The organism is Candidatus Bathyarchaeota archaeon (genome assembly GCA_023131225.1).
Lineage (GTDB): Archaea > Thermoproteota > Bathyarchaeia > Bathyarchaeales > SOJC01 > JAGLZW01.
Genome location: JAGLZW010000001.1, coordinates 1 through 99,464 on the forward strand (window position 1 = coordinate 1; position 99,464 = coordinate 99,464).

The 99,464-nt window shown below is 43.0% G+C and carries 107 protein-coding genes and 3 tRNA genes; 51 read left to right on the forward strand and 59 right to left on the reverse strand.

All coding sequences use genetic code 11. The features are described 5' to 3' along the window. A partial coding sequence (locus KAU88_00005; protein ID MCK4476899.1) for a class I SAM-dependent methyltransferase occupies positions 1-327 on the reverse strand: 327 nt, incomplete at its 3' end. A 471-nt stretch (positions 328-798) separates the two neighbouring features. Here KAU88_00005 and KAU88_00010 point away from each other — a divergent pair. Next, positions 799-1,599 carry a hypothetical protein gene (locus tag KAU88_00010; protein ID MCK4476900.1) on the forward strand — a complete coding sequence of 267 codons (801 nt, stop codon included), beginning with the start codon at positions 799-801 and terminating at the stop codon, positions 1,597-1,599. Between the two features lie 239 nt (positions 1,600-1,838). On the opposite strand, the gene KAU88_00015 is transcribed toward KAU88_00010, so the two are convergent. Next, a complete protein-coding gene (locus KAU88_00015; GenBank protein ID MCK4476901.1) occupies positions 1,839-2,900 on the reverse strand; it encodes a DUF362 domain-containing protein in 1,062 nt (353 codons plus the stop codon). A gap of 610 nt (positions 2,901-3,510) precedes the next feature. Between KAU88_00015 and KAU88_00020 the strand changes: the two genes are divergently transcribed. Beyond that, complete coding sequence (locus KAU88_00020; GenBank protein ID MCK4476902.1) at positions 3,511-5,793, forward strand: hypothetical protein; 2,283 nt, start codon at positions 3,511-3,513, stop codon at positions 5,791-5,793. A 243-nt stretch (positions 5,794-6,036) separates the two neighbouring features. Here the strand turns inward: KAU88_00020 and KAU88_00025 are convergent, their stop codons facing one another. Next, a complete protein-coding gene (locus tag KAU88_00025; protein MCK4476903.1) occupies positions 6,037-6,315 on the reverse strand; it encodes a hypothetical protein in 279 nt (92 codons plus the stop codon). A 993-nt stretch (positions 6,316-7,308) separates the two neighbouring features. Between KAU88_00025 and KAU88_00030 the strand changes: the two genes are divergently transcribed. Further along, on the forward strand, positions 7,309-9,066 hold the full coding sequence (locus KAU88_00030) for a hypothetical protein (protein ID MCK4476904.1): 1,758 nt from the start codon (positions 7,309-7,311) through the stop codon (positions 9,064-9,066). Between the two features lie 896 nt (positions 9,067-9,962). After that, positions 9,963-10,565, forward strand: a complete 603-nt coding sequence (locus KAU88_00035) for a CDP-alcohol phosphatidyltransferase family protein (GenBank protein MCK4476905.1) — start codon at positions 9,963-9,965, stop codon at positions 10,563-10,565. Here the strand turns inward: KAU88_00035 and KAU88_00040 are convergent. After that, entirely contained in the window at positions 10,562-10,852 is a 291-nt protein-coding gene (locus KAU88_00040; protein MCK4476906.1) for a 30S ribosomal protein S26e, read from the reverse strand. The two genes, KAU88_00035 and KAU88_00040, sit on opposite strands and share 4 nt — an antisense overlap. 147 nt (positions 10,853-10,999) lie before the next feature. On the opposite strand from KAU88_00040, the gene KAU88_00045 reads away from it, so the two are divergent. The 4 genes from KAU88_00045 (at position 11,000) to ilvE (ending at position 15,085) form a co-directional block, all read left to right on the forward strand. After that, on the forward strand, positions 11,000-11,926 hold the full coding sequence (locus KAU88_00045; protein ID MCK4476907.1) for a hypothetical protein: 927 nt from the start codon (positions 11,000-11,002) through the stop codon (positions 11,924-11,926). A gap of 13 nt (positions 11,927-11,939) precedes the next feature. Further along, on the forward strand, positions 11,940-12,152 hold the full coding sequence (locus tag KAU88_00050) for a hypothetical protein (GenBank protein MCK4476908.1): 213 nt from the start codon (positions 11,940-11,942) through the stop codon (positions 12,150-12,152). A gap of 107 nt (positions 12,153-12,259) precedes the next feature. Beyond that, complete coding sequence (locus KAU88_00055) at positions 12,260-14,125, forward strand: threonine--tRNA ligase (GenBank protein ID MCK4476909.1); 1,866 nt, start codon at positions 12,260-12,262, stop codon at positions 14,123-14,125. 69 nt (positions 14,126-14,194) lie between these two features. Next, entirely contained in the window at positions 14,195-15,085 is an 891-nt protein-coding gene (gene ilvE / locus KAU88_00060) for a branched-chain-amino-acid transaminase (GenBank protein MCK4476910.1), read from the forward strand. A gap of 21 nt (positions 15,086-15,106) precedes the next feature. Here the strand turns inward: ilvE and KAU88_00065 are convergent, their stop codons facing one another. The 4 genes from KAU88_00065 to KAU88_00080 all read right to left on the reverse strand — a co-directional run bounded on the left by KAU88_00065 (position 15,107) and on the right by KAU88_00080 (position 19,426). After that, entirely contained in the window at positions 15,107-16,312 is a 1,206-nt protein-coding gene (locus KAU88_00065; GenBank protein MCK4476911.1) for an aminotransferase class I/II-fold pyridoxal phosphate-dependent enzyme, read from the reverse strand. Positions 16,313-16,321: 9 nt separating this feature from the next. Continuing rightward, positions 16,322-17,608 (reverse strand): FAD-binding oxidoreductase, encoded by a 1,287-nt coding sequence (locus tag KAU88_00070; GenBank protein ID MCK4476912.1) that lies wholly within the window; start codon positions 17,606-17,608, stop codon positions 16,322-16,324. A gap of 106 nt (positions 17,609-17,714) precedes the next feature. Next, positions 17,715-18,830 (reverse strand): hypothetical protein, encoded by a 1,116-nt coding sequence (locus KAU88_00075; GenBank protein MCK4476913.1) that lies wholly within the window; start codon positions 18,828-18,830, stop codon positions 17,715-17,717. 119 nt (positions 18,831-18,949) lie between these two features. After that, complete coding sequence (locus KAU88_00080; protein ID MCK4476914.1) at positions 18,950-19,426, reverse strand: universal stress protein; 477 nt, start codon at positions 19,424-19,426, stop codon at positions 18,950-18,952. A gap of 73 nt (positions 19,427-19,499) precedes the next feature. Here KAU88_00080 and KAU88_00085 point away from each other — a divergent pair, with 73 nt between their 5' ends. After that, positions 19,500-20,636 (forward strand): GH3 auxin-responsive promoter family protein, encoded by a 1,137-nt coding sequence (locus tag KAU88_00085; GenBank protein MCK4476915.1) that lies wholly within the window; start codon positions 19,500-19,502, stop codon positions 20,634-20,636. Here the strand turns inward: KAU88_00085 and KAU88_00090 are convergent. From KAU88_00090 to KAU88_00100, 3 genes are all read right to left on the reverse strand, one after another. Continuing rightward, positions 20,633-20,995 carry a zinc ribbon domain-containing protein gene (locus KAU88_00090; protein MCK4476916.1) on the reverse strand — a complete coding sequence of 121 codons (363 nt, stop codon included), beginning with the start codon at positions 20,993-20,995 and terminating at the stop codon, positions 20,633-20,635. The genes KAU88_00085 and KAU88_00090 overlap by 4 nt on opposite strands. Positions 20,996-21,132: 137 nt before the next feature. Next, positions 21,133-22,323 (reverse strand): nicotinate phosphoribosyltransferase, encoded by a 1,191-nt coding sequence (locus KAU88_00095; protein MCK4476917.1) that lies wholly within the window; start codon positions 22,321-22,323, stop codon positions 21,133-21,135. 57 nt (positions 22,324-22,380) lie between these two features. Continuing rightward, positions 22,381-22,920: a hypothetical protein gene (locus KAU88_00100; GenBank protein MCK4476918.1), complete on the reverse strand. Its 540-nt coding sequence runs from the start codon at positions 22,918-22,920 to the stop codon at positions 22,381-22,383. 500 nt (positions 22,921-23,420) lie between these two features. Between KAU88_00100 and KAU88_00105 the strand changes: the two genes are divergently transcribed. The 3 genes from KAU88_00105 to KAU88_00115 all read left to right on the forward strand — a co-directional run bounded on the left by KAU88_00105 (position 23,421) and on the right by KAU88_00115 (position 27,335). Further along, positions 23,421-24,620, forward strand: coding sequence for a hypothetical protein (locus KAU88_00105; protein MCK4476919.1), 1,200 nt, complete (start codon positions 23,421-23,423; stop codon positions 24,618-24,620). A gap of 139 nt (positions 24,621-24,759) precedes the next feature. Next, complete coding sequence (locus tag KAU88_00110) at positions 24,760-26,145, forward strand: hydroxymethylglutaryl-CoA synthase (protein MCK4476920.1); 1,386 nt, start codon at positions 24,760-24,762, stop codon at positions 26,143-26,145. Positions 26,146-26,165: 20 nt separating this feature from the next. Beyond that, positions 26,166-27,335 carry a hypothetical protein gene (locus KAU88_00115; protein ID MCK4476921.1) on the forward strand — a complete coding sequence of 390 codons (1,170 nt, stop codon included), beginning with the start codon at positions 26,166-26,168 and terminating at the stop codon, positions 27,333-27,335. A 19-nt stretch (positions 27,336-27,354) separates the two neighbouring features. Here the strand turns inward: KAU88_00115 and KAU88_00120 are convergent, their stop codons facing one another. Then, positions 27,355-27,738, reverse strand: coding sequence for a transcriptional regulator (locus KAU88_00120; GenBank protein MCK4476922.1), 384 nt, complete (start codon positions 27,736-27,738; stop codon positions 27,355-27,357). Between the two features lie 85 nt (positions 27,739-27,823). Here KAU88_00120 and KAU88_00125 point away from each other — a divergent pair, with 85 nt between their 5' ends. After that, positions 27,824-28,840, forward strand: a complete 1,017-nt coding sequence (locus KAU88_00125; protein MCK4476923.1) for a hypothetical protein — start codon at positions 27,824-27,826, stop codon at positions 28,838-28,840. A gap of 82 nt (positions 28,841-28,922) precedes the next feature. On the opposite strand, the gene KAU88_00130 is transcribed toward KAU88_00125, so the two are convergent. After that, positions 28,923-29,558: a threonylcarbamoyl-AMP synthase gene (locus tag KAU88_00130; GenBank protein MCK4476924.1), complete on the reverse strand. Its 636-nt coding sequence runs from the start codon at positions 29,556-29,558 to the stop codon at positions 28,923-28,925. A gap of 218 nt (positions 29,559-29,776) precedes the next feature. On the opposite strand from KAU88_00130, the gene KAU88_00135 reads away from it, so the two are divergent. Both KAU88_00135 and KAU88_00140 read left to right on the forward strand, forming a co-directional pair. Continuing rightward, positions 29,777-30,742, forward strand: coding sequence for an isoaspartyl peptidase/L-asparaginase (locus KAU88_00135; protein ID MCK4476925.1), 966 nt, complete (start codon positions 29,777-29,779; stop codon positions 30,740-30,742). Between the two features lie 301 nt (positions 30,743-31,043). Continuing rightward, a complete protein-coding gene (locus KAU88_00140) occupies positions 31,044-32,285 on the forward strand; it encodes a redox-regulated ATPase YchF (GenBank protein ID MCK4476926.1) in 1,242 nt (413 codons plus the stop codon). 85 nt (positions 32,286-32,370) lie between these two features. Here the strand turns inward: KAU88_00140 and KAU88_00145 are convergent, their stop codons facing one another. Together KAU88_00145 and KAU88_00150 are read right to left on the reverse strand one after the other, a co-directional pair. Then, a complete protein-coding gene (locus tag KAU88_00145; protein MCK4476927.1) occupies positions 32,371-32,847 on the reverse strand; it encodes a DUF3788 domain-containing protein in 477 nt (158 codons plus the stop codon). A 220-nt stretch (positions 32,848-33,067) separates the two neighbouring features. After that, on the reverse strand, positions 33,068-34,264 hold the full coding sequence (locus tag KAU88_00150; GenBank protein ID MCK4476928.1) for a tRNA (guanine(10)-N(2))-dimethyltransferase: 1,197 nt from the start codon (positions 34,262-34,264) through the stop codon (positions 33,068-33,070). 75 nt (positions 34,265-34,339) lie between these two features. Here KAU88_00150 and KAU88_00155 point away from each other — a divergent pair, with 75 nt between their 5' ends. Both KAU88_00155 and rnhB read left to right on the forward strand, forming a co-directional pair. Then, positions 34,340-34,897 (forward strand): NTPase, encoded by a 558-nt coding sequence (locus tag KAU88_00155; GenBank protein MCK4476929.1) that lies wholly within the window; start codon positions 34,340-34,342, stop codon positions 34,895-34,897. A 4-nt stretch (positions 34,898-34,901) separates the two neighbouring features. Beyond that, on the forward strand, positions 34,902-35,582 hold the full coding sequence (gene rnhB / locus KAU88_00160; protein ID MCK4476930.1) for a ribonuclease HII: 681 nt from the start codon (positions 34,902-34,904) through the stop codon (positions 35,580-35,582). Here the strand turns inward: rnhB and KAU88_00165 are convergent. The 3 genes from KAU88_00165 to KAU88_00175 all read right to left on the reverse strand — a co-directional run bounded on the left by KAU88_00165 (position 35,572) and on the right by KAU88_00175 (position 38,518). Continuing rightward, complete coding sequence (locus KAU88_00165) at positions 35,572-36,513, reverse strand: helix-turn-helix domain-containing protein (protein ID MCK4476931.1); 942 nt, start codon at positions 36,511-36,513, stop codon at positions 35,572-35,574. The two genes, rnhB and KAU88_00165, sit on opposite strands and share 11 nt — an antisense overlap. Positions 36,514-36,609: 96 nt before the next feature. After that, on the reverse strand, positions 36,610-37,320 hold the full coding sequence (locus KAU88_00170; GenBank protein MCK4476932.1) for a fibrillarin-like rRNA/tRNA 2'-O-methyltransferase: 711 nt from the start codon (positions 37,318-37,320) through the stop codon (positions 36,610-36,612). Beyond that, on the reverse strand, positions 37,286-38,518 hold the full coding sequence (locus tag KAU88_00175) for a C/D box methylation guide ribonucleoprotein complex aNOP56 subunit (protein ID MCK4476933.1): 1,233 nt from the start codon (positions 38,516-38,518) through the stop codon (positions 37,286-37,288). Before KAU88_00175 ends, KAU88_00170 begins: the two co-directional genes overlap by 35 nt. Before the next feature lie 93 nt (positions 38,519-38,611). On the opposite strand from KAU88_00175, the gene KAU88_00180 reads away from it, so the two are divergent. The 3 genes from KAU88_00180 to KAU88_00190 all read left to right on the forward strand — a co-directional run bounded on the left by KAU88_00180 (position 38,612) and on the right by KAU88_00190 (position 43,466). Then, a complete protein-coding gene (locus tag KAU88_00180) occupies positions 38,612-39,526 on the forward strand; it encodes a dihydroorotate dehydrogenase (protein ID MCK4476934.1) in 915 nt (304 codons plus the stop codon). After that, complete coding sequence (locus KAU88_00185; protein MCK4476935.1) at positions 39,501-40,328, forward strand: dihydroorotate dehydrogenase electron transfer subunit; 828 nt, start codon at positions 39,501-39,503, stop codon at positions 40,326-40,328. Before KAU88_00180 ends, KAU88_00185 begins: the two co-directional genes overlap by 26 nt. A gap of 108 nt (positions 40,329-40,436) precedes the next feature. After that, entirely contained in the window at positions 40,437-43,466 is a 3,030-nt protein-coding gene (locus tag KAU88_00190; protein ID MCK4476936.1) for an isoleucine--tRNA ligase, read from the forward strand. A gap of 165 nt (positions 43,467-43,631) precedes the next feature. Here KAU88_00190 and KAU88_00195 read toward each other — a convergent pair whose 3' ends face one another. Further along, positions 43,632-44,747: a site-2 protease family protein gene (locus KAU88_00195; protein MCK4476937.1), complete on the reverse strand. Its 1,116-nt coding sequence runs from the start codon at positions 44,745-44,747 to the stop codon at positions 43,632-43,634. A gap of 475 nt (positions 44,748-45,222) precedes the next feature. On the opposite strand from KAU88_00195, the gene KAU88_00200 reads away from it, so the two are divergent. From KAU88_00200 to rnz, 5 genes are all read left to right on the forward strand, one after another. Then, positions 45,223-45,882, forward strand: a complete 660-nt coding sequence (locus tag KAU88_00200; protein ID MCK4476938.1) for an MBL fold metallo-hydrolase — start codon at positions 45,223-45,225, stop codon at positions 45,880-45,882. 344 nt (positions 45,883-46,226) lie between these two features. Further along, entirely contained in the window at positions 46,227-47,501 is a 1,275-nt protein-coding gene (locus KAU88_00205) for a hydroxymethylglutaryl-CoA reductase, degradative (protein ID MCK4476939.1), read from the forward strand. Then, positions 47,498-48,379: a ribose-phosphate diphosphokinase gene (gene prs, locus KAU88_00210; GenBank protein MCK4476940.1), complete on the forward strand. Its 882-nt coding sequence runs from the start codon at positions 47,498-47,500 to the stop codon at positions 48,377-48,379. The genes KAU88_00205 and prs overlap by 4 nt, the downstream gene beginning before the upstream one ends. Positions 48,380-48,385: 6 nt before the next feature. Next, complete coding sequence (locus KAU88_00215; protein MCK4476941.1) at positions 48,386-49,423, forward strand: N-6 DNA methylase; 1,038 nt, start codon at positions 48,386-48,388, stop codon at positions 49,421-49,423. After that, positions 49,424-50,350 (forward strand): ribonuclease Z, encoded by a 927-nt coding sequence (gene rnz / locus KAU88_00220; protein MCK4476942.1) that lies wholly within the window; start codon positions 49,424-49,426, stop codon positions 50,348-50,350. On the opposite strand, the gene KAU88_00225 is transcribed toward rnz, so the two are convergent. The 4 genes from KAU88_00225 to fliE form a co-directional block, all read right to left on the reverse strand. Further along, a complete protein-coding gene (locus KAU88_00225) occupies positions 50,343-51,125 on the reverse strand; it encodes a sugar phosphate isomerase/epimerase (GenBank protein MCK4476943.1) in 783 nt (260 codons plus the stop codon). The genes rnz and KAU88_00225 overlap by 8 nt on opposite strands. A gap of 19 nt (positions 51,126-51,144) precedes the next feature. After that, entirely contained in the window at positions 51,145-51,288 is a 144-nt protein-coding gene (locus KAU88_00230; protein MCK4476944.1) for a hypothetical protein, read from the reverse strand. Between the two features lie 64 nt (positions 51,289-51,352). Beyond that, positions 51,353-51,754: a hypothetical protein gene (locus KAU88_00235; protein MCK4476945.1), complete on the reverse strand. Its 402-nt coding sequence runs from the start codon at positions 51,752-51,754 to the stop codon at positions 51,353-51,355. Then, positions 51,717-52,292, reverse strand: a complete 576-nt coding sequence (gene fliE / locus KAU88_00240; GenBank protein MCK4476946.1) for a flagellar hook-basal body complex protein FliE — start codon at positions 52,290-52,292, stop codon at positions 51,717-51,719. The genes KAU88_00235 and fliE overlap by 38 nt, the downstream gene beginning before the upstream one ends. Positions 52,293-52,370: 78 nt before the next feature. Between fliE and thpR the strand changes: the two genes are divergently transcribed. From thpR to KAU88_00255, 3 genes are read left to right on the forward strand one after another with little or no spacing between them, the layout of a single operon-like run. Next, positions 52,371-52,958 (forward strand): RNA 2',3'-cyclic phosphodiesterase, encoded by a 588-nt coding sequence (gene thpR / locus KAU88_00245; protein MCK4476947.1) that lies wholly within the window; start codon positions 52,371-52,373, stop codon positions 52,956-52,958. A gap of 10 nt (positions 52,959-52,968) precedes the next feature. Further along, positions 52,969-54,387, forward strand: coding sequence for a CCA tRNA nucleotidyltransferase (cca, locus tag KAU88_00250; protein ID MCK4476948.1), 1,419 nt, complete (start codon positions 52,969-52,971; stop codon positions 54,385-54,387). Next, positions 54,375-54,872 (forward strand): GNAT family N-acetyltransferase, encoded by a 498-nt coding sequence (locus KAU88_00255; GenBank protein MCK4476949.1) that lies wholly within the window; start codon positions 54,375-54,377, stop codon positions 54,870-54,872. The genes cca and KAU88_00255 overlap by 13 nt, the downstream gene beginning before the upstream one ends. A gap of 84 nt (positions 54,873-54,956) precedes the next feature. Here the strand turns inward: KAU88_00255 and KAU88_00260 are convergent, their stop codons facing one another. From KAU88_00260 to serS, 3 genes are all read right to left on the reverse strand, one after another. Next, the gene (locus KAU88_00260) at positions 54,957-55,577 is read right to left on the reverse strand and encodes a nucleotidyltransferase domain-containing protein (protein MCK4476950.1); all 621 of its coding nucleotides are present in this window, start codon (positions 55,575-55,577) and stop codon (positions 54,957-54,959) included. A gap of 31 nt (positions 55,578-55,608) precedes the next feature. Continuing rightward, on the reverse strand, positions 55,609-56,250 hold the full coding sequence (locus KAU88_00265; GenBank protein MCK4476951.1) for a 30S ribosomal protein S3ae: 642 nt from the start codon (positions 56,248-56,250) through the stop codon (positions 55,609-55,611). 291 nt (positions 56,251-56,541) lie between these two features. Next, entirely contained in the window at positions 56,542-57,825 is a 1,284-nt protein-coding gene (serS, locus tag KAU88_00270; protein MCK4476952.1) for a serine--tRNA ligase, read from the reverse strand. A gap of 345 nt (positions 57,826-58,170) precedes the next feature. On the opposite strand from serS, the gene KAU88_00275 reads away from it, so the two are divergent. Continuing rightward, positions 58,171-58,572, forward strand: coding sequence for a hypothetical protein (locus KAU88_00275; protein MCK4476953.1), 402 nt, complete (start codon positions 58,171-58,173; stop codon positions 58,570-58,572). Between the two features lie 14 nt (positions 58,573-58,586). On the opposite strand, the gene KAU88_00280 is transcribed toward KAU88_00275, so the two are convergent. Genes KAU88_00280 through kae1 form a run of 7 tightly spaced genes read right to left on the reverse strand, consistent with a single transcriptional unit; the run spans position 58,587 to position 63,331 of the window. Then, positions 58,587-58,844, reverse strand: coding sequence for a hypothetical protein (locus tag KAU88_00280; GenBank protein MCK4476954.1), 258 nt, complete (start codon positions 58,842-58,844; stop codon positions 58,587-58,589). After that, the gene (locus tag KAU88_00285) at positions 58,828-60,276 is read right to left on the reverse strand and encodes a DHH family phosphoesterase (GenBank protein MCK4476955.1); all 1,449 of its coding nucleotides are present in this window, start codon (positions 60,274-60,276) and stop codon (positions 58,828-58,830) included. Before KAU88_00285 ends, KAU88_00280 begins: the two co-directional genes overlap by 17 nt. Before the next feature lie 18 nt (positions 60,277-60,294). Continuing rightward, positions 60,295-60,735: a 30S ribosomal protein S15 gene (locus tag KAU88_00290; GenBank protein ID MCK4476956.1), complete on the reverse strand. Its 441-nt coding sequence runs from the start codon at positions 60,733-60,735 to the stop codon at positions 60,295-60,297. Between the two features lie 60 nt (positions 60,736-60,795). Continuing rightward, complete coding sequence (locus tag KAU88_00295; protein MCK4476957.1) at positions 60,796-61,380, reverse strand: XTP/dITP diphosphatase; 585 nt, start codon at positions 61,378-61,380, stop codon at positions 60,796-60,798. Between the two features lie 5 nt (positions 61,381-61,385). Next, on the reverse strand, positions 61,386-61,781 hold the full coding sequence (locus KAU88_00300) for a VOC family protein (protein ID MCK4476958.1): 396 nt from the start codon (positions 61,779-61,781) through the stop codon (positions 61,386-61,388). Next, positions 61,774-62,424 (reverse strand): Kae1-associated serine/threonine protein kinase, encoded by a 651-nt coding sequence (locus tag KAU88_00305; protein MCK4476959.1) that lies wholly within the window; start codon positions 62,422-62,424, stop codon positions 61,774-61,776. Before KAU88_00305 ends, KAU88_00300 begins: the two co-directional genes overlap by 8 nt. 1 nt (position 62,425) lies before the next feature. Continuing rightward, a complete protein-coding gene (gene kae1 / locus KAU88_00310; GenBank protein ID MCK4476960.1) occupies positions 62,426-63,331 on the reverse strand; it encodes a N(6)-L-threonylcarbamoyladenine synthase Kae1 in 906 nt (301 codons plus the stop codon). A gap of 267 nt (positions 63,332-63,598) precedes the next feature. On the opposite strand from kae1, the gene KAU88_00315 reads away from it, so the two are divergent. The 4 genes from KAU88_00315 (at position 63,599) to KAU88_00330 (ending at position 65,906) form a co-directional block, all read left to right on the forward strand. Then, complete coding sequence (locus KAU88_00315) at positions 63,599-63,976, forward strand: transcriptional regulator (GenBank protein MCK4476961.1); 378 nt, start codon at positions 63,599-63,601, stop codon at positions 63,974-63,976. 2 nt (positions 63,977-63,978) lie between these two features. Beyond that, complete coding sequence (locus KAU88_00320) at positions 63,979-64,590, forward strand: RlmE family RNA methyltransferase (protein MCK4476962.1); 612 nt, start codon at positions 63,979-63,981, stop codon at positions 64,588-64,590. A gap of 88 nt (positions 64,591-64,678) precedes the next feature. Beyond that, entirely contained in the window at positions 64,679-65,359 is a 681-nt protein-coding gene (locus tag KAU88_00325; GenBank protein ID MCK4476963.1) for a DUF4152 family protein, read from the forward strand. Between the two features lie 4 nt (positions 65,360-65,363). Beyond that, positions 65,364-65,906, forward strand: coding sequence for a hypothetical protein (locus tag KAU88_00330; GenBank protein MCK4476964.1), 543 nt, complete (start codon positions 65,364-65,366; stop codon positions 65,904-65,906). Between the two features lie 93 nt (positions 65,907-65,999). Here the strand turns inward: KAU88_00330 and KAU88_00335 are convergent, their stop codons facing one another. The 6 genes from KAU88_00335 to KAU88_00360 all read right to left on the reverse strand — a co-directional run bounded on the left by KAU88_00335 (position 66,000) and on the right by KAU88_00360 (position 71,680). After that, positions 66,000-67,034, reverse strand: coding sequence for a type I restriction enzyme HsdR N-terminal domain-containing protein (locus KAU88_00335; protein ID MCK4476965.1), 1,035 nt, complete (start codon positions 67,032-67,034; stop codon positions 66,000-66,002). Positions 67,035-67,130: 96 nt separating this feature from the next. Beyond that, the gene (gene nadC / locus KAU88_00340; GenBank protein ID MCK4476966.1) at positions 67,131-68,009 is read right to left on the reverse strand and encodes a carboxylating nicotinate-nucleotide diphosphorylase; all 879 of its coding nucleotides are present in this window, start codon (positions 68,007-68,009) and stop codon (positions 67,131-67,133) included. A 4-nt stretch (positions 68,010-68,013) separates the two neighbouring features. After that, positions 68,014-69,237: a hypothetical protein gene (locus KAU88_00345; GenBank protein ID MCK4476967.1), complete on the reverse strand. Its 1,224-nt coding sequence runs from the start codon at positions 69,235-69,237 to the stop codon at positions 68,014-68,016. Then, positions 69,224-69,850: a TIGR00296 family protein gene (locus tag KAU88_00350; protein ID MCK4476968.1), complete on the reverse strand. Its 627-nt coding sequence runs from the start codon at positions 69,848-69,850 to the stop codon at positions 69,224-69,226. The genes KAU88_00345 and KAU88_00350 overlap by 14 nt, the downstream gene beginning before the upstream one ends. Positions 69,851-69,906: 56 nt before the next feature. Beyond that, positions 69,907-70,821, reverse strand: a complete 915-nt coding sequence (locus KAU88_00355) for a fumarylacetoacetate hydrolase family protein (GenBank protein MCK4476969.1) — start codon at positions 70,819-70,821, stop codon at positions 69,907-69,909. Between the two features lie 40 nt (positions 70,822-70,861). Beyond that, entirely contained in the window at positions 70,862-71,680 is an 819-nt protein-coding gene (locus tag KAU88_00360) for a hypothetical protein (protein MCK4476970.1), read from the reverse strand. Positions 71,681-72,054: 374 nt separating this feature from the next. Between KAU88_00360 and KAU88_00365 the strand changes: the two genes are divergently transcribed. Then, on the forward strand, positions 72,055-72,483 hold the full coding sequence (locus KAU88_00365; GenBank protein MCK4476971.1) for a hypothetical protein: 429 nt from the start codon (positions 72,055-72,057) through the stop codon (positions 72,481-72,483). A 12-nt stretch (positions 72,484-72,495) separates the two neighbouring features. Here the strand turns inward: KAU88_00365 and KAU88_00370 are convergent, their stop codons facing one another. Together KAU88_00370 and KAU88_00375 are read right to left on the reverse strand one after the other, a co-directional pair. Beyond that, positions 72,496-72,990 carry a CDP-2,3-bis-(O-geranylgeranyl)-sn-glycerol synthase gene (locus KAU88_00370; GenBank protein MCK4476972.1) on the reverse strand — a complete coding sequence of 165 codons (495 nt, stop codon included), beginning with the start codon at positions 72,988-72,990 and terminating at the stop codon, positions 72,496-72,498. A 29-nt stretch (positions 72,991-73,019) separates the two neighbouring features. After that, positions 73,020-73,715, reverse strand: a complete 696-nt coding sequence (locus tag KAU88_00375; protein MCK4476973.1) for an AAA family ATPase — start codon at positions 73,713-73,715, stop codon at positions 73,020-73,022. Positions 73,716-73,802: 87 nt separating this feature from the next. On the opposite strand from KAU88_00375, the gene KAU88_00380 reads away from it, so the two are divergent. Both KAU88_00380 and KAU88_00385 read left to right on the forward strand, forming a co-directional pair. Then, entirely contained in the window at positions 73,803-74,438 is a 636-nt protein-coding gene (locus tag KAU88_00380; protein ID MCK4476974.1) for a hypothetical protein, read from the forward strand. Next, positions 74,431-75,705: a hypothetical protein gene (locus KAU88_00385; protein ID MCK4476975.1), complete on the forward strand. Its 1,275-nt coding sequence runs from the start codon at positions 74,431-74,433 to the stop codon at positions 75,703-75,705. The genes KAU88_00380 and KAU88_00385 overlap by 8 nt, the downstream gene beginning before the upstream one ends. 12 nt (positions 75,706-75,717) lie before the next feature. On the opposite strand, the gene KAU88_00390 is transcribed toward KAU88_00385, so the two are convergent. Both KAU88_00390 and KAU88_00395 read right to left on the reverse strand, forming a co-directional pair. Continuing rightward, the gene (locus tag KAU88_00390; GenBank protein MCK4476976.1) at positions 75,718-76,362 is read right to left on the reverse strand and encodes an endonuclease III; all 645 of its coding nucleotides are present in this window, start codon (positions 76,360-76,362) and stop codon (positions 75,718-75,720) included. Positions 76,363-76,493: 131 nt separating this feature from the next. Further along, positions 76,494-78,701: a hypothetical protein gene (locus tag KAU88_00395; protein MCK4476977.1), complete on the reverse strand. Its 2,208-nt coding sequence runs from the start codon at positions 78,699-78,701 to the stop codon at positions 76,494-76,496. A gap of 259 nt (positions 78,702-78,960) precedes the next feature. On the opposite strand from KAU88_00395, the gene KAU88_00400 reads away from it, so the two are divergent. From KAU88_00400 to KAU88_00415, 4 genes are all read left to right on the forward strand, one after another. Then, a complete protein-coding gene (locus KAU88_00400) occupies positions 78,961-79,236 on the forward strand; it encodes a peptidyl-prolyl cis-trans isomerase (GenBank protein MCK4476978.1) in 276 nt (91 codons plus the stop codon). A 79-nt stretch (positions 79,237-79,315) separates the two neighbouring features. Continuing rightward, positions 79,316-79,708 (forward strand): hypothetical protein, encoded by a 393-nt coding sequence (locus KAU88_00405; GenBank protein ID MCK4476979.1) that lies wholly within the window; start codon positions 79,316-79,318, stop codon positions 79,706-79,708. 169 nt (positions 79,709-79,877) lie between these two features. After that, the gene (locus KAU88_00410) at positions 79,878-80,333 is read left to right on the forward strand and encodes a CBS domain-containing protein (GenBank protein MCK4476980.1); all 456 of its coding nucleotides are present in this window, start codon (positions 79,878-79,880) and stop codon (positions 80,331-80,333) included. 140 nt (positions 80,334-80,473) lie between these two features. Further along, a complete protein-coding gene (locus KAU88_00415) occupies positions 80,474-80,965 on the forward strand; it encodes a winged helix-turn-helix transcriptional regulator (protein MCK4476981.1) in 492 nt (163 codons plus the stop codon). 212 nt (positions 80,966-81,177) lie between these two features. Here KAU88_00415 and KAU88_00420 read toward each other — a convergent pair whose 3' ends face one another. The 7 genes from KAU88_00420 to KAU88_00450 all read right to left on the reverse strand — a co-directional run bounded on the left by KAU88_00420 (position 81,178) and on the right by KAU88_00450 (position 86,204). Then, entirely contained in the window at positions 81,178-81,711 is a 534-nt protein-coding gene (locus KAU88_00420) for a hypothetical protein (protein ID MCK4476982.1), read from the reverse strand. A gap of 275 nt (positions 81,712-81,986) precedes the next feature. Then, a complete protein-coding gene (locus KAU88_00425; protein ID MCK4476983.1) occupies positions 81,987-82,271 on the reverse strand; it encodes a DUF5615 family PIN-like protein in 285 nt (94 codons plus the stop codon). Between the two features lie 82 nt (positions 82,272-82,353). Next, positions 82,354-83,391 (reverse strand): DNA polymerase IV, encoded by a 1,038-nt coding sequence (dinB, locus tag KAU88_00430; GenBank protein ID MCK4476984.1) that lies wholly within the window; start codon positions 83,389-83,391, stop codon positions 82,354-82,356. Between the two features lie 263 nt (positions 83,392-83,654). Then, complete coding sequence (locus tag KAU88_00435) at positions 83,655-83,873, reverse strand: hypothetical protein (GenBank protein MCK4476985.1); 219 nt, start codon at positions 83,871-83,873, stop codon at positions 83,655-83,657. Positions 83,874-83,989: 116 nt separating this feature from the next. Continuing rightward, entirely contained in the window at positions 83,990-85,114 is a 1,125-nt protein-coding gene (locus tag KAU88_00440; protein ID MCK4476986.1) for an Ig-like domain repeat protein, read from the reverse strand. A 108-nt stretch (positions 85,115-85,222) separates the two neighbouring features. Beyond that, a complete protein-coding gene (locus tag KAU88_00445) occupies positions 85,223-85,408 on the reverse strand; it encodes a hypothetical protein (GenBank protein MCK4476987.1) in 186 nt (61 codons plus the stop codon). A 241-nt stretch (positions 85,409-85,649) separates the two neighbouring features. Continuing rightward, on the reverse strand, positions 85,650-86,204 hold the full coding sequence (locus tag KAU88_00450; protein ID MCK4476988.1) for a CoA pyrophosphatase: 555 nt from the start codon (positions 86,202-86,204) through the stop codon (positions 85,650-85,652). A 106-nt stretch (positions 86,205-86,310) separates the two neighbouring features. Here KAU88_00450 and KAU88_00455 point away from each other — a divergent pair, with 106 nt between their 5' ends. Then, a complete protein-coding gene (locus tag KAU88_00455; protein MCK4476989.1) occupies positions 86,311-86,541 on the forward strand; it encodes a NifU family protein in 231 nt (76 codons plus the stop codon). 128 nt (positions 86,542-86,669) lie between these two features. On the opposite strand, the gene KAU88_00460 is transcribed toward KAU88_00455, so the two are convergent. Continuing rightward, a complete protein-coding gene (locus KAU88_00460) occupies positions 86,670-87,212 on the reverse strand; it encodes a hypothetical protein (protein MCK4476990.1) in 543 nt (180 codons plus the stop codon). 141 nt (positions 87,213-87,353) lie between these two features. Here KAU88_00460 and KAU88_00465 point away from each other — a divergent pair, with 141 nt between their 5' ends. Next, positions 87,354-88,763 carry a hypothetical protein gene (locus tag KAU88_00465; GenBank protein ID MCK4476991.1) on the forward strand — a complete coding sequence of 470 codons (1,410 nt, stop codon included), beginning with the start codon at positions 87,354-87,356 and terminating at the stop codon, positions 88,761-88,763. Between the two features lie 117 nt (positions 88,764-88,880). On the opposite strand, the gene KAU88_00470 is transcribed toward KAU88_00465, so the two are convergent. Continuing rightward, positions 88,881-89,177, reverse strand: a complete 297-nt coding sequence (locus tag KAU88_00470; GenBank protein ID MCK4476992.1) for a hypothetical protein — start codon at positions 89,175-89,177, stop codon at positions 88,881-88,883. A 92-nt stretch (positions 89,178-89,269) separates the two neighbouring features. Continuing rightward, positions 89,270-89,374: transfer RNA gene (locus tag KAU88_00475), tRNA-Asn, on the reverse strand. Between the two features lie 300 nt (positions 89,375-89,674). Between KAU88_00475 and KAU88_00480 the strand changes: the two genes are divergently transcribed. The 5 genes from KAU88_00480 to KAU88_00500 all read left to right on the forward strand — a co-directional run bounded on the left by KAU88_00480 (position 89,675) and on the right by KAU88_00500 (position 92,145). Beyond that, positions 89,675-89,765: transfer RNA gene (locus KAU88_00480), tRNA-Ile, on the forward strand. 45 nt (positions 89,766-89,810) lie between these two features. Beyond that, a complete protein-coding gene (locus tag KAU88_00485) occupies positions 89,811-90,284 on the forward strand; it encodes an NUDIX hydrolase (GenBank protein MCK4476993.1) in 474 nt (157 codons plus the stop codon). 349 nt (positions 90,285-90,633) lie between these two features. Next, positions 90,634-90,927, forward strand: a complete 294-nt coding sequence (locus tag KAU88_00490) for a hypothetical protein (protein ID MCK4476994.1) — start codon at positions 90,634-90,636, stop codon at positions 90,925-90,927. 410 nt (positions 90,928-91,337) lie between these two features. Further along, positions 91,338-91,820: a peptidylprolyl isomerase gene (locus KAU88_00495; GenBank protein MCK4476995.1), complete on the forward strand. Its 483-nt coding sequence runs from the start codon at positions 91,338-91,340 to the stop codon at positions 91,818-91,820. Between the two features lie 139 nt (positions 91,821-91,959). Then, complete coding sequence (locus tag KAU88_00500) at positions 91,960-92,145, forward strand: hypothetical protein (GenBank protein ID MCK4476996.1); 186 nt, start codon at positions 91,960-91,962, stop codon at positions 92,143-92,145. A 241-nt stretch (positions 92,146-92,386) separates the two neighbouring features. Here the strand turns inward: KAU88_00500 and KAU88_00505 are convergent, their stop codons facing one another. Both KAU88_00505 and KAU88_00510 read right to left on the reverse strand, forming a co-directional pair. Beyond that, complete coding sequence (locus KAU88_00505; protein ID MCK4476997.1) at positions 92,387-92,851, reverse strand: CBS domain-containing protein; 465 nt, start codon at positions 92,849-92,851, stop codon at positions 92,387-92,389. Positions 92,852-93,120: 269 nt separating this feature from the next. Further along, a tRNA-Gln gene (locus KAU88_00510) sits at positions 93,121-93,196 on the reverse strand. 374 nt (positions 93,197-93,570) lie between these two features. Here KAU88_00510 and KAU88_00515 point away from each other — a divergent pair. Then, the gene (locus tag KAU88_00515; GenBank protein ID MCK4476998.1) at positions 93,571-94,491 is read left to right on the forward strand and encodes a transcription initiation factor IIB; all 921 of its coding nucleotides are present in this window, start codon (positions 93,571-93,573) and stop codon (positions 94,489-94,491) included. Positions 94,492-94,674: 183 nt separating this feature from the next. Here KAU88_00515 and KAU88_00520 read toward each other — a convergent pair whose 3' ends face one another. Then, positions 94,675-95,076 carry a hypothetical protein gene (locus tag KAU88_00520; protein ID MCK4476999.1) on the reverse strand — a complete coding sequence of 134 codons (402 nt, stop codon included), beginning with the start codon at positions 95,074-95,076 and terminating at the stop codon, positions 94,675-94,677. A gap of 219 nt (positions 95,077-95,295) precedes the next feature. Between KAU88_00520 and KAU88_00525 the strand changes: the two genes are divergently transcribed. The 3 genes from KAU88_00525 to KAU88_00535 all read left to right on the forward strand — a co-directional run bounded on the left by KAU88_00525 (position 95,296) and on the right by KAU88_00535 (position 97,947). Next, positions 95,296-96,936, forward strand: a complete 1,641-nt coding sequence (locus tag KAU88_00525) for a GNAT family N-acetyltransferase (GenBank protein ID MCK4477000.1) — start codon at positions 95,296-95,298, stop codon at positions 96,934-96,936. 5 nt (positions 96,937-96,941) lie between these two features. Further along, positions 96,942-97,283, forward strand: a complete 342-nt coding sequence (gene speD, locus KAU88_00530; GenBank protein MCK4477001.1) for an adenosylmethionine decarboxylase — start codon at positions 96,942-96,944, stop codon at positions 97,281-97,283. A gap of 121 nt (positions 97,284-97,404) precedes the next feature. Then, complete coding sequence (locus KAU88_00535; protein ID MCK4477002.1) at positions 97,405-97,947, forward strand: QueT transporter family protein; 543 nt, start codon at positions 97,405-97,407, stop codon at positions 97,945-97,947. Positions 97,948-97,973: 26 nt separating this feature from the next. Here KAU88_00535 and KAU88_00540 read toward each other — a convergent pair whose 3' ends face one another. The 3 genes from KAU88_00540 to KAU88_00550 form a co-directional block, all read right to left on the reverse strand. Then, complete coding sequence (locus tag KAU88_00540) at positions 97,974-98,576, reverse strand: 4Fe-4S dicluster domain-containing protein (protein MCK4477003.1); 603 nt, start codon at positions 98,574-98,576, stop codon at positions 97,974-97,976. Positions 98,577-98,611: 35 nt separating this feature from the next. Continuing rightward, positions 98,612-99,115, reverse strand: a complete 504-nt coding sequence (locus KAU88_00545) for a 4Fe-4S dicluster domain-containing protein (protein ID MCK4477004.1) — start codon at positions 99,113-99,115, stop codon at positions 98,612-98,614. 1 nt (position 99,116) lies between these two features. Next, on the reverse strand, positions 99,117-99,464 hold a 348-nt coding region (locus KAU88_00550), incomplete at its 5' end, for a hypothetical protein (protein ID MCK4477005.1).

Genomic DNA, 99,464 nt, shown 5'->3' on the forward strand with positions numbered 1-99,464 from the left:
AGCTAGTGCAACATCTTCTTTCGACATCATATGTATTGCATTCCAAGTGTACACAAAGCTGAATGCCTCGTCTTTGAATGGAATCTTACGCATGTCTCCTTTCAGTAAGTCCAGCTTCAGGTTGTTCTCTTTGCAAAAATTCTGAGCTTGCTTCAATGCTTCCCCCGAGATCTCAATCCCATATGTCTCAAATCCATAATCAGAGAAAATTTGAAGTGGCGGATTATTACCACCTGCACCACAATCCAGAACGGTTCTCTCTAATGGACTGTCATTACAATATCGTAGGAATTTATAGAGAGGAGTTGCCCGAATCACTTTTCTCATTTGCCATCCTAGATTCTCGATAGGCTTCATGTAGTTTTATGGCTTGTGGAAGAAAGCCAGAAGTGGGTCGGGAAAAACAATGAAGCATATGGAGATTCGCTCTTTGAAAGAAATAAACGAGAACGAAGTTGTAAAAATGTTAAAATCGGTGTGGGAAAAATGATTAGCGCGCGCAATTAACACTCCAGAATAAACCTTTACGTTTGTAAATAACTGGGTCTGGAGATATCTCCCGAAATTACCCCGCAAACTCCCCATTTTTTTCTCCTTTGGATACATTCTAGTTGTTACACGCGTGCATTTAAATAGAGATTAAGCAATCTTGATCATGGGGGAACTACAATTCCCAGACTGGGACTTTTTGGTGAAGGTAAGTTCACAGAAATTAGGGAATTAAAGAATGCGGAATACGTGATATACAAAAAAGCTGCCAATCGCCTTTTACGTTTTTCAGAGGAGCATCAACTCTTCATGATTGTGCGGTTGAACTATGAAGACTACGATAATCTAATGAAACATTACTATACAGAATACGTAAAACAACCTTCTTTAGGCTGGCCCCAGGCTGAAAGAATGGTTTTGAATATAAATAGGCATTTACTTAACCTTCTCACAACAGTTAGAACGTTTCTAGATCATTCCAGAACTAATCTAATACGACGCTATGGGAGGGCTTCCAAAAGACTGGAACGGTTTAAGGACGCCTGCTCACAGGCTTATAACAACAATTTCTCATATAGGTTCCTTTACAGTCTAAGAAATTACGCCCAACACTGTGGAATGCCAATAGGGCAATTGACGGTTCATTCGAAAGCGATGGGTCCAGATGCAAAAGATGTGAGTCATTTTTTGGCGGTAAAATTTAACCGGGATAAACTTCTTCGGGATTTCTCATGGGGAAGTCGACTGAAGAAAGAAATCAAACAACTTCCTTCCATGTTTGGAATTAACCCACACATTACTGAAATGATGGATTGTCTGGAAAGAATCAATATTAGCCTAGTTGTGGATGATCTACCTGAATTGATAGAAAGCGCGGAACTTATACAGCAGTTTGTGGCAGAAACGAAAGAACTTCTCGGTGTTCCCTGTCTTTTTGGAATAAGGGATATCATGCGCACCCAGGAAGGCAAAGTTGGAGAGATTGGGTTAGATATTGAATGGATACCTTTCCACATAGTTGATACTATAATGAATGCTAAGAAAATTATGGAAGCTTCACGACCAAAGAATCAAAAGACTCTTTTGCCTGATATGCATGGCCCCAAATAGGGATTCAAACCTTCTACCATTAAAAACGGAACACCTATAACTGTGACTAACAAAGGAAAAATGACTACTTCAATCCTTTGAATATATTGTATATTCAACGATTAATGCATGCATGCATTATAGCTTGATTCCCGCCACGTGGTTTATGAAACATATTTAAGGGCAACGTTCCGCACGGGCCTCGCTAAATGGAGATCTCCCGAATTTTTCCAGTAAGCCCTCTTTTTTATCTAACTGGACTATTCTATCCAGTAAACCCATCCGTTTGAGACCTTGGATTTTTTCAAGACTCCTTTTTTCACTCTTCGAGCAAGAGAACTAGCGATTTTGCCCTCCTTGCCTTTGGTCGAGAGCCCTTTAGCTTCTAATGCTTTGACCGCATCGTCTATTGTTCTTTTATTTGGTTGCTTGAAAAATCCCTCACGGATTAAACCTTCAAGTGCATGATACGCATGCCCACCCCAAGTTTGAGGCCCTCTGCGCTGTGCTAGTATCTTCTTTTGGGTCATTGCGGCGGATACGAATTTTTCTTTAAGGCGCTCAAAGGAAGCTCCTACGACCTTGATATTTCCAAGGTCTCCTTCTCCAAGACCCCTTTTCGCAAATTCTTGTATTACTGACATGTTCTGAGGATTAAGACCTGCAAGAGTGGCTCCAACTGTCTCTACAGCAACTGCGTCTCTCCCTACTAGCAGGGTATTCATTTGTACGGGAGCATTCCCTGCACCGCGCCAGAAGTATGTTCCGTCAAGCACGGCGAGATCTACTCCGCCTATTGCTTCATAAACATCGGCGAGGAGCGTGGGAAGAATCTTGTGATATTTTGCTTTCTTGGAAGTCGGAATGCATCCAAACAGGTTTTTAAGGATACTTCCTCTTTCAAAGGAACGCAGTATGTGTGTTCCAACCAAAATATTGGGTTTGAAAAGTATATGTGATAAATTCATTTCTTGATTCCCAAGCCTTACACTTCTAGTATCCGAGTCATCTGAGAGGTTGAAGGGAACGATTCGTTCTGTGAAGAGTTCTTTCCAGATTTGAAGCCTCTCTGTACCGGTGCCTTGATAGTTGTCAGATTCAGCTAGGAAAATCTTTGGAGCCTTATCAAAACGATTCGTAACGGCGTCAACCACGCTTACTGATGTATGGTTTCCTGCTTTGTGACTAAAAACTCCAACTTTGATAACAACAGATTTCTCAACAGTATTTAGATCATCTATTCCCCCGATCATGTCGAGAACTTGTTTTAGCGACCCCGCTGGGTCTCCATCGAACTCGATTATAGCGACTTTTGAGGTCAACGCTCTGCCCTCGCTTATATGAAGAACAGTAGTTCACAAAACCCCTTGACAAAGAAAAGCGTTTCTATCTGAACCAATTATGCGCCAACAATACAAGAATCCTCCATATGCATATGCAAAGTGGGCCGGGAGAGATTTGAACCCCCACCCATAGTGGAGACATCTACCGCAAATCCCCATTTTTTCTATGCAATAGTCTGAAACGCCAAGGTTTACACGAGAAGTCATAATTCAATTTTCAGCTTCTCTTTATAGCCAGTACACCGCCATTCTTTTTTTGGTCTTGCCCATTTGTAAAGAGCGTTGTTTTGCTTGCGGAGCTGATCGAAAAATCCTTTTTTAGGGAGTTTTCATAATGCGCACGCAGAAGGGTATTGTGAAAAACGTTGCGAGCAACATCCAGACGATAAAAAGGTTCATAGAAGAAAGTTCCAGAAATTATAAATACATCTTTGGCAGGAACATTCTCTCGGTATTGGAGAAACAATTTCCTGTAAATTATTTTTTCATCTTCAAGCCTTGACAGAAGTCAGGGAAGCGAGAAACTGCTTAGCTCGAGATGTAGGGCTAAAAGTGGCCGCCGAGAAAGGAGAAGGCAGAGGAAGGATTATTGGAAAGAATTGAGAAGTTAAGTCTTTTGATGCTGACGTTGATTCTAATGTTCTCGACGTTAGCAAATGCACCTACTGCTGTGGAAGCAGCATCACCAGAAAAAGGTCCGAGAACTGAAGATCTGGTTATCTACTACTATGGGAACGTGACGAGTGCATACGTAGCGTTGAAGGCTGGCGAAATCGACATAATTGGCTATGAGCTCACACCAGATCTGTTTGAGGATGCGATTAACGACGTCAACATCGTGTTGGCACCAGTTGCTGATTCTGGGATGTACCAGTTTGATATCAACAATAACTGCACGATTGCCACTTATCCTGGTATACGCTCGCCTACGAACTACCAGGGCTTCAGGCAAGCTTTAGCGTGGCTAACTGACAAAGAATACGTTATAGAGGAAGCGTGTGAAGGTTTTGCTGAAAGGATTGATCAGCCTATTGCAGCTCCGTATAAAGGTTGGAGAAACGAGTCGATGTGGTATCCCAACTATCCGTACGAGTATAACCCCGTCGCGGCGGCAGCCACTTTGGATGCAGAGGGATTCGTACAGGGCGAGACGCCAAACCCATACTACGATGCTGCTTTTCCAGGCTCAGCCGAGTACATAAGAATCTATCCTGCAGGCCACTCCAAGGCTGGACAGGACTTGGACGATTTGGAAGTTTGCGTGCGAACCGACGACACTCGTAGGCTTCAGGCTGGAAGGCTGACTTATCAAAACATGAGGAAACACGGTATCCCAGTGAACGCCCTCGAGGCTGACATGGCCGGTCTCTACGACAAAGTGATGGGCGCCTTTGACTACCACATGTACACCGGTGGCTGGAGTGTGGGAAGATTCCCACCAATAACTCTTCACGGTCTATACCACTCCGATTTCACGTATTCCTACGGACCGAACTACGTGACGGGCAATGGCACTCATCCTTACCTCGACACGCTTCTTGATTTTTGTCGTTATCCCGCCTCATATAACGAGGCTATCAACTACACTAAAATCGCTGCAGGATACATGACAGAAATCTGTGTGAACATCCCGTTGTTCAGCGCAAAATCATTCTGGCCTTGGAACAAGAATCTAATAGGCGTCGTTAACATGGCAGGTTCTGGACCTGAAAACAGCTACACCTTCATGAACGCCTACAAAGCAGACGGATCAGCCATCAGATTTGGACTTAAAGGTGCACCTGTAAGCATGAACATCATATACTCATACTGGTACTACGACTATCCGAACCTTGACGGGATGAACCTTTACGGCGGCATAGACGTCCCGCCATACGACCTCTCGGCCGATCAGGCTGGCTGGCTTCTGGACTGGGAAACTGGCACGTGGATTGACCCTGACAACGGCGAAACCAAGACAAAGATCACAAAATACTTAAGAGGTGATGCCTACTTTGGAGAGCCCGTTACAGGCTACCGCAAAGCCAACGTTAACGCCAGCCACTTCTTCTTCAGCGCTTGGTACATATTTCAAGGCCCATCACACTTCTGTAGTTCCACGTTCGACTCCCTTCATCACATTGACATTGTCGATACGCAACAGGTTGACATGTACTTCGACTTCTTAAGCTACTGGAACACTTACTATGCTATTGGACCCATGCTGCCAATGGACACGTGGATGCAGCAACCCACACTCGGAAGCCAGAGCACGGAAACTTTCGTTGAAGGAATCAACCTCACAACACCGGGGCCTGTCAATTTAAGCGGCAGGCCAGTGTGGATTAACTCGGTAACAGTGAACGGTACACATCTAAACATGTTCAGCGAGTACAACATTGTTGGAGGAGTATGGATTCCGTGTGACTCAAAGGGTGAACTGGAAGTTTTCGTGAACTTGACAGCCAAGGCAATAGTTGTTGTAGACTACTGGCAATATGGAGCTGGCTCCGGCTACACGCCCGGCAACTTGCCGTGGCAGACAATCTTCGAGGGTGCTGGAATGTACTATGCGATGGCGTTTACTCCGGGAATAGGTGGCAACTTAACGCTGAAGCGTAACCCTTACTACTGGATGGAGGCCCCGCCTTTAGGCGAGATCGACTTCGTCTGGAAGTGGGAGAGTGGGCCAAAGCCACGGAACGGCAGCCACAAGATCGACATTTACGACATTGTTATTGCAGCAGGAGCCTACGGCAGCCAAGGAACTGGTGTGCCAGATAGGAACTGGTTCCCAGGTGCTGACGTGGCTCCCAGCGGAGGCCAAGTAGACATCTACGACATCGTCACAATAGTCGGCAAATACGGTGAAGAATGGGGTCACACACCGTAGATTCATAAAGACATAGCACGCGCAAGACAATAGGTGCCGCGCTAGACTAGTTGCTAGCCTTCTCTTCTCCCCGTTTTAAGGTCATGCGTGCGCACGGACCAGCGCAAGCGGAAATAGCGTGGGGTGGTTACGGAAACGGACAAAAACATATGAAAACATTTATTTTCAACCTTTATGCTTCAGTTGCAACTATAACTACTACTCTTCTTCGTTAATATCAGTAACCTTGACATCCCAGTTGCGTCACATGAACCTGTTCAAAGCCCAATTACGGCCAACCTTCTTAGAAACACTCTCAGCCATATCCTTATCAAGAACCTTATTTATCCGGCGAGTCCGCCTGCTAAAATTATGAGACTTCAGAGCAGCACGTCTCCATAAAAGTTTCTGCAGCTTTTTAGGGCCCAACCCATGAGGATAAATTTCACGCAAAGCCTGCATAATCATTAAGTCACGACTATCAGCACAGACGAGACCGATGAGATAGTTAGCGTCAAAATCCATAATCCTATGCAAACCCAAACTCAACCCCCGCAACATACGCTCAATCTCTTGAAGCTCCCTTTATTCCTGTAAATTAACGTCTTAATCCACACATATCTGCCGTTTTTCTCCTCCTCAGAACGCTTTCGCGTACATTCTTTTGTACCTTTAATGGTTGCCAACGTAACGAAACCTCCACGGCATACATACTGAACATGGCAAAATGAGTGCCCAGAACCTACCCCATTTAACCCTAAATATCGCATATCTCAAGACGCGCCGAGAAAACAGCTTAGAAACACGAAACGACTGAGAAATAGCCTTCCCTGAAACAATGGAAAAAACAGGTTCGGAACACTATTTCACTTTAGCCAAATTCTCCTTATTTCCCAGTTTTTTTCACTGCGACGTATATCCTCAATGTATCTACTCCGCTTCAATTGAAAGTGCTTCCTATTGGTTTCTTTAAATCCGAAGACTCCACATGGTGCGCGTCATTGATGAGACTTTCACATTAAGCTTGGGAGACTTCCAAAAAGACAGAAGCGCACCGACCCCCCCCCCTCCCCTCCCCCCTACCCTTTTTTTTAGTCAATTAAGCCTTTACACCTGTGGCTGCACTCGCCTATTTGCATAGACTATGAAATGCCAGAAACTCCTATAGTCAATACCCAGAAACTCGGGGCGTCGTTTTAACGAGTTAATGGCCATTTACCATTAATTTTACTTATTCTATAGAAGTTATTACGTGAAAACCTTTTTATGGGCATCATCCGAATCGATCAATTTAACATTACCATTTCATTTTAGGGAGAGCTTCATTCTTGCAATGTTGTAAATTGTTACGGTCACTTAAACAGACAATTGGACAATTTGTTCAGTTATGTCATGCATGCACTTTTTAAATAAAGATTGCTGCAGTGGAGATGTCTCCCGCATCTTCCCTTTTTTTCAAAATTAAAAGAGGAAAAAATTCTCGACTGTAGTAATATATTTTAAAGTTAGTGCTGCTATTTCTTATAGGGATACCGGTTGAAGAAAAAGCTGTTTTGGCAATGGGTTGCTTTGCTGTTTTTGACGAGTGTGTTTTCGTCTGGATTCATCGTTATGGTTGTCGGAGCAGACGGAGGTGAAGAAACAACACTCTGGCATAGATATTCAAAGGATGTGCAGTTAACTCACTTCCGCCCTTCCGGGTATTCGTTAAGTACACCCATAGAGTGGAACCAAACATACGGGGGAAACCAGTCCGATCACATTCGTTCGATTGAGCAGACTAGTGACGGAGGATATATAGCAGTTGGATTCACAAGATCTTTTGGCGCGAGTAACTGGGATTTTTGGCTGATCAAAACTGGGGGGTACGGCAACGTCGAGTGGAACAAAACATATGGAGGAGCCTCAACCGATGCGGGTAGGTCTGTCCAGCAGACTAGTGATGGAGGATACATAGCGGTTGGATTGACAATGTCTGACGATCTCTGGCTGGTTAAGACAGATGCTTATGGAAATATGGAATGGAACAAAACGTACGGTGGCTCAGGGTATGACGATGGATATTCTGTTGAGCAGACCAGCGATGGAGGATACATAGTGGCTGGAGCCACGAGTTCTTACGGTGCAGGTAGTACTGATTATTGGTTGTTGAAGACTGATGTCTTTGGCGAGTTGGAGTGGAACAAAACTTATGGTGGTAATCAACCTGACGGGGCGCACGACGTTCACCAAACCAGTGATGGAGGATACATCGTGGTTGGTAGAGCAGATTCTTTTAAGACAGGAATATTCGATGGTGAGATCTGGCTGGTTAAGACGGATGAGTATGGTAACGTGTCGTGGGGTTGGCTGTCTGGCTGGCCCGACTGGGACTTCGCTGATTCTGTTGAGCAGACTAGTGACGGAGGATACATAGTGGCGGGTACGAGATTTTCTTCCTATGATACTAGATACGATTTTTGGCTGCTGAAGTTCTACCCCAACGGCACTCTGGATTGGAATAGCGTGTATGCTAGATCTGGAACATCTGAAGATGTTGCTAACAGCGTTCAGCAGACCAGTGATGGCGGGTACGTCGTTGCTGGTGGTTGGGGAGATTTTTGGCTCGTCAAAACTGACGGGGCTGGAAACGTAGAGTGGAACAAGTCCTATGGAGGAGCTGGATCGGAAACTGCGTATTCTGTGCAGCAAACCAGCGATGGAGGATACATCGCAGCCGGAGATACGACCTCTTTTGGTTTGGGTCGCGATGGCTACCCGGATGGTTGGCTAGTTAAGATTTTCCCAGCTCACGACGTTGCCGTCAACAGCGCTGAGACTTCCAAAACTGTGGTTGGACAAGGCTACCCTCTATCTATCAACGTGACAGTTGAGAACCCTGGCTTCTTCACCGAAGCCTTCAATGTCACAGTCTACGCCAACGCAACAGTCATAGGAACACAAACCGTGCAATACTTGAGTTCAAAGGCTTCAGCAACCCTAGTTTTCACGTGGAACACAACAGGCTTCGACAAAGGCAACTACACCATAAGTGCATACGTCACCCCAGTTTCTAACGAAACAATCACAACGGATAATGCCCTTCTCGCCGACAGAGAGATTTGTGTTACTATCCCCGGCGATGTTGACGCAGACCAAGATGTTGACATCTACGACATTGTTCAGTTGGCTGGAATCTACGGCACGACTGAAGAAGACCCAAAATACAATCCTAATTGTGATATTGACGGCGACGGAGATATAGACATCTACGACATAGTAGCCGCAGCCGGCTACTACGGAGAAAGCTGGTAGCCCGATCTTTCTCTGTTTTTGTGTTGATTTCCGCGACGTACTTTATGCTTATTATCCATCTGGAACAATCGTTGCACGCGGTAAACAAGTGACGCTGAGCTATGTACACTCAGAAGCCTTGAGCCAAGTTCTCGCTGCAAGGCTAGGCTTCAAAACTCTAACGCCAAAGCGAAAGCTTAGAGGGGAGGAGGGGGTCTAGGTGTTTCCTCGCAAGGAGTATATGCGCGAACAGAAACTGTTATACCATAGAATTGGTGGGCCGGGAGAGATTTGAACCCCCCCCCAGTAGAGATATCACCCGCGGCTTCCTTTTATTTGGCTATTCTCCGCAGAAATTCAAATGAGATTTATCCCCAAAACATTCAAGTTTGTCCTTTTTTCTTTAGCGCAACTAAGGTGACAATCGTGAAGAAGGCAGCCCAAATGGCACCAAAGAATATGTGATCCCGAGCTAAGAGACCCCACTAAGTTAAGGCTTTAGCGGAAAATATGTGGGGGAGATATCCAAACAACCAGCCGAAGAAAGTATGGGCTAAAACGCCTGAGAAGATACAGAGAATCAGGTCTAATTTTGATCTTGTCCTTCGGTCAACAATTATCAAACTCCACAGAGCTCAAGCCAAAAATCCATTTGCCAATGAGAAGCCAATTCCGCGCTTTGGCATTGCTATAATAATTGGCAAGAAATACCAAATTGCAAAACGTTTCTTATTGTCTTTTACATTTGCCCATACTTCTAATAGCAATGATAATGGTATAAACACCGCGAGATTTCCAAATATATGTTCATCATAGCAATGCATGAAAGTGCCGAAGGGTCAGATTTTAAATGTATTCCAAGGGAATACCACCTTTAAATAAAAGATTACTACCTTAAACACTCTTCGTGAAGCAAAATGCTAACGCGCTTAAAGAAACGAGTTCAATCCCTGCTCGCAACAACGGCAAGACTACTACATAATCTAGGTGTGACGCCGAACCAAATCAGTGCAATGGGAATTTTGTTGGCTTTTCTATCCGGGTGTTCTTACTGGGCGTGGCAGCATAACCGTCTTCTTCTCATAGTCGCACCAATTCTTTTTCTACTATCTGGACTCTGCGATGCTCTGGACGGAGTTGTCGCAAGACTTCACAGTGAAACCACGGCTTTCGGCGGTTTTCTGGATTCTTTGCTCGACCGCTACGCCGATTCATTTATTCTCGTTGCAATGATAATCAGCGGTCTATGTGAAGTTTCTTGGGGTTCCATTGCGCTTGTCGGCTCTTTACTAGTAAGCTACGTACGCGCAAGGGCGGAGGCTGCTGGAGTCAAAATGGAGACCGTTGGTTTAACGGAGCGCGCTGAACGAATACTTGTATTGACACTGGCTAGTTTTGCTGCTTTCTTCTGGCTGGGCGCACTTTATTGGAGCGTAGGAATCCTTGCGGTGTTAACAAATCTTACCGTGCTTCAACGCACAATCTACTTCTACAATAAATCCAAGCAAAAAGAAAGTTAGTATCTCTTCCGGCGGCGTTGTCTTCGCTCGTTTTTCGAACGCACTTTCACCACGCCGTGATGCACAGCACATGAGACACAGTAATGCATCGTCTTCACAGGCGCAGCGATGTAAGTGCCTTTTTGCCGTAATTCCTTAGCTAAAGCGTAATCCACTACTGAAACTCTTCGCGAAACACGCTTAGCTTTGTCACGGGGCACAAGCTCACCGCAGCTACTGCACTGCACTAACGAGCTTTTTCCTTTACTGCCTTTTGACCTTCCACGGCTTTTCCGCTTAACTGGCAAACGTTCTACGTCCTTTTTGCGGGTAGTCAATTGTAAAGGAGACTTATATACTATGCTTGCTGCCTTGGCGGGTATAGAAGTCTTTTCAAATGATTAGTATCCTGTTAAGGTCTGCGAATATTAAGTTTGATGCACTGAGGGTAGTATGTGTTTGACCTAGTTACAATCGGCCACTTTGTCATGGACCTAATAATCTCGCCGAAAATATCTCATCCAAGGGTAACTCTAGGTGGTGCAGCTACTTTTGTTTCTCTAGCAGCAAACAAACTGGATGCAAAGGTGGGCGTAGTATCTAAGGTAGGAAAAGACTTTCAAAAACAGCTTTTATGGCTTCGTAAAACTAATGTAGATTTGTCAATGGTGCAAATTGCAGAAGACGCTTCTACAACCCGTTTCATTCTCACCTACTACGATGGAAAGCGGAAACTTCAACTGAGAAATAAGGCGCCCCAAATAGTTCCAAAAGATATACCAGTTTCTTTGCATGCCAAAGCAATTCATGTCGCGCCAGTGGCAAACGAACTCTCACTGGAAGTAATTCGAAAGCTTAGAAACAGGACATCCTTGTTATCCATCGACCCTCAAGGATTCCTACGTGAATTCGACGAGGCAGGTTACATGAAAGTCAAGGGATTGAGTGATGTAAGCTTCCTCCAACACTGTGACGTCTTCAAATCGTCACTTAAAGAAATTGAGATAGTAACTGAATGTGCTAAACTTGGAACTGCAATGAAAAAGATTCGTAAATGTGGTGTGAAAATCATCTTAGTTACTATGGGCAGGAAAGGAATATTGGCGCATCTTGATGATAAATTCTATCATATTCCCGCCTGCAAACCTAAAATCCTTCAAGATCCAACTGGCGCTGGCGACGTTTTCATCGGCGCCTTTTTAGCGGAGCATATTCAAGGCAGAGAGCCTCGATGGTGTTGCTGTGTCGGTTCAGCCGCTGCATCCTTTGTTATAGAAGACGTTGGCTCTCAGCGTTTCGGTGAAAAGAAAGAGGTTTATGAGAGGGCAACTAAAATATATGAGAAGGGAATTAAGCCATTGCCACAGGACTCTATTGTTTAGAAGGTGCTTGTTGTTGGGAAGAATCGACAAAGGCGTAAAATGCAGCGTTTCAGGCTGTGACAAAGACGCGATTCGTTCTATTGCTGCAGGCAAAGTCACCGCTGCCGGGTTAAAAATCCACACTGAAAGAAGAGCGTATCTCTGCAAGGAACACTACAAAGAGTTCAAGAAAGCCACAAAGAAAGACAGAACGCTGGAGAAATGGAGGCATCAAGACTCACGTTAGTGGGCCGATCTGTTCCGAAGTCGGAAGCAACGGTCATTTTTCCACAAGCATTTTTAGAAAGGCTAATCTAATTCTAAGATTAAGCCAATTAAAGCGGGTTGATCAGTTTGCGCATACTTCAACTGCATTCAAATTACATCAAATACAAACCCATACAAAAGGAAATTGACTTAGCTGAAGAAGTAAAAGGAGAAGAGGAAAGACAGATAGAGGAGGTTGTTGTCCTTTTTACCGCTATAGAAGAGGGCGACAACGAAACCACGGCAAAACAAGCAATCAGGGAAGTACGAGATTTCCTAGGGAAACTCAAAGTCAATAAGATTCTAATCTACCCTTACGCACACCTAAGTAGCAACTTAGCAAAACCTGCATCGGCGCTCAAAGTCGTTAAAGCAATGGAAAAGTATGCAAAAGAAAATAGCATAGAAACCTTTCGCGCGCCTTTTGGCTGGAACAAACAATTCACCATCTCAGTAAAAGGGCACCCCTTAGCAGAACAATCAAGAGTAATTCTACCAGGCGAAGTAAGGAAGGAAGAGAAAGTTTCCGAGGCTCTGAAAGCCGAAGAAAAAATGAAGTCTTCTTGGTATATTCTGCAACCAGAGGGAAACATGGTACCTGTTGAAAAATTCGATTTTACAGGACATGAAAACCTTGAAAAATTTGCTAAATACGAAATCTCAAAGATGAGAGCAAGTCAACAAATGCCGCCACACGTCAAACTGATGAGAAGGCTTGAACTTGTCGACTATGAGCCTGGTAGCGACCCTGGAAACTTAAGATGGTATCCTAAGGGGCGACTAGTCAAATCCTTGATTGAACGGTTCGTCACTAACACCATCTTGAAGTACGGTGCCATGGAAGTTGAAACCCCGATTATGTACGACTTTAATCATCCCAGCCTAAGCGACTATCTGGACCGATTCCCAGCAAGACAGTACATCATAAAGTCGGAAGATAAAGACCTATTCCTCAGATTCGCTGCATGCTTCGGCCAGTTTCTCATGCTTCATGACGCTCAGTTTTCTTACCGCCAACTTCCATTACGAATCTACGAACTGACGAGATACAGTTTTAGGCGAGAGAAAAGTGGCGAAATAGCAGGACTACGACGACAACGCGCCTTCACGATGCCTGATTGCCACGCCCTCTGCTCCGACTTGGAGCAAGCAAAGAGAGAATTTGTTGTCCGCTTCGAGTTGTGCATGAAAGTCTTAGAAGGCCTTGAGCTGGGGAAAGAAGATTATGAATTGGCGATAAGGTTTACAAAGCATTTCCACGAAAAAAACGGGGATTTCATAGTTTCCTTGGCAAGACTATTTGCGAAACCAGTTTTGATTGAGATGTTGGAGGAAAAAGCATTATACTGGGTTCTAAAATGGGAATTTAACTTCGTTGACAACCAAGACAAAGCCTCCGCATTATCAACAGATCAACTTGATGTGGAAAATGCCTATAGATATGACATCACTTACATTGATGAAAAAGGTGAAAGGCAGCATCCGCTGATTCTACATTGTTCACCAAGTGGTGGGATTGAAAGATGCGTCTATGCGATGTTGGAAAAAGCGTATCGAGAACAGCAAAAAGGGGGAATCCCGATTTTTCCACTTTGGCTTTCGCCCACACAGGTCAGAATAGTACCCGTCTCAGACAAATTCACCAAAGATGCTGAAAAAATTGCTGAAGAAATTGGTAAATATGAAATAAGAGTAGATTTTGACGATCGTCCTTTGACCATGCAGAGGAAAGTTAGAGAAGCAGAAACTGAATGGGTAAACTACATAGTAGTTATTGGTCAAAGAGAAATCGACTCAGGAATTCTGCCGGTTCGGGATAGACTTGTTGGAAAAATCGTGAAAATGAGACTTCAAGAGCTGGTTGACAGTATTTTGAAAGACACAAAAGGCAAACCGTTCAAGCCAATACCCTTACCTAAAAAACTGTCCCAGCGCCCACAATTTTACGGCTAAAATCGTCCTACAAAAAGTATATCAAGCAATCACGAATACTGTAGAGATTCCAAGAGGAGAATGTTAGAAATGGAGCAGAAAGAGCTTCTTATTTACATAGATGGAAAGCACTGTCCGAAGTCAGAAGCGAAAATCTCAGTGTACGACCATGGCTTCCTTTATGGAGACGGTGTGTTTGAAGGAATACGAGCTTACAACGGCAGCGTATTCAAACTGAAAGAACACATTGACAGGCTATATTCATCCGCACACGCCATCATGTTAGAAATTTCCGTGACAAAAGAAGAAATGATCAACGCCGTGATAGAAACGCTGAAAAGAAACAAACTTACCGATGCATACATTCGTCTGGTTGTCTCCAGAGGCATAGGCGACTTAGGACTTGACCCCAGAAAATGCTCCAAACCAACAATAATAATCATCACCGACCGAATAAAACTTCACGGAGGAGAAGCTAAAGAAAAAGGCTTGACAGCCATAATTTCATGGGTCAAACGGGATCCTGTAGATGCAACAACGCATGAGATAAAATCTCTAAACTATCTAAACAGTATACTTGCCAAAATTGAAGCTAACAACGCAAACGTTGATGAAGCAATATATCTAAATAAAGAAGGTTTTGTATGCGAAGGTGTTGCAGAAAACATATTTACCGTATCCAATGATGTAATTATAACTCCGCCGACATCTACAGGTGCTCTGCGGGGAATAACGAGGAATGTTGTCATTGAAATTGCGCGAAAATTTGGATACACAGTCCTTAAGAAAGAAATTACACCTACAGATCTGTTCCTTGCAGACGAAGTGTTCTTTACAGGAACCGCGGCAGAAGTTGTTCCAGTAAAAGAGATAAACGGACGACAAATCGGGAGCGGGAAACCTGGTCCAGTCACTCGAAGGTTGATGGCAGAATATGATAAACTAGTAAGAGACCCTAAAGAAGGCGTGCCAATTCGCTGAAAAACGACAACTCAACCTTAGCTAACTACGACTCATAAATTTCTCTAGCATATTGAATGCATTTTCCAAGACCTCAATAGGCGGCAAAAACACACCCCTCACGTGCCCTATACCATACGTGTCACAAAAGCCCGAACCGTGCACAAAAAGAACACCTGTTTTTTCCAAAACGTCCAAAACAAATTCTAAATCAGTCTTCCAACGTTGTCCAATCGCATGTATTCTTGGAAAAACGTAAAAAGCCCCTTTAGGCTTTGTGCAACTGATTCCTTCAATTTCATTTAAGCGCTTCCAAGCGTAGTTTCTTCTTTTACGCAATTTCTCAACCATCTCAGTGATATGCTCTTGCGGTCCATTCAAAGCCGCCACACCTGCCTTTTGAATAGGAGTATTGGTGCACAACCTAATCCGCGATTCTTTTTTTACGCTCTCCTTCAGTGCCTCTAACTTTCTTTCAGGATCGTGGAAATAGAAGTATCCTAGCCTCCATCCAGTGGCCAAATAAGCTTTAGAAAAACCGTTCAGCCCAACGACTGGAAAATCCTTTGCAATATAGGCGGTGCTTACAAACCGGTCTTCATACACTATTCTATCATAGATTTCGTCAGACAAAACCAACAAGTCATTTTCGGCTGCTAAATCAACAATCCCTTTCACCGTGTTCTCATCATAAACAGCACCGCATGGATTGTTAGGATTTATTATGACAATACCTCTAGTCTTCCTAGAAATTTTTGCTCGTATATCTTCAACGTCAGGTTTCCACCCTTTTTCTTCCACAGTCTTGTACGATATAGGCTTTCCCTCAAAAAACTTGGCATACGATGTATACGGTGGGTAAGTTGGACCAGGCACCAGAATTTCGTCGCCTCTGTCTATTATCGCTGCCATAATCATGAATATGCCTTCGGAAACGCCTGTGGTGACTATGACGCTTTCAGGCGAAATGTCTATGTTGTTAACACGTTTTTCTTTTTTACAAATTGCCTCTCTTAACTCTAAGAGCCCCTCTGATGGACCATACCAGTTTGCCCCAGCTTTCACTGCCTCAAACAAAGCCAGTTTAATGTGTCTGGGTGTGTCAAAGTCGAACTTCACGGGGTCGCCTATATTGAGGTAGGTTATTTTTTTTCCTGTTTTTTCAATTTTTTTGGCGAACTCTGTGACGTCTCTAATCGCATATTTGATTGTGCTTACTCTTTCCGTGACTTTAAATGGTGTTGTCAAGTTGCTCACCTAGATAATGAGTTTTTCCGGTTCTACATTACGTTTTGCAATGCCAAGGTCATCTACTTTGAATTCCTTGTTTCCAAAAAGGTTTGCGTGTTCTTCACCCATGTACAAAGCTGCAGCGATTCTGCCTAGAGCGTCACCTTTCATGTTTCCACTTCCGCTACAACTTCCGACCACCAACAAATCGTTTTCTTCGAAAATAACAGGTTGTCCATCAATGGTGTTAAGCGCATATTGACCTGCCCAAGAGCCATAAGGTTGAGCTCCCAAAAACTGAGGGAAATATTTTGTGACTACCTGATATATCCCATAGCGGTAGAAGTTTTCTTCAGGTTGCGGGTCATCTTCTAATTTGAAAGCCCGTGGAAAGTGGTCGCCATAGCTTAGCCAGAAAGCGTTTTCCTCTAAAGCTGGTTTTATGTAGACTGCAGGTCCTGGCAAGATTGTGAAAGGCATACAGTTTTCTGCATTGAAGCCTTCCACATTTAATAGTTGTCTTAATGCTGTTGTTGATGCTTGTACAGAAAAAAGTTGACGCTTTATAGGTTCCATCGGCGCGTAAACTCCAATTTGATGAAGCAGTGTGTTTGCCCATACGCCGGCAGCAATAATTGTTTTCTTAGCTTTAATTGTGCCTTTGTTAGTGTTGACTCCAGCGGCTCTTGATTTTTGCCAGAAAAAGGGTTCGTCCGGCATGCCTAATGGCTCTTCCGGGTCTACTAGTACCTTCTCTGCTATTGTGTTGTATTGAATTTCTCCGCCGAGTTTTTTGAACTCTGCTTCGTAAAACTGAACTAACAAGTCTATGTCGATCGATCCTGCCTTGGGAACAAATACTCCTTTTTCCACATCTGCCAATCTCATCATTTGTGCTTCCTCATCCTTTGCTACTTCTGTTCTGAGATTAAGCCGTTTCGTCAAATCTTCTTTTTCATACACTTCATATTCAAGACCGCTTTCCGCCATCGATTTGAGAACAGGCTCTATTATTCTGTAATGTTCTTTTGAAAATAGCCACAAATAGCCAGCCCATCTCAACCTCAAATCTACCCCTAGTTGGGTTTGAACGTGCTTAAAGAATTCAACTGTGGTGTCCACCAGAGTGAGGTTTGTGTGAGAATAGAAGAAACATCTAAACATGGCAGCGCTCTTGGCCGTATTTCCTTGGCCGGCTGTACTCATCTTGTCTATGACTAGAATTCTGTCGTTGGGTCGTTGTTTTTTCACGTGATAAGCGGTTGCCAGTCCAATTATCCCTGCGCCTACAATAACAGCGTCATATTCTGTCATGCAGCTTCATCTCAATTGAGGATTTGATTAGAAGCTATCAGTAGGTAGGAGGTTAAAGATTAACGCTTCGCTAGGCTCGTGTTCAGAAATTAGGATGCTGTCAAATTTAGGGTTCTTCTCCAGTTGGGAACGTTTCAAGTTTATGTATGTAGAACCCTTGCGTTGTATAAACTGTTATTTTTACTTCTTGACCTTTGAATGCCTCCCAATTCCACAGGCATTGAAGTGTAACGTTCTCGCTGGGCATAAGTCCTTTAATTGCATCTCCCGTTATCGTCACGTTCTCGTAGACTTGGGTTCCATTTGTAAGTGTTATTCTGCTGATATTGATAAAATGTGGCGATGACGGCAAATTATAGACTGTTACGTTAAATTCGCTGGTGTAAGATGCATTAGAAGCTACGTCGGTGATGTTAAGTGATACGGCAGGTGGTAATGTGGCTGTTTTGTAAACAGCTGAATAATTTTGCAGGGTTTGAGCGGTAATCGTGTGAGAAGCGCCAAGGGCGCCTTTTTTCCACAGGTTCCAGTTACATATAAATGTCTTGTTTTGTCCAGGCTGAAGTTGTTGTGGAAGCGTGGCGCTTTCATCCTTTACTGTTATGTTCTGAGATGGAATGTTGACAGAATCAAACAGTATCTTTGTTACGTTTAATGGTATCTTAGAGTCTGCAGAATTCAGGATGGTAATGTTGAAACGCTCCACAGTTACAGTGGTGTCAAATTCTGCTTCAATAATTTCCAACTCTACTTTACCCGTTTTATATGGAAATGTTGCGCCCGACCCATCTTGTAGGAATACAATCACATGAACAGTTTGTCCCGCAAATTCCCCCCACGTTTCACTACACCTGAAAGATATGGTTCCACCTTTCACAAGAGGGTAGGGAATTAGTGGGTCTATGGAAAATGCTGGAACGTTGTAAATTGTTTCCACGTTATTAGTAGTAGCAACTAGAGCGACGCTAGTTACGTTCGCATCACCTTTTGAGTAGGATGGATTTAAAACCGTCACGTCGAAATACGTGCTGTTCTCAATGGGGAACGTAACGTTTGTGATTGTTATTGTAGTGATGTCTTCAGGGGTCTTGTATCCTTGCTGCACGTAGTACCCCACAGTCCACAGGTATGATAAAACAGCGCCTGTTATCCCAGACGATAGGAGCAAAATTAATAGAGAGAGTGTTGAAATACCCTTTGTGCTTCTTAACATAGCGTACATGTTTTATTCCTCGCCTTGAACGTAATGTTTACTCTGATTTGTGAAGGGAGTAAATAAGTATTCGGTTGAAGAATGAAGCATTTTTCAAGCCGTATTCGTGTTTCTTTGTTCCTCTGGAATTATCTCACTATTAGTACGGGGCATGGTGCGTATGTTACTACTCCGCTGGCTACGCTTCCTAGAAGAAATTTTTTGATTCCGGTTCTGCCTTTAGTTCCCATAACAATAAGGTCGCAGCCTTCTTTGTTGGCGATTTCTGTTATTGCGTGAACAATTGACATGTGATTTTCGATGATTTTTGTCTCAACTGTGACTCCTACTTTCTTTGCCATTTTCTCTACTTTTTTTAGATATTCTTCTACCATCTTTCTTTTTTCTCTGGAGATTGTTATCGGAATAGGAGTTACTGTGTGGGCTGGCGCAACTTCTATAGGGGTAGGCGCAAAAGCATAAGCGGGTAAGTGCATCACATGAACAGCGATAAGCTCCGCTTTTCTTCTTTTAGCTATATCAATCGCATATTCGGCAGCTTTCTCTGACGGCTTTGAACCGTCAACGGGAACCAAAATCTTGTTAATCGACACGTTAGCTGACATTTTTGCTTCGCTACCTCTTTTGTGAACTTTTAACTTAAACTTTATGAGGAAAAGCAGACTATCTTCTTCAACAATGTTTCCCTCAGCATCCTCAGGCGATTTCTTACGCGCTTTAGTTGATCCGTGGTATCAAGCCCTCCAAAATCCAATGGAAGCCCAAAACCAAGCTTTGCAAAATCTAATTATACACTACAAAAAAACCGAATATGGCAAGCAACACTCCATAGATGAAGTTAAAAGCATAGCTGATTTTCAGCAGAGTTTTCCTAAACTCAACTATAGAAAACTGCAACCATATTTGAAAGAGGTAAAGGAAGGCAACCATTCTGCTATACTTTCTGAGCCTCCAGTCTGCTGGGTTATGACGCGAGGTTCCACAGGCGTCTCAAAGACCCTTCCAGCTACAAAGACTCATCTTGAACAAATATTTTCATGCGGAGCAAGAGCTTTAATTAACCACGTACTGAGAAAAAACGACTTCACTATGCTAACCGGAAAGATTCTCAATCTCAACTTTCCCTCCACCGTAACCACCATGGAGACAAAAGGGAAAACAGTAACGTACGGCTACAGCTCAGGCACCTATGCCAAACTGAACCCCATGCTCAACCAAATAAGCTTACTGCCAAAACAGGAAGAGATTGACGTGCTGGGTCCAGGTATAACTAAGTCAGATTGGAAAAGACGATTTGAGCTTGTGTACCAGAGGGCGTTGTCCCAGAATGTCACTGCTGCAATGGGCGTTACACCAGTTATCTTGTCTTTCGCTAAATACATTGTGAAGAAACACAAGAAAAAGCCGAATGAATTATGGCGGCTTAAGGCACTCTTTTGTACAAGCGTGAGGAAAATTCAGTTCAAATATGCACCTAGATTGAAATCTTACTACGGCGAAGCTCCCATCGTAGAAATGTACACTGCCACCGAAGGCGTGTATGGTCAACAACTTGACGACCTTCCTTACATTAGTCCCAATTATGACAAATACTTATTTGAGGTTGAAACTAGGAGCGGAATTAAGATGCTTCACGAACTTAAAAGAGGCGAATGGGGGAGACTGATTGTTTCGTCTTGTCTTTTTCCACGGTATGACATAGGTGACATGGTTGAAGCCATGGGAAAAAATTATTTTCGGATCTTTGGTAGAGCAACCGCTTTAACCATTCTGGAGCACAGGTTGTATCGGCTTTTATGCGGATGGTTTCTCTAAGGGCGTGGATTTCTTCCAGACGCCTTAGCCGCTCCATAGACTGCAAAAATGATGATTATTACGCCAACTATTACTAGGAAAAACGCTCCACGCCATGGATCAGGCAGGTCGAGGAAAGTTGTTATCAGAGATGTTGCTCCGATGACTAGTAAGATTAAGCCGCCGATTAGAGCCCAGAAACGGCTTGTCTCCTCCTTTTCGTGTTTTTCAGCTTTTTCTTCCTTTTCATGTTTTTCATGTTTCTCGTATTTTTCATAAGCCTCTCTGGGAGCTGCTTCAGCCTTAAGTGAAGCTCCACATTTCGGGCAATACTTCATTTCTTCGGGAACTTCATTTCCACATTTCGGACAGTATGGCAAACTGTTTCACCATATTTCAACTATTCTGTTAGGTTGACATTGAATATAAGCGTTAAAGCTCCGATCTGTTGGTAGCAAGCTGATAAACATTTATTTTGCTTCTTCTCGAAAAACTACGGTTGCGCGCGCTTAGCGACTTATTCAAGAGAAAGTTTTTCCAACTGCTTTAATACGTATTTGCGAATTTCTTTTGGCTTAGGCAACTTTGCCACCACATTCCCGTTTTTGACTAATGGTTTCAACATTCGCACTGTTTTGCCTCGACACTTTGGACATTTTGGTCGATGTTCATTACAGGATAAAACTACATCGACTAGGCATTTTGGGCATCGCCACACCTCCTTCATCCCTCCAAGCTTACCTCGCTTTGCACATAACTTTCCATCTATCTCAACTATATCCATAGCGAAGTTTACAGTAGGTGAATTACTCACATGTGTGCCTATACCAAACGCATCTGCACCAGCCTCGCTTAGTTGTCGGACTGATTCTTCGTTCAAACCTCCAGAAACTAAAATTTGGACATGTTTGCAACCGCGAATGTTCAGTTCCCATCGTACCTCTCGCACAATTTCTGCGAAATTACCTTTACGAGAGGATGGTGTGTCAAGTCGTACTGCCTTTAATTTTTTCAAAGCCTTTACAGCCATAATTGCTTCCATCTTTTCATCCGAGTATGTATCTACCAAGGCAACGCGAGGCACATCTTCTTTAACTACGCTGTCAAAAGCTTTCCATGCTTTAATCTGGTCGCCCATAACTATGATGAGGGCGTGGGGCATAGTTCCCACGGGTTCGGTCTCTACTGCCTTGGCACCCGTCAGACAGCTAACGGCGTCAAATCCACCAATGAACGCTGCACGGTCTATCATTGGTGAAAGAGACGGGTGCATGCGACGGATACCAAAAGAAATAAGACGTTTGTTTTTAGCAACTTTTCTTGTTCTTGCTGCTCGAGTAGCTATTCCAGAGGCTTGACAAATAAGGCCTAGAAGAGGAGTTTCGTAGAGACAAAAGTCTCCATAAGAACCTTCAATTCGTATAACAGGCTCGCGGAAACCTTGGTGATCAGCAGCATAGAAAACGGTTCCTTCAGACATCGAATAGATATTAACGGGGATACCTTTGAACAAATGGGCTAATTCTTCGATGCCGCACAGAATGCCCCAAGGCCAATTTTCTGGAAGGCTACCGGAAGTAACTTCCGCTATCACACGGGTTTTTTCCCTACCTTTAGCTTCTAGAATCTGTTTTGTGCGGACAAAGTAGATGTCCGTGGTTTCTGCTCGTTTAATTTCTTCGTCGGAAGCAACATGAAAAAGACGCATCTGAATTCTCTCCACAGCTCTTGCTTCAATGAAGTATAGCGATGTTTATTTAAAGATTCAAGCATTGCTTACGAATAGAAGTAGCTGAATGAATCCAACCTCAATTACTGCAGCTACAAAAAATAAAAAATAAATTATTACAAGAGCTCTTATGGTCATGCTTCTGCTTAATGTTTTACGTATTGTTAAATAAATTCCATACCCTTCAAGTATGCCATTGGGCAGACTCAGCAGAACAAACATAGCTAAATTACCCAGAGCTACGGTGCCAAAAACAATCATGCTGGCTCTAAAAATGCTCAAAAGAATAATCATAAGAGTGAACATTAAAGCAAAAGGGCGGGGATGCTGAAGCACAACATAGTCATACTTTTTCGGCTTGAAAAAAGAAAGAACTAGTTCGACGTAGAAAGTCATAGCAAGCAGAATAAGAGAGACCACCAAAACATTGTGGATAAAGACCACTAACACAGCAATTGGAGGATTAGCGAACAAGTTTCCAGAATATTCAAAGAAAGCCCTATTTTCAACATATGCCAACGCTAAAAAAATCAGCAAAGTGACGCCAAGTAACAACGTTCTCTCTTTCGAAGCCATCGTAAGAGCCACGTGCCCCACATGTTCCCGAGTAAGTGAATAAAAGCGTTGCTTAGCTTTTCAATTCATGTCAAGTCTCAAACAACACTGTTCCACCAGAAGCGTATAGAGGACCTAGATCGAGACATTGAATGTAGCCCCACATTCTCTTCGTCATTCGTCAAGCCCAACTCATTGAAGCTCTTTCCTCCATTCAGCGCAACAAGCACGGATAGCATTGAACCCAACGCATGAATGCACAAAGCATCTATCTCGTCCAAGATACTTCTGGTTCATTAAAAAACTATTCTATCCCAACTTTGAATATAGGGCATTTTCCACGAATTTCCTTGACTTTGAACCAAAAAGGGTCTTTCAACATGTTTCATAGATGCCTCCCCACCTTGTTGCATCTAAACTTAACTGCTTAAGGCCAATTTTCTCTACAAGATAGTAAACACTTAAGAAAGACCTTTATATAAGTGGATAAAGCTCTGCAGAGAAAGGAGTTAATATTTGTCATGAAAACAAAATGCCCGGCTATAATCAGCGTGGGCAGGACCGAGTTTGGAGAACATTATGAAAGAGAGCCTGAAAATCTAGTTGAAGAAGCTGGACTGGCAGCTTTAGACTCTGCGAAAATTGAGCGTGAAGATGTTGACGCGTGCCACTATGCAGATTATTTTCTTCCTATAACCAACAAGTTCGGGCTTGAAGAAGGCTTTCTATCTGAACTTTTAGAGTTAAATGTCCCCATGGAAATCACGCGGTCCTTCAGCTCCGCCCTCGCGAATGCTTGCAACGCCGTTTTGGCCGGGAAGTATGAGCTTATGCTTGTAGGTGGAATGGAAAAAATGACAGACCGGTGGGACAAGATTAGAGATGACCTCATGCTTCTAGAAGATCCGTGGAGCTATTATGCTGGATGTACTCCAGAGGCGAATCATGAGCTTATGCTCAGGGCATATATTAAAAAATATGGGGTTGCTGGTGAGCAACTTGACATTTTGAAGGAGGCGTTAGCTAACTTCTCAGTAAGAAATCACCATGCGGCCATGAAAAACAAGTACGCTCAGTTTCACAGGGAGATCTCCGTAGATGCAGTTATGAAAGCAAGAACCAAGGCAAGAAGACCTCTAGGCTTGTTCGATTTTGCGCCAATATCTGATGGCGCCTCAGCTCTAATACTAACAAATTCAGAACTTGCTGAATCTTATACTAGCAAACCAGTTTACATTCTAGGTTACTCTCTAGCCACAGATTATATTACCTTCCCTTCGCGGAACGACTTGACTGGTTTTTTGTCCACTAGACTTGCAATGAAGGACATCCTTAGGACATCGGATATCGAATTGACCGACATTTCGATTTTAGAACTTTACGATCAATCTACGATGATGGGGATGGTGTCTTTAGAGGATTTAGGGTTCTGCGAGAGGGGTAAGGCGTGGATAGACATTTACAAAAGTTGTAAAGAGAATGAAGACTATTACGAGCTTAATGGTAAGAGACTATTTGTGAACGTGAATGGTGGGCTTAAGGCCGATGGAAATCCTTTGGGCGCCACAGGTGGTGCAGAGATTTTCGAAGTATTTCAACAGTTAAGACATGAGGCTGGTGAAAGGCAGGTAAAAGCAGATGATGAACTCAGATGCGGTTGTGTTCACGAGTTGGAAGGTTTTGGAACCAAAGCATATATCTACATTCTAGGAAAGAACTGACATGAGCAGCGAGCCAATTGAGAGACGAGTGGCCTATATAGGCGATAGGCTACGCGGCAGTCGTTGCAGCATCTGTGGAAAAGAATATTTCAAACTCAAAGATTACTGCGGCGCTTGCGGAAGGGAAAGCTTTCGAAAAATGGAGCGTATCGACTTCTTTTACGAAGAAGGAACGCTGGAAATTTGCACCCTTGTAAATAAACCTACAAACAAGTTCACAAAATTGGGCCCATACCTCTATGGAATATTTTCGTTCCACAACGACAAAGTACGTTTTCCAGGCAGATTAACTGATCGTATTATCAGAGATGAAGAGGAACTAAGGCTCGATGATTTGGAAGGAAGAAGGGTTGTCCCACGCTTCAGGAGAAGACACGCTGTAGATGCCAGCGGAATAATCCCAACGATATCTCTGACTTTTTCTTTTGCTGATGAATACTACCCTTACCAAGAGTATAAAATAGTTAAGCCTTCGAAGGAATACGAGAAGCCAGGAATAGTGGGTTATGGTGTCTATTCTTCTAAGTTCAGAATTAGAGAAGGAAGAATAGAGCGCGCTGTCCCTTTTCTAGATGAAGACGCTATAACAGCAGCCGTTGAAGCTGGAAAAATCGCACTTATTCATTCAGGTGTCGATCATAGGTTGATTGGCAAGGTGTATGTAGGATCAGAGTCTAATCCTTACGCTGTCAAGCCGATCGCTTCTAAAGTAGCTCAGGTTCTGAAGCTTGGTGAAGAGTACCAAGCAGAAGGTATCCAATGTGTAGACGCGATAGACACGGAGTTTGCATGTAAAGCAGCGACTAGCATGTTTAAGGACGCTGCTTCTCTAGTGTATTACCCCGATTCAGAAGAATCTTATGCCATGGTAATCGGAGCAGACAATTCTCAATCTGCCCCAAGAGACGAGCCAGGAGGTGAACTAGACTTGTTTGTAGGCTATGGAGGCGCCGCTTTCATTTTTGGCATGCATGATGTAATAGCTCAGTTTGAAGGCTGGGTTTCAACAACATCAGACACGCCAGATTTTTGGAGAAGGGACACACAACCTTACCCAAGTCACGGCGGTAGATTTACGGGTAAACCAGCTTACTTCAAACACGTAACAAAAACCGTCAAAAAGCTCATGGAACGATTGAAGCTTGAACCCCGTGACATAAACTATTTTGTAGCCCATCAGCCTAACGCTGCTTTTCCAACACGTGTTGCTAAAGATTTAGGTTTTAAAGAAGAACAATTTCTGCCCGGGCTTCAGGTTGCAAAATTTGGAAATACATACTCTGGGTGCTCGCCCATCGGTTTAGCCGCTGTCCTTGACATAGCAAAACCGAACGATAGAATATTAGTGGCGAGTTATGGTTCTGGGGCAGGGAGTGATGCTTACTCTTTTGTTACCACAAGCCAGTTAATGGATAAGAGACCTAGACAGAAATTCACTGTAAGATATCAGGCTGAAAACAAATTCATAGATTATGTAGATTACGCCACTTATAGAAGAATTAAGCAAGGAATGCACGCAACTTGACAATCGATGAGCCCCACTCTTTGGAAGAAGAACAGGAAAAAAAGCAACCGTGGCAGTTTGTAAAATGGATATTCAGGGTGCTATACTCTCCAATGAAGACGTTTGAAGAGATAGTGGAGAAACCGAACATTAAAGGTCCAGTATTAATCCTATTGATAACATTGCCCCTAATTTTAGGCGGACAATATGTAAGCGGGACCAAATTTTTCTTAGAGACCCCAACACCTGAAAACGATTTATGGACCGAATCTGTTGGGAACTCAACGTCGTTCTTATGGAACTCCAACGACAATGTGACTCTTGATAGTTACGATTGCATTGTAGGCAATTATAGTGTTTCTTCTTCTTTGACTAATAGTTCACTAATTTGGATGCGTTTGACAAACATAGGAAGTTTCAATTGCTCTAAAGAGGAATATAGTTGCTTATCGTTTAGAATAAAATGGATTAATGAAGCAGATGATGTTCCAACTGCAATCTTGCAGTTATTTTCGTTCAATAATGAAAGCAAAAAAATCGAGTTGGATATAGGAGGCATTATAGCCAACAATACTAGTGTTTGGGCAAATATTACTGTTAATCTTGCCACCGACAACTGGGTAGGAGCGTCAGAGAAATCAGCAAGTTGGACAAACATAACTGGGATTAGTTTTCTGTTAATATGGAGTAATACAGCAAACCTTGTTTTGAAAATCGATGACTTGTTTTTTGGGAAGTATACTCCCATTTCATCTTCCAACACCTTTGATTTGCAACTTACATATTCGTTTATACGAGGCGGCATCAATTTTTTGGTGGAATGGCTAATTCTCTTTGGAATAGTTTTGTTAGCCTTAAGGAGCTTCTCAGATTGGAATGGCTTATGGAAAAACTTGTTATTTATCCTTGGATACGTGTATTCAGCCTCCATCGTTTATTTGGGAGCTCTTGCGCTGCTATTTATTCTTCTACCGCCTGTCTTCCTTCCCTATAACACTACCTACTTGGAATATCTTGATATCTACCAAGGCAGTTGGGGCACACCAATTACTTTTCTAAGCTTGTTTGCTTATGGATGGACTACCATTCTTTGTGCTATTGCTTTGAAAAAGATACATGAACTCTCTTGGAACAAAGCCTTTTTGATAGGTTTAGGAGCCGTTGTAATGAGCTTATTATTCAGCTCCTTTTTGCTCAACGTGTTCCTTTAAGCCAGTTGATGTTGAACAATCACGTGAGGAAAAGGCATACTTTACATTGTTGAATGTCTAAAGTTGGATCCACGCGTTTGCAGAGCTCACACATAAGACCCTTTTTTCGTACAAACTTGCATGCAGTGCAGATTTGTAGTGCAAGCGCTGTTCTGTTCAAGTTGCCGTTAGCTAGTAAGGCAGCAGTTTTCGAAATTAGTATTTCAACTTTCTTTTCTTTTTCCATCAACAGAACTCTTCCTCTTACATGGTGAGCATATTTGCTTACCGCTGTCTGGGTTATGCCAAGTAGGTTGGCTGCTTCTCTTTGTTTCATTCCGTAGGTTTCAATGAGCTCTTTTGCAAGAAGGGCGCGTATTGCGGGGACGACTGATTTTACTGCAACTTCGCATGGAAGTTTCATTGTTTTGCTCCGTTTATAGTGTTGTGGGGAAAAGGTATATAAGTATGACGCACGTCATCATATTATGACGTGTGTCATAGGAACAATGGAGGAAACTTCTTTTGAAAAAAAACTCCTCTCCTTTCTCCCCAAAAGGAACACTCATCGCAATGACCAAGCTCCTGTGATATACGTCCCCCACGAAGGGTATATAGAGAGCCGAAAGCTTGTTGGAGATTCGTTATGGCTATCGAGGAAAATGGTTGACGACGGTTGCAGCTTAGAACAGACGTTACAGATGATGGAGGAACGATGCAAAAGCTGCAGTGTTATTTCACTAATGTCATGTGTAGAACATTGTGAAACTTGGAAAGTGAAGAAAGAGCTTCGGGAGACCAACAAATTTTTATCAGAGGACAATCATGGACTCAAGCTGCTGAATGCCATCAAAAACAAGAGAAGACTCGCAATACTTGGCATTCTTCATGAAAGATCCTTAGTCTTTGATGATCTACAGAAAAAACTTAGAAACCATGGATTCCATCACAGTCAGAAGATAATTGATGACTATTTGAAACCTTTATTTAAGGCAGGCTTGGTGAAAGAAAGAAACAAACGCTTTGGGCTTACATTGTATGGTAGAAAAATTCACGATGCCATGATTAGACATTGTTTTTCAGGACAACTGCCAATCCACTCTAGCGGTTATGAGGAAGAAATACTTAGAAGTCTTCTTCATTGCGCGAAGACTCGTGGCGGGTTATTCGAGGGTGCTCCTACGAAGAGTTTGTCCAGGACTTTGAAGCGTCTACAGGAGCGTGAGCTGATATTGAATAATTCTCCTTCTAATCGCGTTTTCTACTTCCGTACGAAGAGAGCGTTGTTTTTAGAACGGCTTTCGTTGACACAGAAGAGAATTTGTGACGCAATTCCGCAAGCTGGCATTCCTGCCCGCTACCTGTCTCAAACTGTTGGTATTAATTTACGTAGAACATACAAGTATTTGCGGAGTTTGAGGGGGAAGAAATTGGTGTTCAGGCGGTATGTGCCGATTAGATATGAGTTAACAAGGAAGGGAAGGGCAATAGCCGAGTTTTTGGAAGAGATAGCTTTTATCACTTAGATGTCTTACATGCGTAGATTTTCATCGCAAAAGTTCCCTTCTGCCTGATTTAAAGCTTACATTAAAGAATCTAGATTAAGCGTCAAACAGGCTTTTCAAAAGATTCCATTACATCTTCAAGATTCACAGGACCATTGCGCAAAACCTCCAGTCTTTCACAAGTCAAATCCAAAATAGTCGAAGGAACCCCGAGTTTAACCATCCCGCCATCAAGAATCACATCCACCTTCCCATTCAATTGTTCATAAGCCTCAGCAGCATTAGATGGAGGCTGCACCCCGGTTTTGTTAGCACTAGTGCCTATGAGAAGCCCACCTGACAATCCTATAAGCTTGAGTGCAACTTTGTGATTCGGTATCCTAACACCAATGGTCGTTAAACTAAATGTAATAATGTCGGAAGAACGTTTTTTAGGCAATATTAGAGTTAAAGGTCCAGGCCAGAATTTTTCTCCAATTCGTCTGGCTTTTTCAGAAAGTTCCGCTACTCTCTCAATGTCGTTTAAGCTATATGCAAGAATGGGCAAGGGCTTGTCTCGTGTGCCTTTTACGCGGATAAGCTTCTCAACGGCGCTAATATTGAAAGGGTCACAGCCTAGACCGTAAACGGTGTCTGTTGGATAAACAATTAATCCGCCTTTCTTGACGATTTCTGCGGCAGCTCTAACATTCTCGAGCGTTGCCTTTAATATGCGCGTTTTTTGAACCTCCTTTCTCATGTCAACTTTAGTTTCTATAAATACAAATCAGGCAATAATTTGAGGAGGTCAGTAAGCTGGGCGCGTCACTGCTAGAGAGGCTCCACGCCGTCGCCTCACATCATCCCATAGTAAAAAACACTGCCCAACTATTAGCTGTTTCCATCAACAGAGATTTTAAATCCTTTAAAAAACATTGTAGCTAATCTCAAAGCAATAGGGATTGTACTGTGATGAATATGCAGAGGCCGACAATAATAGTTCATGGTGGCGCCGGAGAATGGCGTCCAGAAAGACGAGGAGCAGGCATCACAGGGGTTAAAGAGGCAGCAAAGTCTGGGTTTGACTTTTTAAAACAAAACGGAAACGCTCTTGATGCCGTGGAGTCCGCAGTTATGTCAATGGAAGACAATGAAGTCTTTAACGCAGGGTTAGGGTCATCGTTATCCCTCGATAAACGTATCGAAATGGAAGCTTCCATAATGGATGGCAAAACACTATCGGCAGGAGCGGTAGGACTAGTAAGCGATGTCAAACATCCCGTACATTTAGCTCGTATTGTCATGGAAAACACCGATCACATTTTCATAGTGGGACAAAGCGCAGAGAAATTGGCTGAAATTTTCAGCTTGGAACGGAGAAACCCAAACACTAACCTTAGGGAAAAATACTGGCGCGAATTAAAGAACAAAATGACACAAGACGAGCTTAGCTATTTACCCAAGCTGTCCGAGTTATTGAAATCGCATCCCAACCTTTTTAACCTTGATACTGTCGGCGCAGTTGCAGTCGACGAAGAAGGCAACGTGGCAGCGGCAACATCTACAGGTGGGATTTCTCTAAAAGTTCCAGGACGAATAGGAGATTCACCTTTGATAGGCTGCGGCAACTATGCCGATAACGAGGCAGGCGCATGTTCAGCCACGGGAATAGGAGAAATTGCCATTCGACTCGTTCTAGCGAAAAGCACGTGCGATTTAATACGCGTAGGACAAACGCCGCAGAAAGCAACCGAAATCTCAATTCAAGAAGTAAACCGTAGAATGCAAAACGTTTCCAACCAAATGGGTTTGATAGCTGTTGACTCTGAAGGCAGAATTGGCGCAGCACACAATTCACATCACCTGGTCTGGGCTTATATGACGCCTCAAATTCGAAGTCCAAAAACCTTCTTAAGGGCGGAAATTTTGAAGCCCCCTGTCTAGATTGCTACTCCTTTCGCTCTTTTTTGCCACCTCTCACATAGAAACGCTTGAAAAGCTGATTTTTTGTGTATGAACGTTGAGGAAGCTGTCAGAAATTTCCAACGGCGAGGTGAAAACGATGGAGGAAGACGAGGAATAGTAGCTGCTTAGCCTTAACATGTTCTTTCTAACTTTTTTCTTTAATCCTTTATAACTGTCAATTTGACGTAGTGAGGCTCAACTTTTATGTAGCCACCAGAAAGCTTTACTTTTCAAAAGCATTTATTCATCCTCAACAAATCTATTCATTAGGTTGACAGTAATGTCCATAGCGGGCAAAAAAACTCGACCATACTCTATTGGAATTGTCGGTAAACCTAATGTAGGCAAATCAACATTTTTTTCTGCCGCCACATTGGCACCTGCAGAGATAGCTAATTACCCGTTTACCACCATAAAGCCGAACCGGGGGATTGGATACATTCGCACACCCTGTGTTCACGAAGAATTCAACGTAAAAGATAACCCCGTCAATTCGCTATGTTTGGACGGTGTGCGGCTCATCCCTGTGGAGTTGATTGACTGCGCTGGATTAGTGCCCGGAGCATGGCAAGGACGTGGACTAGGAAACCAGTTTCTAGACGAGATTCGAAAGGCTGATGCGCTAATCCACATTGTTGATGCAGCTGGAGCTACCGACATTGAGGGCAAGCAGTGCAAGCCAGGCACACATGATCCCTTGGAGGATGTACGTTTCCTTGAGGTTGAGATTACAATGTGGATAGCTAATATCCTGAAACGTGATTGGGCAAAGATGGCAAGGACCATTGAATCTAAGGGGGCAGGAGTTGATTTGCTCAGTCAGCTTGAAGAGAGATTAAGCGGCTTATCCATTAAGCGTGGACACATTTTCGAGGCAATAAGGCAAAGTAGGTTAAATGCTGACAAACCAGCTTCATGGAGCGAAGAAGAACTTCTCAAGTTTATAGATACCTTAAGAAGAGTTGCAAAGCCTATGCTAGTTGCAGCAAATAAAATTGACTTGCCCGCAGCTGAAGAAAACGTAGAGCGATTGAAACAACAAGATTATTTTGTGGTTCCATGCAGTGCGGAGGCTGAACTGGCATTACGTAGGGCTACAGAAAAGGAGTGGATAGATTACAAACCAGGCGACTGTAACTACAACATTCTTAAACCAGCCGCCCTAAGCGAAACACAGCAGAAAGCCCTTCAAATAATTAAGGAAAGAATCTTAGCCCCCTTCGGCACCACGGGAGTACAAGAAGCCATAAACGCAGCATACTTCAAACTACTGAACTGCATAGTTGTTTATCCAGTAGAGGACATAGAGAAACTCAGCAATCATAACGGCGAGGTTTTGCCTGATGCTTACATTGTTCCTTACGGAACAACCGCTCGGCAGCTTGCCTACCTTATCCATACGGAACTTGGCGACAATTTCATCTATGCCGTAGAAGTACGCGAGAAAAAACGCATAGGTGAAGGCCATGTATTGAAAGACAGGGACGTAATCACTATTGTAAGTGCCAAAAAAAGAGCCTAAAATGGTTCGCTTAATTAATGGGAAAACTTGTGTGGAGGTCTTGAGAGGGCAATAATCTCATCTGACAATTATTTGAGCTTCAGGATTAAGTCTTGTTCGGCTTTCTTTTTATTTGTAGAAGTTTTTTTACGTCGTTAGCATCACTTGTTGTTAATATTCTAAGCCATAACCAGCGTCCATCATGCAATTGTTCAGTGTCCTCTAGAAAATTGCGGATTTTAGAACTCAGTTCATCTCGCATTGAAAGAGCTTTTTCAGATTCTTTCTTGCCAAGAACTACCAGAACTGTGAATCCACCTTTCTCAGGGAAAAGTGAGCATAAAGTTTTGCCGCTTTTGCGGTAACGGATTGTCCATCCGTACTTTGCTCCATAAAATACCGTTTCAGGTACAAGACCATAATAGTCTTCAATAAACTGTCTTACATCTAGCCAAGCTTTCTTTGCCGGTTCTCCAATGAAACTCATAATTTTTTGTTTGGTAGGCTTATTTATCTTATCTGTCATCCGATGAAAATCTTGCCCCATATCGGTCAACAGTACTCCTCTCTCTCGTTTCAACATTTTAATGTCCTTTGCCTCAGTATTTATCCTTTATGAAGGATCATTTGATTGAATTTAGAATGATCTATAGCCCTTAAATGATTTGCAATATGGAGATTTTATGATTCTAATTGGTTCTTTTAGCTCAGCTACAGCTTTTTCAACCTACATGCCAAATAAACAGGGCAAAGGTGAAACAAGAAAAGTTTTTAGTGCTAGTTATATTAACCAAGTATTCGATTCAGCACATCTCGGCAATTGTTTCTTTGACTATTTTAGCTGGAGCGTCTGTCTTGATGCCGTGGGTTTTAAAGTGTGTAAAGCTCACTTGATACCTTGCCTTTTCCAGCTCTGCAATTACCTTCTTTATTGACGGCACAGGCAAGCCGAGTTTATCACAAATCTTGTCCACCATATAATACGTAATAGGGGCATTTGCCTCTTCCTTCGTCAGAATTAAAAGCTTACGAATATTCTTTTTGCGCTTGAAACTCTTAGTTTTTGCTTCCCTCTCCATAGAAGCAATGAAATCTTCGCTGACGATTTTACCTATCCAAAGAGGCCCCGCAACACTCATCCTGCTGCCGCACTCTGAGCATGCTTCTTTCTTGCAATGGAACATTCCGGCTGATATTTCTCTGTGAAAGCAGGCAAAGCAGTGGTAGATATATCCCATGTTCTTTAGACTAGCATCTGCCTTTTTAGCTCCATAATCCACTATGGCATAAAGCCTGATGTAATGCTCCGAACTGTGGCTGAACATCACTTTGACACCAACGTCATATTTAGCTGCGGTTCTTGCCAAAGCTCCAGCCAACAAACGCACAGCCAACTCGTGGCAATACTCAGTTCGCAACGGTTTTCCACCGTACTTTCGCACGCATGCTTTAGGATGTACGCCACACAGAGGAGCCAAATCAGTAGCAGTCAATGCCAACAGCCCACCACTTCGTAGAGCCCTCAAAGCGGAATCTGCATAAGGCATTGGCGACCCAAAAGGGTCAATGTCAACATAATCAAACCTTTTTTTAGGGGCTGCAAAACGACTTAACAAAAAATTTGCGTCTTCGTTCTCCACAGTAAACTTGTCTACCAATTCATTCTTTTCTACGTTAAACTTCGTTAAACGATAAGCTTCGCTATTAATATCGTTAACCACCACTTTCTTCACACTTCCAACCTCTCTTGCCAAGCGTATCCCCCGAATTCCGCAACCAGCTAATGGTTCACAAATCGCTAATTCCCGCCCAACAAGTCGTTGAAAAGCCTGCAATGCCAAAACTGCCAGATCACGATTCAACTCCATTACGGGATTGTAGAACACGGGCGCCTTCGACGGCGCGTAATCGGAAGGTTTCTTCACAAAAGCCTTAAGTCTCGGCACGGCAACCTGAACCAAGCCTTCAGTAATAACTTCCATTGGAAAATGAAAGCTCAACCTCTTCACTCAACCGCAAGAAACGTTGGCCTCCAACACTTAAAAACAATTCACGAAACATATGGTGGTGACAGAATGAAACGTCTAACATTCATAACTGGCTCTCCAAGAACAGGGAAAACAACCGTGTTGCTTAAAGCAGCAGAGCAGCTGAGCGTAAGAGGCTACAAACTAGGTGGTATGATTAGTGGAGAAATTCGTGAAAGGGGTGTCCGAGTAGGCTTCGAAGTCCGCGACTATGCATCGAATAAGAGAGGATGGCTTGCACATGTTCGTCAACCTGTAGGCCCTCGAATAGGCAAATATCGAGTCAACCTTGACGACCTCAACTTAATAGGCGTGACAGCCATTCTGAACGCCTTAAAGGACGCAGATATAGTGCTGATTGACGAAATCGGTCCCATGGAGTTATTCTCTGAAATCTTTAGAGACGCTGTGCAAAAGGCGGTTAATAGCTCTAAACCAGTACTTGGCACGATTCACTACCGCGCTCAACACAACCTTATCAAACAAATCAAATCTAGGAAGGATGCAGACGTAATTGAAGTTACTCAAGAAACTAGAGCTAAACTTCTCATTTCGATTGTAAACAAGATTATTAAGTTTATGCAACAAGGATTGTATGAAGGCTGACTGCATGCGAATATTGGGCGTAGATGAGGCAGGCCGCGGCTGTGTTATTGGTCCTTTAGTTATTGCAGGGGTGCTAATAGATGAAACGCGTCAGCTTGAACTTCTGAAACTTGGAGTGAAGGACAGCAAACTTCTGTCACGTCGCCGACGAGAACTATTAACCAAAGAAATTAAACAAATCGCAATCGACACACACATGGTCAAACTCTTCCCTGCGGAAATAGACAAGGCAGTCAACAGTCGAAGAAAGCTACATAAGCTTAACCGTTTGGAAGCACGAACGATGGCACACGTAATCGAAGCACTCAGACCCGACATTGCAATCGTCGATGCTTCTGACGTCTTAGCAAACCGCTACAAACATCACATCAAGGAATGTCTTTCCTTTCCAGTGCAAGTGATATCAGAACATAAAGCGGACAGAAACTATCCAGTTGTTTCTGCTGCCTCTATAATTGCCAAAGTTGAAAGAGACTGTGACATAGACAAATTGAAAGCTCAACATGGCGACTTTGGAAGCGGCTATATGGCGGATTCAAAAACCACAGCTTTCCTTGAAACCCTTGCAAGAAGAAGCAGCGTATACCCAGATTTTGTGCGCCGATCTTGGAAACCCGCAAAGGCAGCTAAGGCAAACGCGAAAATGAAGCAAATCAAACTGTACGAAGACATAGCTAAAGCTTAGCCATAAAATCTTCAGAAGACGCAATCTTTTCCAAATCTTCGCGATGGATAAGAGGAACATTGTCAATGGAAATCTTCTTGCTGTCCGTAATAAATACGGGTTGAGCCTCAATAATCTTGCTAATGCTCATGATCTCCTCAGTTCTAACTTCGAAATTCTGCTCTTTTTCGTATGCAACAGTTCCTAAAAGGCAAATCCTGCTTTCCGGAGGCTTTGCAACAAAATCGAAAGGAGCATGCTTTAATTGGAAAACTGAAAAGTTGAACTGAAGCAGTTTCCTAATGACAAATTGGAGAAAGCGGCTTTCACTAATTATGCGTTTTGCAGCAGCAAGAATCCCTTCAGGTTTTTCTGAATATTGAAAAATGTCAATAGGCTTTATAACAGGCATGCCCAAGACCCACTCGAGCTTGTAAGCTGTTGAAACGGAAGCCTTCGCCATTCCCAGTTCATAACCATAAAGTGTTCTTCGCGAAACACCCATGATCTCCGCCATCTTGCCTATCGATAGGTCCTTCTTTAACCGCTTCTTTCTAATCGCTTTTCCATCTAATCTTACGTAATATCCTCCTGGACCCGCTTCGATCAGCGGCCCCATTTCTTTGAGAAGGCCATTTTCAAGGGTCTTAAGAGTAACGGCACCTACGTTATATCTTGAATAAATCGTATCATTTTCTAGCGGTTTCCTCCGTGTTTTTTCGCAAACGAATAGTGATGCTCCAGAAAAAAGCCTTGCCATAGTTGTGAGCCCATCAGCGTCTTTTTTATAGACATTCCCAATGTTAGGATGAACCTTAACGAAGGCAAGTTGTTTTCCTTTTCGCGCCACAAAGTCAAAACAGCTCGGTCGTATGCAACATCTCTGTGATCGGTGAAAGCCTGCTTCTTCAAAAAGGGATTCAGCGCTGTCCAGAATTTCCTTTCTGTCCATCTCCTTCCCCTCAGTTGTAAACCAATATGTAAAAGTTGCATATAAACATGTTTGTAAATTAAAATGTTAGAATAAGATACGGATGCGCTTTAAAGTTTAAATTTTTGATACAATCATTGCGTGTGCTTTGTCGTATGGTTCAAGTTGTATAACTTCCTTTACAGCGAACCCGCGGCTCTTCAATATATTTACTTCTTGCCTGTACACGTCTACTGGTTTTTTAGTTATGTCGATACTTTGAGACTTAACCGCCAGCAGGGCCCACCCATCCTCCTTCAAGAAAAGCTTTGCGTTGTCCGCTAAAACTTTTGCTTGTTCGGGCTGCGCTACGTCACAGTAGATGTCATCCACTTTCTCAACAAACATCGCATATTTTCTAGGCATTCTTGCGTCTTCCAATATCGGCGTCATGTTAAAACGAAAAGCGCATACGTTGTTTACTAGTTCGCGCATGACACGAGCGGCAAATTCCACACAGTAAACGTGTCCGCTTTCTCCCACCAAGTCGGAAACGTGGCTTGCTGTCGTTCCCGAGGCTGCCCCGAGATACAAAACCCTATGGCCAGGTCGTATAGGCACCATAATTAACCCTTTCAAAATGGCTGCTGCAAGCTTGCTGCGGAAAGGATCCCAGACCCTATACTCGATACCCTTAAGAGAAATTAAACGTTCGCCATAAACGTTCTTTCTTGGAACCAAATTCTCAGTAGCCAATCTTCGTGAACCGTCTTCTAACCTGACACGGTAAATTCCAGCAAAGTTCGGATGAGGCTTAACGTCCACGACCACGTTTCTTTCTCCTTTTATGACGAGGCTGAAACTTTTTTTCTTGCTTATATTCTCTCTGTAATGGAGCTTTCGGGTATTTCTCTTTAATCTCGGCAACTCGCTTTTCCAAGTCTGCTTTCAAAGAATCACCTATGTATCTACCGCTGAAGGCATCGGTTCTAGCTGCTATAGCTAATTTTCCCGACAATGCTCTCGACATCTTCCCTCTTAGCCATTTTTTAGCGTCATGAATTAAGGCGTCTTGGAATATTACCCCGTGTTTTGGCGGTCTCGTTCCTGTCTTCAAGGCTCTAAAAAGAGCTTTTTCAGCACCTAAAACTTGGATGGTACTTGAAGGCATTTTCGCAAGGTTAGTCAACCCTCCTGCTAACGCTATCAAACGAGCTGCCAGTAGAGAGCCTACTAAAGCCTGGATGTTGGGCGCAACCTCTCCTACAGTTGAATCTGCATAATTTTGCAGGGCATGTCTTAAATTGTAGAGTTCCAGTGTTTGCTTGCAAAGAGCTTGGATTTGTTCGATATCTGTCTCTGTTAGTTCCGCACCCATCGAGTTTTCCGCAGTTCCTACAATTTGCGCAACTTTGTTTGCAGGCAAACCTTCCCTTTCCAAGCTTTCTGTAGTAAAATCTAATCTCTTACCCAGGTTCAGAACAAGTCTTGCATAGGTTTCATGTTTTTCTATCATGCGATCGAGCTCTGGAAAATGCAATCCGTACCATTCACGTATCCGACCCATGAATAGATTAGCAGTTTTATCTAAATCGTCAATGCTCAGTATGGCTTGAGCAACCATTAAGTCTCTTTTCTCCCCTGCCTTCCTCACTCTTAATCGGGTGAGCTCAACCGAAACTTCACGAATCAACTCTCGCAATTTTTGCGGCTGCTTAACAAACCCAACTTTTAGGGCAAATTCCTCCATGTTTTTGCGTAAAATTTCGCCTTGCTGAGAGGGCTGGGCAATGCTTGTTTCTACTTTCAGTTTTTTCTTCACAGTTTCCGCAATTGCACCATTCTCAAGAACAAAAGTAGTGTAACCCTTTTTCTTCAATTTTTTAGCCAAGGAAATTGTTTCATCTATCGTTTTTCCAGAGTCGACCGAGTCCAGTTTTTCAGCTATAATTTTGGGATCTTTTTTAAACAAAAGTTTATCAACTATTTCGTCTTCTTCGCCGAAGCCAAAAACGCCTATTAGGGAGACTATTATAGTTGCTTTCACGTTTTTTCTCCTCAACATGATTTATTCAATCTAACCTTTTCCTAACCTTTATCTCTGCTAATGAATAACCTTTACTGAAATGGAGCATTCCACATGACTAATCCTTTAACAGTAGAAATCGCAGGTTTGAAACTTGCTAATCCAACAATGCTTGCGGCTGGAATATTAGGCATGTCTAGTTTAACATTGAAACGCGTAGCTGAGGCGGGAGCTGGCGCAGTTGTCACGAAGTCTTTAGGCTTAAAATCTCGTAGCGGTTACACAAATCCCACAGTGGTTCAAGTTGAAGGTGGACTGATTAATGCTATGGGTCTTCCTAACCCCGGTATTGAACATTTCGCTCAAGAACTGCAACAGACAAAAAAAATCAAGGTTCCGATAATTGTGAGCATATACGCCTTTTCGCCGCAGGATTTTGCACTAATAGCGGAAAAAGCTTTGAAAATGGCTGTGGACGCGTTGGAGCTAAATGTTTCATGTCCCCATGCTGCGGGGACTGGAGCTGAAATTGGGCAAGACCCGAAACTGGTTGAGGAAGTTGTGAAAGAGGTTAAGAGAGACGTTGACAAACCAGTATTTGTCAAGTTGACACCTAACATTGCTAACATTGCAAAAATAGCCAAAGCAGCAGAGAAGGGGGGAGCTGACGCCATAACTGCCATAAACACTGTAAAAGCTATGGTCATAGATGTGGAAACAGCTAAACCAATCCTCGGAAACAAGATCGGGGGCTTGTCTGGCCCTGCAATAAAACCCATAGCAGTGAGATGTGTATACGAAATTTATGATGAAGTAAAAATCCCGATTATTGGATGCGGCGGGATAGCCACGTGGCAAGATGCCATAGAATTCATGGAGGCAGGCGCCTCTGCAGTTCAAATAGGGACCGCAATAGCCACGAAAGGATTAAACGTGTTCAAGCAGGTTACTAATGGAATCGAAGCCTTTTTGGAAAAGAAAGGATTTGGTAGCGTGAAAGAAATTGTCGGTTTATCGCATCAAAACTAATTCGTTAAGAACAGTGAAAATCGAGAAAGTCGTTCAAGAAAGCTCAATGGTCAGAACTTTCTTCTTCAACGACAAACTCTGCGCCAAAGGCAAGCCAGGTCAGTTTATTATGGTTTGGCTTCCAGGCTTTGACGAACTTCCCATGAGCATTTCCTCAACTCACCCAAATGGATTAGCATCAGTAACAGTGGCAAATGTTGGAGAAGCTACAGAGCTTTTGCACGAAAAAGAAAAAGGCGATATTGTTGGCGTCCGAGGACCCTTCGGCAACAGTTTCAAACCAGTTAAGGGTAATGTGCTTCTCGTGGGAGGTGGGACTGGGATTGCCCCTTTAGCTTTTCTGGCAGAGGAATTGTCTGATTTGAAGGTTAAGATGTCTTTTCTGTTGGGGGCAAGAACTAAGGAAGAACTGCTTTTCATGTCTAAGATTGAGAGCACATTTTCCAGAACTGGAAACAGAATAATCGTATCTACCGATGATGGGAGTTATGGGCGTAAAGGAGTTGTAACCGAACTTGTAGAAGAGACCTTGGCGAAGGACGAGTTTGACACAATTTATGCTTGTGGCAAGGAACCTATGCTTTTTAAGATTTTCATTTTAGCTGAAAAACATGAAACGTTACTACAGGCAAGTTTGGAGAGGCTTATGCGTTGTGCCATAGGCTTGTGTGGCAGCTGCACCATTGGCAAATATCGCGTATGTGTTGACGGGCCCGTCTTTACATGTAAGCAGCTTCAGGAAGTTAGAGACGAGTTTGGACATTTCAAAAGAGACATCAATGGCAGAAAAATACCTGTTTAGAACTCAAAGAAAAAGCTGATTGATGAACATCTTTTCTGAAAGAGTGGTTCAAAAAAGTTATATGCTGGAATGGTGTTTTCTGTGGTTGGCGGGATGTGTTGATGAAAGGTGACCGTCAAATTCAAAGTAGATTCTAAACACTGGCTTACCCTAGGCTACCCCCCGCTTGAACTAGAACAAAAAGTTCGAGAATTTTGGGAAAAAAACCACACGGCTGAGAAACTAGAACAACTCAGATTGAAAAATAACAAAGGCATCTTAGGCTACGTTGAAGGCCCTCCGACACTAAACGGATACCCCCACATAGGTCACGTTCGTGGACGAGTCATAAAGGACCTGCGTTACCGATGGAAGTCAATGCAAGGCTTTTACATTCCCTTCTGGACGGGCTGGGATTGCCAAGGGTTACCAGTTGAACTAGAAGTAGAACGCCAATTAGGCGTAAGAAACAAGAAAGATTTGCTTGAGCGAGTCGGAGAAGAACGATTCATAGATGAATGCAAGAAAGCTATAACAAAGTATTACGATGCTTGGCACAGCGCTGACATCAAAGCAGGAGTGTTCATAAACGACAAAAAAGCCTACTGGACATACCTGGACGAGTATATAGAACGCGAATGGAAATACCTCAAACGCGCTTGGGACCAAGGGTTACTGGGCGAAGGCCACTACGTGGTAGCCTACTGCCCCCACTGCCAAACCTCGCTAAGCAACGCCGAAGTAGGTATGGGCTACGAAGAAGTTGAAGACCCCTCGCTTTACTTCAAATTCAAAATCGCAAAAACGAAAAACGAATATTTCCTCGTCTGGACCACGATGCCCTTCACACTAGTCACTGACTTGATGTTAGCGGTGCATCCAGACGCGAAGTACGCTAAAGTCAAAGTGAAAGACGAAACTTGGATAATGGTAAAACAACGAGTAGAACCAACGATGCAAGAGCTCGAAATCCAAGACTACACGGTCATCGATACTCTTTTTGGTAAAGAGCTGGAAGGGCTGAAATATGAGTATCCATTCCTAGGCAATGTTCCAAAGCAGCAAGAACTTGATAGACATCCTCTTGTGCACACGGTTGTTTGCGAAGACTTTGTCGATGTGACAGCCGCTACAGGTGTTGTTCATCTGGCTCCTGGAAACGGTGAGGAGGACTTTGATGCTGCCCAGAAACGCGGAGTTCCCGTATACGCTCCTTTTGACGAAGAAGTTAACTTTACTAAAGAAGCAGGTATGTTTGCAGGCTTGTTTGCAAGAGACGCCGATGACGTGGTTGTCGAGGAGCTACAGAAAAAAAACTTGCTAGTATCAGTGAAACGAATACGCCACGAATATCCAACTTGCTGGCGTTCTCATCACAAACTAGTATGGTTTGCCAGAAGGGAGTACTATCTTTGGACCAACAAAATAAATGACAGAATAGTCAAGGCTGCAGAGAAAGTCGAATACTACTACGATCCCCCGAGAAACCGTTTCTTGGCGTTTCTCCGTGAAGCCAAACCTTGGTGCTTCTCAAGAGAAAGGGTCTGGGGAACACCACTCCCAATCTGGAAATGCACGGAATGCGGGCACAAAGTTCTGGTGTCAAGCAAAAAGGAGCTGTTTGAGAAAGCTTCAGAGCCTCCTAAAGGACACTTTGAACTCCACAAGCCATGGATAGATCGCATCGTATTCAAATGTGAAAAGTGCAGAGGAAAGATGCATCGCGAACCTTTCGTGTTGGACACTTGGCACAATAGCGGCGCTGCACCTTACGCAAGATTTACTGATGAAGAATTTAAACGATATGTGCCTGTTGACTTCCTTGTGGAAGCTATAGACCAAACTCGTGGATGGGCAAACACGTTACTGCTCGAGCACGTCATAATGACTGAAAAGGCAGAATCACCCTACAAAGCATATCTATTTTACGGCCACGCCTTAGACGAGAAAGGACACAAAATGAGCAAAAGCCTCGGTAACGTTATCGACGCCAACGAATTGCTTGACAAATATTCCGCTGACCTCTTCCGGTTTTACATACTTCGAAAATGCTCTCCAATCGACTCGATGAATTTCGACGTTAAAGAACTCGGTAAGCGCCCTTACCAAGTTCTCAGTACTCTTTATCACCTTTATCGCTTCTTCATGCAAAATGCTGAATACGATCGTTTCGACCCGCAAAGGCATGCGTTGGAATGGGCAAAGACAAATGAGACCTTAAAGCCGCCAGACCGCTGGTTGCTATCAAAACTTCAAACCACTGTGAAAAGCGTTACTGAAAAGTTTGAAAGATGCGAATTCAACTTTGCTCTCTCAGACTTGGAAGAGTTTGTTGTCAATTTTCTAAGCCGTCAATACGTTCCCATGGTAAGACATGAACTTTGGAGTGACGATCAAGAAACTCGAAACCGCAGACTCACAGTATATGCTACCCTGTGGGAAACGCTGAGAATCTTGAATTTGCTCTTCAACCCAATCACACCGTTTCTATGCGAAACAATGTACCAACAAGTTCACAAAGCACTAGACAAAACTCTGCTGGAATCAGTGAACTTTGAAAAGTGGCCAACTCCCGACAAAAAATTAGCAGACCTAGAGCTGGAACAGGATTTCGACACGCTTCTCAAATATGTTTCTTTAACGTACTCTGCACGACAAACATTTAAATTAAAGAGACGATGGCCACTAAAGAAAGCGGTGTTAGCTGGACCGAAAAGTGCCCAGAATGCTGTAAAAAAGCTTGAAAACTTGTTTCTCGAACTTGCAAACGTAAAAACTGTCGAGTATGTCGACACACTGGAAGAAATGAACTACGAATTGCGCGACAAGGGGAACGTAGCCTCAGAAAACAACCTACATGCTTTGATAGATACTCAACGAGACCAGGCGCTTCTTGGAGAAGGTTTGATGCGTGACCTTGCCCGGCGCGTTCAAGCATTGCGTAAAGAACTGGGCTTCACACCTACAAAAGTTCTAGAAGCGGTTTATTTAGCTGAATTGGATGCCGAAAACGCAAAACTGTTGAAGCCCCATCTGAAAACCATGGCGGAGTTGGTCCGCACAAAAAAGGTGCACTTACAGAAAGTTCAAAGCGAGCTTGAAGCAGAATGGCATGAATACAATTTAGACAAAAAGAAAGTGTTTATAGCCATACCATAAGAAACGCCTTTACTTGGATCCTACACTAATCTTTAAGAAAACAAAACCCCTGTATCTTTAACGAGAGGGTTTTATGCTATTCATAACACTTCTATCTCCAAAAAGGAAAGATGTGGACGTGGTAAGTCATCTATGCCCGTGTAATAAACTTCCTTCCTTTTTCCACTAGAAAATAAACAAGCAGAGAGCAAATATTACAATCAATAGGACAGCAGTTAATTTCCTTGAAAGGGACAGCTTTGAAACATCATCTAAAGGTCCCGGATGCCTGTACATGGAAAGAAAGAGAACAAAAATCAACATTAGAAAATTTCGTGTGACCAGAAGCACCAAAATTGAAGCAAAAGTGAAAATGGTGCGGACAGAATCGTTGTTAGCTATGCTTCTTAAGGTGTGACCTCCATCAAGCATTCCAGTAGGCAGCAAATTAAGCAAAGTGACGAACATTCCTATCCAACCTGCAAAAGCGACAGGGTGCAATAGAATATAATAATAGTTCATGCCAGGAATCGGCTCGATTTTCACTAAAGCTTCCATGAGAAGCATAAATAGCGGCGGTATGGGAAGCCCCCCACCTGGCAAAGGATCGACGCTGGCTCCTATAGGTGACATGGCAATGCCGATGGCGGCCACAAAAATTGTCACGATGAATCCGGCAATTGGTCCACTAGCGCCTATGTCAAACAATGAATCTCTATTTGGCGCTGTCTCTTTCTGCACAATAACCGCGCCAAAGGTCCCAATTCCTAAGAATAGCCCAGGCACTGGAGGGGGTCCTGGAATAAAATATGGCATTGTTGCCTCCATTTTATGATAGTTAGCAGCGAATTTGTGGCCCATCTCGTGAGCACCTAATATTCCCAACAGTGCTAACGCAAAACTAGCGGCACCTATCAAGGGATTCAATCCATGTTCGACAAGGTCGAGAGAAAGAATGTATCCGGTAATGGAGACGGTGACAATAGTTAGTAAAAAGAGTATTACATTTATTATTGGTCGGCTCGGCTTCGTCTTCCGTTTCGGCGAGACTTTCAACACGTTTCTTCCATTTTTCTCTCTTAGTACAGGTGTATATCTCACGTTGGCCAAGGTTCTAACAAGCCTTATGAAAGCTTGTTTTGAGTTTGGTTGTAAATTCACGTAAAATGTTGGGATGCCATGCTCGATTAGAGCCTCTTCTACATCAAATTCTGCAGTAACCAAAGGTTGAATTTGGTCAAACTGAGAAGTGTCAAGGGATTCTGTTGGTGGTTCAGGAGGGGGAGTAGGTGGTTCGCTCATAGATGTCGACTACTCAATGCAGTTTTGGAGTATTAGAAGGTTATGGGATTTAAGTATTGGTTTTCTATTAGCGGTATTCGAGTTCAGAATCTGACCTGCTGAATGTCTAACGGCGCTCTTTCAATATTATTTTGCGTGTCTCCAATATTTCCACAGATTAAGATTCTCTAAAATTCAACAACTCCAGCTTTCTTGACCCTTTCACATCATAGAATCACTAGATATTTCTTAGAAAACTTCTAGAGATATCTCTCAATTCTCTCTAGTTTTTCGTCAATAGACTCATGGACAAACCGAGCGGTGATAACCATCTTTCTAATTATCCCATCTTTCCTCACTTGCAAAGGCTCGGAGTCGTTCAGATTAATCATTTATGAATTGTTGAAAGTCTGAATCTGATTTTGACTATGCCATCTTTTTTGCATGAAAGCTAAATTATTAAGGTTGAACTGTGTTTCCAGTTGTTGGAAGGCCTATGAATTTAAAGATGTTGACTGTGGGTTCGTTGTTCACAAATTGTTATGTTATTTGGTGTGACAAGACTAGAGAGGCGATAGTGATAGACCCAGGGTTTGATCGTCAAAGCGAGGCTGGAAAGGTTTTCCATATTTTGAAAGAGAACGAGTTGAAGGTTAAGTTTATTGTTAATACGCACGGGCATCCTGATCATACATGTGGTAACGGTGTTGTCAAAAGTGCAACCGACGCATCCATTTTAATTCACAAGTTAGATGCGAGTATGTTGGGCAAGACAGGGAAAGATTTGGATTCATTGTTTGACTTTCACGTTTTATCACCTATTGCTGACGATTTCTTAGAGGACGGTGATGTGGTTAGATTTGGGAGGACTGTTTTGCGGGTTTTGCATACACCCGGACATAGTCCGGGAAGCATTTCGCTTGTCGGAGAGGATTGTGTTTTTACTGGTGATACGTTGTTTGCGGGTTCTATTGGTCGTGTGGATTTGTCTGGAGGTTCAGGCGAGGAGATTATACGGTCATTACGAGAGAAGCTGGCGGTTTTGCCGGAGAGACTCGTTGTCTATCCTGGTCATGGACCAACATCTACTATTGAGAGAGAGAAGCGTAACAACCCTTTTTTGCAGAGGAATTTTGATGTTTCCCTTCTAGGGTAAGTGGTCCACGGCGTTTAAACTGGACTCTCTACTGTGTGTTGCAAATATGAATGCGGGGATGCGCAAATGACTCCTATATTTCTCTGACTCTTGCTTGGTTTCAAATAGGAGCCTAATAGACAAAGCATGTTTGGCCTTCTGAAGGCCTATGATATTTTCTCCATGCTGCTCTGCCAAAAAATCTGCATTATGTGAAATCTTCGATTCAATAGAAAATGGTTCCCGCCCGCGATATAGGTTCCAACTGTTTAGAGTATACGTTTTTCCTTCAGCTCAAAGTTTCTTTTATTGGAGTTAAATTCTTATGTCTATGCAACCGTTAGGTAGCTTTGAAGTGCTAAACAATGAGTAAGATTTCCGCATTTGCAGGTTTCTACAAGTTACCAGTAAAAGAGAGGCTTCGAATCGTTAAAGAATTCGCCAACCTAACAGATGATGAAACAAGTTTGCTCACGAACACAGGTTCTCTATCCCTCGAACTTGCTGACCGCATGATAGAAAACGTCGTCGGTGCTTTCCCAGTTCCTCTAGGCATAGCTGTCAACTTCCTCATCAACAAGCGAGACTATCTAATCCCCATGGCTATCGAAGAACCCTCCGTCGTAGCAGCGGCAAGCTACGCCGCAAAGATGGCGCGCGAAGGCGGAGGCTTCTATACCACTAGCACATCACCCATTATGATAGGTCAAATTCAAGCAGTGGATATAAAAGATCCATATCGTGCTCGAATGGCAGTCTACGGCTACAAAGAAGACATTCTCAAGAAAGCTAACGAACAAGATCCAGTCCTCGTTTCTCTAGGCGGCGGTGCTAAGGATTTAGATGCAAAAATCATCCACACTCCATCCGGCCCGATGCTCATAACCGAACTTTATGTTGACTGTCGAGATGCTATGGGCGCCAACGCAGTTAACACCATGGCAGAGGCCGTAGCTCCCATGATAGAAAGGATAACGGGCGGACGTGTCTACCTCCGCATCATCAGTAACCTTGCCACAAAGCGTTTAGCTAGAGCATACGTGACTATTCCTAAAGAAGCGGTGGGTGGAGAAGAAGTTGTGCAAGGCATAGTACAAGCATACCACTTCGCAGCCTCAGATCCTTTCCGCGCAGCAACACATAACAAAGGCATTCTCAACGGCGCAATCGCTGTGGTCATCGCGACATGCAACGATCACCGCGCCATAGAAGCAGGCGCCCATGCTTACGCTGCCCGTACAGGCCACTACACAACTTTATCTTCATGGGAAAAAAACCAAAACGGAGACTTGGTGGGCTCACTTGAAATGCCTATGGCGGTCGGTACCATAGGAGGTGCCATACTCACACACCCCATCGCCAAAATCGCACTCAAAATCCTAGGCGTAAAATCAGCTAACGAACTCGCCGAAGTTATAACCACAGTAGGCTTGGCTCAAAATCTAGGTGCTCTCCGCGCTCTAGTACATGAAGGCATCCAACGTGGTCACATGCGGCTGCACGCCCGAAACATAGCAATCGCAGCCGGCGTCACCGACGAACTCATTGACGTTGTCACCGACCAAATGGTGAAGGAACGCAAAATACGCATGGACAGAGCTAAAGAAATCCTTGAGCAATACCGGAAGACTAAGCCATGATAATTCTGCCTGGTCCGGCAAGCCAAGATCTAGCGAAACGTCTTGCAGCAGAGTTGAAAACTAGGTTAGTTCCTGTCTTTTTCAAGAAATTTCCAGACGGCGAAAGCTACATACGCATTGAAGGCGACGTACAAGACGAACATGTTATAGTCGTTCAAACTACAAGTCCACCTCAAGACGAAAGAATGATGCAGCTATTCTTGTTGGCGTCTGCCGCAAAAAACCAAGGTGTTCAAAGAATTACAGCGGTAGTTCCCTACTTCGCATACGACCGCCAAGATAAAATCTTCCTTCCTGGTGAAGCTTTCAGCGTCAAGACCGTTATTGATATACTTAAAGCGTGTGGAGTCACTCAGATAATCACTATAAACGCTCACAACCCCATAGCTTTAGAAGGGCTCAACATTCCCATAAAAGACCTATCAGCCATCACCTTGCTGGCGAAGTATTTCGGAGACAAGAGCTTCGAAGGTGCAGTTTCGCTGTCGATGGGCAAGAAAGGCGTGGCGACAGCAAAGGAAGCCGCAAATATACTCAAAGGCACATACGACTACATTCCAACCCGAAGAGACCGGCACACTGGAAAAGTCAGCATCGAAGAGAAGACGCTTAATATTGAAAACAAAGTCGCAATTTTCTTCGACGACATCATAAGCAGCGGCGGAACAATGATAAAAGCAGTTGCTCACGCCAAAAGCCAAGGAGCAGCAAAGGTGTACGCCGCCTGTGTTCACCCTCTCTTGATGGCTGATGCTAGGGAGAGAATAATAAAGAGTGGAGCAGACGGAGTTGTAGGCACCGACAGTGTTCCAAGCCCTGTAAGCGTCGTCTCTGTGGCACCAATAATCGCAAAGGCTCTCATCAACCAAGGAGCCTAAACCTTAGTGCCTTCGCTCTTCTTTCTTCTCTCGGGTGAACATGAAACGCTTCCGTTCGCGGAACTGAAAGCAATTCTGGAGACCGAAGGCATCGTTTATGAAGAGGTGCAAACGCTACCACAGATTCTGCGGCTGGACGCGGTTATTGATGCAGTCAAAGCGGTTGAAGGACGAGCCGCATTGACCCGAGTTTGCTGTCAGGAACTGTTCTGTTGTAAAGCTTCTTTCACCGAAATCGTGAAGGCCATGCAGTCAGTCATGTTGGAAAACCTTCTCACCTCGGGTGAGAGTTTTGTTGTGCGTGTTCGGCGGGTAGGTGAGGCAGCGCGAAATTTGGTTGGTATGAATTTAGAACGGAAGCTTGGCGAACTGATTTTGAACAAGGCTAAAGGAGCAAAAGTCAACCTTAAACAGCCACAGAAAACTTTCTTCGGAACGATAACTGATGACACCTTTCTTTTTGGATTGAAACTTGCAGAAATATCGCCCACTCCTTTCATGCAGAGGCGACCGCGAAAACGTCCCTTTTTTCATCCGTCAGCCATGCCTGCGAAGTTGGCGAGATGTATGGTTAATTTGGCCAAGCCTAATAGAGGTGATTTGGTTCTTGACCCTTTCTGCGGTACTGGCAGCTTTCTCATAGAGGCTGGTTTGCTAGGCTATCGGGTGTTGGGCTTTGATGCTAAGAAGCGCATGGTTCGAGGGAGCTTGCGGAATCTGAGGTTTTTCAACGTAGACTGTGAGGGTTTGGTGCTTGCAGATGCTAAGCATTTACCGTTAATGAAGGTGGACTGCATTGTTACAGACCCGCCATATGGTCGCTCCGCATCCACAATGGGATACACAACAGGGCAAATTATTCAGGATTTTCTAGCAATGTCCAGTAACAGAATAGCGAAACGAAAACGCATATGCATAGCCGCTCCTAAAACGGTTCACATAGGCGAGATAGCTGAAACGTTAGGTCTTAGACATGTTCAGTCCCACTTTGTTTATGTACATCGAAGTCTCACAAGAGAAATAGCTGTGTTGGAGAATGCGTAGATGAGCTTACAAGTCATTTTTCTTGGGACAGCAGGCAGCGTGCCTACGCCTACTAGATCGTTACCAGCCATTGCAATACGGAGAAAAGGCGAGCTAATTCTCTTCGATTGTGGCGAAGGCGTTCAACGTCAAATGGTGAAGGCAGGTTTAGGCTTTAACAAGAAAATGAAGGTATTTATAACTCACATGCACGGTGACCATATGCTTGGCTTACCCGGGCTAATCCAGACAATGTCACTGCTAGACCGCACAAGGAAACTTGAAATCTACGGGCCAACAGGCTTGGAAGATTTTATTGAAGCCATCGAAAAAACTGTGCAGTTCACTCTTACGTTTCCTCTTCAAATAACCGAAATTAAACATGGAGGGCTTGTCTGCGAAGAGAGAGAATACGAAATATATGCTGCATGGGCAGACCACGCGGCTCCTGCATTCGCTTACAGCTTTGTTGAAAAGCCACGCCCAGGCAAATTCTATCCTGAAAAAACTAAAGCGTTAGGAGTCCCTGAAGGGGTGTTGTGGTCAAAACTTCAGCACGGGTCAGCCATAAAGCTGCCAAACGAAAGAGTTGTTGAGCCCGAAGAAGTGGTTGGTCCACCGAGACCAGGAAGGAAAATCGTCTATACTGGGGACAGCAGATCTACAAAGTCTCTAGGGAAGTTGGCTAAAAACGCTGATCTACTGATCCACGACTGCACTTTCGATGATGAACTTGCAGAAAGAGCCACGGAGGACGGGCATTCTACACCGCGCCAAGCCGCGAAAACTGCAAAAAAAGCTAAGGTGAAGCGGTTGATTCTGACGCATATCAGTGCACGTTATAAGACGCCCAATTTGCTGTTGAATCAAGCTAGGAAAGCCTTTGTGAATGTTGATGTGGCTGAAGATTTTATGAAAATCGATCTGCCGCTGCTTGATGTTAAGTGAGCAGTTTTTGCAGCGTTGCTATGCTTTCCTTTATGTTGCAGTAGGATTCTACCATTACAATTCCCTTGAAACCTGCTTTTTTAATGCCTTCTGCGAATTGTTGCCAATTTACAGTGCCATAGCCGACTCCTAGGTGTACGTCTTGTTTTCCTTCGTTGTCATGTGCGTGGATGTGAACAATCTTCTTGCCAAAAGCTTCTATTAAAGCGTGAGTTTGACCGTTGATGTTAGAGTGCCCCACGTCTAAGACTAAATCTAAGTCTTCGCCGAGATCATTGAAAAAATGGGAAAACTGCTCAACATTTGCCACCAAGAAACCATATTGTGCTGGAACGTTTTCAACTACAATCTTTATCCCATGCATTCTGGACAGCTTCAGTAGATTCTGCACCGATTCAATGTTTGTTTTCCAGTCCACACCTGGATAAAAGCCACTTATCCCCGTCCGCAACCCTGAATGAAACACCATTAGACGGCATTCGAGTTGTCGTGCAAAAACCATAGATTTCTCAAGTCGTTTAAGAATAAAATTGCGCAAATCTTCTGCTGGTGCAGCGATGTTTATACTTGCGAAGGGCGCATGCAACGTGTATGTCAAGCCTTGTGACTCACCAATTTCCTTAAGCTTTTTCACTCGCCCTTGGTCGAGTCTGTGCCAACCATCATCAATCAGCTCTACATAGTTCACTGTTACCTCTTGCAGCCTTTGACAAAGGCTAGAAAAAGGCTCACCTAAACAATGTAGCATAGACAACCCGATTTTAATCTTGGTCATAGCAGTTCACTATCCACCGCTAGATAGCATTAAGAGTTTGGCTTGTTCTCAAGATTTTTACTTCTCTTTTCGCCATTACTTCCGATACTTCAAGGCTTGACTGAAAACCCTGAACGGTCACTATGTCCATGGCTCCGCCACCGCATGAGACAATAGTCCTCATTGTTAGTTCACTCATTTGAAAGAGAATAGTAGAAACGCGTGATTGAAGTTTATATCTTTCCGTCTTACACGGTTCTGGGTGCAAGCCAATCGATAAGTTTCAATGAATGATCACTTTTTATTTTGACTTTTATTGGCCCAAGGGGGCTTTCTGCAACTGGTTCGCAGAAGGAAACGTGGCCTGCGTAGGCGACTTGCTTGTTCAAATAAAACGTGATAGTGTTTCCCTTTAAGCCGTGAAACAGTACACCTCGTGCCGCATCTCTGATGCGTTCTCTTCGCAGAAGATTGCCAAACTTTGACAGGATTTCTACATCTTTAACTCGAGCTACGAGTAAGCTACCTCTGCGCAGAGGTTTCTCTTCAAGTTCCAAAGTGCCAAACATGTTTTCTGCGGCTTGCCTGACTTTATCCGCATCTTCAGTAGGGTTAACCTCGACTTCTACATGCACGTTTACTTTGTCCATTTTTCGTCACTTTCTCCAAAAACTTGAGCACTTCTTTCTCGAGCGCGGCTTTTTTTCCTTCATTCACTATCATCACATCTGCAGAAGCGATAACGCTGCCAAGCCCAACGCGGAGTTCTCGCCAATCCCGCTCCAGAAATGTTTCCCAACTGGCTGGGTCATCGCTTCGTTTACGTTTAAAGAGCCTTTTGAACCGTGTTTCGGGCGAGGAGTGAATAGCTAAGAGCTTGAATTTCACAAAGTACTTTTGGAACTCGTCTGCCTCATAGAGACTGCGAATCCCGTCAACAATAACAACTTTATCCTTCACTTCCCCAATTTTTGGGACACACCGTTTCGCCACCACTGCAGGGCCGCCTTCTTGACGCATCGTCAGCATAACTTTACCCACGTTTTCAGGCGTCGGCTCTAAACCTCGGAGTTCTGTTTCTTCTCTTACTTCATCACCCATAACAACAACGCCGCAACCCATTTTCTTAGCAACTTCAACCACCGTTGCTTTTCCTGCACCAGGCATCCCTGCAACTCCGACAACGATCTTCCTCTTCAATACCTATACAACCTACAATCTTAGCTTTTAGGTTAAAAGTTCTTATAAATGGTGTACACTGAAACTATGAAAGAAGGATTCAAGATGCAAGAACCCATCCGCAGCTTCATAGCTTTTGACATCGATAATGAAGAAGTTCTGAAACGGCTATCCGAGACCCAAGAGAAGCTTGTAAGAACTGGTGCCGCTTTGAAACTTGTCAAGCTGGAAAACATTCACATCACGATGCGTTTCTTAGGAAGCATACAGCCAAACATGGTTGACAGGATTCACAAAGAAATGGAACAAGTGCCATTTACCTCCTTCGATGTGGAGATTCGAGGAGTAGGCGCCTTTCCCAAGCTCAAATATCCGCGCGTTGTCTGGGTAGGCATCCAAAAAGGCTCTGAGAACCTTAAAGACGTTTTTAACCAGTTGGAGTCACGTCTTCGAAAACTAGGATTCAAGCCGGACTCGAAAGGATTCAGCCCCCACATCACAATCGCTAGGGTAAAAACAGGTCTTAATAAAGCAGAGCTTATTCGTTGCATAAATGAGTTAACGAATTACGAGTTCGGAGTTTTAAAAGCAGATTGCCTGAAGCTTAAGAAAAGCGTCTTGACACCTGAAGGCCCCATATACTCTATCTTGAAAGAAGTTTGCCGGGAGAGCTAAGGCGTTTATAATGGTTTCAAAGCTTGAAAGAATACTTCAAAAAATCTTGGAAAATACCACGCCTACCTTCGAAAAGAAAAAACGCGTTCTTGCATTGGCGAAAAAGCTTACACGAAAAGTAGAAGGAGTTGCACTGAAAGCAGAGTTAGATGTGGAAGTACGTGTTGAAGGGTCGATTGCAAAAAACACATGGCTAAGAGAATCGCCAGACATCGACATTTTCATGCGTGTCCCCTCAACTGTGCCGCGAGAAGCTTTTGGCACTACATGTTTAGATATTGCACGAAAGGCGACAGCAGGCGCTGAACAAATTGAACGCTTCGCAGAACATCCATACTTAGAGGCTGTCATAGACGGAACTCGAGTGAATATTGTCCCTTGTTATCGAGTAAAAAAAGGAGAATGGAAAAGCGCAACCGACCGCACGCCTTTTCATACTGACTACGTGAAACCTTTGCTAAATGAGAGAATTTGCAGCGAAATTCGCCTTTTGAAACGATTCATGAAAGGCATTGGTGTTTATGGTGCTGAAATTAAAGTAGGCGGCTTCAGTGGATATCTTTGTGAGCTCCTTGTGCTCTTCTACGGGTCCTTTCTTCAAGTTTTAAAGGTTGCAAGCAGTTGGAAGGCTCGAACGTTCATCGACCTAGAGGGTTATTATGATAGGCCGGCCGATGAATTGCACTTAATCTTTGAAGAACCTTTAGTTATAGTTGATCCGGTTGATAAGGAAAGAAACGCAGCATCGGCAGTGAGACAAGAGCGATTGGATGAATTTGTTGCGGCATCAAGAGTCCTGCTAGATAAGCCAAGTACACAGTTATTTTATCCTTCAAAAACAAAGCCTCTCAGCTCCGAAGAGCTACTACAAGCAGTGAGAAAGCATGGCTCAAGCCTAATCTTTATACAGTTCGGAAAAGTGAAAGCGGTCTCTGACATTCTTTGGGGGCAGCTTTACAAATCCCAAAGATCGCTTCGAAAACTTGTTAGACAGCACGACTTCCGCATTGTCCGTGACGCTGTATGGAGTGATGAAAAAAACCTAAACATATTTCTTCTGCAAGTAGAGCATCGTTTTCTGCCACCTTTGAAGAAGCATCTTGGGCCGCCTTTAGAGAAGAGGAATGAATGTGAGAAATTTCTTAGAAAACACACTGGTTCTCCACGGACATTGTCTGGACCTAGAATCGAAGAGGGACGATGGGTAGTGGAAATAGTTCGGAAGCATACGAGTGTTATCAAATTGCTAGAGGCTAAGTTGAAAGGTGGAGGGAGAAACGCTGGCGTAGCGAAACTTGTTTCCCAAGCTGTTGCGAAGAACCTGAAAATTTTGGTTAATGAAGAAATCCTTACAACATATTCACATAATCAAGACTTTGCGAAATTCTTAACTGAGTATGTCAAGGGAAAACCAAAATGGTTAAATTGAGAAAGGCGGAAGTGACCATTAGAGAGTATGCGCCCATCGACCTTTCCCAAGTTAAGAAACTGATACTAAAAGCGAAAAATTTCGGCGAACCCTTCCTTGAAACTGAACTATTGAATATCAAGAAAAACACTTCGCCAGGTTTGGGTAAAATCTTCGTTGCAACCTCGAAGGACCAAGTCATCGGCTACATTTCACTAGGTAGGAGGACTTTTGCGTTAATGGTAGATTCCATAATCATCGATCGAAACTATCAAAGAAGAGGTGTGGGCAAGAAGATGATCGAAAAGGCTAAAGAGTACGCGAAATCACAGGGTTTTCATGTGCTTCGTACAGACACTGGAACTTTCATGAACTACGCCATCAAATTCTATCTCGTCTGTGGTTTTATGCCGTGTGGCTATGTGGAACACGACTTTAGCCTAGGTTCAAAGCAATTGCACTTCTATATGGATTTAAAGACGAAAGAAGGAAGCAATTCTGTTTGAAAATCTGCATACTCCCTCTGACATGCTGTGCTGCCTGTTTCTTATATTTTCTAAGCGGGAGCGAATATCGCACGCGCCAAGTTCTTATGTTGGAAGAAATTTTTGTTTAGGATTTTCCTCTAGGACCCTCTGCAGTTGTTTTATGGTTGAACCTGTAACTATGTCTCCGTAAATTTCACACCTAACTTGGTAACTAATGTCTTCTGGGCTACGGACTACGATTTCTGCATGGTTATTCGACGGAAAATCCACATAAATGTGGAAGGACTGCCCCTTTTTCCCCTTTTTTGTAACCGTTTGGATTTCGGTCCTCTTTATTGGATAGTTGTTTTTCTGAAGCGTTGAAACAATTTCTTGCGGATTTTTTGCATAAGCAGCAATATCGATGTCGCTGTTGCGGTGAGCAGTCCCTCGCCACACACTTCCAACCAAGACTGGACCAAAATTTCTGAGAACTCGCATTATTTGGAGAGCTTCACGTCTCATTTGGACGAGTCTTTCCTGCCTTGTTTTTCCTTCTCTTTCCTCGGCGATTCGGTCAAGTTCTATTGCCACTTCAGCATTATTCGGAAGAACATGAACACCTAAAATTTTAGCAGCACGCAGCTTAGCCTGCTTATACTCCTTTTCTTGCCCCATATAAAGCATTCCCGCAGCTTCTTGAGCAACTCGTTTCCTTTGATTTGTTCGATGGTTATGGCTCACTACATTCCCCATATCATGGATAAAAGCTTGATTATGCTGCTGCAACAGCTATTTCAGTTGGTCGAAATGTAAGTTTGGATTTCCTTATACCTATGTGACGTATAGGTGCAACCTTTTTAGCTTCATTGTAGACATCTGAGGCTATCTTGCCCAACACCACTTCTTGTACAAACTGGTCAAATGCAAGGGTGGCAGCTTTCTCGCTTACAATCTGCCTCATAAAGCTTCTCATAGCTACTTCTTGAGATGTTTTCACACGATTCAAAGTAAATGCGCACACCGCAACTCGCAGCCTAAAACCATCCTTCGCCGTAACATTAAGAACGACATCAATACGGGTGGTCCTACGTCGAACCAAACTGCGCAGATAGTCTCGACTGTATTCATGTCCTTTAAACATCGTTTTAGCTACTTTACCATCTACTTCGGTGATTTGAAAAGACATCTTGAGGTATTGGTGAGCAAAGTCGTTAGTGATATCGTAAAGCGTAGCGTCGACGACTCTGCCGATAAGTTTTTTCGGGTCATCTGCTGGTATAGCGCCCAGTTCAACATTACCGAAGTAATTTGGCGCTATGATTGTATACCAAGATTTGCTGCGCCATTTGTCACGGACACGCTTTCCACGTTTAGACACATTTTTAACCTTCGTTGCGTCTGGAAAATTCAGCATCCTTCTATTAAAAGTTTTACTAAATGAACCATACTAGGTAGGTGCATGCAAAAGCTGTGTTCAAGCAAGAGAACATATCCGGACATATTGGAGATGATGAGAAACGATGAAAACTGAAGGAAAGTTGCTCAATGGCCTCGGCGAACTACCCGCTTTTCCAGTTGTTCCTGTAACAGTTGGTCGAAATATGATAATGGCTACTGCGTTTTTGAAGCAGAAAAACTAGAGAATTATGAGTTGCGACCGTATAATTACTGATTTAGTTAACATTTTAATGCAATATTGAAAGATTTAGTGTGGTTCCAGCTTTTCTAGGCCATTCATGTATTTAGTTAAGACCTTAGGAATAAGAACTGACCTGTCTTTTTGTTGGCATTGTTCTAAGACTGCTAGCATTGTTCTGCTTGTGGCTATAGCGGTATTGTTTATTGTGTGAACATAACCTTTAGGCGTTTGTCCTTCCTTCTCTCGATAGCGAATGTTTAAACGTCTTGCTTGATAGTCTGTGCAATTCGAATTGGAACCGATTTCTCTGTAAACGCCATCAGCCATCCAAACATTAATATCATATTTTTTAGCCGCCAAAATCCCAAGGTCACCGGTGCAAGCGTTCACTACCTTGTAATGCAGCCCCAACGCCTGATACAGCTCTTCAGCGTTCTTCTGCAATTCTTCGTGGAAACTCCACGAGTTCTTTGGGAGACAGAAAATAAACTGTTCAACCTTGTTGAACTGGTGCATCCTAAACAATCCTTTAGTATATTTACCGTGAGTGCCCACCTCCTTTCTAAAACAGGAGCTCACACCAACCAACTTAATTGGCAAGTCATCCTTAAGCAAAACTTCATCCATAAACATGGCCGCTAGAGGATGCTCAGCCGTAGCAATCATGTACAAATCTTCGTTTTCAACCTTATACATAACATTCTGAAAATCCGCCAAGTCGGTTACCCCTTCGTATGGTTTCCGCCTTAGCATAAAGGGAGGCTCAATAAGCTGATATCCTTCCTTAAGCATGAAATCGATGGCAAATCGTTGCAGAGCTAAGTCTAGCAAAACTAAATCGCCTTTGAGATAGAAAAAGCCATGACCAGCAACTTTGGCGCCTCTTTCGTCATCGATCAACCCTAAACCTTTTGCAATTTCTAAATGGTTTTTTGGTTTGAAGTCAAATTTTGGAGGTCTAGCCCACACTTTAACCTCTACGTTGTCATTGTCGTTTTTTCCAATAGGTACTGATTCGTGCAAAATGTTGGGTAGCCTCATTAGAATGTGGTCGGCATTCTGTTTGCATCTCTCCCCTTGCTGCTCTAAAGCGACAATTTCGTTGTCCAGCTTGCGACCTCGCTCGATTTGTTTCTCGACCGGTCTTCCAACCTTTTTCAAAGAAGCTATCTCATTCGTGATTTTTCGCCTTTCATGCCTCAGCTCATTAGCCTTAGTTAAGAGGTGACGCCACTCGCGGTCATGTTTGATCAAGTCCTCTAACATTTGGAGCTTCTCAGCGTCGTGCCGCTTCTTCAAATTTTGCCTTACAATTTCCGGGTGTTCACGAATTAGTTTAATATCCAGCAAGGCTATCCAACGTCCCTACAATGAATTTAGCTATTTAGCTTTATGTAGCTACTTTTCGCAACTAAATAACTTTTTTACATGCATTTCCTGGAGACAACACAGAAAATCGAAAATCTAAGGCTATGGTCTCAATATCTTACTTGCTTACATGATAAGGCTTCCTGCAAGCCTTAGATCTGAAAGCATAATGTGAAATTGTAGGCGTAGAATTTCGTGCGTGGGATTCTTAGCTTCAGTGCGAATTGCAAAATTACACACTTGCTGAACGGCATATGCTTGATGTGTTTTCTAACTAAATGTTAATACAATCAAAGTGTTAGAGGATAAGCGAGGCCTTATAGTTTGATGAAATTCTCTAAGCAGCTAGGCATCTTTCTGATATTGATTGGCGTTGCTACTTCTCTGATAATTGTGGGAGAACTCAGCGGCGAGTTTGGAAAAATAAGGCAACTGTCATCTAAACCTCAAAGAGTTCTGAGTATAACTAGAGGTGAATTCATCTCCCTAAACAACAGTGTCCTTTTCGGATTCGACGTTGACGGCGAAGGAAAGGACGTTCTCAGAGTGAAGTTGGCTACGAACCAAACTTTTAGTTGGCACGAGCCAATCGAAAATGGGAAAAGAATTTTTGGAAGCGAGAGCTTCATGTTGGACACAACACTATGCTCATTTGAAATCGATGTCACTGTAGAGTCTTACGACAAACAGACACTTAAAATCGTGGACAACACCAAGCCAGCCAGCTAGATTTGGTGCCTAAACTATAGCTTCGACGCCTTCACAACCTCAAAGGTTTTTTCTGCCACCGATATGCAAGCCAACAAATCGTCTAAAGTTGCTATGAAAGTTCCCAACGGTTTCTCGCAACACACTACAGCCAACAAACGGCAATCATTCCTTATCATCTCGATGCTCAAGCCTAAAGGCACTTCAACATTGTCGGGCGAAACCGCTTTGACAACCGCCTTCGCCTCTTGTTCAGTCTCATAAACAAAAGAAAGCTTAGCTTCCAGCTTCAATTTGCTCCAACCATTTCTTAACCAGCTCGTCCACCAACTCAACGAAAGCATCTACATCCTTTATTGGAACCTGAGCCCCCGCAGCAATATCGTGCCCGCCGCCGCTACCCCCAAACTTTTCTGCAGCCAGACGCATGATCTCACCCAAGTCTAACCCTTTATTCGTGAGCACATCCAAAGTTCTAGCCGAAACCTTCACCACCTCATCATCAGCAATGGCATAAGCGATAATAGGCTTCTCCATCTTTGGCAAACTAGTTGAAAGAATAGAAGAAAGAGTGCCGATTACCTTCTCGTTTATAAAGTCTCCACCACGAACCACATATATACTCTCCAACTCGTCAATGCGCCCAGGCTCTTCCATCAACCAGCTCAAATACTTAGTAATAGTCCGCCTATAGTCTCCCAAAACTGTTTCAGCTTGTTCCAAAGCAGAGCCTCGGTCTCCCATGCATATAGCAACGCCTAAGCCAGCTTTTTCCATGCGACCCGTCCCATTCAACAAAACTGAGAATTCTCGAGCGTCTCTGAGGGGGGTCCACGGTTCTTCATGCACAAGTGTATACACTGACCCTACTAAATTCAACACGTTGCTCGGAAAGCCTTTGGAAATCAGATGGTCTGAAAGCGCGGAGCATAGCCGCTGTTTCTCCTCTTTAGAAAGGTCTCTTAACGCTCGCCACTTGTCTCCATGTTTTGGCTTTATGCCGAGGCTGACGAGAAAGGCAAGGCTTTTATCTTCTTCTCCGCTGATGCCTGGGAGAAAAGGGTTTGTTGTGTAGGCTAGGGCCTTGTGTATGGGGCGTGTTTCTCTACCGAAAAACATGAGGTCCTTCTCAACTTTTAAACATCCAACGGCTACAGCGTCGGCTACAATTTTCTCATTTAACCCTCCTAAAGCCCTTTGTTTATACTTGTCTTGTATGTCGCCCAACGCACCCACCACCGCTATGGCGGCCAAATCCCTATTCGCGTCATCTAGCGCACTAGCCACGAAATAAGCAACACCTGCACCGCTAATGTCTTTAGAGCCGTCAATTCCATGAAGGTGAGGGTTCACTTGAAATATTTTTGCGATGGAGTCACCAATCGGTTGATGGTGATCTAGGATAACTATTCGATGATTGGAAAGATGCTCACTTAAAACGTTCAGGTAGCCACTACCTAAATCTGTCAGGATAGTAAGCGCAGGCTTGTCAGAAGTTATGTCTGCCACAATTTTCTCGTCTACCCACTGTTGAATTCTGACACGAAAATTGGCGCCCAGCCTCGACAACGCTTTCCCGATAACGCCTGCTGCCGCTAAACCATCAGCATCTAAATGGGAAACAACGTGAATAAACCCGTCTTCTTCGACGCATTTAGAAATAAGTTTTGCAGCCTTAGAAGCATCGCTTGTGAAAGCCTTTATGGCGTCTTCTCCTATCGCCATTTTCACCCCAAAACTTACTTAAACGATAGAAGCAGCCCTAGGTGCATATTTCCAGTCAGATGGTAGAACGCCTTTACGTTTGTAGTATTTGGACAATTTGTAAATCTTAGCCTCAACAACCTGCAACGCTCGTTTATTAGCCAAATCCATTTTGTTCTTCTCAAGGTGAGTGGAGAGCCGTGAAGTCTTCTTTAATAGCATTTCAAGGTCTTCAGGGATAGACAACGCCATGTCCGCTTCTGCTAGGATGCCTGTGATGCTTTTTCCTGTTATTGGTTTTGTCAGTGGGATACCATGTTGATCTCGCAGTATGGTACCTATTCTGCTGGGAGAATGCCCCTCTCTCGCCAATTTTATGACTATCGCTTCCACTTCTTCAGACTCGTATCTACACCATGAAGGGGGTCGTTTACTTACAGGACGTATTGAATGTGATCTTCCTTTTTCTTGCTTCGGCAACTATCTTACCTCCGAAAGCCCTTTTTAGGACACATTGCAGATATTTAAAACTTCTCAAGCCTAAAAACTTGCTGTATACCATTCAGCGAATTTGCGAAAGGCTTTGGCTCGATGTGAATGCTGATTTTTTTCCTCTATAGTCATTCCGGCAAAAGTTTTTGAGGAATTCAAGGGTTTGAAAATGGGGTCAAAGCCGAACCCTTGGCTGCCACATTTTTCTTTAACGATTTTCCCTTCAACCTTACCGTGGAAGCATGATGCTTCATCCAAGGAGGGGCTTATGAAGGCGACGACTGATTTGAAATATGCGTCTCTGTCAGTTATATTTCCCATCAGTCTGAGAATCCCATCGTTGCTGATTGTTCGGTAAACATACGAAGAGTAAGGACCTGGAAAATTTTTTAGCGCTTCAATGAATAAGCCTGCGTCTTCTACCATGATAGGTAGGTTGCATTTCTTAACTGCGTCTACAGCGCTTGCTTTCGCAACATTTTCTATGTTATCATCCTGAATTTCAACTGCACCAATTTTTTTCAGCATTGCCGTTGCTATCTTGTAGTCGCTTAGGACTCGACGAGCTTCATTAAACTTGTGAATGTTGCTTGTTACAAGGAATGCCGCTCTGCCTTTTATAAAATCAGTCATAGAACTCACGTAGTTTTAGTGCCTTTCATGCTTACTTTAAAGTATTTCTTCCAGTTAATTTGCACAATCTCCAATAGGTTTCCGTCGGGATCAAGAAAGCTCGCCTCTCTGCCTCCCCAAGGCTCATCGTGAGGTTCTTTGACAAAATCTACACCTTTCTTCTTAAGTGCTCCATATACTGCGTCAACATCATCCACAAAGAACTCAACGGATGGCGCATCTTCTATACGTCCTTTTTCCTTTCTGCCGGGTCTAAGCCCGATTTCCACTCCGCCACATTGAAAGCCAGCGTAAGAAGAATATTTATACTTCTTGTTAAGCCCCAAAGTTTTTTCGTAAAAAACAACAGCCTCCTTAAGATTGAATACGGAGAGAGTTATGCCCCAAATACTTTTAATCATCTTCTACTTTCCTCCTTTCAGAAATATATCGCCCTCGCCTTTCAATCTCACCTATCTTCAATAATACTTTTTTCGCCACTTCAACCCCAACCACTTTAGCGTAGCCTTCTAAAACGGCGTTGAAACATTCTTCAGCATAACGAAAATGGGTACTTTGAAATGTGCGCTTCATAAGATGAAGATCAACGCCCCTTAATTCCAGCTCAATAGTTTTTTCTCCAAGCCCAAAATCAACAAAAACCACTTTTCCACAGGGAGTTAATATCATGTTAGAAGTTGTAAGGTCGCCATGAATAATACTGTTGCAGTGAAGACGACCAATAAGTTCGCCAATGTGCCTGCTTAAGCTTTGACGCTCTTTAGAAGAAAGATCGTCTAAAATCTGTTTCACCTGTTTTCCTTCAACGAACTCCATGATAATATTCGAATCAGCTAGATCTACCATAAAAATTGTAGGAGTTAGAACTCCCGCCTTTTTCGCATAATGAAGAAGCTGAGATTCGTGAACGGTTCGGTAAGCGCGGATTTTTTCGTCTATTTCAGGAAGCCTATATTTTTTTGGAAGCCGTCGCTTCATAATCACTCTCCGCCCTTGCCAATCCTCGAGAAAAAGACTCGCCTCCGCCCCTTTCTTGACCAGCATACTATCCTTCAACCCATGACGCTTCTACATCCTCAAGTCTCCATTTCAATCGGACAAAACTCCTTTCAATAGGCGTAGTTAAGCCGTGCTTGTACGCAAGAATACCCGTCCAAGCAATCATAGCGCCGTTATCCAAGGCTAATCGTTTTGGAACTACGCAAAAACGACTGTCATGCTCATCAGCTATGGCATTTAACATGGCCTGCAACCGCTTGTTTGCACCCACTCCCCCAGTTAAAAGAACCTCCCGTTTCTCAGTATGTGCTAAAGCACGCTCAGTAACCTCAGTAAGCATAGAGAACGCCACTTCCTGCAAACTATAACACAAGTCTTCAAGTCTCCATTCTCCACTCTTAAGAAGCCGAACCGCGGCTGTAAGAAGCCCACTGAAAGATAAATCCATGCCCTTAACACTATAAGGTAAGTCAACCAGCCTTTTTCCCCCACGTGCAAGCTTCTCTACCATAGCGCCCAATGGCATTCCCTCATGTTGACGCAGTCCGGCCTCCCTCGCAAAAACATCCAAGCAGTTGCCTACAGCAATGTCCAAAGTCTCACCAAAAACGCGATAACGACCAGCGTCAAACGCTGAAACTATCGTGTTTCCTCCAGAAACGTACAACGTAACAGGATCTAGAGCGTCGGTTACAAGTTTGCCGATCTCAATGTGAGCCACGCAATGGTTAACACCCACCAACGGAACGTTAAGATAAGATGCCAAAGCTCGAGCGGCAGTTGCACCTGTGCGAAGACATGGTCCTAGACCAGGACCTTGCGAAAAAGCAACGATGGCAATGTCCTTCGGCCTTATGTTAGCTTTTTGAAAAGCTGTAGAAATGACTTCTCCAGCGACTTTTGCGTGATGCCTCGCGGCCTCCCGCGGATGGATGCCGCCCGTTTCAGGCATGAAAGCATCAATCACGTTTGCTAGAATGCTTCCCTCGAAGTTCAGTATTCCAACGCTGAAATCGTCTGCAGTTGCTTCTATACCAAGACAAAATTTCTGCGTTGAATTACGCCTTTTCACCTATTCCAACCTCCAAACAGCCAATATACAATCTTAGAATTAAACACTTCTCGGTTTAATTTAAAGTGGCGGAATTTGAGTTTTTATATACATCTTTTTATTCTTAGACAACGCTATTTTATGTGAAAGCTTTGAGGAAACCAAGAAATGCCGAAACGCAGTGACATGGAGCATAAGGCTCTACAATTCATCGCCAACACTAGTGACGAGGGCGTACTTCAATCTGATTTGTGGCGCCAACTGGACGCCAGCAGCAGAGAAGGCTCTCGAATAGCCATCAAACTGGAAAACAAAGGGCTTATACGACGTGAGCGTGAACTTTTTCAAGGTCGATGGACTTACAGATTATATCCTAAAAGAAAGCCAGCGTCAATAAATTCTATAATTGATTGTCCATGCTTAAGCTGTCATGAAAGCATTCGATGCGGTGCCTACGGAGCTATCTCCCCAAATGATTGCGAGAAGCTTACTGAATGGCTTGCCAACTTAGTTCGAGAAGATGGTGGCTTGCAAGGTGACAGCTGAGTTTGCCTAAAGCATGGGTGAGAGAACGAAAACGAGATTATTATTACAGAAAGGCCAAAGAAGAAAAATACCGTTCTCGAGCAACCTACAAACTTCTGCAAGCAATAAGCAAATACCGTTTTTTAGAAAAAGGTGACGTTGTTGTCGATTTAGGCGCTGCACCTGGTGGCTGGTTGCAGGCGGCTCGGAAAATTGTTGGAAAAGAGGGTTTTGTTCTAGGGGTTGACTTGAAAAGGATTAAACCCTTTGAAGCAGCTAATGTTCAAACAATCATCGGCGACATAACAGACTCTGAAACGCAGAAGCTGATTGGGAGAGCTTTACCCTCATTGGCAGATGGTGTTATTTCTGATGTTTCACCAAATGTTTCCGGAGTCTGGGAGGTTGATCATGCTCGACAAATAGATTTGGCTCGCGAATCTTTGGCTCTTGCTTTAAGACTTCTCAAAGCTGATGGAAATTTTTTCGTGAAAGTGTTTCAGGGTGGCATGTTTCAAGATTTTGTTGAAGAAGTTAGACAGCATTTTGCCAGGGTTGAAATAATGAAGCCTAAGGCAAGTCGAAAGAAGAGCGCCGAGATTTTTGTTCTTGGAATGGGCTTGAAAAAAGAGTAGGTGCCCAGCCCTCAAATTCTTTTAATTATTCGCGTTTGTGTTAAGGGTTAAATGTGTACATTACTATGTAAGGTTGGGTGAAAGCGAGTTGAAGATTGTTGCAGCAGATTCGGGTGCAGCCCTACTGGACACTCGCTTTGAGCCATTGAAAATTGTTGCCGCGGCTGCTGTTCTCGTTGAACCACCCTACAGAGAAGCTAATCAATTCTTGGCTGAGCCGATTTTCGCTCCAGCAAAAAATGGGCATGGCTTAATAATTCACGAACTTGAGCTTTGTCGATTGTTACTAAAAGAGGTTAGAGCCGACGTGGTCCACTTGGATATGTCTATAGGGGGATTATTAGTGGAAGAGATTTCACCAATTCAGCTTAGAGGAAAAGCTCGCAGTAGCGTATTAAAGATTCTGCCGAAAATAAGAAAATTAGCAACCGACATTAAACGAGTTTATGGCATAGATGTATTAGCTATTGGAAAAGAGAGCGTTCCAGTGAGAATCGCAGAGTTAACTACTGGAGCTCACGCAGTTCTTTACGCTTGTGAAAAAGCTTTGAAAGAAAGTAGAGAACAGATTTTGGGTTTGCCCTCTAAATGCTGTGCGAGGGCTATGCATAACAGAGTTACGTTGCAGTCGCTTATAGCTGCTGAACACGATATTGCGGGGTACGCTGAAGATAACGGGGAAGTGTTGGGAAAAATCCGAATAGTGGAAATGTTAAATCCGTGTGCTAGAGGATTTCGAGCGTTAAGAATAGTTCCTAAAGTGAGATAGTTAAATGATTGAAGTTATGGAAAAGCTTCAAACTGTAAGGTTTAACATGCAAACGAGAATCGTGATTACTGTAATCTTCTTTGTTGTTGCTTTGATTGTTACAGCTGCCGGAGTGCTTGTTCTCAAAATTAGTGTGCCAGAAGCACAAGAGGAGGTGGATAAAATCGAAGAAGAATTTGGCCGGTTCAACGACCCCCGCTTTATTTTTGGAAACAACTTAATTCACACCCTTATCATGTTTGTTCCCATCATCGGACCAGTTTGGGGGAGCTTTGTTCTCTTCAACACAGGCACGATAATAGCCATATTCGGCATCGCTGAGGGAATCCCGCCGATTCTGACTTTCCTGTTATTTTTCTTAGTACCTGTTTTTTGGCTTGAGTTCGGTGTCTATTCTATTGCCATGGCTCAAAGTGTCATTTGGTTTTTGCAAATGTTGCGACATCGTGGCAAGAAAGAAGCCGTGAGAACTTGTATACTCGTCACAGTCTGCGCTTCGATTCTGTTACTTTCGGCTATAGTTGAATGGATTATAATAAACATGTAATACTGGCTAAAGCTTAGAAGCTCATTCTTTTTGTTTTTCTATTCAAAGAATATTCTATTGAATATGTCAAACTGCCCGGCGTGCACCAAAGATTTACTGTACGTGTAATATGTCTTCTCTATAGCCAAACTTTTCAAGTAGTCTTCTAGCATTATTAATACAGCCCGCAGTGCTATTATGAGTTTCAATATATGTTCCATTAGATAGTCTCTTTGGTGCCCTGAAACTATCTCCATATCTGTGCTTGGATTCTGTGTTGATTAGATGTCTCTTATGTCCAATCGCCACAGGACAATCGCTTTTCTTCAACTTCCCTTTCCTAATAAGCCATTCTGCGGTGTTTATCAAGATCTCGTATGACTTTTTGATCTCAAAGGTATCAGTACCGATTCTTATTTTTCTCGGATGAGTTCCACCCCATAATTGAGGTTCAAATGGAACAACTCTTGATTCTTCCATAGGAATAATTAATTCTCTAATTCTTTCTTTTAGAAAATCCTCAATTCCTGAAGATTCGAATTTGTAGTCGGCATATCCTTCATTAATGAGCTTATCGAAAACTGGAATAAGATCTCTAATCATTTCTTCTGGCTCTTCCACAAAAGATTGCCAAATCTCATCTAATATCTGGAGTTTCTTTATAAGATTCTCAATATTTCCAACGTTTTCCTTAGAGACAGTGTCAAGTCTCCTGGTGGTTGCTGTTAATTCATCGCTTTCTATATCTGTTTTCCAAACTATTCTCTCTGCCATTGTGGTGCCTTCTTTAAAGGCTCTAAAAAGTATCCAAATACCTCCATTGGTTAGAACGCCATATTTCATTCCCTCTCCAAAACAATAATTCGCCAATTGTCGAATGACCTCTTTTTGCTCGACATCAACAGATAACTTCTTGGCTTCAATGAACAGGACCTTTTTGCCATTTTTTATAAGCGTGTAATCTGGAACGCCCTCTTGAGTGAATATATTTGGCTGCACTTCTTCTGGGTTTTCAGGGTTCCATCCCAAACTTTTTAGGATTGGATTTATTATTTGGTCTCTTACTGCCATCTCATTTTGCTCATAAAAAGAGCGATGTTTTTTTATTCTATCAACAATTGTTCCTAACGTCTCTTTAAGCACATTCATCTACCTCTTATTTCCTGCAGAATTCCTGACAACATATCGCATCCAAAGTGTCAATTACGATTTATCTCTACATTTTTCTTATATTAATATTTAGAATTATGCACGCTCTGAATGGGTGGTCATTTTTTTATCTTTTCTAACATTGACAACTTCAAGGCTTATGTCTAACGCCTTTACGCTGTGAGTAGTTTCGCCAATGCTTAGAATGTCAACGCCTGCTGCCGCATACTCAAGAATATTCTTCTCAGTTATTCCACCACTTGCCTCAAGCAACACCTTGCTTCTAATTCCTTCCTTCGTTAAGATGGACACAGTTTTCTTTACTTTTACAGGAGGAAAGTTGTCCAGCATAATTATATCAGCACCCGCTTCAGCTGCTTCCAAAGCATCCTCAACAGATGCTACTTCAACCTCCACTTTCTTAGAAAAAGAAACAGTTTCACAGGCTTTTCTCACGGCATCTCCCACATTGCCAACGATTTTTATGTGATTGTCTTTTATCAAAACCAAGTCGTCAAGATGCAACCGGTGTGTGTCACCACCGCCGAGGAAAACAGCTTTTTTGTCAAAATAACCAAGCCCAGGCGCTACTTTTCTTGTGCAAGCCACACGGGTCTTGTAGCCTGCTGCTTTGACTTTGCCTATCAAACGGTTTGTCGTGGTTGCTATTCCACTCATTCTGGAAAGTATGTTAAGGAGAGTCCGCTCTGCGGAAAGAAGAGTTTTGGCATCCCCGACTATGCGCAGTATGACGATTTTAGGTTTAACTTGAACCCCGTCAGACACTAAGGCTTTCGCCTGTAGATTGAGACTTTCACATAAGACCAATGCCTCTTCTATCCCGGCCACTAAGCCGCCTTCTTTCACAACAACTTCAGCTTCAACAATTGTATTCTTCGAAATTGTGAGATGAGTTGTTATGTCACCTTGCCCTACGTCTTCTTCCAAGAACCTGCGAAGTTTTTCTTCTAAAATCCGTTTAGGCAGAAACACGAGCCTTACCTCTTTCAGCTATCTCTATAGTTGTTTCTATAGCTTTTTCTAACCCATCTACCTCCGAAACCTCTTTCTGAATTTTCATAGTTCTTTCCATGAAATACTTGTCCTTCACAATTTCTTTTATTGCTGACAGAAGAGTTTCTCTGTTGAGATTGTCTTGTTCAATCACTAAAGCAATGCCAAGCTTTACAGCCTTCTTAGCGTTGTTAAATTGTTCAGTGTGGCTTGGTGTAGGGATTAGGATTGTAGGTTTGCCATAGCACATCGTCTGCAATATTGTTCCGTGGCCTGCTCGGGAGATTACAAGGTCGCATGCTTTCATGTATTCAAAACGGTTTGGAACCCATTTAAAAACTGTAAAGTTGCCGTATCGAACCGGAGTTGCATGGGATTTTGGGTATCCAAGGGACATAACGATTTGATAGTCATCTGGAAAATTCGTGAAAATTCTTTGGAGAATTTTTATGAGATAGGCTCGTTCTTTCAAAGGACCGCTGATGGGCGCAAAAATGACGGGTTTTTCGTCGTCCAAGCCAAGTTTTTTACGCAGTTCTTCCCTAGTCGGCAATGCATCTGGACGAACAGGTAGAATTGGACCAATGAATTTTATTTTCTTTCTATAAGCTTTTGGGATGCGTAGATTATCTGTAGAAATGGTGTAGGGCAACGGAAAATCCGGAATCAACACCTTAACTCCTGTCGTCCAAATCTTTCCGATAATTGCAAGGGTAATAGCATCTGCAAATTTAGCTAGTCGCAAATAGTGGGTTTTTCGTGGAATGATTACTTGAAACTGGTTAAGTATACAAATACTTGGAATGCCTAGAATTCGCGCCGCAACGATAGGTGAAGCTCTTGAATCCGACACAACCACGTCCGGTTCAAAAGTTTCCATAACTTCAATTTCTTTCCCTACTTGTCCCAAAAAGTTGAAAGGAGCAACGAATGGTCCTGGATTCAGAGCTGTTCTTCTAAAATCCACCGTTCCGTCAGGCTTAACCTTAAAATCCATAGATGGAACCTCAACTGTAGAAAACCCTTCTTTACGGACAAAATCCACAGCATCGCGGTACGTCGAGAAAAAAATTTCTGTGTTTCCGTTTCTATTTTGCAGTCCTCTTGCTATTGGGATGCAACGACCTGCATGTCCGAGACCGACACCGCAAGGAGCAAACTGGACTCGCATGAATTTATCTCCCGCCAAGTTCTCTCCGTTTTATTTTGCCTCTAGAGCTGTCTTCCTCAAAAACTATTGCTTGAAATTTATGGATTTTCGTCGTCTTTATTAGCCAATTGTCTGGGGGTAGACCAGCTTTTATACAGCATTGACAGAGGAATTCTTCTCGGTCCCAGTTGTATTCAACAGGTACTTGGGGTAATAAAAGACCTTTGTAGAATCCCCTTTCTACGATGAGGCCGTCCTCACCTATCTTAATCCTTGATGGAAGATGCCTTGGATCTTCAACTTCCACTTGTTCTGGCGGTGTGAGGACACTAACTTCAAAAATGACTTGGCCGAGTTCCTCAGAAGAAAGGGAGGAAAAACGTGGGTCTCGAGTTGCAGAACTGATAGCGCATTCTATTACAGCTTGCGCCAACATAGTGGTGGGATAAGGGTAACCTATGCATCCTCTTAATTTCTTTTTGCCATTTTTGAGACTGTTTATAGTAACGAAAACCCCGCTGCGTTGCATCAGCTTGGCAGGTGTGTCTTTGGGCACATTGATAACTTCGCCTGTTTTTAGATATTCCTGTACAGTTTTTCGGGCAAGCTTAACTAGGAACTCGCCTTCTTCTTGTGTGAGCTTGAATACCACTGGAGTTCCCCTCAACTGAGAATTAATTGACTAATGTCTTGTAGACCGCCTTAAACTTATCCGTAAATATCCCCTAAAGGCGATGGGTTCTCTTCAACCACCTTATTCCTTAGGATTCCTATACCTTCTATTTCTATCTCTATATTGTCACCATCACGTAGAAATTTTGGTCTAGGCTTCATAGCGAACCCTACACCTGCAGGAGTCCCTGTTGCGATAATATCGCAGGGTTTTAACGTCATAACACGGCTAAGGTGATGCACGATTTCGAATACATCAAACACCATATTCTGGGTATTGGAATTTTGCCGTGGTTCCTTGTTGACCCACGTGCAAACTCGTAAATTGGCTGGGTTCTTTATCTGACTGGTAGTTGTGATGCATGGCCCGGTAGGTGCAAAAGTGTCGAAACTTTTTCCTCTGGTCCATTGTTTATCCTTGAACTGGATGTCCCGCGCGGAAACATCGTTGAGGATTGTGTATCCAAAAATGCATAATTTGGCGTCGTTGACTGAGAAGTTTTTAGCCTCTTTGCCCACCACGATGGCTAACTCTGCTTCGTAGTCAAGTTGTTTCACGAATTTGGGCTTGACAATATTTTCGTTGGGGCCTATTATGGTTGTATGAGGTTTCATAAAAATCACTGGTTCGTCAGGCGGGTTTTTACCCTGTTCTGCAGCATGATCTTTATAGTTTAAACCTAGGCAGATAATTTTCGGAGGTATCGCTATTGGCGCCTGTAGTTTCACTTTGCCAAGAGGGAGCATTGCCTTTTCAAGGCTTGTTCTTGGTGCGTTTCGAACCAGATGTTCTATGCTGGGTTCTTCCATACCTTGTGAGATTAAATTTTCAAGACTCGCTGGAAAGGCTTGTTCCAGCATTTTTGCTAAGATGGGCAAGCAGATTACTTGGTCTTTGTCTAAAATTCCATATGACTTTATTTTTGAACTTGAGAAGCGAACTAGCTTCATTGATTTCGCCTAGATAAGTTCGTCATATAATACATATCATTCAAGGGGGAACTATCCCCAATCTAGTCACAGAAACGTCTTTGTTTTCCAATTCCTCAATGAATGGATTTATCCCCACAGAATCACTGGAGATGTGCCCGGTGATTACCAAGTTGCCTACACCATCAGCCTTCAATTTTTCAAGGTCTGCAGGGCTTATGTGAATGTAGATTAAGGTGTTTATTCTATGCTTGAAGTATGTTTTTGCGATTTCATGGCCCCCATTTGTTCCAGCCCCATGGGACACCACAATTTTTCCAGCTGGATTCGCTGCTTTTCCTAGACGTATCTTGATGTCTGTAATTGCATTTTTGAATTCTGGCAGTTTCCCAAGGGCTGAAACAACATCTTCAACTGTGGAATTTTTCCAAGTTTCATGCTGAATATTCCGAGTCATAATTCGTCTTCCTATCTCATCCAAAGGCGTATGGATGTTCATGTAAGGCATCTTCAGAAGTCGAGCCACATCCACTGCATGATTGCAGTTTCTGGTATGCATCTCTACTTCTAGAGCCATAGTCTTCCTGCAAACCGCTTCTTCCGCCTCAAGTTTTGGGATGCCAGCATCGATCATCTGTTGAATGTGCCTTTTGAAAACTTGATGAAAATCTGTGACAGCTGATCCACCTTTGGGATGATGAGAGATTACAGCATCGTAGCCTAGTTGTTTTGCAAGTAGAAGCTCTGGAACGTCTGCGTCTATTCCAAAAAGAACGTTTTTGATGTCTTTTCCTTCAACATATATAGCGCTGTCTGCTGGCACCGATTCGAAGCCTACAAGTTTTAGAGCAATGTCCATTATTTCTTTTGTGCTGACCATTTTTCGGTCACCTACTTTCTCCATTCACCCCTTGTGTCAGCAGGTGTACGATCACTTAGTTTGTGGGCTTTCACGAAGCTTCTCTCTTCTCCTTCTATTAGTGAAATACGTTTAACAAGCTTTCTCTATGGTTGGTTTGTAGGATTCAACGTTGACCCTTGGCAGACTTTTGCAGTCTTCTAGTTGAAGTGTTTGAGATGTGAATTCTTGCAAAGATGTGTACGTGATTCACAGACTGGAACCTGTGCTGTTTGTTTCAAATTGACTTTCAACGGAGCAAGAATGCATTTGGGTGGAGAAGGAATATTTAAGTAGATTATGCGAATGCATATAGGGAAGAAAGGTATGCTTAACTCTAAGGAGCAAAGAATGAGTTGTCTCGCAAAGCAAGAAAAGGCGTCTCATCGCTTTCCTATCATCTCCAGAAAACTTACTGGAAGTTAGTGACGCTTAAGCCCTCAACCCTCCTCTTAGCAACCTTAGCCATAGCCGCTTCCATCTTTCTGCTTGGAGGGGGAATCTATGATATTTTAGAACAGCCAGTAGTCGCGTTTATCAGTGGCGGAAGGATCATACCCTATTACCCTCAAGCCTTAAACGAACAGCTTTTGGGCGAAAGCATGGCCGCCATGATTTTATACTCCCTCGGTATCACAGGATTAATACTGATGTATCAGAGCACAAAATACGCCTACAACCCAAGAGAAGCATACACCACACTATTGATCGGCTTGCTTCTTCTGCTAATTGGATGGATGCTTGTGGAGTTCTTTCTTTTCCCAAGCACGATCAAGCCATTATAATAATGGGCAGAGTCACCACGGCTTCTTTTTTATGTGCGTTAGGTACGCTAGGAGATTCGTTAAGAGGTGTATAGGTATTGTAATAATCAGAACGGTCAATGCCATTGTATGTGTTGGCGGAGCAACTGGAAGAGAAAAAAGTAACGCACATAAAACAAAGCCAATTTGATCAATTATAAGGAGAGAAGCGCCTGGAGGAAGGTCTAACCGTCGTTTGACAAAGGCACCACCCAAATCTCCCACTAGAGCACCTAAGGAGAGCATAAAACCCAATAGCAGATTATAGTTGTTGAAAACAAGATTTTCTCCGATGCTCACTAATGTTCCAATAATTAGCCCCGCGAGGAAACCTTTGAGAGTTTTGTGAGGACCAAAAATTGGTCGACCGTCTTTGAAATTTCTGCCAAAGTCTAAGGGATGTCCCCCACCAAAGATTACTGGAACGGCGTTGGCAACGTAAGCGGGGAATATGAATATGAGAGATTCTGCAACTAATTCTAGTATCACTGCTTCCGTTAAACCTCCTTTTCGAAAGTTTATCCCCTATAATCGTGAAGGCCTTTTTCTTCAATCTTCAAGAATATTGGTTTGGCTGTTTTTTTATCTATATGTGTTTCTACGTTGGCTTTGATTACATTGGTTTGGGCTGTTGGCTTTAGGCTTATGGTCTTGTCTGTCCAAAACTTCAGAACCCTTGTAGCGATAGGCTGCACTTTTCCGTGTTCTTCAAGGATCATGCTTCGCACTTGGCTGACAATTAGGCTTGCCACTTTGTGGGTTTTGGTAATTTGAGCTAGACATGCCATTTGGCGGTTCAATTCACGGTTTAGAGCAAATGTTTTCTTCATGTCATCTCCTAGTCTTTCACTGTAGAGATTTGTGATCGTGTCAACGACGATAAGCCCTACTTTCTTGCTTATATAATCATTTAACCTGTCGATGACAATAGTTTGCTGTTCAAAATCTTCAGGTTTCATCAAAATAATTTGATGTGCAAGGGCTTCAAAGTCGTCGATAGCAATCTGCGCCATACGCCTAGGAAAAAAAGTGCTGTCGCAATCTATGAAAATCGTCTTATAGCTCATTTTTGCACAGTTCACGGCGCATTGGATAGCCAAAGTTGTTTTTCCAGTTTCAGCTTCTCCAAAAACGAGTACCATGCTTCCCTCTAACAATCCGCCTCCCAACCGCTCGTCTAGTAAGCCGCAACCCGTGGGAATTATTCTCTTCAAAGGAGCTCACACGCCAAAACGAATTAATAACTGCAAAAATTAATAACTTTGTCTACGTTGACTATGTCAAAAACGAAAGGACAAACCATGAAAGCAAAAATCGCCGTAGCAACAGTCTCTGGGAAAGCCTATTACTTGATAGTTAGCGAACTTAAGAAGAAGAACGTATCGTTCCTAAGTTTGAAGCCAAACGATGACATACCCTTGGACGTAAAAGCAGTAATAACGACGAAGAAAGAACGCTCCAAAATTACACATCAAAACGTGCTAGAATACGAGGAAAGCAAAAAATTAGCAGAGATTGTGGACGAAGCAATCAGGATAGTTAAGGGAAAGAAAATATACGAAAGACTCGTGGTGGGAGTTGACCCGGGCCAGAATTTTGGCGTCGCGGTTCTCGGAGACGGTAACATACTTGAAACCGAAGATTGCACAAGCGCAAGCGAAACAGTAGACACGATAAAGAATGTTTTGAGCCGCACCCCAGCTAATCATATAACTATTAGAATCGGGAATGGCGCACCTTCTTATACGGAAGAACTCTGGCGCAATCTAGACGATGCTATTCCGCGGAATATAGTCATTGAAAGTGTAGGAGAAGAAGGAACAAGCCAGTGTCTTGGCGAAACTGCGCATAGAAGAGGAAAAAGAGATGTCAGCTCCGCCATAAAAATTGCCCAAAGACAAGGGAAAATATTGCCAAGAAGGAAAAACGATGATTAAAGAAATTAAAACAGACAAAACACTACTCGTCAACGGTCCGGCTTCAGTACACCTTATTTCAGGCGAAACAGAAATCCTTGGCGCACCATTAGGCGTTGGAGAAACAGTTGTGATTAGAGATGGAAAATGCACCCCCTTCTACGTTAAGAAAGAAGCCTCTTTTGATATAACACGCGCAGAAGATTCAATAGTTGAAGAAGTTGATGGCGACACTATTCCTGCGTCGTGGCAGAAGGCGGCAGAAGAAATCCTTACTTTGGAAAAGCCAACAGTTGTTATGATCATGGGCGAAGCGGACTCTGGAAAGACAAGTCTTTGCACGTTCTTAGCTAACAGAGCCCTCGAAGCAAAGTTGACAGTAGCCATCGTTGACGCGGACTTGGGTCAATCAGATATAGGACCACCCACTACAATAGGCCTAGCTTACATAAACAAACCTATAAAAGACCTATTTTATGCCAAGGCGAACGATCTACAGTTTATCGGCCTTACAAGCCCGAGTGGCGCAGAGGAACACGTTGTCCACTGTATCGCTGATTTCAAAAATCGGGCTCTCGGAAGAATTAAGGACTTTCTGTTAATAAACACTGATGGGTGGATTGAAGGCGAAGAGGCTATTCGATACAAAGTCATGCTAGCAGAAGCAGTTGCGCCTGATGTAGTTGCTGGGATAGAACAAGAAGAGAAGCTGGCCCCCATATTAGGTAAGCTTAAAATCTCAGTTTTAGCCGTGGAACCTTCCACTGCCGTCAGAAAACGTGATAGAGAAAGACGAAAAACCCTCCGTGAGTTGAGCTACAAGAAATATCTCAGAAACGCCAAAGTGGAGGCATTCCCGCTTAACTGGATTAAAATAGAGGGAATACATGCTTCTCCAAGCCTATTTCTCACCAATGAACGCCTAAGAAGGATAGAAAAAACTCTGGGAATTCGACCTGTTTTCTGTGAAGAAACCGTTGAAGCAATTTGGATAGTTTTAAAGCGAAATCAAATGCTCGACTTTGAAAATTTGTATAGGGCTGAGGAGGCCTTCAAGAAAAAAGTAAAGGTGATGCAGAAAGGCGATGAAAAGGGCTTGATTGTGGGGTTACACAATAAAAAAAACAAATTTTTAGGTCTTGGCGTCGTATGCGGCATCGATTACAGAAGGAACGTTATGAAAGTTTACACACCAATAACTCAAGCGGTGACGACCATCCGCATCGGCAATGTTAGACTAGATGATGCATGCAGAGAAATCGGCACAAAGGTAACTCTGTGGACCTAATCCTCAACCAACTTACGGACACAAGTGATTTATTGGACACCGTTTACAGAACGGGTTCGCTGCACGGCAATACTTTCTTCCATGCAGAATCAAAAAGACGTGAACAGCGTAATAGTCTCGAGAATCAAAAAGCATTTGAAGCCTTTTCCTCACATCTTTATAACCAGCCTTTGCGTCCACTAGTGCCAGTCTTTTCGAAACTCTATTCACATGTGTATCAACTGGCAATGTTGGTTTGTTTGCAGCAAAAAGAAGCACAACATCGGCAGTTTTCGGACCTACACCTGGCAACCCAAGCAGCTTTTCACGAGCCTGTTCGAACGGTGTTTCAAATATGAAGTTGAGGGAACCGCCAAAATCTTCTAAAATGATGTTGGAAATCTTCTTAATGACCCTCGCCTTGTTGCGATACAAACCAGCCACTTTAAGAGCTTCTTCAATTTCTGCCAAGTCAACCTTCGAAAGAGCTTCGGGCGCTAACTCAAACTTCTTCGAAAGATTTTCGAAGGCTCTAGCCGTGTTTTTGTCATTTGTGTTCTGCGAAATCACAGTGAAAACGAGTGTTTCGAAAGGAGCTCTTTCTTTTTCTCGCCAATTTGGCAACTCAAACTCTTTTCGAAGCACTTTCAAAATTTTGTTTGCTCTTTTCTTGGCCATGTTGTACGTCGCCAATTGAACCAACCATTAAACAAGTCTCATCTATATAGCTCGTTTTCTCTCTCTTTCCATTTATGCTGTCAACTAGATAGCGTACTGAAGAATCTGAGCGGTGCGCGTCATTTAGGATTTTATGGAGCCGATGTTTGTCCGTATTTGCTGACAATTGTGACTATGTCGAAGATGTCTATTACGCCGCTGTTCGGAGCTACATCAGCGCCTGGGAACCAGTTCTTATCTGGCACGCCGGTTCCCTGAGAGCTATAGGCTCCAACAGCAGTTACAATGTCGTAGATGTCGATTTTATAGCTGCCACCGCGCGGTTTTGGTCCACTCTCCCACTTCCAGACGAAGTCAACCTCGCCCAACGGCGGTGTTTCCATCCAGTAGTAGGGGTTACGCTTCAGTGTTAGGTTGCCATCTACTCCAAGTGTAAAGTCGGTTGCGTAGTACATGCCGGCACCCTCGAAGATCGTTTGCCAAGGCAAATCGCCTGGTGTATACCCTCTAGAGATTCCAAGATGCCAATAGTCCACAATGACAACCGCGCCTTCTGGCAAATCTGTAAAAATCTCCAACATGCCCTTTATGCATGTCCCTATATCGTCCCCAATAATATTATACTCACTGAACATACTTAGAGGAACACCATCAACTCTTATAGATTTAATCCAGACTAATTTAGCAGCGTAATTTAGATTAACCACACCTGGTGTTGTTAAGTTAGTTCCTTCTACAAATGTTTCGGTGGCATTGTAGGTCAGCGGGGGTTGCAGCCACAGATCTATCGGTAATATGGGGCTATTGGCTTGGTAAACGTTCCAGTAGTTCAAGGTGTTAAAGTAGATGTCAACTTGGAAATCGTTTACGATGTCGATGTGGTGAACGTCGCTGAACTGGTCATACCACCAATCCGTAATCTGAAGATTATACCAAGCACTAAAGAAGTAGTGGTTGGTATTGACGTTTGCCTTCTGGTTGCCTGTCACAGGCTCTACAAAGTAGGTGTCGTTTCTTAACCACTTTGTAACCTTTGTTTTGCTCACGCCGTCATCATCCCAAATGCCAAAGTCCCAATCCCGAACAAAACCAGCTTGGTCAACAGAAAGGTCATAAGGAGGTATATCGAGACTACTGTAAAGGTTCATTCTATCCAAACATTGATAATCATAGAACCAGTCTGAGTAGATGATATTCATAGCTGTGGGGGGTCTTTGAGTTCCAAATCTGATGGCGGATCCGTCTACTTTGTAGGCGTTCAAGAAGGTGTAGGAGTTTTCAGGCCCATACCAATCCATATTGACGACGCCAAGCAGGTTCCTGCTGTAAGCCCAGTAGCTTACGGTGCTCCATAGAGGAATGGTTATGCATTGTTCTGTGAAGTAACCCAAGGCTTTCTTGGTGTTTTCGATAATCTCATCGTGTGATTGGCCATACCGAGCGTTGTGTAGAAGCTGACAAAGCTCGGGGTAGTTGGGGTTGCCGCTGCAGTCAACACCCGTAACGTAATTGGGGCCCCAAGGATACCAAAACTCGTAACAATACAGCGAGTACAAAGTTAGTGGCGGGAACCTTGTCCCGCTCCATCCACCCGTGTAAAGGTGGTAATCCATGTCACGAAACACCCTTTCCGTGAGAACTGGGTACGGTACGGTCACAGGTATACCATGCTTTCTCATGTTGTCGACAAGCAGATTGCCAGCCTCAAACCGTCTGGAAACGTCAAATCTAATCACCGCGATCAATTCATCTAAGTCTTGTTCTGCCTTCTGCGGGTGATCTGCAGGGTATGTTCGGATTTTCTGAGCTGAGCCTGGAAACGCTGGATCGTAGTACGGGTTATCCGTAGCGCCTTGCACGAAGCTGGCTGCGTCCAACGTGTATGCTGCGGCTTGAGGATCATACTCATAAGGATAGTTTGGATACCAACAGGACTCGTTTCGCCAACCCTTGTTTGATGCTCCTATTGGCTGGTCAATTCTTTCAGCGAAACCTCCGCAAATCTCCTCAACGATGTAGTCCTTGTCAACCAAGAATGCGAGAGCTTGCCTGAAGCCTTGGTAATTTGTAGGCGAACGTATACCTGGATAAGTGCGAATGGTGCAGTTGTTGTTGATGTCAAACTCGTACATGCCCGAGCTAGCAACAGGAGCCAACACGATGTTGATGTCGTTAATCGCATCCTCAAACAGATCTGTTGTGAGCTCATAGCCAATTATGTCGATTTCGCCCGTCTTCAACGCCAAATATGCCATAGTTATGTTTGGATAGAAGTTAATGATGAGGTCTTCAGTTCTAGGTCCTCTCGTTGCTGATTCTGCAGCTACAGCGTTTGGCATATTTGCTGATATTGAAACACTAAAATGAGCATCGACACTGAAAGAGATACTTGCTCAACTGTTCTTTTCAATTAGTTTTTCTCCTTTCTTGGTAGCTTTCAATTCGTAAGGATTCATTCAAAACTACCGAATTATAGTATTACTCAAAAAGACTTAAATAGGTTTCTTATGAATAGAAAGCATGATTTCCCTAGAATCTTCGTTTCTATGCGTCAATCTGTGAATAACTATTATAAACAGATTAACGTAATCAATCTTTATGCCAAACAAAGTTCATTGCGCTCATATCCTTGTAAAAACCCAGAAAGAGGCAAATGCGGTTCTGGAACGGTTGAAGAAAGGGGAAAAGTTTGCAAACATCGCGAAGCAGGTCTCGCTCTGTCCGTCGGGAAAGCGTGGAGGAGGCCTTGGAACGTTCAGCAGAGGAAAGATGGTGAAGGAATTCGAGAAAGCAGCTTTCGCCCTTCAAAAAGGACAGATTTCACCTGTAGTAAAAACGAAGTTTGGATACCACGTAATAAAGAGGCTTGAATAGGCTAAAATCCTTCTTCAAACAACCGTCACTAAACACTAAATACTGGCAATACAAAGCTAATTATGACGTGGTGACTTGAATGCCCAGAGCAACAATCGTAAAAGAAGAAATTTCAGAGAAAAACATGCACTTTTTAGCTATCTACGTAGAGACCAAAAATGCGAGTTTGGTTCTACTTAGCGAAGCGGAAGACCAGCTAGGCACCTTAGCGGCATCCGTGCCATCTACTACTGGACTACGAATTCAACCGCTTTTATCTTCAGTGCTTTTGGGGGATAGAAACACCACAACAGCACGTATGCTAGCAGAACGTCTCGCCGCCAAAACTGGGAAGATAGGACTCGTTTCCGTATACCTCAAAACCGTAAGTGAAACCGAAGCAAATCCAGTCCTCATGAAACTCTTCGAAAGAGTAACCACAGTAAGCAAAGCAGAACAGGAACATCGTGAAGGAGAGAGCATTAATACATGAGCCTACGAAGCTTTCTTCAAGAAACAGAAAAAACAAGTAGTGCGTGTAAGAGAAAGAGTACCGCCGCATGTCTGTCTTCCCATGTAGAGACAAAACCTAAAAAGAAGCCAACCGTAAATCCGTGTTAGCTTATATGCCGAGTTCAGAATACTAATGTGGTTGTGAATCTATGTCCTTAAAGGTTGAAGACGCGATGGTGAAAGAAGTCATTACGATAGACGAAAAGTCAACGATAAAAGAAGCAGCAGACGTGATGAACAGATTTGAAATCGGCTGCCTAATTGTCACCAAAAACGGAAAAGCAGTCGGCATACTAACAGAACGAGACTTACTAACTAGAGTTGTAAGCCAAACAAAAAATCCTAGAAAGACAAAAGTGGAGACGGTGATGTCAAAACCTCTCATCGTCGTGGAACCAGACATGGACTTAGAAGAGGCTGCCAAACTGATGTTTAAACTGAAAATAAAAAAACTTCCGGTAGTTGAAGGCGGACGACTTATGGGGCTGGTGACTCTTACAGATCTTGCACGTTTTCAGCCACAGATGATTCGCATCCTCAAAAAACTAAGCAAGCAAATGGCACCAAAACGAATGAAGAAAGTCGTCGACTACTACGTCGTGTAATCGCTAAACACATTTTTTATCGAGGCAATTAACGAAGAACAAAAAATTCACGCAACAAGTTGGAGATATCCAACCAAGGCCAAAAAGTCACAGATTCTTTAACCAAAAGATGTAAATTCAATTGTTGCGTATTCTTAATTATGCGAAAGAAACTTCACAAGAAATTATTAATAGAATTACTAAGAAACTCTAAAGAAAGCGATAGGCGCTTAGCCAAAAAGTTAGGAGTTTCGCAGCCAACCATTACAAGAACTCGCAACAAACTTGAGCGGGAAAGCTTCATCAGGGGTTATACAATTATTCCTGATTGGAGAAAACTAGGCTTTGAAATATTCGCGCTCACCTTCGTTAAAATGGATCCGAAAATAGTGTCCGAAGAATCTATTGAAAAAGTAAGGGAATACGCAGCAAAGTTTCCAAATGCATTTTTCGCCTCTACAGGAGAAGGACTGGGCATGACTGGGGTAATTATGTCCCTACATAAAGACTACAGAGATTATTCTCAGAAATTGGCCTTGTTCCGAAGTGATTGGGGACAATACATGGAGGAGATTCAAAGCTTTATCATGATCACAGATGAAGGTGTAATCAAAGAATATTCATTCAGACATCTTGACGAGAGCTTTTTGTAACCAGTATACAATAGGTGAACCTGCTGAGACATAGAAGCATTTAGAGTACGTTGGCTAATGCATAGCTGATTGGTTTTCAGAGCGACTAATACCATTCGGCTATTGCTGAGGCTATGCAAGAAGAAGGAAGCCGGTAGAGGATGGCTTCGGAATTGCCTGCCAGAAAGACGATGTCATGCTGTTCCGCAAGAGGAAATAGGTGGAATAAACTCCTATTTCCGTAGAGTAAATTCCCATTCGCACCACATGTTTTCTGGATGTGGACCTGGAGGGCATGTGTTGCACACTACTTCTATGTTTGGGTTGAACTCCTTTGCAAAACTTTGGAGATAGCCAAATCGCACTTTTTTGCATGGAAACTCATCTAAGCCCTTTCCTATTCGCGTTTCTTGAGTTCGGCAACGTGTCACTCGGAAAATCCCTCTCTTAAATGATACTTCAGATTCCTTTTCTGTTTGATATAGAGCCCAGCTCGTGTTTTTCAAGGTTTGAATCAGAGCTGCAACATTGTTCTCCTTTACGTCTAGAGTTTCCTTCAGTTCCCTAGCTTCAATTTTGCCCATGATTTTCCAACAGTTCGCATCGATTTGGGTAGCTGCCTCTGTGTCAAATTTTTTTTCTATTCCAAGAAAGTAGAGACCGTCAACCCGCCAAAGATTCTTGATATGCAAAAAGAAAAGCTTGAGAAGTTTATCTTTAGGAGTGTTGTCTAACATTTCCAAGTCTGTTCTAGTAGGCCAACTCATCATGAGCACCAGTAAATGGCTATATGACTATTTCCGTAAACATACATAAGTTTTCAGGCCCTGTGCGTTCTGAATATTAATTCTCACTTCATAAGTTTAATATTGTTTTGATGTAAAATCTAGAGATAAGCGCACAGCGCGAATGGTGTGCACCCCCAAATAATGGGGATCACGCATACCCTTTACAGGGTATCCTCAAATGCGTTTGAGCTTTTTTTCTAGAATTCATTTCTTCTTCTCATCACTTTTTTTAAGCGCTATTTTCACGCTATACATCATTTCTGTTGTATATTGGGGTATTTCTCTCTTATTTTGGCGTCTGCTATTTTAGCAACAGTGGCATTGGAGATCAACACATGTTTGACGTTCATGAGGTCGGCCAAGTCTGCTGGTTTTTGATCTTGAGTTACAAGCAATAAGTTGTTGTCTTTTGCATATTCCACGACTTCCTTGTCTCTTGCTCCTTGCAGTCCTACGTCCTGTGCAATCAACACGCCCCATCCCAAAATCTCAAAATATTCTTTCAATCCTGCATACATTTCATCAAGTAGAAGCTTCAATGAGACCAACTCGTTCCATTACAATTTGATACATCATATTTATAGCCTTGTTTGCGTCGCGGGGAATGTAGCGACAAAATCGTCAAACAAGAGTTTTCTGTTCCCTGCTTGAAGTGAAATTTGACGTTCTCACTCCTATCAGTCTTATCTTTCTATTTCTGGTGAGATATGGCTGAATGAGTTCTCTGGCAGTTTTTTGGATGCCTTGAAGATTGTTAGTGAAAAAAGACAGTGTCTTTCCATGGGTGTGAGTTTCGAAGTTCTCGAAGCGGATTTTGATAGTTACCGTTTTGAAATGCAATTTGCGTTCTACGAGTTCTTCATAGATTTCTTGGCTGAGTTTATCTAATGTTTCGAAGACTAACTCAAAGTCAGATGTATCTTCTTCAAAAGTGGTTTCTCTGCCCACAGACTTGACTACGCCTCTCTCAGCAACCTCACTGTTATCAACTCCGCGGGATGAGAGGTGATATTGAGCGCCCATTATGCCGAACTTTTCAGTTAAAACTGACACGTCAAAAGCAGCTAGGTCGCCTATTGTTTTTATACCGATTTCGTTTAATCTGCGCGCTGTTTTCTTGCCTACCCACAACAGTTTCCGTACAGGTAGCGGAGCCAGAAAACCTTCAACTTCACTCTCTTCAACAACTGTTATCCCATTAGGCTTCCTGAAATTACTTGCTATCTTCGCTACGAGTTTATTGGGTCCAACACCTGTCGAACAGGCAAGCTTCTCTTTCTTATAGATCTCACGCTTTATTTCCTCTGCCAACCGTCTTGCATCTCTAAAATTGTCTATTTTTAGGCTAATATCGAGAAAAGCCTCGTCGAGCCCCCATTGTTCAAATTTATCTGTATATTTCTGGAGAATAGCCATGATTCTGGATGAGGCTTGAGTATAAAGCCTGTAGTTAGGTTTTATATATACGGCGTCGGGGCAGAGTTTCCAAGCTCTTGAGATGGGTATTCCAGATTTTACACCGTATTTCCTTGCCTCGTAATTACAGGTGCTCACCACTCCTCTTCCCTTTCCCTCTTTTGGGTCAGCCCCAACAATAACAGATATTCCTTTGAATTCTGGATGCTCTTGCTCTTCAACTGCAGCGTAGAACTGATCCATATCAACATGAAAAATTATTCTGCCTTTGGCTACCCCTTTATTTTCCTTTGGCACCAAACCACTCAACCACTCAAGATATAGTACCTATTCCTACCGTTTTGTTGTACTTCGGCGCATACATAGGTGTTTTTCTGATGTTCAAAGCATTTCTCTAGAAAAACCGCTCTATCATCTACAATATCAAAAAGAAAAGCTTAGAAGCTCTATCTAAAAAGAAGAGTGTGTCTTAGCGTGTGGATACAAATGCTTTGTGATGCCGTACACTAAATTTTGGCAAGCTTTTTTCTTTGAAGTGGGGAATTAATGATTTCGCGCAGCAGGTTCTGGGTTGGGATTACCACGGAAGCTTTAACCATGCTTTTCAAAGTTCGTAGAGGTGTGTGGGTGATTTCAGTTGATGCTTTTAGCAGCTCTAGATTCCATTCAATGGCAGCTAGTTTCTTTTCGATTGGAAATGCGTATTTTTCATTTTTTTGGCTCATAGTTTTTAGGTCTCCAAACTTATATCTCTTATATTGCTATATAGGATGCTTATTCCTCTAGAGGCAATGTTCCCAAAATTGACATATTAGGCTAATGAGATATTCTTTTATACATTTCATATAGAAGCTTCTTCAAGAGTTTGCATCTCATGCGGATAAGTAGTTCTATGCATCAAAAACAACACAACAGCAATTATAGCTACAATGACAATTCCACCACCAGCAAACACCAAAAATTCAGGAACAACATAAACAGAAACAATTCCACTGTCCGCTCCCGCATATTCATCGTTTCCAGACCACATTGCTTTAACGTGATACTGTCCCCATAGCAGTGGGTTCCACGAAAACATATATCGCCCATTTGCATCTAACTCCACAGCCCCAATAGAGAACCAATTACCATTTTCTACGGCATACAACATGACTGTTCCATTCGAAATCGAGACAGAAACTTGCCCAGTAATCACCACAGCGCTTCCTTCCACTACAAAGCTTGGTGAAATCGTCAAAGATATTGAGGAAGCCTTAAATGTTCCGAAGCTTGATGAAACTTGCCCTGGGGCAATCTGCTCATAATTCTCCAACGTGACAACTGCTACTTGAGCTCCTTCTAGCTCTGAAGGGCACTCTCCAACTCTCCAACCATTCTGCCAGTCGTCACCAGTACATTCCGCCATGTAGTATCGGACGCCTCTGTAGTCAATGTATGAAATTGTTGTTCGTACGTCCGCTGGAGGGCTAGGAAGGTCTACGCCGATGTTCATGTGGCTTTCATGTTCATAATAGAGTAGAACAATGTTCAAGTCTTGAGATTTTATCAACGACGCTGCAACATATGAAAGCAAATCACAATCTCCTTTGTTTTCGACGATAGTTTCAACGGGATATTTGGTTTCTTCAACAACTTGATATGGAATCTGATGAACCACCATGAGAACCGCGTTCACAAAATCTTCCTCATCAGGAAAGATGCTTCTAATGTCTGCAGCCACAAGCGCCAGCGAATAAGGAGTTACAAAACTCGCGAAACTGTCCTGAGTTAACTGATGGCTCTTTTGCTGATAATATTCGTATAACAAATGAGTTGTTGAAAGGGTGAGTTGATAAGTGGACTGTCCTTTGAGTAGAAAATATTTCCGCTCATAGTTTTGAGCAAAGCATACTCTCGAGAAAATTAAAGCCAAAAAGACCCCCGTGACAATAGCCGCAACAAGTTTACCAGCCGTTTGTCGACGCATAGGACATCCCACAAAGGAACTTTCTAGTTTCGACATGAAAAGGTCTATGAAATGGGAATCTGAATCTCTAGATAGTAATTATACCATACAATAATCGCGTACATCCAGTTAGATGTACATGTATACGGTGTCTTTGTCTATTCGTATTACTTTTCCATTAGCCTTACAGAAGTCAAAAAGAATCTGCCGCATTCCTCTCAAAGTCTTTACTTTCTTCGCTTTCTTGCCCCAATCTGGGTCAGCCAACAACCGCACAACAACATCCAAACTGGCGACACATTTGTTGCAACGCAAAGAGATATTCTCCTTTCCCCAGTCTTTCACAGAAAAAACAACTATTTCAATGATAAAGCGATTATTCCCGCAATCGACTTATATCTATCTAAAAAGCTGAAAGACATTAAATGGATTAGCGTGATGCCAAAAAAGCCCAAATGTCCGCACAAATGTACTTCTTTGCAAAAAAAGGTTGGGCATTTCTCTAACGCAAACGCGTACTACGTATAAGAAAACGGAAAAACAGGCGCAAAGCACACTAAATAGTATGCTCAGAGATTTGAGTGAACTTCTCCAAAATTCTGAAAGTCAACCCCCAAACCACATTTCCTTCCACAAAATAAGCTGGGACTTCTCCGAAAGGGAAATCAGCAGTTCCCCTGCATTCTCGCAATTTTCCCACAAGAGCCCAAACATACCCTTCTAATTCTTCGCTCAGTATTATTGTGGGCTCATGTTCTAGAAGGATGACAAAAGAAGCTACTAGCAGCTTCGGCCTCACAGTTGACCTCGTATGTTCCAACACTCCCAGAAAGCGACAACGATTAGCAATGTTTATGTTGGTCTCTTCAAGTGTCTCCCTAACAACGGTCTGTATTATATCCCGATCTTTTGGGTCACGTTTTCCACCGGGGAAAGCCATCTGCCCTGACCATGGATCCAAAGAGCTCTCTGTCCTCTTCACTAAGAGAATGTTAAGACCTTGATCTGCAGGCTCCAGCAAAAGAGCAACTGCGGCATCTGCATTTTGCACTTCTGATGCAGGTTTCAGCTTTTGCGACAAGCTTCTTATGGTTTTGGTATAGTTTGACATTATCGTCTCCCAGTGAAGATGACTTGAAATTCAGCTTCCATGTAAGAAGCAGTATTGAAGAGAAGTTTTTATAGCACACTCACTTAATGTTTTCGAGTGAGTTGCAATGAACGAGAAGGTCAAAGAAAAAGTTGAAAAGGCAATCGAAGAGATAAGACCGAATCTACAGGCTGATGGTGGTGACATTGAACTTGTCGATGTGGATAATGGAGTTGCTAAGGTTAAGCTGAAGGGGGCATGCGCAGGTTGTCCAATGTCAACGATGACAATAAAGTGGGGAGTTGAAAACTTCCTAAAGCGAAAAGTGCCTGAAATAACAAAAGTTGAAACGGTTTAGAAAAACTGTATGGACTCGCAATAATTGCTTGTGCGCAAGAACTGATCGTAAGTTATCTTTGTGTTTGATTCGAAGTTTTAATGAAAGTCTCCGCGTGAGATTAATTCTGGTTCTCATCAGCTGCATTACTAGAAAACCGGTCGTACACGTGCCATGCTCTCAAGGACCCAGCCTAAAGCGATTGTCGCTATACCGAGGCTGAACGTTACGAAACAATCTAGGATAAAAATCCATTCGAAACCGCTAGCCGCGCGAAAATATAATGTGAGCGCGTTATATTGAAAAACGGATAAAATGACTAGAGATGCTCCAATTATGTAAAAGCAAACTCGTGCAATGACCTGGCTGGTTGTTAACCGATGCGTATAAGCCAAATATTTTTTGATGCTTTCAACCTCTTCTGCCCGGTTACGTGTAGATGTTCTTAACTCTTCCAATTCTTTTTCAAGATCCTTGAGGCGTCGTTCAGCAAATGTTTCCATTTCTTTGCGAAGACGGGAGTGTCTTATCTGCTTCTTGTAAAGGGTCAAAATCGCTTTTTCTCTACTTTTTCCTTTATTGCCTAGTTTTTCTATGTCATAATTTAATGACAGCTCAGGGTTTGCATATCCCATCCTCTTGTAAATCTCAATAAGCTCCTCATACATCTTTTCGGTTTTTGCAGATGACATCTTATTCACAAAAAATACAAATGTTTCAATCACATTTAAAGGTTTGAGAATTCATATCACTTCTTGAAGAGAATCAAAGATGAACTTTGATGAAGCAAAAGCGCTATTCTCGGCATCTAATCGAGAAAGTTGTGGGGTGGAATGAAGAAAGTAATGCAGAGAATTATCTTCATACTGCTGGTAACTGTTATATTAACGCTTACTCCCAAAATTCCAGTTTCCGCTGCTGAATTACCGATGGAAATGCCGGTTGTTTACGTGGATCCGCAGGACGCTTTTGCTGCCGTAGGAACAATTTTCAATGTAAGCGTTAAGGTTTTCAATCTCAAAGATAGCTTCTATGGGACCGATGAGGAGTGGATACCAGGTGATCCCCTACCACTTCCAGGTTCGCTTTATAATTATTCTCTAGGCCACATGTATGGCTTCAATATCAACTTTAGCTGGGATCCTGAGATACTGGAATATGTCAGCCGTCTTGTCAAGACACCAGTAGAAGACTACGCTGACGGTGTTCTTTACGGACCCATATTTGAAGTTCAAGACGATGTAAACTCAACTGAAGGCACATATTCCATCACACAAAACTCCGTACCCATCATTGAGGGATTCAATTGTCATAACAGAAGCGCCACGGTGTTTACTATAACCTTCAAAGTAAAGAGGGAAGAGCCATGCCTACTGCGCTTAGAAAGTGTCGAACTTTTGCTCGATGTTGTTTTGGCAGTCGAACCAAGAGTACCCGACATAATCCCCCATCACGCCCTAGATGGAGCGTTTACTCCCGTAGAGATGACTCGTATCACCAGCATTGATGTTGGTGTCTTGATTGATACACAATTGCACACTCCGTTGATCTTAGGTGAAGATGCAATAGTGCGCGTTCTTGCCGTAAATGATGGAACGGTTCCAAACTCGTACAACCTAGTTGTTTATAACGATGCCATCCCTCAGGCAATATGGGTGGGTGAAAATTTATCCCCAGGTGAAATGGAAACCTATACCTGCACTCTGAAAGCTGAGGATGTAAGGAGAGGGTTACACAAAGTTACAGCTAAAGCCACTATTTCATTTCAAGACACCACAATTGTTGATTCGCTCACTAAGGATTTCGCCGTTATCACCGCTCCACTACTGAGTGTAAGTTTACCGAACTACATACGTGAAAACGAGACGGTAATCCTTAACGCCGAAAAAAGCTTTCATCAAGATCCAAACGGCCAAATTTCAAACTTCAGATGGTCAATCTACGAACCTAACGGAACTGTTCCAGCTTATGAATATGAGGGCACAAGCGTGACTCATACATTTACCCGGAATGGAACATGGCGCATAATACTGGTAGCTAGAGACAATTGGGGAGTTACATATAATCCGTTGCGAAATGCAACCATACCATACCGAGAAGAGATTATGCTTGACGTGCACACAGGAAACGAGCCACCTCCGTACGATTTTGCGTATGCGCAGACGGTTGTACTTGTCGCCAGTATAATATTGGTAGCTGCAATTGGCATCGTTGTTTACAGAATAAGAAAAAAGCATCGTTAGATGCCTTTGATTGGCTTTTGGAGGCACAGAGCAAAAATTGAAGGCTTATGTTTTCTAGTGAAAATGTGCTGGCTAGACGGAACGTTAACTAACCTTTTCTGCGCTTAAGCAGAGTGTTTACTTTTGACGTAGATGTAAACGTAAATCTTCAAGGCTTTTAAGGAACGTGTGCCCTTTTTCGGTAACTTCGTACTTTTTCCCATATTGTGCGGCGGTTTCTGTGATGTAGCCCATATTAGTTAAGAAGAGTAGGTATTTGTTTAGCTGATCATAGCTTAGGCTGGCGTGTTTCATGATTGCGTATTTTCTTCCACCTTCATCGTATCGCCTAATCGTCTTAAGTACGTCTCTAAAAATCGTGACTCTATCCCTATATTTGAATGAACACATCCTTACTGGGTCGAAGCCAAACATTATTAACAACCAATATAAATAATTGATTTCCATGCTTTTTAGTGTTTTGCTTACGCGGCTTTTGGGTCGCGGGTTTGCGAAAATTATTATGGTGGCGCCGCCGGTAGGAATCGAACCTACGACCGACTGGTTAACAGCGTCAGCCCCTGATAAGCCCTACCAGAGTCAGCTGCTCTACCTAACTGAGCTACAGCGGCAACATAACGACTATTCTGACGAAACTGGGAATATTTAAATCTTCATACATCAAAACACAACAGTCTGAGGGTAAAGGAATGTATAGACCAATGCAATTCCTAGTATATCTCTGCTTCTCCTTAGGATTTCTAATCCTCCTACACCAATACATTTTACATGGGGTATTGTTTGAAATAGCAGACATCCACCACGAAACCTTTTCCATTGCCTTCTTCTCCCTTGGCTTAGGCATTTTGCTTGGAACTACCCGTAAAACTGGAAAACCTTAATTTCACTGTTACTCTACAAAATAGGGAAGAGGGCCCGTAGCTCAGTATGGTCAGAGCGACAGGCTCATAATCGTCTGGATGAGAGACCTGTTGGTCGGGCGTTCAAATCGCCCCGGGCCCACTACCCTCAAGTTTACTTGAGACCACATCTTACCAACAAGAGACTATGAGAAAAATCAATATCAGGATGGATTATTTGAAGCGTGAATATCCCACTAAGCCCATCATAGGCATAGGTGCAGTTATTATATGCAATGGCAAAATCCTCTTGGTCAAACGAGGTTCTGAGCCAGGTAAAAATAAATGGAGCATTCCAGGCGGTCTTGTTGAGCTTGGTGAAACTGTACAAGAGACAACCGTTCGAGAAGTTAAGGAAGAGACTAACCTCGATGTACAAGTTCGTAGCTTGATCGACGTAGTAGATAACTTGGAGCCAGACGAAAAAGGTAGATTGCGATACCACTTCGTTATTCTCGATTTTCTTGTTCACTTGGAGGGAGGAAGTCTCCGAGCAGGAAGCGATGTTCTCGACGTGCGCTGGGTCCCTTTAAGCGATGTGGAAGAATATGATTTGACAAAGTCCTTTAGAGAGTTCTTTGAAAGGAACCGAGGAATGTTACAAGGATTTGATTCTTGTTAGAAAATGAATACAAAAAGATTAGCCTTTGATATATGCGTATACCTCACTCTTTTCACTTGCGTCGTTTCCTTCAACCTAAGCTTCTTTCGCGTTAGACCTTAGCTTCGCCCTTTCATTGATCCATTTTAGATATATGTCATTTTACGTTGTATTTTGATTTTGGTAATATATCAAATACGGGAACTTGAATAAAGTAGACATTGACATCAAATCGGTTTATCCTGTTCGCTCCTCCTATTTTTTAGCACCCAGCAACGAATAATCTCTCGTTGATGCATAGATATGTCTTATTGAATCGTAAGATTTAATTAACCGTAATCGTGAACATTATAAAGGGGAAAACTGTTCAATGGGAAAATCAAAAACGATTCCATTAGCCCGAGGTTTGGTAGGTGGTGAAACCAGCCCCATTTATGGTCAACTTGAAGTATTCCTCACCAACTATAAGAACGTGAAAATTGTGATTAGGCGGAAGCCCTATTCCAATCGTTCAGACGTTAAATTTTCAATACCATTCACCGACTTGCAGGACATTATAGACATCCTGGATAAGGCTTTAGAGAAGCTTGACAGCTACTGGCTCTCAAGAGTTGCCACAAGAGAACTCGAGGAAAAAAATCTGCGTGCGAAGCCATTGCCCTGAAAAAACTGGTCCACAAACGCTAATGAAGTATTGTTAGCAGACTTCCAAACCTACTTGAGTGTGAGAGCTCGTAGAACTATTCTTCCAGAGTCGCATATATTGATATATCCCGACCAGTTTACCTAATCGAAAGGGAAGGTAACTTTTCGATCTCTAGTTGTTTAGTGGAATAGAACTCAAAAAAGTAATCACAGAATGTGATTAGAGCAACAGAACATGTGTACTTGCAGATATGCCGAATATTTCTGTACAGATATATTTTAATCGAGAGTTGCTATGTCACATTTAATATGTGTGCGCGTAAATCTGGCAAATATATGTCTCACAAACGTAAATCTCGCAAGAGCAAAAAGCCTATATTCATAGTTGCTGTTTTGGCTGTTATTGCAGTAGTAATAGTGTTGTTTAGTATGGTTGGCAAAAATGGTTCAAGCACAGATAGGGTTTTGCTTAGGACGAACATGGACGACATAGTAATTGAGTTGTATGATGACATGCCTATTACAGCAGGAAATTTCAAGGAGCTGGTCCAACAAGGAGTATATGATGGCACTATTTTTCATAGAGTAATTGATGGCTTTATGATCCAGGGAGGAGACCCTACTGGAACGGGACATGGTGATCCTTTAATACCTACAATACCGGACGAATTTACGGACCATAACAGAAACAATAGAGGCACAATGGCTATGGCAAATGCAGGACCAAATACGGGAAGCAGCCAGTTCTTCATAAATCTTGTAGACAATAACTATTTGGACAGTAAACATCCTGTTCTTGGGAAAGTGATAGAGGGGATGGATGTTGTTGACAGCATCGAAAAGGTAGAGACAGATGAAGATGACAGGCCACTGCAAGAAGTTAGAATAATCAAAGCACAACTTGTTGATTGACACACGTGTGCGAACAATTCTTGTTTATGTTTCTCCTCAGGGTTCTCTGTTCCCTTCAGTCTCTTTATTGCATAGGTTTTTGTGGTACTAAGAAGTCGTGTGAACGCGAAAGCTATTTATTATGAATATATGAATTCTTTTGAAAGGTGAGATTGCGACGAAAATACACTTCTGGGCGTTGCTCATAGGCGGACTCATACTGATCTTTGGCTTAGTTGGAATTGCAAACGAAATCGGTGGATTTAACATCGACGTTCCCTGGGTTTCTGTTATTGTGATATTGATGGGAATTTGGGTGTTAAGCAAGGCATTCGAGAAAAGATAATCGGCATGCAAAGCAAGCTTCTGAGTTCACGACTTTCTAGCAAAGAAAAAATTTCTAAAGTTTACAAAATTTTTCATTAACTTGTAATTTAGAAGGCTGGAAAATCCTCCTAGCTAAAACCTATTTTAGAAATTATTATCATCTTAGCGATGTCAATCTGTGTTTAGACTGATTTTTTGGGATTGGAGAAATTTTTATCTCTCACAATAGAGAGGTTTTTCAGCGGATTTTTGAAAGTTGGTCACGATATGTAAAAGTCTACTACTTTCTTCATTTTTCTTGAGGGGAGCCACCCTGTTTTCTTCAGTTCTTCAACTACCTTGGCGATTTGCGATTCTATATTTGTGACCCGAGCGATGTCTGATAGGGTTATTATGCCGATGAGTTGTCCATCCTTCGTTATTGGGAGTTTCTTTATATTCTTCTTAAACATTAGTTTTGCAGCGTCTTCTATGTACATGGTAGGTCCTCCCACTACTAGGGGTTTAGACATTATATCTGATACTTTGGTAAGTTCTGCATCCCTAGATTCTGCTACAACTCTTTTTAGAATGTCTCTTTCTGTTATTATTCCTTGGATTTCTCCATTCTTACTTACAATCAGGCATCCAATATCGTGCATGTTCATCAAGTTCACAGCGTCTTTAATTGTTGCATCAACCCGTATGCTAACCACTTTTTCAACCATAATTTCATTAACATCCAATTTAAGTACGCCCCGCAAATCTATGTTTTGATTTTGATGTAAAAGCTATTGTGCGTAAACATTAGCAACATTCAAGTCTCTTCTATAGGCACACACACTTATCTCTCATTTCTACAAACCCTGCAGATCTTCTGAACGCGCGCGTAAATGGTCAGAAAATCTAGGAAATCAGGTTTCAACCTTTCTAAGACGTGTGAAAACCACTTGAAACAGCTGATTAACAGCTTTCAGAGCATCTACTCTTCAAATATGTGTGAGAAGTGTGTGGTTGGTAGCCCGGGAGAGATTCGAACTCTCGTCAGCGGGTCCAGAGCCCGCAATGCTTGACCGCTACACCACCGGGCTTCATACAGTCAAAAAAATTAATCACCTCTAATAAATATAATCCAGCTTAACATGTTTTTCCGTGAGTTTTTCTTTGTTCATTGCGCGTCCTAGCTTATCTCTTGGAGTTTTCGTCAATCGCTGTGAGAAAGGTTGATGTAATTGACTCTTGCTCAGGAATGAAGTTCTTGATGTGAAATACCTTTTTTATTTTAGTTTTGTTAATCTGAAAGGCGAAATCGAAAGATTTATATATTAAGACCAAGCCTAAGGCTTTAGTACGGCGGCCAAATGGGCGATTTTTAATTCCGAAGTTTGTGATGAGGAAATTAATGGTTGTGACCGGTTTACGCTAGTCTGGGTCATGGAAGAGTATTGCTATGAGCAAGAAGACTATGGCGCGTCAGCGCTTAACGGATAAATGTCCTGAGTGTGGTAGCTTGAATCTTATCCATGATTCTGACTGCGGGGAAACTGTTTGTGGTAATTGTGGGCTTGTTTTGCGTGAGCAGATAATGGATAAAGGCCCTGAGTGGCGGGCTTTTACGCAGGAAGAGAAAGCTTCGCGTAGCCGGGTTGGGATACCCACATCATATTCGGTTCATGATAAGGGCTTGTCTACAGCGATTGGCCGTGTTGACAGAGATGCTTTTGGTCGCAAATTGCCCCTCTCGACGCGGTTGCAGATGTGGCGGTTGAGAAAGTGGCAGATTCGGTCACGTGTTCATTCGAGTGTTGACCGAAATTTGGCGCAGGCCATGTCTGAGTTGGATCGGTTGTCGGATAAGATGTATGTTCCGTCTTCGGTTAAGGAGAAGGCTGCGGTGGTTTATCGTAAGGCCTTGGATAAGGGTTTGGTGCGAGGCCGCTCTATTGCAGCTATTGCAGCTGCTTCTCTGTACGCGGCTTGTCGGACTACCCGTACACCGAGGACTTTACGAGAGATTTCTGAAGCTAGCTTAGTGGACAAGAAGGATGTAGCGCGGTGTTATCGATTGGTGTTACGTGAGTTGGATATTAAGATGCCTATTGCTGACCCGTTGACTTATGTTTCAAAGATTGCTGAGCAGACTGGGATTAGGGGGCCGACGCAGGGTGTGGCAATTAAAATTTTGCGTGATGCGAAGCGTAAGCGAGCTGCGGCTGGAAAGGATCCAATGGGTTTAGCTGCTGCCGCTTTGTATATTGCTTGCTTAATACGTGGAGAGAAGAAGACGCAGAAGGATATTGCTGAGGCTGCGGGTGTCACTGAGGTTACTGTTAGGAACCGGTATAAGACTTTGAAGAGGCAACTGGATATAGTGTTGCCAGACTAGCTTTTCAATATGTGGCTCTTAAATCGGGCTTTATAGTACAGGCTTCTAAAATACTGGAGAATGCTCAAGATACAGATGTCACTCGGATGATGTATGTAAGGCTAATCCCTATAAGCAATGTTTAGAATGTATAAAATGGCTAATCTAAAAGCCACACAAGCAATACAAACACCGCGAACAGCGTCATTCTCTCTTAATATAGCACTGCATAATATGCGGACAAACGGCGCATTCGTCAGGAATGTCAAGTTCTTCAGGACGACTACGTAGATATCCTAAGAAGTGCCTACAGCTTTTAGAAGGCCTAGTTGCCTGCGGGCTCGAAACAGCCTCTCCTGATATTCTATTTTTATCCGTGGCTCCCAATTGTGAGAATAATGTTTCCTCCTCATCAATAGCTTTTATGTGCACATGCCCCAAATGGTCCCCTCCACCGCCTTCTAATAGCATCTCCAACCGCAACATGCAATGTGGACAAGCATAATACGTTTCACGGGGAAGCTTGGAATAATCTGTAACCATCACCGGCTGCTGAAACGGTCGCCCGCATTTAGTGTAGGGACAGGTAAGGTCTTCCGACTTCAAAGAAACCAACTTCATAGCGTCTATTAATACTTCAGATATTGTTTCTTAATAAACATTACTGTATAAATGTACAACACTAATACACCTAGAAATAGGAGAGGGTTCCTTGTTTTTTCAGGACAATCTCCCAATATATAGGAAGTAAATTACGGAAAGACTAAATATTCCTCCACATCCTCATTGATGACGTAGTCTAATCATTAAGTTGAGACAAATATTATGCAATCAGAAAGACTTCAAGACAGAATTAGTTTGTTAAAAATTATTTCTGAGAAGGCAAAGTTAGAGGAAGGCGGAGAAGCTGTTGAAAAAATACTCCGAGAAATTTTCAGAAGCCAAAAAATAAGCACCAGAGACCTCGCTTATTTCACGCAACTTCCAGTACCCGTTACCGCAGCTGTCAGAAGAGAGTTGGAACATGAAGGTTTGGTAGCCAGAAACGGAGGCGCTTTTTTAACCGAAAAAGGAGAGAAATTTGTCAAGGAGCAGCTGGGACTCATTTATTCTCAGAGACTCATATGCCCAAAGTGTCAAGGAAGAAGCATCCAAATTCCAGATAAATTCGTGCCCTTGCTGAAAAAGTTGAGAACGCACCTGAGCACACGACCAAGACCTTTGCCATGGTTAGATCAGGCACACGGAACACCCGAAACAGCTCTCTTAAGAGCTCTTTTTATGCTGGAAAAGGGCGATGTTGAAGGCAGAAGAATCCTGTTTTTAGGCGATGACGACTTCACATCTATCGCAGTTGGATTGCTGAGAGCTGCAAGAGAGATTACAGTCGTTGACATGGACTTGAGATTGCTGGGAGCTATTCAACATGTTTCTAAGGGGGAAAGCTTCAATATCACTTGTGTCGAATGCGATCTTAGGAAACCGCTTCCTAAACATCTACATCATAAATATGATGTTGTCTTCACAGATCCGCCCTATACAATTACCGGTTTAACCCTGTTTATTTCACGCGGCATTACAGCTCTTCAACTACAAAAGGGCGCAAGCGTGTACTTGGCTTATGCCCACAAAGCTCCCAAAAGAATGTTGATGGTGCAGAAGACTTTGAGTGCTATGGGACTTGCAGTTGTCGAGCAAATCCCAAATTTTAACACTTATGAAGGTGCAGGAATGTTTGCTAACACAACTTTTCTAGCGCGACTTGAAACCACAGAGAAAACGAAGCCTCTAATTACGGGGGCTTTCAGCGACAAGCTCTATACGGGCGAGATTACCCAAACTGTGCGGACATATCAATGTCGATGTGGCGAAAAATTAATGGTAGGTGTGACTGAAGCGATTAGAACTGTTGAAGATCTAAAGGGGAGGGGCTGTCCCAAATGTGGAAGCGTGAAAGGTTTCAAGCTGATAAAGAAACAAAAGCTGAAGGAAGCCTTGGTCGATAGGTTGGTATTACGCAATTTTGCGTGGGCAGATTTTCCTGCGGTACTTGAGTTTGAAAGAGAAATTGCGAGGAAATCTTTTCCAAAGGCGCCGATTCTAGATGAGGCGTATCATAGGCAGAAGCTGGAAAAAGCGGTAAAAAGGGGTCATGATAACCTTAAAGTTGCGCTTTTGGATAACGAGATTGTTGGCTGGCTGTGGCTGAGAACGGAAAAAGACAGAAGCACAAACGAGAAATTCGGATACATAAAAACCATCATCGTGAAACCCAAGCATCGCCATCAGGAATTCGGAAGGAAACTCATGAAAGCAGCAAACCATCACTTCCTGAACAAGGGAATTCGCAGAATAGACCTTATAGTATCCACTACTAACCATGACGCTGCCTTGTTCTTCGAAGAGGTCGGCTTCGAAAGGCAACACTCAACAATGAGAAAAAGACTAGAAAACGAAGAGGAGTGAAAAATTTGAAGCAAATCAGAGAATCATTAGTGGATTTATACGGATGCAGAGCTGACCTTGACAACGCCAAATTCTTGACGGATGTCTTAGAAGCGGCCGCTCAAAAGATGGGAAGCAAAATAATTAAAACCACGTATCATAAGTTTTTGCCAACAGGCATAACTGTCATTGTCATACTTGCCGAGACCCACATTTCAATCCACACTTGGCCAGAACACAAATACGCTGCCTTAGACATCTTCATATGCAGCGAAGAAATAGACCCTGAAGTAGGATGGCAAGCCGTAAAGGACGCTTTAAACCCATCTTCCTTTGAAATTCACAAGATTACACGAAAAATAGAGTAATGCCATCAGCATTACCTTTATAACTTCAATCTGTCGATTAGGCAAATGTAGGCGGGTGAGTGGGTGCCTCCCATCCGTTCCGCCATAAAAACCCCGGAATAGTGGAGGTGAAAATTTGAGAATGGATGCAAGAGATCTCACTTTGATGGCTGTCTTTACCAGCTTATATGTTGTTATCAACTTGGTTCAAGCTGTCACCCCCGGTGGGAATCCGGCGATTTCTGGGCCAGTACAGTTGCGTGTTGCAGACTGTTTAATCGCTCTTGTGGCGTTGCTTGGATGGCCTGTTGTGGCTGGAGTGACTGTTGGGTGCCTTTTAACTAACGCTTATGCCTTCGTCGGTCCAGTTGACGTAGTTTTTGGGCCAATAGCTAATTTGGCTGCGGCAGTTTTAGTTCTGTTGCTTCGAAAACGTCGATTACTGGCATGTATAGTTGCTGCTTTCCCAATAGGTATCATTGTTGGCGGTGGATATCTTTGGTGGTTTTTCGCGCCACCAGACATTTTTGGCTTAAACTTACCTGTGTGGATGGCTATGATGATAAGCATTACTGTGAGCAGTTTGATAGCTATAGCAGTTATAGGCTATGCTTTGCTGAAAGTATTAAGTATGCCTGAAGTGGTGGAGCCGTTGAAGTCTCGTGGACTAAAAGTTTACAAATGACTTGGACAAAAAGGGAGCTGAGAGAGTCACTTTTTCTTCTCGAAAAGCTCTCTGTATTTTTCCTCGATACGTTCCATTATCTCTTTGCTTTCTGTTAGAAAATCAGTTACGCCTTCGCCCTTAGCCATTTTGACGAGTTTTTTTGACGCATCAATCCACTTTTTGGAAGCTGCAACCCAAGTCTTTGCAATGTCAGATTCTTCAGCTACAAAATCTATCGCTTCCTCAGGGCACATCTCCTTGCATTTAGGATTGCCATCGCAAAGATCACAAATGACTACAGTGTTGCCGTTTTCATCGTACCTTATGGCGCCATATTCGCATGCTTCTAAGCACCACTTGCAACCATCACATTTCGCGTCATCAACTAGTATGGCTCCAGTTTCCTCAGATTGAAATAACGCATCTCTAGGACAAGCTCGTATGCAAGGTGTGTCTTCACATTGTCTGCAAGTAACTGCTAGATGTATGAAGGGAGGGCCTCGAATAATGCGAATTCGAGATTTCAGGGGGTTAAGCACCTCTTCTTTTTCCCACGAACAAGCAAACTCGCATATGCTGCATCCGACACACTTTTCAGGGTTGACAGATAGGAACCTTTGATTAACTTCCTTTTCCTCTGCGTCCATCGTAATAGATCTCCTAGTTTAACGCGTTATCTATCTTATTCTGAAGCTTTTTCCACAGCCTCATGGAACAACTTCTCTACCGCTGTACGCCTAGCCTTTTGAGCAAGGACATCCGCCGTCACGAAGTCTAGGGCTTCTTCGGGGCACCATTCAACACATTGGGGTGAACCTAGTTCCTTACATGTATCGCACACGTAAACCACCTTTGTCTCTGGATGCAACATGATTGCACCGTAATCGCATGCTTCAATGCACCAGCCGCACCCGTTGCATTTATCTTCGTCAACCATGATTATTCCCGTGTTTTCTTCTTGAGACAACGCGTCTCTTGGACAAGCAGCAACACATGGTGGATCTTCGCAAAGTCTGCACGCCACTGCTAAGTTCACAAGAGGACCAAGCCGTATAACACGTATTCGAGACTTTGTCGGATTGAACGTTTTTTCCTTCACCATAGAACACGCGTACTCACAAGTACAGCAGCCGACGCATTTTGCGGGGTCGGCTGATACAAACTTCTTTTCGTGAAGCTTTGCCAAGTTACTTCTCTCCTTTTTTCTTCACTATATAAGCAAACTCGCCTAGGTTCAGCTCGTTGAGTTTCTCAGTGGTGGGAATGCCGTCTTTTGTCCATCCACGCACTTCATAGTAGTCATCTAGTCCCAAGTCAAACTCCTCTTTATTGACAACGCTTCCCTTTGCAACTCCCTCGTCAGGTATGGGTACTGTCATTATCTTTGGCGGTAAAGAATCATATTTCCTCGTTCCAACGCCCTCTCGGATATTGAAGAGTTTTGCCAGGTTGTTTATTCTTTCACCTGCTTTTTCTAGTTCTTCAACGGTTATTTCGATGCCTGTTGCGAGAGTATAGTCCAAGGAGCCGCCGAA

Coding starts and splice junctions, on each gene's coding strand:
- KAU88_00225 (MCK4476943.1), bottom strand. CDS start 51,125: ATGACCAAGATTAAAATCGGGTTGTCTATGCTACATTGTTTAGGTGAG.
- ilvE (MCK4476910.1), top strand. CDS start 14,195: ATGGAGCAGAAAGAGCTTCTTATTTACATAGATGGAAAGCACTGTCCG.
- KAU88_00470 (MCK4476992.1), bottom strand. CDS start 89,177: ATGTTTGGCTTCGACCCAGTAAGGATGTGTTCATTCAAATATAGGGAT.
- KAU88_00420 (MCK4476982.1), bottom strand. CDS start 81,711: ATGAGTTGGCCTACTAGAACAGACTTGGAAATGTTAGACAACACTCCT.
- KAU88_00400 (MCK4476978.1), top strand. CDS start 78,961: ATGCCAAACAAAGTTCATTGCGCTCATATCCTTGTAAAAACCCAGAAA.
- KAU88_00495 (MCK4476995.1), top strand. CDS start 91,338: ATGGTTGGCAAAAATGGTTCAAGCACAGATAGGGTTTTGCTTAGGACG.
- KAU88_00440 (MCK4476986.1), bottom strand. CDS start 85,114: ATGCGTCGACAAACGGCTGGTAAACTTGTTGCGGCTATTGTCACGGGG.
- KAU88_00295 (MCK4476957.1), bottom strand. CDS start 61,380: ATGACTGATTTTATAAAAGGCAGAGCGGCATTCCTTGTAACAAGCAAC.
- KAU88_00100 (MCK4476918.1), bottom strand. CDS start 22,920: ATGGCTTCGAAAGAGAGAACGTTGTTACTTGGCGTCACTTTGCTGATT.
- KAU88_00010 (MCK4476900.1), top strand. CDS start 799: ATGATTGTGCGGTTGAACTATGAAGACTACGATAATCTAATGAAACAT.
- KAU88_00120 (MCK4476922.1), bottom strand. CDS start 27,738: ATGAAACTTCCATGCGAAGTTGCAGTAAAATCAGTCGTCCCCGCAATA.
- KAU88_00035 (MCK4476905.1), top strand. CDS start 9,963: ATGCTAACGCGCTTAAAGAAACGAGTTCAATCCCTGCTCGCAACAACG.
- KAU88_00080 (MCK4476914.1), bottom strand. CDS start 19,426: ATGTCAGCTAACGTGTCGATTAACAAGATTTTGGTTCCCGTTGACGGT.
- KAU88_00125 (MCK4476923.1), top strand. CDS start 27,824: ATGGAGGAAACTTCTTTTGAAAAAAAACTCCTCTCCTTTCTCCCCAAA.
- KAU88_00110 (MCK4476920.1), top strand. CDS start 24,760: ATGGAGCGTATCGACTTCTTTTACGAAGAAGGAACGCTGGAAATTTGC.
- KAU88_00205 (MCK4476939.1), top strand. CDS start 46,227: ATGAGTAAGATTTCCGCATTTGCAGGTTTCTACAAGTTACCAGTAAAA.
- rnz (MCK4476942.1), top strand. CDS start 49,424: ATGAGCTTACAAGTCATTTTTCTTGGGACAGCAGGCAGCGTGCCTACG.
- KAU88_00235 (MCK4476945.1), bottom strand. CDS start 51,754: ATGGACAAAGTAAACGTGCATGTAGAAGTCGAGGTTAACCCTACTGAA.
- KAU88_00155 (MCK4476929.1), top strand. CDS start 34,340: ATGAAACGTCTAACATTCATAACTGGCTCTCCAAGAACAGGGAAAACA.
- KAU88_00330 (MCK4476964.1), top strand. CDS start 65,364: ATGATTGAAGTTATGGAAAAGCTTCAAACTGTAAGGTTTAACATGCAA.
- KAU88_00415 (MCK4476981.1), top strand. CDS start 80,474: ATGCGAAAGAAACTTCACAAGAAATTATTAATAGAATTACTAAGAAAC.
- KAU88_00300 (MCK4476958.1), bottom strand. CDS start 61,781: ATGATTAAAAGTATTTGGGGCATAACTCTCTCCGTATTCAATCTTAAG.
- KAU88_00335 (MCK4476965.1), bottom strand. CDS start 67,034: ATGAATGTGCTTAAAGAGACGTTAGGAACAATTGTTGATAGAATAAAA.
- KAU88_00540 (MCK4477003.1), bottom strand. CDS start 98,576: ATGGACGCAGAGGAAAAGGAAGTTAATCAAAGGTTCCTATCTGTCAAC.
- cca (MCK4476948.1), top strand. CDS start 52,969: ATGGTTTCAAAGCTTGAAAGAATACTTCAAAAAATCTTGGAAAATACC.
- KAU88_00230 (MCK4476944.1), bottom strand. CDS start 51,288: ATGAGGACTATTGTCTCATGCGGTGGCGGAGCCATGGACATAGTGACC.
- KAU88_00385 (MCK4476975.1), top strand. CDS start 74,431: ATGATTAAAGAAATTAAAACAGACAAAACACTACTCGTCAACGGTCCG.
- KAU88_00525 (MCK4477000.1), top strand. CDS start 95,296: ATGCAATCAGAAAGACTTCAAGACAGAATTAGTTTGTTAAAAATTATT.
- KAU88_00095 (MCK4476917.1), bottom strand. CDS start 22,323: ATGCGTCTTTTTCATGTTGCTTCCGACGAAGAAATTAAACGAGCAGAA.
- KAU88_00455 (MCK4476989.1), top strand. CDS start 86,311: ATGAACGAGAAGGTCAAAGAAAAAGTTGAAAAGGCAATCGAAGAGATA.
- kae1 (MCK4476960.1), bottom strand. CDS start 63,331: ATGCCTGAAACGGGCGGCATCCATCCGCGGGAGGCCGCGAGGCATCAC.
- KAU88_00180 (MCK4476934.1), top strand. CDS start 38,612: ATGACTAATCCTTTAACAGTAGAAATCGCAGGTTTGAAACTTGCTAAT.
- KAU88_00165 (MCK4476931.1), bottom strand. CDS start 36,513: ATGGACAGAAAGGAAATTCTGGACAGCGCTGAATCCCTTTTTGAAGAA.
- KAU88_00450 (MCK4476988.1), bottom strand. CDS start 86,204: ATGTCAAACTATACCAAAACCATAAGAAGCTTGTCGCAAAAGCTGAAA.
- KAU88_00135 (MCK4476925.1), top strand. CDS start 29,777: ATGCAGAGGCCGACAATAATAGTTCATGGTGGCGCCGGAGAATGGCGT.
- KAU88_00485 (MCK4476993.1), top strand. CDS start 89,811: ATGAGAAAAATCAATATCAGGATGGATTATTTGAAGCGTGAATATCCC.
- KAU88_00255 (MCK4476949.1), top strand. CDS start 54,375: ATGGTTAAATTGAGAAAGGCGGAAGTGACCATTAGAGAGTATGCGCCC.
- KAU88_00305 (MCK4476959.1), bottom strand. CDS start 62,424: ATGCTGGTCAAGAAAGGGGCGGAGGCGAGTCTTTTTCTCGAGGATTGG.
- KAU88_00380 (MCK4476974.1), top strand. CDS start 73,803: ATGAAAGCAAAAATCGCCGTAGCAACAGTCTCTGGGAAAGCCTATTAC.
- KAU88_00360 (MCK4476970.1), bottom strand. CDS start 71,680: ATGGTCAGCACAAAAGAAATAATGGACATTGCTCTAAAACTTGTAGGC.
- KAU88_00535 (MCK4477002.1), top strand. CDS start 97,405: ATGGATGCAAGAGATCTCACTTTGATGGCTGTCTTTACCAGCTTATAT.
- prs (MCK4476940.1), top strand. CDS start 47,498: ATGATAATTCTGCCTGGTCCGGCAAGCCAAGATCTAGCGAAACGTCTT.
- KAU88_00515 (MCK4476998.1), top strand. CDS start 93,571: ATGGCGCGTCAGCGCTTAACGGATAAATGTCCTGAGTGTGGTAGCTTG.
- KAU88_00395 (MCK4476977.1), bottom strand. CDS start 78,701: ATGCCAAACGCTGTAGCTGCAGAATCAGCAACGAGAGGACCTAGAACT.
- KAU88_00130 (MCK4476924.1), bottom strand. CDS start 29,558: ATGAGAAAGGAGGTTCAAAAAACGCGCATATTAAAGGCAACGCTCGAG.
- KAU88_00405 (MCK4476979.1), top strand. CDS start 79,316: ATGCCCAGAGCAACAATCGTAAAAGAAGAAATTTCAGAGAAAAACATG.
- KAU88_00200 (MCK4476938.1), top strand. CDS start 45,223: ATGAATTTAAAGATGTTGACTGTGGGTTCGTTGTTCACAAATTGTTAT.
- KAU88_00140 (MCK4476926.1), top strand. CDS start 31,044: ATGTCCATAGCGGGCAAAAAAACTCGACCATACTCTATTGGAATTGTC.
- KAU88_00075 (MCK4476913.1), bottom strand. CDS start 18,830: ATGTACGCTATGTTAAGAAGCACAAAGGGTATTTCAACACTCTCTCTA.
- rnhB (MCK4476930.1), top strand. CDS start 34,902: ATGCGAATATTGGGCGTAGATGAGGCAGGCCGCGGCTGTGTTATTGGT.
- KAU88_00460 (MCK4476990.1), bottom strand. CDS start 87,212: ATGTCATCTGCAAAAACCGAAAAGATGTATGAGGAGCTTATTGAGATT.
- KAU88_00465 (MCK4476991.1), top strand. CDS start 87,354: ATGAAGAAAGTAATGCAGAGAATTATCTTCATACTGCTGGTAACTGTT.
- KAU88_00285 (MCK4476955.1), bottom strand. CDS start 60,276: ATGGCGATAGGAGAAGACGCCATAAAGGCTTTCACAAGCGATGCTTCT.
- KAU88_00390 (MCK4476976.1), bottom strand. CDS start 76,362: ATGGCCAAGAAAAGAGCAAACAAAATTTTGAAAGTGCTTCGAAAAGAG.
- KAU88_00410 (MCK4476980.1), top strand. CDS start 79,878: ATGTCCTTAAAGGTTGAAGACGCGATGGTGAAAGAAGTCATTACGATA.
- KAU88_00070 (MCK4476912.1), bottom strand. CDS start 17,608: ATGACAGAATATGACGCTGTTATTGTAGGCGCAGGGATAATTGGACTG.
- KAU88_00355 (MCK4476969.1), bottom strand. CDS start 70,821: ATGAAGCTAGTTCGCTTCTCAAGTTCAAAAATAAAGTCATATGGAATT.
- KAU88_00275 (MCK4476953.1), top strand. CDS start 58,171: ATGAAATTCTCTAAGCAGCTAGGCATCTTTCTGATATTGATTGGCGTT.
- dinB (MCK4476984.1), bottom strand. CDS start 83,391: ATGGATCAGTTCTACGCTGCAGTTGAAGAGCAAGAGCATCCAGAATTC.
- KAU88_00105 (MCK4476919.1), top strand. CDS start 23,421: ATGAAAACAAAATGCCCGGCTATAATCAGCGTGGGCAGGACCGAGTTT.
- KAU88_00435 (MCK4476985.1), bottom strand. CDS start 83,873: ATGAGCCAAAAAAATGAAAAATACGCATTTCCAATCGAAAAGAAACTA.
- KAU88_00265 (MCK4476951.1), bottom strand. CDS start 56,250: ATGCTGAATTTTCCAGACGCAACGAAGGTTAAAAATGTGTCTAAACGT.
- KAU88_00085 (MCK4476915.1), top strand. CDS start 19,500: ATGTTTCCCTCAGCATCCTCAGGCGATTTCTTACGCGCTTTAGTTGAT.
- KAU88_00145 (MCK4476927.1), bottom strand. CDS start 32,847: ATGTTGAAACGAGAGAGAGGAGTACTGTTGACCGATATGGGGCAAGAT.
- KAU88_00315 (MCK4476961.1), top strand. CDS start 63,599: ATGCCGAAACGCAGTGACATGGAGCATAAGGCTCTACAATTCATCGCC.
- thpR (MCK4476947.1), top strand. CDS start 52,371: ATGAAAGAAGGATTCAAGATGCAAGAACCCATCCGCAGCTTCATAGCT.
- KAU88_00195 (MCK4476937.1), bottom strand. CDS start 44,747: ATGAGCGAACCACCTACTCCCCCTCCTGAACCACCAACAGAATCCCTT.
- KAU88_00490 (MCK4476994.1), top strand. CDS start 90,634: ATGGGAAAATCAAAAACGATTCCATTAGCCCGAGGTTTGGTAGGTGGT.